This is a genomic window from Synechococcus sp. MIT2312, assembly GCF_059772315.1.
In genome coordinates this window covers 758,286-867,682 of record NZ_CM186281.1, presented here as the reverse complement: position 1 = coordinate 867,682, position 109,397 = coordinate 758,286, and the positions used below count along the sequence as shown (strand labels likewise).

The following is a 109,397-nucleotide window of genomic DNA, read 5'->3' as shown; positions in this document are numbered from 1 at the left end:
GTCAAGTCTGTCGGCGAGCAACTTGCCCGCATCGAGAACTTTGCCGCCTCCTGCTGCGATCACCCCATCGCAGGACTGCCGAACAAAATCGTTCTGGATCCTTTGAAGATCAAGTTCACAGCAATCGTGCTCGAGATTCTGCTGGAACACTCTCAGGCCGCTTTGATTCAGCTCACGACAAAGCTTGGACCGAATCGCCTGAGTGGACTGACTCCTTCCAAGCAGTAGCGGATTGCCAAAGAGCTTGGAAATCGGCTTCTGAGCTTCAATCCAAGCTCCCGACCCACGAATGACCTGAGCGGGAGCGATGGAATGAACTGAGATTGGACTTTTACTGGAGTCTGATTGAATCATCCAGGTCAGAGACCGGCACCAGCAAGCGCGGGGGTTTCGCTGGGAACAGCGGTGAGATGCTTCACAACCACCTTGCCATCTTCCACATCCACTTCCGCGGAATCGCCATCTTTGATGCGACCTGAAAGGACCTCTTCGGCAAGACTGTCTTCAAGCAGACGCATCACCGCACGACGCAAGGGACGGGCTCCGTAAGCAGGGTTGTAGCCCTCCTCAACGAGACGCTCCTTGAAGGCATTGGACACAGACAAGGTGATGCCTTTCTCTCCAATACGGTTGAAGACTTCTCGTAACATGATTTCTGCGATTTCCTTCACCTCTTCGCGGTTCAGTTGCCTGAAGACGATGATTTCATCGAGGCGATTGAGAAATTCAGGGCGGAAATACTGCTTGAGCTCTTCATTGACGAGCGATTTGATGCGGTTGTACTGATTTTCTTCAGCGTTTTCATCACCTGAGAACTCGAAGCCAAGACCTCCGCCTCCTTTCTCAATCACTTTCGAACCGATGTTCGAGGTCATGATGATCAGAGTGTTCTTGAAGTCAACGGTGCGTCCCTTGGAATCGGTGAGACGGCCGTCTTCCAGCAACTGCAGAAGAAGATTGAACACATCAGGATGCGCTTTCTCAATCTCGTCGAACAGAACAACGGTGTAAGGGCGTCGTCGGACGGCTTCGGTGAGCTGGCCACCCTCATTGAAACCCACGTAGCCCGGAGGTGATCCGATCAGCTTGCTGACCGTGTGCCTCTCCATGAATTCCGACATGTCAAGTCGGATCATGGCGTCTTCACTGCCGAAGAAATAGGCAGCCAAAGCTTTTGTGAGTTCAGTCTTACCCACACCAGTCGGTCCGGAGAAAATGAAGCTGGCGATTGGACGATTCGGGTTCTTGAGGCCGACACGTGCCCGTCGAATCGCTTTCGAAACTGCTTTCACAGCTTCGTCCTGACCAATCAAACGCTTATGAAGCGTCTCCTCCATGTTGAGCAGCTTGACGGACTCACTTTCAGTGAGCTTCTGCACAGGCACACCTGTCCAGGAAGCAACAATCTGTGCGATGTCCTCCTCACTCACGACCGGGGTTGTTGTTTCAGCAACGACTCCCTGGAATGAAGACTGTTCAGCACCACCAGCTGTCGATTCAGTCGATTCGCTGGTTTCAGTGGCTTCCGAAACTTCGCTGGGAGTGTCCTGGCGACTGTTCTGCAGAAGGGTGCGGATTTTTTCGCGCAGCTCAACTTCCTTGTCTCTCAGCTCTCCGGCACGAGCGAAGTCCTGCTCGCGAACAGCATCTTCCTTGTCTTTCTGAACCGTGCGCAGCTCTTTGTCGACTTCCTTGGCTTCGGGAGGAAGCTTGGAATTGAGCAGGCGCACGCGACTGCCGGCTTCATCGATCAGATCAATGGCCTTGTCAGGCAGAAAGCGATCGGAGATGTAACGATCGCCGAGGGTGGCCGCCGCTTCAAGAGCTTCATCGGTGATGCGCAGGCGGTGATGCTGCTCGTAGCGCTCACGCAGTCCGCGCAGAATTTCGATGGTGTCTTCGATCGAGGGCTCGCCGACGTTGACGGGTTGGAAACGCCGTTCAAGAGCAGCATCCCGCTCGATGTGCTTGCGGTATTCATCCAGCGTGGTGGCTCCGATGCACTGCAGCTCACCTCGGGCGAGAGCAGGTTTGAGGATGTTGGCGGCATCAATGGCACCTTCTGCAGCGCCAGCACCGATCAATGTGTGCACCTCGTCGATCACCAGGATCACGTTGCCCGCGCCCTTGATCTCCTCCATGATTTTCTTGAGGCGTTCTTCAAATTCGCCCCGGTATTTGGTGCCGGCCACCAGAAGACCGATGTCAAGGGTGAGAACACGCTTGTCTTCGAGGATGTCGGGGATGTCACCCTGCTGGATGCGCTGAGCTAAACCTTCTGCGATCGCGGTTTTGCCGACACCTGGCTCACCGATCAAGACAGGGTTGTTTTTGGTGCGGCGACCAAGGATCTGAATGACACGATCAATTTCGTTGTGACGTCCCACCACCGGATCGAGCTTGGCTTCGCTGGCCAGCTGGGTGAGATTGCTGCCGAATTCGTCGAGTGTGGGTGTTTTGGTGGATCCCTTGGAACCGGAACCACCGCCGCCACCGGCACCCACTTCAGCCGTTTCGCCCAGCATCCGAATGACCTGAGTGCGGACCTTGGCAAGATCAACCCCGAGATTTTCGAGGACACGCGCTGCAACACCTTCACCCTCTCGGATCAGCCCCAGGAGCAGGTGCTCCGTACCGATGTAGTTATGGCCGAGCTGACGTGCTTCCTCCAAAGAAAGTTCGAGCACACGTTTGGCTCTGGGTGTGAACGGAATCTCGACCGCGACGAAACCTGAACCGCGTCCGATGATTTTTTCAACCTCCACGCGAGCGTCCTTGAGATTCACGCCCATGGACTTGAGCACCTTGGCCGCGACCCCAGTTCCCTCACCGATCAGTCCGAGCAAAATCTGCTCGGTACCAACGAAATTGTGACCCAGTCGTCTCGCCTCTTCTTGGGCAAGCATGATCACCTTGATGGCCTTCTCGGTAAACCTCTCGAACATTGTTCAGGCCGACAGCTGTTCGACCCAACCTATCAGGGCTGAACGGGTTGTTGTGGATCGATGATCCAAAGGCACATCCCAGTGTTGCTGCGGGTTGATTGCCCCAGAAAGTATTAATCAATGCCGGAATGTGTTCCTTTATTCAGTTTGATCAGTGCGGAAATCCCTACCCCTTGTGATTGATCGCGACTGAAGCAGGGCGTCGTCGCCGTTGGAGTAGTAACCACTCCTGCGCCCCGTGGTGGAAAACCCGCACCGGGCGTAGAAGGCTCGAGCCTCGGCATTCGTTGATGCCACTTCAAGGCTTGCTGACAAGGCACCGAGGGCTGCCGCCCGATCCATCACCGCCTGCAGCACCCTTGTGCCTAAACCACAGCGTTGGTGTGTCGGATCCACTGCGACTGCTGTGATCTGAAGCTCATCGACCACCAACCAAGCAGAGGCCACGGCGATCAGGCTTTGATCCTCTGCGTCGATGCCCATCACCAGTCTGCTTTTGTCTGAAAGCTCCCTCCTCCACTGCTGTTTCGTCCACAGCCCCTTCAAGGCGATCCGATCAAGCTGCAGGCAGGCGCTGAGGTCGTCCGGACCCAGTGTGCGTGGGTTGATCGCCACTTCACCAACCAAAACAGCACTGCCTGGGCGACGCGCCTCTTTACATTGCCTGTCCGACCGCCTCGACGTTCCATGCCACAGCCCTATGAATCAGGGTGTGACCTGAACAGCCCGAATCGCAATCTCGCGCCGATCACTGCCGAACTTGACGATCAAGGACGTCTTGCCGTGGGCGGTTGTGTTCTCAGCGAGCTGGCCGAGCGTTACGGCACACCCTTGTATGTGCTGGATGAAACCAGCATCCGCAAGGCCTGCCAGGCCTATCGCGATGCCCTGAAGCGTCATTATCCAGGTCCCTCACTGGCGATCTACGCTTCGAAGGCCAACAGCTCAATGGCTCTGACGGCTCTTGTGGCGTCGGAGGGGCTGGGGCTTGATGCCGTTTCGGCGGGTGAATTGATGACGGCACTCGACGGCGGCATGCCTGCTGAGCGGATGGTGCTGCATGGCAACAACAAGTCGGTCGAAGAACTTGAGTTGGCCTATCGCCACGACGTGATGGTGGTTGCCGACAACCAGCACGACCTGGATTGCCTGCAGACGATTGTTCCGGAAGGAGGGCGGCCTGTACGCCTCATGCTGCGCTTCACTCCTGGGATCGAGTGCCATACACACGAGTACATCCGCACCGGGCATCTCGACAGCAAATTCGGCTTTGATCCCGATCAGCTCGAGCCCGTGCTCCGCAAACTTCAGGGATGTTTGTGGGCAAGGGTTGAAGGCCTGCATGCCCATATCGGTTCGCAGATTTTCGAGCTCGAGCCCCATCGCGACCTGGCTGCTGTCATGGCGGATGGCCTGCGCTTGGCCCTTGAGCTCGGCCATCCCGTTCGCGATCTGAACGTTGGTGGCGGTCTGGGCATCCGTTACGTGGAAAGTGACGATCCGCCGTCGATCGATGCCTGGGTGAAAGTGGTGGCTGAAGCCGTCGTAGCGGCCTGCAGAGAGCGAGATCTTGAGCTGCCGCGTTTGCTCTGCGAGCCAGGCCGATCGCTGGTTGCAACTTCAGGAGTGACTGTCTACACCGTCGGCTCCCGCAAGGTGGTTCCGGGGATCCGCACCTACCTCTCCGTCGATGGGGGCATGAGCGACAACCCCAGACCGATCACCTATCAATCCCTTTACACCACCTGTCTGGCGGACCGCCCTCTGGCCAATGCTGAGGAGACAGTGACTCTGGCGGGCAAACACTGTGAGTCGGGAGATGTGCTGCTCAAGGATCTTGCTTTCCCCGCCTGCAGCAGTGGCGAAATCCTGGCGGTCTTCGCCACCGGGGCTTACAACGCGTCGATGAGTTCCAACTACAACCGCATTCCAAGACCAGCTGCGGTGCTTGTGCAAGCAGGAGAGGCTGAACTGGTTCAGCGTCGAGAGCAGCCGGAAGATCTGCTGCGTTACGACCTGATGCCTGAACGGTTGCGCTCTGTAAACTGAGGACACCAAAGGGCGAAGGCGAAGGTGTTGGAGGTGTTGCAACTGCGCCTTCTTCTCGACGTTCTCTGCGCCTCTCTCCTCGGCTTTCTGCTCTTCACCAGAGTCAATGAGCAACGCACGCTCTGGCTGTTGCGTGGGTACCTCTTCCTTGTGGCGCTTGCCTGGTTCGTCAAGCGCTTTTTCAATCTTCCACTCACCTCAACGCTGATTGATGCGTTGGTTCTGGCCTGCTCACTGTCGCTGGCCATTCTCTGGCAAGGAGAGTTGCGTCGGTTGATGGAACTGCTCGGCACTGGCCGTCTTGCTGTGTTGCTGGGGAATCCCCAGAGCAAAATGAGGGCGACTGCCAGCACCGTGGCTCAGCTCACCGATGCGGCAGGCCGTCTCTCCAAGAGTCGTCGTGGAGCCCTGATTGTTGTTGATCTCGGCAGTGATCTCAGGCCGGAAGACTTTCTCAACCCGGGCATCACCATTGATGCCCAGCTGAGCAGCGAACTGCTGCTGAACCTGTTCGCTTCCGATACGCCTCTTCACGACGGTGCCGTCGTGATCAAGGGCAGCCGCATCATCTCCGCGGGTGTGATTCTGCCGTTGTCACGTCAGGGCATCAGTCGCTATGGCACCCGTCATCTGGCCGCTCTGGGAATCACTGAACGCTTTGATCGCTGCATCTGCGTGGTGATTTCCGAGGAGACCGGAACCCTGTCACTGGCCAACCAGGGGCGCCTTGAACGTCCGATCACCAGTTCACGCCTGCAGGATCTGCTCACCGAGTTGATTGCCGCCTCTGTGTCGACCGCGCCTGTGAAATCACCATCTCCGCGTAGCGTGGCTCCAGGCACTCAGGATTCCTTGCCTTGAGCCAAAGACTGGCCGTCAGTACTGATCAAGCTGCACCACGGTGCTGTCCTGCAGAACTGGATCCACGCAGGATGCCTGGCCATGTCGCAGTGATCATGGACGGCAACGGACGCTGGGCCAAGGCTCGCGGCCTGCCACGGGTCATGGGGCACAGGGCCGGTGTCGAGGCGCTCAAATCGACCCTCCGACATTGCAGCGACTGGGGGGTTGAAGCACTCACCGCGTATGCCTTCTCCACCGAAAACTGGTCGCGTCCAGGGGACGAGGTCAATTTTTTGATGACTCTGTTTGAAAGTGTTCTGCAGAGAGAACTGCAGGCGCTTGAGCAGGAACAGGTGCGAATTCGCTTTCTAGGAGACCTGGACGCACTGCCGGTCAAGCTGCAGGGACTGATCGCTGAAGCCACGCAGCGGACATCCGGAAACAGCGGCATTCATTTCAATGTCTGCACCAATTACGGAGGTCGTCGTGAGTTGGTGCGTGCCAGTCAGCGGCTGGCGGAACGCGTTGCCTGTGGAGAGCTGGAGCCATCGCAAATCGATGAAAATGCCTTGGCGGCAGAGTTATTCACGGCGGGTGAGCCTGATCCGGATCTGCTGATTCGCACCAGCGGCGAGCGGCGGATCAGCAATTTCCTGCTCTGGCAGCTGGCCTATGCCGAGATACATGTCACCGATCTCTGCTGGCCGGATTTCGATGCCGAGGCTCTCCAGCTCGCACTGCAGGATTACCAGAGCCGTCAGCGACGTTTTGGTGGACTTCAGTCCATGGAGCCCCACGCTCTGGGATCCTGAGTGCAGCAGCAATGGTGGCTGGTTCAATGACGGACACGGTGGACCTACGCCACGACTGGACGCTTGAGGAGATTCAAGACCTTCTTGACCTTCCTTTGATGGATTTGCTCTGGCGCGCCCAAAGCGTGCATCGAGCCGCCAATCCTGGGTACCGGGTGCAGCTGGCTTCGTTGTTGAGCGTCAAGACCGGTGGCTGCGAGGAGGACTGTGCCTACTGCTCTCAGTCGATGTACAACAGCAGTGATGTGGGCGGTCAGGCCGATCTGGAGGTAAAGGCGGTTCTGGACAGGGCTCGTGCAGCGGCCGATGCCGGTGCCGATCGCTTTTGCATGGGCTGGGCCTGGAGGGAGATCCGTGAAGGACCTGCCTTCGAGTCGATGCTGAGGATGGTTCGAGGTGTGCGTGAGCTGGGCCTTGAAGCCTGTGTCACTGCAGGAATGCTCACCGATACGCAGGCGGAGCGTCTGGCTGAAGCAGGACTCACGGCCTACAACCACAACCTCGACACCAGTCCTGAGCACTACGACCGGATCATCACCACCCGAACCTATGAGGAGAGGCTGGAAACACTGCAACGAGTGCGTCGCGCCGGAGTCACGCTTTGCTGCGGTGGAATCATCGGCATGGGCGAAACGCTTCGCGACCGTGCCTCGATGCTGCGGGTTCTGGCCTGCATTGACCCACATCCGGAAAGTGTCCCGATCAATGGTTTGGTGGCTGTTGAGGGAACCCCCCTGGAAGGTCTGCCTACCGTTGATCCGCTTGAGTTGGTGCGGATGGTGGCCGTTGCCCGAATCCTGATGCCGTTCAGCCGTGTGCGACTGAGCGCTGGTCGGGAAGAACTGAATCGGGAAGCTCAGATCCTCTGCCTTCAGGCAGGTGCGGACTCAATCTTTTACGGCGATACCTTGCTCACAACGGGTAACCCTGCTGTGGATTCCGACCGGGCTCTGCTGGAAGCTGCCGGGGTTCAGGCCAGCTGGCAGGACCAGGCACTCGAGAGGCAGCCTGAGCAGGAGAAAGCAGCGGCATGACGGCGGCGCAAGCCGACAGCCCATCGTTTCTCGTGGCGGCATTTTACGCCTTCACGTCGCTTTCACCTGATGCACTGGAGTCGTTGCTGGCAGATCTGCCAGAACTGGCGGTTCGCACACAGGTTGTTGGTTCAGTGTTGCTGGCACCAGAAGGTGTGAATGGCACGATCAGCGGTCCCGACCAGGGCGTGACCGCGATGCTGGAGTGCCTGCGCAGCAGGATCTCACTTGGGGATGCCCATTTCGAGCGCCTTCAGGTGAAGCGGAGCCGCTGTAACCGCCAGGCCTTCCGTCGTTTCAAGGCCCGTCGCAAGCGCGAGATCGTGAGCCTGGGGCAGCCTTGTGCTGATCCCCGCCGCAATGTGGGGACCTACGTGGACCCCTGCAATTGGAATGAGTTGGTGGATGACCCCGACACGCTGGTCATCGACACCCGGAACTCCTATGAGGTGGCTGTCGGCAGCTTTGTGGGTTCTCTGGATCCGGCAACTGACAGTTTCCGGGATTTCCCTGACTGGGTGGAACAGCATCTCCGACCACTGGTTGAGCGCACATCTCCAGCGCGCATCGCCATGTTCTGTACCGGTGGAATCCGTTGTGAAAAGGCCAGCAGCTTTCTGCAACAGCGCGGATTCCCCGAGGTTCATCATCTTCAGGGCGGCATTCTCAACTATCTGGAGCAGGTGCCTGAAGAGCAAAGCCGCTGGGAGGGTGAGTGTTTCGTGTTTGATCAGCGAGTCGCCCTCAACCATCAGCTCGAGCCTGGCCAGCACAGCCTGTGCCATGCCTGTGGTCTGCCGCTGACGCCGGAGCAGCGGCAACTGGAGAGTTACATCCCCGGGGTGCAGTGTCTGCAGTGCAAAGACCGTTTCACGGATGGCGACAGGGCACGCTTCGCGATGCGGCAGAGCCAGCTCAGGCAAGGCGTCCTCTCGCAATCCTCCGGCTGGCGATCAAGGCCCGACACGTACGGATGAGCGCACGGCCTGTTCTCTACAGCTTTCGTCGCTGTCCCTATGCGATGCGCGCACGCTGGACCTTGTTGCAGGCAGGCCAGCTTGTCCACTGGAGGGAAATTGAACTCCAGGACAAACCAGCGCCGATGCTCGAGGCATCTCCGAAAGGAACGGTGCCGGTTTTGGTTCTCGCTGACGGCACGGTGATCGATGAAAGCCTTGCGGTGATGCACTGGGCACTCAACCAGGCCGATCCCTGCGATCTCCGCCGGCAGGGTTCTGGCAAAACGCAGCACTGCATCCAGCAGCTGATTGAGCTCAACGACACGACCTTCAAACACCATCTCGACCGTTTCAAATACACCGATCGTTTTCCTGGCCAGTCCAGACAGGACCATCAACAGCAGGGGTTGGAGGTGTTGCGGAGTTGGTCTGATCGGATCGCTGACTGTGGTGGCTGGCTCGTGGATTCCAGCTGTTCCCTCGCAGATGTCGCACTGTGGCCGTTTGTGCGTCAGTGGCGCATCGCTGATCCTGCGGGGTTTGATGCTGATCAATCCCTGCAGCCGCTGCGTGGGTGGTTAAGGCGTTTTCTGCAAGATCCTGATTTTGAGCGCCTCATGCAGAGGGCTGATCCCTGGCACCCCGGGGGACTTCAGCCCCTGTTCCCCGCGGATGCCGTCGACGTTCCAGCTGACCAACCCCTGTTCCATCTGGCGCTGGCTGAGGACTGGAAAGCCGCAAGCCTGTCGGGTCAGTACGACATGTCCACCCGAGGACTGCGACTTGACCAGGTGGGATTCATTCATCTGTCTTGGCGTGAACAGGTGGCAGCCACCTTTGAGCGCTTCTATGCGGATGCGGAGTCTGTGCTCTTGCTCACGATTGATGCTGCGCGACTGACCGCCCCTCTCCGTGCCGATGCGATTGCAAGCGGAGAGTTGTTTCCGCACCTTTATGGGCCCTTGCCCCTTGAGGCTGTTGTCGATTGGGCTCCGTACCTCGATTCGGAGCGCTGATGCTGGATCAACTTGAAATGGAGGCCCGTGAACGGGGGCTGCTGCTGAGACTTCAAGTGGGCCGCCCTCTGGGGCTGTGGAGTCTGCGGCTTGTGGTGGCTCGTTCGCAGTCGGAACGACTGCAGCTTCTCGGCGAGATGAAAGCCTGGGCTTACAGCGGTCCTCGTGGATTGCAACTGGACACGATGCGCGTGCTGCCGGCTGCTCCTGCAGGTTGCGGTGATCTCATCTGGGCGGCAACCATGGCCTGGGCGGTTGAGGTAACCCCTTGCCGACAGGCAAGGCTGCTGGCCATTCGTGATAACGAACGACAGCATCAACGGCTTGTGCGTTATTTCAGGTGTCGTGGGTTTAAATCCGTGCGCGAGGTGCAGGCCGCTCTCTGGGATCTGCCTCTGCGCATGGTCTGGGGCGGTGCCGGAGCACTGATGCTTGGCGACTGCGAGCAGGTGCGGGACAGGGCACTGACACGTTGGCGTCAGTCCGCTGCGTGATAGCTGCTGCGCACCAGAGGCCCACTCCTCACCACAGCGAAGCCGAGCTCGCGAGCAATGGATCCAAGATCGTCGAATTCATCAGGATGCCAGTAGCGGGCGACAGGAATGTGGGCCAGTGATGGGCGCAGGTATTGCCCGATGGTGAGCCGCTGGCAGTCAACGGCACGCAGGTCGCGCATGGTTTCGATCACTTCATCCCGGCTTTCTCCCAGCCCCAGCATCAGGCCGCTTTTGGTTGGAATTTCCGGTGCCAGTGATCGTGCGGCGGCCAGCAGACCAAGTGATCGCTCATAGGTGGCTCCCCTGCGAACGTCCCGCTGTAGGCGTTTGACGGTTTCGAGGTTGTGGTTGAAACACACCGGCGCAGCTTCCAGCACTGTCGCCAACCGCTCACGTTGAGCGCTGACAGCTTGCCGAGAGTCGGCGCGCCCTCCCCAGAAATCCGGAGTCAGCACCTCGATGGCGATCAAGGGATTTCTCGCCCTGATGGCTTTCATGGCAGAGGTGAACAGACAGGCCCCATGGTCATCGAGGTCATCGCGTGCAACGGCGGTGAGCACGACGTATCGCAGCCCCATGGCTTCAACGGCATCGGCAACCTTCTCCGCTTCAAGCGGGTTGACGGCCTGCGCGCGTCCTTTCTCCACCTGGCAGAACGCACAGCTGCGCGTGCAGATCGACCCCCCCAGCAGGAACGTGGCGGTGCCGGCGGCGTAACACTCACCTCTGTTTGGGCAGCGCCCTTCCTCGCAGATGGTGTGAAGGGCGTTGGACTTCACCAGCCCCTGAACCCGTTCGATCGCAGAGGCCTCTCCCAGGGGGCGACGCAGCCACTCTGGTAACCGCTCGTGCGGCTGGATGGCTGAAAAGCGGCTGGTCTTGCGCACGCCGATGCACGGGTCTGCTTTCAGGGTGGCTCCATTTCCATCAAGAGAGAACCTGATGGCCGACTCCACACCCGTGATCGAACGCATTGCGCAGTCAGCTGAGAAGATCAGTCCACGTCGCGTCGACCCTCAAGTGCACGGCTGAGAGTCACATCGTCGGCGTACTCGAGTTCACTGCCCACCGGGAGTCCGTAGGCAATCCGGCTGACCCTTGTGAACGGTTTGAGCAATCTGGCCACGTAGAGGCTTGTGGTGTCGCCTTCCACGCTGGGGGTGAGAGCCAGAATCACTTCCTCGACCTCATCAGCGGCCACTCGCTTCACAAGGCTGCTGATCTGCAGCAGATCGGGCCCAATTCCATCCATGGGAGAGATCAGACCTCCCAGAACGTGATAACGGCCGCTGAATTCCCGGGTTCGTTCGAGAGCAAGCAGATCGCGTGAATCAGCCACCACGCAGATCTGGCCGTTGGAACGCTCCTCGTTGCGGCAAATGTCACAGACGGAATCGGCACTGAGGTGAAAGCACGTCTGGCATTGCCCGACCTGGGTGCGTGCGGCCAGCAGGGCATCCGCGAAACTGCGGATCTGCTCCTCCGGTTGTCTGAGCAGATGCAGTGCCAGTCGCTGCGCGGTGCGGGGTCCAATCCCCGGAAGTCGCTCGAACTGGTCGATCAGACGAGCAAGGGGTCGGGTGAATCCGCTCAGAACACTGAGGCAAGTGGCGAAAATCTAAACAGGGGAAGGTGCGGGCAGAATGGCGCGCATTCGGTCAACTTCAATTCAAGTTCCTCAATGGGCTCATTGCTGCGTCAACCACTCCGGTCACTGCTCGTTCTGCTTTGTGTGCTGATGCTCAGCGCCTGCGGCGGAGCCAGCGCAGGCCTCAACTCCTTCAAGAGTCCCGATGGTCGCTACGCCTTCCTTTACCCCACAGGCTGGACGCGGGTTGCGGTGACCGGTGGGCCAGCTGTGGTGTTCCACGACCTGATCCACAGTGATGAGACGGTGAGTCTGGTGGTCTCTGAGGTTGACGCCGATGATGACCTTGAGACCCTCGGCAGTGCGGTGGCCGTCGGCGAGCGGTTGCGGCGTGAGGTGATTGCTCCTGATGGCAGTGGGCGCAATGCTGAGCTGATTGAAGCCCGTGAGCGTGATTCCGATGGTCATGTCTTCTATGACCTGGAATACGCCGTGCATCTGGAGGACCGCGATCGCCATGAGCTGGCCACAGTGGTGGTTGACCGCGGTCGCCTCTACACCCTGGCGACCAGCACCAATGAAGATCGCTGGTCGAAGGTGCAGGGACTGTTCGAATCAGTGATCAGTTCGTTCACGCTGTTGATCTGAGGCTTCGGACGTTGTTCTGAACTGTCCTCTCTGCACCGACAGTGACAGTTCATCGCCAGCAAGATGGCGTTCATGACCACGTCTTCCCGCGTTGAGCGTCTTCGGGCCCGATGGAACGGCCTGACCGACCATCAGCAGGTCGGCGCCTCATTGGCCGGCATGGGTGTGCTCTTCGGTGCCTGGCTTCTGTTCTGGCCGGTGCCCACTGAAGTGGAGGGACGCGGCGTTCTGATTTATCCCGACAATGCCGGAATCCTCAATGCCAGAGCAGCTGGTCAGGTGCTGAGCATCAACACCGAGGTCGGAGATCGTGTGCGCAAGGGGCAGGTGTTGATGACTCTGTATCTGCCGGTGCTCGAGCGGAAGCTCGAGCAGCAGAAGGGCAACCTGCGCCAGTTGGTGCGTCAGAACGGGGAACTTGATGAGCGGGATGCTCTGCGGGTCCGCACAGCTCAGCTTGCCCTGGATACCGCGTTGTCCAAGCTGGATGATGATGAAAAGCGTCTGGCCAGGCTGCAGGCGACCTACAACAGCAAGGTCGACAACCTCAACTGGTTGGCGAGACGTGAGGTGGTGGCGCCTCTGGCGCAAGAGGTGGTGTCTGCGGAACAGGGGCTGACCACCACGAGTGTTCAGCTGGATGACATCAAGATTCAGCGCAAAGATCAGATCACCAATTTCCAGCAGATCAAGCTCAATATCGAGTCGGAACAGCTGGACCGACGCTTCCAAATTGATGATCTCAAGCGGGCGATCAAGGTGATGGAGGCCAGAATCGCCTTCGACGGCAATGTCACGGCAGTGCGCAGTGGCTCGGTGCTCGATCTTCAGGTCATTCAGGGGCAGACCGTCAAGCTTGGTGATCGTCTGGGCACCATTGGTCGCAACACCAGACCTCCGAAAGGCGACAACAAAACCGGTGGTGATCTGATCGCCGTGTCGTATTTCTCCCCTGCGGATGCCCGTCGACTTCCGATTGGCTTGCCTGTGGAGGTTGTACCGCTCTGGAATCAGCGCGGCCGTTTTGGTGGGATCGTCGGCAAGGTGCGCAGTGTGCTCACCCTTCCCGCCACTCAGGAAGACATCTCCACCACCATCGGCAACAACCAGCTCGCTGAGGCACTCGTCAAACACGGCCCTGTGATGCGCGCTGAAATCGAGCTGGACCGGCATCCCCGCACTGATGACGGCTATCGATGGACGCTGTCGCAGGGCAGTGGGGTCTTCCCGATCCGCGACGGTCTGACTGTGGATACATTCGCCTATGTGGAGTGGCGTTCACCGGTGACTTACATCATTCCCGGACTGCGATCTCTCACCGGTGGGTTCCGTACATTCCGCATCGATCGCATCTGGGATCTGCCGTTCCTGCGTCAGCCAGGGACCCCTCAGTGATGTTCTGACTTTTTCATGGCACTCCGTTCTCTTCTGCGTCAGGAACTTCCCTGGCTGATTTCTGAACTTGTTCTGTTGATCGTTCTGCTCAATGCCAATCCCCCTGAACTGTGGTTCTGGCTTGTTGTGTTCCTGGTGATTTTTGGCTACCGCATCGAGCGGTGGTGGTCGTCCAAGCCTGCTGCGAAGTAGCGCAGCTCTGGGATCTGAGAAAAGCTTCTCATCGGATCAGATCACCATGGCTGATGGGCACCAGCCCCGATGACATCCGCAGCTTCGCCCATTGGCGCAGGCTTCGGAGCAGAACGCTTTGCCGTTGCGCAACACTGCTTTCGCGGCATGAATGGTGCACTGACAGCCCTGGTATTGACACCTGATCAGATCAGTATCCATGGGTGACTCCGGGGTCGATGATCTCGGTTTAGTCCCACTGACTGTTTCTCAACAGGTGCAAGAGCCGTCCTTTGAGGTTCGGTTTCAGGAGCCGCCTCAGTGTGATGTGTCGCTCGGATCCTCGTAAAGACAACCACGCCTTTGGGTTTGAAATTTTTGTCTTGAGTAAAAAAAAAAACTCTGAACCAGACTTTTTCCTTCTTGAGCAAGCAGACGGCAATGTGCTTTTCAGAGTGCTTTAAGGCGTTTCTCGCCGGAAAGGATTGCACTGACTGCCGAGAGCATAATGAACACCACACCAATCCACTGATAGAGATCGAGGTGAATGTCGAATATCCAAGACTCGGCAAACGCAACGATTGGCAAATTAAGTAAGAGTATGTTTCTGAAAGTCACCGGTGGTAGTGCAAATGCGGTCTTTGAAGCGGTAAAGCTCTCCAGCATTTTTAGGCATCCAGTCGCAAGCAGCAGTACCCAAAGAACTGCCAGTGCAGGGTAAGGAGCTGCAGGTAGTCTCGAAATCAGGATCAAGCCGAAACATGCAAAAATTACCTTGCTTAACTGCTTCGAGAAAACAACCTCTTTTGCGTTAATGGTCCCCCGCATTCTACCGGTTAATATGACGGCGTTCGTGCCGAATATCAGCGTAAAAAAGCCAAATAACAGTCCGATCAATGAAAACGACTGAAGCTTCACCCCTAAAATCAGAAAAGCCCCAACTGCAGCAAAAAGTACAGCTGTGAGCTCCAGCGGCATGGGTGGTCTTGCTTCAATGCTGCATGTCCGAAGCAACAGCGTCACAGAGGACAGGCCGATGAACATTGTTGCGATGGATGCTGGTAAATAATTAATGCTTAGGAGGATCGAGAAATTAAACAATCCACTCAATAGAGCCATCGAAATCACAAGCCTCCACTGCCTGTGGTTCCACTCTTTGTAGACATGCGCTCGCTTGATGACGGATGGTATTAAGGCAATAATGCCGATGCCTGAAGCAAGCAACAGCCATGGCGAAGAAAAGTGTGCAAGAAGGTATTTAGACAGCACTATATAGATGCTGAAAATAAACGAAGTGCTGAGTCCCCAGATCAACCCCCTGACCATGGTCTTGATGCGGCTATTGTTAGACTACAAGATTCCGGCAGTAATAAATCATTTTATGGAGGCTTCCGTTGGGTGAAGTCTTTGTGATGTTGATGATCAATGCAGAGGTGATTTCACTTTTTGTGGGCTCAGTTCACTTGCTGTGAAAACGCTGTTCTACTCTTGGTGAAAGAGCATTGGAAGACAGGGATGCTGGTGCAGATGACATCAACAATGAAGAATGTGCTGGTGCTGGCAGTCCTTTTTGGTAAGCAAATTCAATCTGGCAAGTTCGGCCAAGACTCATTCAATGAGAGTCATCAGTTCTGATTGCCAGAGGTTTGGCTGGTCAGGGTTGATTGAGTTCACGCAGTGAGAAACCTTCCAGCGTGAGTTCAGTGGGCACGGTGGAGTTTGGATCCCTTGGCATTGGCAGCAGTTCGCGCAGCAGCTGGGCATAGGTCACATTCACGTCGACCGTTGCGATCAGACGATTCACCAGTGAATTCACCAGTTGCGTCTGGGTCACTGAGAGATCAATTTCATTGGTGAGCCCTGTCTTGTAGCGGAGTGTGCTGTCTCGGAAGGCTTCCTTGCTCGCTCCCACTGCGCGCCGAGCCGACACAAGCTTGGCAAGACTTGCCTCATGATTCAGGAATGCTCGTTCAAGCCGAAGCCGGATGCTGTTGCGGGTGGCGGCATACGACTGGCTTGCTGCCTGCTCCTGCAGCGAAAGGGCTTTGACGGCGTTGGTAGTTGCGCCGGCATTGAAAATCATCCAATTGAACGCAAGTCCCACGGACCAGTCGTATCCCGCCACCTGCTCCAGGGGCAGAAACGTCGCGCCGCAACATCCTTCGCCCAGCAAGGAGATGTTGAAGGTGCGTTCCACCGATGCCAAGCCTCCAACGGACGCAAACAGGCTGAGCTTGGGCAGCAACTGAGCTGCCGTTTCGTCCTGTCGCAGAGCCAAGGCCCTGCGGGTGGCGAGGATCGCATCAAGCTCAGGGTTGCTGTCGTAAGCGGCCAGCAAGGATTGCTCAAGACTAAGGGGCCAAGCCGGTGACAGGCTGATCGCGTCGCCTGCACTGGGAACGACATCGGCGGGAAGATTCAACAGGGTCCATAACGCTCTTCTTGAAACAGCTCGATCGGCCAGAGCCTGGATCAGTGCCTCCTGATCGGTGGCGAGAGTCGCATTGCGTCGCAGCAGATCCACGCGCGGCACGAGCCCTGCCTGTTTGAGATTGAGCGTGTCTTCCAGCACGATCAGGTCGGTGCGGACCACCGCATCACGAATGCGCACCAACTGCTCATTGAGCTGAAGCCGGTAGTAAGCCTCACTGACTTCGAGTTGAAGAGCCCTGAGCTGGTTGGCGTATTGCTGTTCGAACTGCTGCAGCTTGGCATCGGCGGAGCGAACTCGTGGTGTGCGGGCGAAGTCAACCAGCGCGTAGTTGAGTTGCAGTCCTGCCTGGGAGTCAACTCCGTTGGCGTTGGCATATAAACCGCCACCTGCCGGAACGTAGAACGGTCCGGCGGAGCTGCCGCTGATGTTGTCGCCGTTCTTGGTGAGCGCGAAATTGGGCGTCTGTCCTTCTTTGGCGAACAAAGGACCAAACCCGAAGTTGTTGTTGGCGTAGGGCGAGAAAGTGGTGCCGCCGTTCTGAAATCCTTCCAGATCGGCAAACACACTGACAGTGGGCCAGTAAGCCCCTGACAGTGAAGCGACCGTGGCGCCCTGCGCAGCAATTCGATCCCTTTGAATCTGAAGCTCGGGGTTGTTGCGGAAGGCGATCGAGATGGCCTGTTCCAGGCTCACGGATTTCACCTTGGACTGCTGCTCTGCCAGCCCAGGAAGGCTGAGGGGTGCATCCGGAAGGCTGTCGTCCTGGCTTAGCGCTTCATCGGCTGGACGGTTGGCGTCCATGAGGTTGGAAGGCAGTTGCGGCGCTTTCAGATCGTCCGAATCATCAAGTTCTGGAGCAGGCCCCAACAGCGTGTCCAGGCTGTCGAGTTGTTCGTTCAGTTCGTTCCAGCTGCGTTCGAGCTGATAGGTGTTGCCTCCGTAATTCATGGGCGCTGGAACGCCTGCATCCGGAGATGCCTTGGAGGCCGCTGGAACCAGCAGGCCAACAATCGGGATCAGCAAAGAACCCCTGATGAACAACCTGATCAAGGGATGAGCCTGGTGTCCTTGAGGGCTTTGATCCTGACGCCGCACAACGAGTTCAGCGAGTTGCAGTGACAGGCTTCGATCTGGCCATGCCTGGCAGGCAGTCGTGCATCACGGAAGCCCCATGTTCAATCAGGGATGTCCGCAGAACGATCTGTCGCATCTGCTCTGGGGCAATGTCGGATTCCTTGCCTCGACCTCCAGCGTGCAACTCGAGGTTGACCGTTAGCTGCTTGGCCACGGCCTCCAGATCTCTGTTCAGCGCCATCAAGATTTGCAGGTCCAGCGACTGCTGCTCTGCCAGGTCGGGCTGGCGAAGGTTTGCGGACAGGGCCTTCAGCAGCTTGATCTGATGTCTGAGCACGTCCGCCTCGTCGAGATGAATCGCCTGGATCCAGGGCGGCGACTGAATCGGTGCCGCCAGTCCCCGCAAGCCATCCAGCACTGAAAGGAGCTGTGAGATCAACAGGTCAAGTTCTGTCCAGAGCTGATGCAGCGGGTGGTTCTCCGGATTCAGGCCCAGTTCCATCTGGGCCTGGTCGCGTTGCTGTCTCAGGGCATTGAGTTGTTGCAGGATCTCGATGCGCCTGTCCCTGCGATTGGCCATGGAGAATCGGGTTGGAGTGCTGTCCTCAAGCCGTTGTGTCTCCAGCTGAAAGTCCTGGATCAGTTCGTCGATGAATCTGGCGAACTGCCGGTGAAGCGAAGGAATCGTGCCACTGGGCCAGACGTACCGAGTCGCCCACAACGACAGCGCGATGCCAAAGGCTGTCCAGAACAGGCGCGACATTCCCCAGATGGTTTCCTCGGCGCTGTGGACCAGCCAACCCATGATCACGATGTTGCCGGCGACCTTGTAGCCCACCTGCAATCCCAGAGCACCTCCGAGCAGACGAACGCTGGCGAGGGCAAGGCCGAGTCCAAGGGGCAGAGGCAGTTGAAGACTTCGAGAAAAGAGCAACACGATGATGACTCCCATCACCGACCCGAGGATGCGTTGAATGCTCAGCTTCATTGAGTTGCCGTAGCTTCCCGATAAAACTGCGGCCGTGCAAAGAGGCACGTAGTAGCCGAAGGGAACAGAGCTCAGCAATCCGAAGCCCGCACCCAGACCCGTCACCAGGGCGAGCCTGATGTCGGATCGCAGGATCCAGGGATTGGATTGTTTTCTGGATCCACTCATGATGCTCGCTCGGCATTGAGCAGCTGCTGGCAGGTCAGCACGCGTCGGAAGCGCGTCACCTGTTCTTCAAGAGCGATCCGCTGGGGCAACGACAACCCTTGATCGCAGCCGTTCAGATCCAGTCGTCGACGGGGCGCTGGTCGTTCAGCCAGGTATCGGCCCAGTGCAGGGAGATATTCCGTCCCCTTGTCTCTGTGAAGCCGCTCGATCAGCCGTTCCACGAGTAGCCAACGCGCCTGCTGGCAGCGCCACAGACTGAGGCACTGGCGCCAGTGATCACGATCCAGTCGCTGCACATGTCGCGGTCCCAGGCTCAGCTCCACATTGATCAGGCGCTGCAGCTCTAGAAGCTGCTTGGTGATCATGGCCGGCTGGATCGCAGGTGGAGGACTCCCCCTGCCCTGCAGCGCAAGGCTGTGGGCTTCGACCCTTGTTTGCAGAAGGTCGGTGAGCTGTTCATGCAGGTTTTGCATGCGCGCTAGTCGATTCTTCGGCCAAAGCAGACGACCCATCACCAGGGCCACGATGATTCCCACCAGCGTGTCGACGCTGCGGTTGAACACGTAGTCCCAGCTGAGCGTGGCGTAGTCGTGAATGCCCAGAAACATCACGGTGACCGTCACGGCGGTGGACATGCCGCTGGCCCAGCCAAACCGCCGCAGCAGCGGAATCGAGATCAACAGGCTGACAAGGATGCCGATCCAGCCGGTCATGATCGAATGCACCAGAAAGGTCACCAGCCCACCGGTCACCGTTCCGAGGATGCGTCCCCGGGCAGCCCTCAGACTGTTCTCGTCCTGATCGTCGACGATCAGGTTGACGGCCAGAAGTGGATACCAGACATAGGTGATGCGCTGGAAGTGCTGAGCGATGGCGCAGGTGATCAGGATGCTTACCCCGAGCCTGATGCTCTGTCGCAGCAGATTCCTGTCCACAAATGCAAAAGCCGGCGTCGCCATTGTGAATGGCTTCGGCGATGAAGGCTCGTCGTTGGCTCAGTAGAGGAAGCGGTAGCGCCAGCCGCTGGATTCACTGGCATCACCTGCGCTCTGTTGTGCAGGCCATTCCGTGTCGAGATAACTGATGCCGTTCCGGTAGAAGGGGCGTGCATCAAGACGTTCGGTTTCCAGTTCCGTCAGCCCCATCGCCGTGATCAATCCGCCCAGCTCCATGGCGCCGAGATCGGTTTCAAGGTTGTTGCCAGCCTCTTTGATCAGGGCGGGCAGTTTCACAAGATGTTCAGGCCGGGTCAGTCGGCTGAACAGGCTTTTCAGGACAAGCTGTTGTCGTGCCAGACGTCCCAAGTCTCCTTCCTCGTCGTGTCTCCAGCGCAGGAATCCCTCAAGATCATGACCTGTGAGCAGCTGAGGTCCGGGTTGCAGATCAATCAGCAGCCCCTGACTGTTGTCGCGGTAATAAAGCCGTTTCGGGACATCGACCTCAACGCCCCCGACCAGATCACTGAGTGTTCGGATTCCATTGAGGTTCACAAGGATGTGATGGTCGATCGGTCGACCCATCAGCCTGGATAACTCAGCCTTGACGGCTTCATGCCCCCCGTAGGCATAAAGAGCGTTGGCCTTGACAGGCCCGAAGCTGTGGGAATCGATGAAGCTATCTCTTGGGATCTGAGTGATGGAGGTGCGTCCTCCTTCCACTTTCAAGGTGAAGATCGCATCGGTGTTGCCTCCCCCATCGTCAATACCCAGCACGAGAATCTCGCGATTGTCAAAGACGGACCAGGCTGAAAAGGGGTTGCTGACTGGCAGCAGGAGAGGAGCCTCAGATTCGGGCAACAGGGAGCGACTGAGCGGAATCGCCAGCAAAAAGCCCCCTGTCAGCCCAACAATGGCTGACAGGATCAAGGTTTTTGGCCGAACTTTTCTCGCATCATCCATTGGCGCACTTTAAGCCCGAAACTTCCATTTCTTAATCATTTCTTTCTTGGTTGGTGTGGGTCAGGTCAAGGGTTCGCTGATCACCATCGAAGCGCAATTCAGCAGAGACACCAGATTGCTGGTTCGATCACTTGCAGGAATGGGTAGCCCTGCGACCTGACGGCGCTGAGAACGCAAGATCACCAGATCGTGATCGCGGCTGCTGCTTTCGATCTTGGTTTCAACTCCAGGTCCGGACGCGAGCTGAATCCGAATGACGGCGCCCATGCTGCTGCGGGGTTGCCAGCGACGCAGCTCATGTTCGATCCGGATGCGTTCAGATCGATTGAGTCGAGGATCAACGATGTGCAGAAGCGTGATCAGGCCCTGCTCGCTGGATTGGCTCGCGAGAAGCCGTTGGGCAAGCTCGAACTGTTCGCGGGCGCTGGCGGAGAGGTCTTTGATGGGTACAAGAATTCGTTGAAGCGTTTCGACCGGTCGTTCGGCCAGGTTGACCACCACAACGGGGCAGTGTGCGCTGCGGCAGACCCCGTCCACGAGGTCACCGAAGAACCAGCGCCTCAGCTTGTCCGGTCGTCCCGCTCCAATCATCAACAGATCAGCACCCTGCTCCAGGGCGCTGCGACTCATTCCGCCTGCAATGTCTTCATCCAGCCGCAGCAGGCAGCGGGTTCTGACCTTGAGCTGCTTGCCAATGGTCGCTGCCTGGGACAGTCGTTCCCTGGCGGATGCCATGGCGCGATTCAATCCCCCCCGCGCTTCTTCAAGACTGGGACAGACCAGCGCCAGGGGCAGTAATTGACCCTGCACGTCGGTACTTCCACTCAGCAGCCGGGACGCAATGCTCAGCAGCCCCTGTTCCGTCGATGGATTCGCAATTGGAACGACAATGGTCAGAGGACGGCTGACCACATCAAGGGGGATGTCATCGCCTGAGAGGACCTCCTCGCCAGGTGCTGTGCCGCTGCGTCGTGTTCGTTCCGGTTCCACCAGCTGCCTGACGGAACGTGCGGTGAGGATCGGTCCCAGGGTTGCGGTCACCACCATCATCGCCAGAACCGCATTCAGCACCGCTTGGTCGAGCAATCCGGCTTCGTAGCCAATGAATGCTGTGGCCAATGTCGCGGCGACCTGTGGCATGGCCAGCGACCACATCATCACCATCTGGTTGCCGTTGTACCGGAACGCCCGACCGGCAATCAGGCTCACCACGCCTTTGCAGCTGATCACTCCGATCACCATCAGAACAGGCAGCTGAACATTGGTGATGGAGCTTTTGAGGCTGTTCAGATCAAGCAGGAGGCCGAGGTGAATAAAAAAGATGGGAATGAACAGTGCCGCACCAACCAGAATCACCTGCTGTTTTGACTTGCCCTCCGGCAGAACCGAGTTCACCGCCAGTCCAGCCAGGAAGGCTCCCACGATTTTTTCCACACCGGCAAGTTCCGCTCCCATCGAAGCGATGAACAGGATGAGCAGGATGGTGAGGAAGATCCTGCTCTCATCGTTGACGCTTCCGCGGAAGATTCTGCGTCCGACTCTGCGAATGATCGTGACGACGGCCACTGCAAAGATGGCGACGCTGGCGATCAGGCCTGCCAGGTTGGTGAGCGAAAAGGACTGCCCGCCAAGACCGATGGCGATCGCGAGCACAACCAGAGAGGCGATATCGGTGAGAATGGTGCTGCCAACGCTGACCACGACAGCTTCATCTCGCTGGGCTCCATAACTGCGCACGATTGGATAGCCCAAAGGGGTATGCGTTGCAATCAGGCTTCCGATCAGCAGACAGGGCACCACTGGATAGCCAAGCAGGAGTCCAATCCCTCCACCGGTTGCCATGCCACCGACAAAATGGAGAATGCCAATGGTCAGAGATCGACTGCGAACTCGTTTGAACTCATCGAGATCAATCTCCAGTCCGACGATGAACAGGAGGTAGATCGCTCCGATGTCAGAGACGAGTTGAAGGGTTTCACCGTCTGGCTGCAGAAGATTGAGAGCGCTGGGGCCCATCAGAACGCCCGCCAGCAGCAGGCCGACGAGATCGGGAAGGCCTGTGCGCCTGAACAGCGGCGGAACCAGCATTGCCAGCGCGATGAGCAAGGCGAAGCTTCCCAATGGCTGATGTGCCAGATGGGACAACGATGTGAACCCCGGTGATGCCGCAGCGAGCAGATGGCTCATCAAAGGATCAGGGCTTCATCGCGGCGAAGTCCGGCCTGAACGCGCCAGAGATCGGCATAGACACCAGCTTGTTGAAGCAGTTGTTCATGGGTGCCGTCTTCCACGATGCAACCGTGATTCATGACAACGATGCGATCAGCATGTCGAACTGTGCTGAGTCGATGAGCAATCACCAGTGTGGTGCGGTTCGCGGTGATGCGCATCAGTGAACGCTGGATCGCGGCTTCGGTGTCGTTATCAACCGCAGCGGTTGCTTCATCGAGAATCAACACAGGAGCATTTTTCAGAATCGCTCTGGCCAATGCGATCCGTTGGCGCTGCCCTCCGGAGAGCCGTTGTCCTCTCTCTCCCACAATCGTGTCGAACTGTTCCGGCAGTGCCTGAATGAACTCCAGCGCCTCGGCCTCTCGCGCGGCGTCACGCACTTCCTCGGCTGAGGCGTTAGGTGCTCCGTAGGCAATGTTCTCACCGACACTGCCATGAAAAAGGTAAACGTCCTGACTGACGAGGGCGATTGAACGCCGAAGATCATCGAGCCTTAGCTGCTCAACTGGGATCTCGTCCAGAAAAATTCTCCCTGAATTGATTGGATAAAGCCTCAGCAACAGTTTCACCAGAGAGCTTTTGCCTGAACCGGTGGCTCCCACAATTCCCAGTGTTTTGCCCGCGGGAATGGTCAGATTGAATCGGTTCAGCAGAGCTGGACGGTTCCGATAGGCAAAATCGACCAGCTCGTAGCGAATCTCTCCACGCACCTGCGGTGGGGCGAGACGGCGGCTTCCACCAGCGATCTGGATCGGTGTGTCGATCAGATCCAGCACCCGATTCGTTGAGGCCATGGAGCGTTGGTAGTCGTCGAGTGTGCGGCCGAGAGTGGTGAGCGGCCAGAGCAACCTCTGGGTGATGAAGACAAGAAAGCTGTAGGTACCCACTGCGATCACGCCATTCCTGGCCTGAATTCCCCCGACAAGCAGAATGGCCAGGAATGCAAACAAAATGGCGAAACGGATCAGTGGAATGAAAGCGGCAGAGATCCTGATGGCATGGCGGTTGCACTCCCTGTAGGCATCACTTTCCCGGCGTAGCTGTTCAAGCTCCCATCGTTCTTGGGCAAAGCTTTTGATGGTGAGCATGCCTCCAATGTTGTTGGTGAGCCTGGAGGCCATGTCTCCTGCTCGGCGGCGTACATCGCCATAGCGAGGGGCGAGCCGGTGCTGGAAATTCAGCGAGCCCCAGAGAATGACTGGGATCGGAAGGAAGGCGAAGAGCGCCACACCCGGAGCCAACAGCGTCATCAAACCACCCACCAGCAGCACGGTGGTGATGAGATGCAGGATTTCATTGGCTCCGTGGTTCAGAAATCGCTCAAGCTGATTGATGTCATCGTTGAGCACCGTGAGCAGCCGTCCGCTGCTGTCGTGCTCGAAGAAGTCCATCTCCAGTTTCTGGAGATGGTCATAGGCCTCAAGACGCAGGCTGTGTTGTGCGCTCTGGGCGAGATTGCGCCAGAGCAAGCCATAGAGATACTCAAAAAAGGATTCAGCCGTCCAGACCAAAAAAGACAGCACTGCCAGCACGATCAATTGACTGAGCACCGTGGTGGCACCGAGCTGAGCAAGCCATGACGTGTCCTGCTGAACAACGACATCAACAGCGAGCGCGATCAGCACCGGTGGTGCCAGATCGAAGATTTTGTTGATCACCGAGCAGCTGGCCGCACACCAAACCCTCCTGCGGTAGGGGCGCAGATGCTGAAACAAACGAATCAGAGGTGCCTGCTCACTGGCCTGAGGCTTGGAATGGGGCATCCGTTCGGTGAGCTCACTGTTTCATTCAAGCGTTGTGTTGCGCAGGAGCTTGGGTCAGCTCACAGCCGAGCTAGACCATGAAAGGAGAACGAGGAGGTTGCATGACCCGTTCACGCGCACTGAACCGATTTCATCGGTATCTGGCACATCGTCATCGGCAGATCCTGCGCTGCAGGATTCCGGATGCTCAAGCTGAATGGGGTGGACATGAACCACTGGACGTGAGTGAGCGCCTGAAGCGGCGTGCTCTTCAGCGTGATCAGTGGCTGGATGGCTTGGAGCAGGAGCCAGCTCTCTGAGCCGGCTCCCAGGCGCTGATCACCAGCGATTTCCGCCGCCGCCGCCGTAGCCACCGCCACCGCCGTCACGACCGCCGCCGCCGCCGCCATACCCACCGCGGCCGCCGCCACCGCCACCGCCACTGCGTTCACGGGGTGTGGCTTTGTTGACGCGGATCATCCGACCCATCCATTCGACATTCTGGAGGTCGTCGATTGCTTTCTGTTCGTCTTCGTCGGTGTTCATTTCAACGAAGCCGAAGCCGCGCTTGCGGCCTGTCTCTCTGTCGAGAGGAAGGCTGGCACTCTTCACTTCACCGTACTGGCTGAACAGGTCAAGCAGGTCTTCCTGCTCAGCCTGGAAGGAGAGATTGCCGATGTAGATGGTCATTTCCTATTGGGACCGATGGACATTTGATCAGTGGAGCCGTGGTCCGAATTGGAAAGTCCTTGATGCTGTAGCCGAGAAGCTGAAGCCGGGGGGAGCGAGCCGATCAGAGCCGAACGATGATGCTGATGCTGTTACACGCTACAGCCTGGACAGGAAAGAGATGCGAAAAAAGTGTCTCATTCCAGTTGGGGCTTGTTGATGTGGGTCTTGAGGGGTTGCGGATCACCGCTCAAAGCGCACCATCAACAGTTCAGGTTTGGGGAGGCACCCTGACCAATTTCGAGTGGAATTCAGATTTTGAAGCGTTCAGCTGCCTGTTGTTTGCAGGTTTCCTGTGCCGATTCAATGGTGCTGAGCAGAGATTGCCACTGGATTGAATTGCCCTTGTTCATTTCTCTGAGAAAACACTCACAGGTGAAATCTCCCATCCCCTCAGGAGGGACTTTGCCGGCCTGGCGCATGGCCGTGTTGAAGCCGGCAAGGCAAAGCTGAGTGATCTTGTTTTCAGCTTCCACGGAGTACGCGGGCCCGCAGACCGGGATCAGCGTGGCAAGCGCCACGCTGATCAAACAAAGGCGGCCGACCATCAGGGTCAGGAGGCTGGAGTGATCTGCAGCTCTCGGTTCATGACTTTCAGTCTGCGAAGGGCGTTGTACACATCCTCAGGCATGCCTTTGGGAAGATCCACAAGACTGTGCGCATCAAAGATCTGAATTCTTCCGATCATCCGCCCCTGCAGGCCTGATTCATTGGCGATAGCGCCGACAAGGTTACCCGGTTTGACACGGTCGCGATAACCCACCTCAACCCGGTAGCGCATCATGTTGTCCTCAGGTGGGCGTGACTCGCGATCGACGCGGCGACGATCGCGACCGCGTGGATCTCGGCGATCATCACGACGATCGGCTCGGGCGGGTGTCTTGAGCCAGCCTTCATCTCCGTGCACCAGCAGTGGTTGATCACCCACTGCAAGCTTCAAGGCTGCCACTGCCAGCTGCTCCATGCTCAGCTCGTTCTCCTGGCCCACCCTTTGAATCAGCTCCTGCAGCAACGGGGTTTCTTCGTTGCTTTCGGCTCCCGCAGCCTGAGTGAGGCGATGACGCAGCCGATTCAATCTGCTTTCGTTGATTTCGGCATTGCTGGGAATGTCCATCGGTTCAATGGCCTGTCCCACCGCCCGTTCGAGGTTGCCGACAAAGCGACGTTCCCGAGGCGTGATGAACAAGATGGCTTCGCCTGTACGACCTGCACGACCTGTGCGCCCGATGCGGTGCACATAAGCCTCGCTGTCGAATGGCATGTCGTAGTTGATCACCAGCCCAATCCGGTCCACATCGAGACCACGGGCTGCCACGTCTGTGGCCACGAGGATGTTCACCGTGCCCTTGCGCAGTCGATCAACCGTGCGTTCGCGCTGGTTTTGCGGAACATCACCATTGAGAACCGCCACATCATGACCTGACGCCTCAAGGGACTCAGCCACGGTGAGAGTGATCGCCTTGGTGCGGGCGAAAATGATCACACCTTCGCCGGTCACCGCCTCCAGGACCCGGTTCAGGGCCTCGAGTTTGTGACTGTTCTGCAGCGTGATGGACCTGTGACGGATTCGTTTGGCTTCACGGTCTTTGGTCTTGATGGTGATCTCTGCTGGTTCGCTCAGGTAGCGCTTCGAGAGACGACGGATCTCATTCGGCATCGTTGCTGAGAACAGCACCACCTGACGCTCTTCAGGCAGTTGCTCGAGGATCCACTCCACATCGTCGATGAAGCCCATTCGCAGCATCTCGTCGGCTTCATCCAGCACCAGACTGCGTAGTCCCGAGGTGTTCAGAGTCCCCTGGCGCATGTGGTCCATCACCCGGCCAGGGGTCCCCACCACCACATCCACACCACGCTTGAGGGCATGAATCTGCGATCTGAAATCGGAACCCCCGTAGATCGCCAGCACATTCAGATGGGGATGTCCGGCGGCGTAGGCCTTGAAGGAGTCGGCCACCTGCATCGCCAGCTCGCGAGTGGGTGCGAGCACCAGCACCCTCGGATGATTGCTACGCCCCTCAAGGCGTTCCAGAAGCGGAAGTGCAAAGGCAGCGGTTTTGCCCGTGCCGGTCTGAGCCTGGCCGACCAGATCGCGGCCCAGCATCAGTTCTGGAATGGCCGCTTTTTGAATCGGGGATGGTTCCTTGTAGCCCTTTGCATCCAGGGTCTTCAGCAGTGCTTCGCTGAATCCGAAACCAGCAAAGCCAGATGGATTGGATTGATCAGTGCCTGGGTCGGCAACGGATTCGTCGTCCCCGCTCGGTTCAATCACGGTGGTGAACAGATCCTGTTCTGAGGCCTCGGCTGTCGCTACAGGAAGCTCTGAAACAGTGAGATCCACTGCGCAGGGCTCAACGGCCTGCGATTGCGTCTGGGTCATGTCGATGAAGGCGGTCTGCCTGATTGATCCTTCAAATCAGGCCTGCAACGTCCCATCGGCATGTTGTGCCGCGCTGTATTGCTTGCCTTCTTTTCAAAGGTGGATGGTCAAGTTATCACCCTCCCGAAGTCATCCTCCAGTCGTTCGATGTCGGATTCCAGCAGAATTGAACCCCGTTGGACCTCGATGATCAGAAGATCTCCGGGACCTCCGAAGGCCCGGTGAATGGCTCTTACAGGAATCTCAAAGGTGTTGCCCACCGCTGCGTCCATCCAGGTGCCATCGCAATAGACGGACCCACTTCCAGCTGCAATCACCCAATGTTCGCTGCGATGTTGGTGGCGTTGCAGGCTGAGACGTGCGTTCTGCTTCACAAGCAGTCGCTTCACTTTGTAGCCGGCTCCTTCGGCCAGCTCCTCGTACCAGCCCCAGGGACGCTCAACTTGTGTCGTCACACCGACCCCTGACGATCGACCGCCCCCAGCATGCCGCTGCTCTTCGAGGATGCCAGTCGCACCACGGTCAGTTGGTGCCGAGCTCTTGTTATGGCGGTGTAGAGAAGCGCTGTGTTGCCTGCGTCATCGCAGGGTGGCCACAGCAGCACCACCTGATCAGCCTCGCTGCCCTGGGCTTTGTGAATCGTGAGAGCCAGAGCTGGTTCGATTCGGCGGACCCTGGCTGGATGCAGCAGTCGATACACGCCGTGGCCTGAGTCATCACTGCATCGGAACAGCAGCCTGCGTGTTTTGCCGCTGCCGATGCAGAGCCCGAGGTCGCCGTTGGCAAGCCCCAGTTCGATTTGATTGTCGCTGCAGAGAACAGGCAACCCCTCAGGCCAGTCACGGGCATCACTGCCCGACACCCAATGGCTGTGAAGGCTGTCCACTCCCCACAACCCCCGACGACGCGGGCAGAGCACGATCAAGGCATCGAGGCGCTCGAGAAGAGCATGAGCGAGTTCGGGATCTGGCGATCCATCAGGCCTGACCTCCAGGTTGCTGGCCGCCAACCTCAGGGTTTCCAGCTGCTGATCGACGGCATCGGTCACCGTCGCTGGAAACCGAGAAGACTCAAGCAGCAGTTGATGCACGTTGGCCGCGTCGTCGAGATCAGCGAGGTCGTTCCAGAAGGCTTCCGCCCCCTGACGGCACAACAGTGAGCTCAGTCGAGCCAGGTCTCCTCGGTTTCTGTACACCTGATGGAGACGCACAGCAGCAGTTCCGAATCGCTGCTGCAGGTCTGGCTTCTGTAGGTGTTGCCAGATAGCACCCACTCCGATCGGTGGTAACTGATTGGCATCACCAACAAGCAGTAGTTGTGCTGTGGCTGGCAGAGCATCCATCAGTGCCTGGGCCAGTGTCAGGTCGACCATTGACGCTTCGTCAACCACAAGCAGATCCAGCGCGAGTGGATTGCGGCGATGACGGCTGAAGCCTCCTGGTCTGGCCTGCAGCAACCGATGCAATGTGGTGCAGGGCAATTCAGCTGTGCGTTGATCGCCTTGGATTGCATCCTGCAGTCGCCGTGCCGCTTTCCCTGTCGGAGCGGCCAGATGAATGCGCAGGTCTCCGCGATCCGCCATGGCCCGGATCAGCATGGCGCGCACGGTGCTGGTTTTGCCGGTGCCGGGCCCTCCGCTGAGCAGCACCACCCTGTGATCACTGACCGCATTGACCGCCGCAAGCTGCTCCGGATTGAACTTCTGTTCCGACGTCAATCGCTTGGTCTCATCTCCGCTGCGACGTCCCTCTGGCTTGCCCACAGGGGATAGTGCACTGCGTTTGATCAGCGTCTGCTCCAGCTCCTCCATGCCCTGATGCCAACGTCGCCAGAGCAGGCGATCCCCTTCCATCACCATCAGCACAGGCTCTTGTTGCAACCAGCCGCTGGCCTCAATCACCCGTCGGTGCGTCTCGGGCCAGCCATCGGCCTCCAGCTCACTCGGTTTCTGGTTGCTGCTGCCCAGATCGATGCTCATCTCCCCCTGGCCGAGAGCCTGGGTCATCGCCTGCACAAGATCTTTTAGAGCACTGAGCTCGTTGTTGCCGAACTCCGCCGGAGGTGGATAGCGGCGCAGCAGCATCGACATCATTCCTCTGCTCAGAGCCGATGAGGTCGCTGTCCGATCGTGGGGATCCATCAATCCTCACCTCGTAGAACACAGTCGAGCGCGTGGAGGCGTTGCAGAGGTGCTGCTTCAAGAATTACGCCGCTTCCGCCAGATTTGGAAACGCCACGAAGGAAGACGTAGGCGTATCCGCCGAGATGTCGCGCAGGCTGGTAGCCGTCGAGTCGCCACTGCAGGAATCGATGCAGGGCGACAAGGTAGAGATGGGCTTGCAATGGATAGTGATGCAAATACATCTGCTCCTCCATGGCGCTTTGTGAATAGTGACGCGGTCCGCAGTGCAATGGACGACCGTCCGCGTCTCTTTCGCCGATCCAGTTGCTTTTCCAGTCCGCAACCCACCAGCGAGCAGTGGCGGGATCGTCGCCGTCAGTGAAGACCAGATCGATGGAGCCAGTGAGAAAACCTCGGCTCAGAAACTCCAGATCTTCCAGTGAATCGGCGTAGCGTTCACCGAATCGGCAATCGGGTTCAACGCGAAAGGCCCGCGCCAGTTGCTTGGGCTGGACCGCTCTGCCCTGATGTGCGACAGGCAGATCAAAGCTGAGTTCATGCAACCGCCGTCGACTGTGCAATGACTTCAGTTGCAGATTGCCGAGTGGCCCTCCAAAGGGGGCCTGCATCAGTGTCTCCAGGCCCTCGAGGACTGCATCCGCCATGTCGGTCTCCAGGCCGGACCGCGTCAGTTCCCGCTCCACCAGAGCGTGGTTGTTGTCCTGTTCGATGTCTTGATCAAATGGGACCTGCTCCAGGATGCGGTGCAGGCAATCACCGGCTGCTGCACCTCTGGGAAATGCTCCCAACGGGCTGTCCTTGGGATCCATCGGTTCGCTTTGATCGCTGAATGTGGGGCTTTCGGTATCTGCACCGGTCTGGGCATCCACATCGCGTCCTTCCTCAAGGTTGCGCGGGTCTGGGCTGGTGGCTTTCGCATTGCCGTGGCTTGAGATCCAGGCCGAGTAGCTGCTGCGCCCCCAGCTGCGGTCAAAAGCATGATCTGGCACGGCACCACATTGCAGATTTCGTTCAACCACCCGGGGGTGCCATTGCTCGCTCACAGGGTCGACGTCAGCTCGGTGCAGGCTGATCAAGGGACCCGGTGGGTCAGCGAGTTGCTCCAGCCATGGTGCGAGTGGATTGCCCTCCTGCCGAGCTGCCCTGGCCTGAAACAGAACGAGATGGCGTTCAGCCCGTGTCATCGCGACGTAGGCGAGACGTTCCGCTTCAGCTCGACGTTCCAGTTCATCGCATTGGCTGGCTGTATGTCCCAGTCCCCAGTGCGGGTTCAGCGCTACGCGCCAGCTGCCGGATTCGTCCCCTGCCGGCACACGCCACAGTGGCCCTTTCCCAGGAGAGGCCGCTTCCCACAAATAGGGGCAGATCACCACCGGATACTGCAGACCTTTGCTGCGATGAACAGTCACAACAGCAACCGCACTTTCGGCTAGATCACTGAAGGGCTGACGCTGTTCCGGGATCGTGTCTGGAGGGTAAAGGCGCTGGCGTCGCAACCAGTCGGCACCACTTGAAGCATCCAAGCCCTGACGGTGCATCGTGTCCTGCACGAGTCGTGCACATTGCTGAAGGTCACCAAGCAAGCGGCCGCGACTTGATAGATCGGCCACGGTCTGCCCATCGATCAGACGTGCCAGGCAACCCATCAGTCCTAGCTTGGGCAGCTCGATGGTGAGCTGCTGGAGCTGAGAGGCCAGCTGATCCAGCTGACCGTTGTCATCGGCGTCTGCCAGTTCATCGCTTCTCCACTGCAGGAGTGAGGACACGGCTAGCTGTCGTAATCCGCCGGCGTGGGCAGGCCGTGCGAGTGCGTCAAGAAATGTCTGTAGATCCGAGGCTCCTTGGCTGCTGAAGACATCTCCCTGACTGACAAGGCGGCTCGGCAGTCCGGTCGCTGCCAGCTCTGCGCGGATGTCTTCGGCCTGGCGATGCCTGCTGACCAGGATGCAGAATTCGGAGGGATCCAGGCCTGGATCTTGTCTCAGGGTGCGCAGGATCAGGCCGGCTGTGATCCGGGGAATCCGCTCCTCCAGAGATGTACGGCTGCTGGTTCCATCGTCGTCATCGGGATTGATGTCGTGGATCTGGAGTGATGCACTTCCCTCGAGCAGTGGCAGAGGTTGTGCGGAAGATCTTGGCGTCACCTCAGGCACCGAGAGTTCGGAGAGCAGCAGTCCAGGAGCCATCAGCTGATTCATGGCCTGCATCAGCAGTGGTGTTGTGCGGCGGTTGTCGAGCAGGTCGTCAATACAGTCCGCATCACGCCGTGCCGCTTTATAGGTGTTCAGATCTCCGCCGCGGAAGCGATAGATCGCCTGTTTAGGGTCCCCGACCATCAGCAGCAGATGGTTCGGTGTCGAGAAAGCGGTTCTCAGCAGTCTCCACTGAAGCGGGTCGGTGTCCTGAAACTCATCGATCAGAACCACTCGGTACCGTGCCCGCAGAGGAGTCAGCCAAGCTTCCGCTGCATCTGACTGAGCCGGGTCGAGTGCGTCCAGCAGCCCCGAAAAGCCAACAACCCCGCGTTGACTGCGCCGCTCGTGGAGCTGTTTCAGCCCTTTGATTAGCAGGTGGCGCCAGGTCTGTTCGGCTGGTCCGTCCCAGAGGTCGGCGATGGCGGTCTGCACTGCGGCTGAAGCAAGGCTGGGTTCAGCTTCAGCGCAGGACCGCGCTGTTTTCTGAAAGCTGCCTGGATGGAAATAACCACCGAGAAGTACCTGGTTGCGCACTTCGACGTAGTGCATCGAATGTCCACAGGTCTTGCTGATGTGGTCAGTCCAGGTGTCGAGCTCCTTGCTCCGGTCTTTCCTGGGGCGGGCACTAAAGGGTTTGGTGTCGGTGCAACCGAGGCTGCGCCATTCGGCGGCGCAGTCTCGAAGGGCTTGTTCCAGAGCCGCTCCCCCGCTGTTCCAGCTAGCGAGGAAGTGCTCCCAGCGGCTCTGCAGCCAACCCTCAAACACCTCACAAAGAGTTTGCTCAGGCGTGATCGACTCCGCATCTTCAGCAATGTGCACCGCACAATCACCATCCAGCCTCTGAAGGGCTGAAGCGAGTGCTTCGGGCGACAGGCCTGCTTGCAGCAGTCCTGCAACGTGTCCCGGCTTGAGTTCAAGAACCTCCTCTCGCCAGAGGTCATGGGCGACCTGGACAGTCAGGGTCTGAGGATCATCATCAAGGGCAAGATCGATGGCCTGACCGTTCTGAAGCGCTTGCCGGCGAAGGCTGCGGCGGCAGAATCCATGGATCGTGGTGATGTCGGCTCGCTCAAGGGCTTCGAGGGCCTCGAGCAGTCGGCTGGCCAGCAGCCTGCGTTGCTGGGAGTCCTGTCCGTGCTGCTCAAGCCAGTTCTGCAGGACTGCATCTGTTTCAGGCAACAGGGTGCTGCTCCGTTCCTTGTGCAGCAGGCCCTGCAGAGCGGCGTCAAGTCGGCGTCCGATCCTGTCGCGCAATTCATCGGCCGCGGCTTCCGTGAAGGTCACCACCAGCAGTTGATCGAGGTTCAATCCTTGTTCCGTCACCAGTCGCAGAACGAGGTGGGCCAGGGCGAAGGTCTTTCCTGTTCCAGCGCTCGCCTCCAGGAGTCGAACGCCCGGCGTTAATGGGTAGGTATTGGCGTCGAATCGTCTCGTGCTGCTAGCCGTTGCCATCGTCATCAGCACCGTGCCTCGAGCAACGGTTGGTATAACGCCTGAAAGGCGGCTTCAAAGCCTTCAAGGCCTAACAGCAACTCGGCATCGCAGTGGCTGCCGAAGCAGACTTTCTGCTCGGGCCGATCCCGTTCGGCCCAGCCGCTGAAGCCCCCCTGCCAACGATTCATAAAGGCCTTATCCGCCGCTGCCTCCCCCTTGGACCAGGCCAATGCCCTGGCCAGGCCGCTGTCCGGTGGGACCGGCCAGCACAGCTCAGCTCCCTGCTGCGCCAGACTTTGCAGAGCTTGGATGGCGTGATCAGCCTCCCGGGGGTTCAGCGCTCTCCAACGCATGGCGATGTGGAATTGATCGGCTTTTGCACTGCCGTCTTGTCGGCACACCACAGCGGTGTTGCAGCCAGCATCATCCCGTTGGGCAAGCAGGTGCCTCAGCCAGCTCTGCAGCAGAGAGCGTGACTTCAGCCTTGATGTGCTGATCTGAACAGCGGTTTCGCCTGCCATCAAAAAGGCTGAATGCTGGGAGGCCTGTTGCTGCTGCAAGCGCAGAGGCCCAAGGCTCAGAACAGTTTTTTGGAGGTTTTGCCAGCGTCGCTCCAGGCGATTGTCCTCCAGTTCAGCAGCAGCGCCAGGAGGCATGAGGCCTTGCCCGCAGCTGCGGGCAATCCAGTCCTCCGTCTCCTGAACGTCCCAACGGGCTTGGGGATCGTGCGCCAGCAGATCGAGCTGTTCTGAGAATCGCTGGTTGAGCAACTGATGACAGTCCAACTCCGGTAGCGATAGAGGGGAAAGATCGTTGACAGGATCAGACCATTCAGCCGCGTCGATGCCCTGACGTTTCAACCATTCCTTTTGGGGGGCCTGCAGCCAGAGCTCCAGTCGTTCGATCGCCTCCGCGTTGATGGGTGAGGCTGCATCCGTTGTTGTTGGAGTCTGCCAAACAAGCGGTAAAGCCAGGCCCAGATCATGTTGTGCCTGATTTCCCCCGATCTGCGCATCGAGATTGCGCCGTGCGTCTAACAGCCTGCGGTCGCAACTGATCGCGTCTCCTTGTGGTGTCGCCATGAAATTGGCGACATCAAGAGGATTGGCAGGAGGGTGAATCAGCAGCCGGTCCATTTGATCAGTCTCGAGCTGCTCTGCAAGCAGACTCAGCCACTGTTGAACCGGTGGGCATGGCGGCAGGTTGTCGCCTTGTCGCTCATCACGGCTACTCCAGCTGATCAGCAGATGCTGTCGTGCTGAGAGCAGTGCCTCAAGCAGTACATACCGATCCTGGTCCGTACTGCTGGGGTCACCGAGTCGACGTTGTAGTTCGAGCAGGTGAAAGCCTGCACGCTCCTGATGTCTTGGGAAGGAGGAGGCATCAAGGCCCATCAGGACGATCACGCGGTGTGGGATCGCTCGCATCGGCTCAAGGGCGCTGATCGTGAGGGCGCCGCTGCGGTGTCCGAAGCGGCCGCTTTCCGTGGAGAGCGCTTCCTCCAGCACGCTGATCACAACAGCAATATCCAGTTCCAGCGAGCAGTCATTGGCCTGAAGCCGCCAGGTCTCAAGGCACTCATGAATGGCCTGCAGCTCCCAGTCCCAGTTGCCACCATCGTTGAAAATCTCCAGAAGCAGCCTGCGCAACCGATCCACCCATTCAGGGCAGGTAGCACCGCAACGCAACTGAGAGATCCACCCAGCCACTTGATCCAGCAGTGGCCACCACACCTCGAGTTGCTGCAGGCTCAGATCAGTGAGCGCGGGGGCACAGGAATCAACGGCCAGTCCCGGTTCCTCCGGCAATGCCAGACCCAGCAGCCAGCGATCCAGGCACCAGCGCAAGCTATTGGTGTCATCTCCGTTGCGTTCAGCTGCATCCAACCCCCAGCGAAAGCCACTGCGCTGCAGTGCATCGGTGATTGCCATCGCGTCCTGCGATGTCAGCTGTTTCAGGCTTTGCAGTGCCGGATTGCCAAGCAGTGCCTCCAGACCGGTTGCGGTGAGCCGATCAGAGCTCAAGCGCAACAGGGTCATGAAAGCCTGTTGAAGTCCAGGACAGTTTTGTTGACTTCGATCGGTCAACCGCCAGGGCAGGTCCACACCCGTGGCATCCCGATCGGAAAAGACAGAAGCCAGCAGTGGTGCATAGCGCTCCACATCGGGAGTCATCACCAGAACATCCCTGGGCTGCAGGCTTGGATCAGCGGCCATCCAGCTGAGGATGCGATCACGTACAAGCTGAACTTCTCGCCAGGGACCTGCACAGCCCATGAATAACAGCGAATGATCGCCTTGCTCCAGTGACAGAGCTGATTGGTCCGATTCGCTGCTCGCAAGCTGACGTTGCAGCTGTTCCAGCAGAGACGCCGGTGAGTCTTCTGTCGTTCTCATCACTGTGGGATCAGCGAACAGGTCGCCCTGTTCCCAGCTGCCCAGCAGACATTCGCCGCTTCCCTCCAGCAGCAACTGAAATTCGGCACCCATGCGGCCCAGGATTCCCTCCAGGCGGGGAGCTTCAATCAGCCAGGAGCCATCGGGGGAGTTGGTCCAGTCTTCACCCAGTTGCCTGCGTCGTCGCTGCGACCGCTGCCAAAGGTCAGGACAGGGTGTGAGTAAAAACAAATCAACGCTGATGCGTCCGGCCAGGGCCTGCAACAAATTGATCTGGACCGGGGCCAGATTGCTGACGCCGAAGAGGCGTAGGCGTGGTGGCAGGGGCAGTGCAGGGTCTTCGCCGTTGCGAAGTCGTTCAATCACCTGTTGCACCTGCAAGCCGAAGGGTCTGCATGGCAACCGCGCTGCCAGAGCACGGACCAGACAAGGTTGCCATCGCAGGCTCTCCGGGAGTTGATCGCCTGCTCCTCCTGCCAGCCAGTCAGCGAGCTCCTCTGGCCTGTAGAGGGCGTAATCGTCGATTGCATCAGCCAGGCTGCGGGCCAGTTGCCACTGGTCACGATTCAGTTGTTCCTGTCGACCGCCATGGAGATCCCACCATTCCCGGAGGTTTGACGCGCACTCGTCTTCAAGCAGGTTCGGCAGTACCTCCAGGACGTGCCAGACCAGACGCTCCGCTCTCCATGGATCTTCGATCGCAGGCGCATCGCTGAGTACGGTCTGCACAAGCTGCCGCAGGCGACTGCCAGGGAATGGAAAGCGCACCAGTGCACTGATCCCATTCACCCTGGCCAGCTGTTCTCCGAGCCAACGGCTGGTTGGCCAGGTGTTGACCACCACCTCGATCTGTTCAAAAGGACCAGGAGGCTCAAGTCTGAGTTCCTGCGCCAGAAGTTCAGCGAGCAATTCCGCTCGGTTGCTGCGGTAAAGCCTCAGCAAGGTACTTCTGCGATGAGCTCATGACGGTCTGCGGGCGTTGCCCTGTCAGTGGGCTCTCCGATCACCTGCACCACTGCTCCAGTTTCTGGACAGAACGCGGAGAGCAGACCGCCGTAGACCGCGCCTGTGTCGATCATCACGATCTGGCCGCGATGCTCCACTGCCGGTCGGGGCGTATGGCCCACCACCACGGTTCCATAGCGACCGTCGTAGTTTTCCCAGAAGGATTCGCGCACATTGAGGTCTGGCTGACCCTGTTCATCAAAGCCGGCATGGGTGGCGACCCATCCATCTCCGAAATACACCAAAGGAAGTGCGCTCAGGCGTTGTTGCCATTCCCGCGTCAGCGCGTCACCCAGTTGTCGGTAGGTCTCGATTGTGAGCAGATCATGTCTCCCCTTCGCTGAGATGGATTGAAGACCTTCCACCAAACGTTGCTCGTGGTTTCCTCGCAACCAGGTGGCTCGACCGCTGGCCACCAATTTCCACACCAGATTGATGCATGCGGCGATTCCAGGCCCCCGATTGATCACATCGCCACAAAACACCAGGTGATCTTCGGGCGGAAGCACTGAAATCAGGCGAAGCAGGGCCTTGTGACATCCATGTACGTCACCGATAACCCAGTGATGGCCCCGAGGGGACGCCATTTCGAGCGCTTCGATCACTCGATTCTGACTGTGTGAACCAGAGCTGTCAGCGAATGTGATTACGGTGAGACGCCAAAGAGCTCTGGATATGGATCCCCGTTCTCTTTCCCCTTTCCGCCGAGTGGCTTTGTTGGTCAAGGCACTCGACGGTGCCAAGAAAACAAATCAGGCGCTGGCTCGGTGTAGCGATGGAGAGGAGATGCTGGATGTGCTGCTCGGAGCTTCACAGAAGCTCAAACTTGGACTAACGCGTGAAGAGCTGCGCAACACGCCACCAATTCGCGACTGGGTGTGGTGGAAGAACAAGCAGGCGCTGGTCACCATTGGGAACTGATGGTGGAACAAGGGTGGAACGTCCTTCCCCTTTATCAGGGCGGAAGAGGTGTCATTCGTTAAGTTCCTCACGCTTCTAATCCCAGTCTTATCGGGGGATTGGGAATTTCATGATCTATTTCATTCTTGAAGCTCTGAGCAACCAGAATCTGGTCTACAGGTGGCAAGATTCTCTCTTCCCTTGATTGACAGCCTCAGAATCTTATGAGCTTCATCATCATTCCTTCTTGACTCAATCCAGCTATCAACGATCCGGCTTTTTCAGTTTACCGAGCAACACCCTCATCAGGAGTAGGTTATGTGCTTGTCTAATCGCAGATTGAATGTAATTCATCGCTTTTAAATTGAGAGCATTGTACGCTGATGCACTCTTGAAAAACCCAACATTTTAATCTCTTCAACCGCAGGCGATGTGGAAGGAGTAATGCACCAAGGAGGATTGGCTCTTCATAACGAACAGCCTAGTTTTGTCCACTCATCCATCGCTTGAATAAATCCTGGCTGGTTGACAGCATCATCAGTAAACAATGTTTCTTTAACAAGCTCTATTCCGGCCTCACTAATGAATCCCCTGGATTTAAGCGTGCATACAACTGCCATCGCTGATCCGAACGACATAAAGCCGCAAGCATTCTGGGTTGTCTCGTTTGGAGAACACATCTTGTTGATTTCTTTGGAATAGTCGAGTGAGTATGCCGGTGATGCTGTAAGGAGCAGGGCTCCAACGAGGCTGAGGTATTTCATGTCAACAGATTAGAGACAAATCCTCGTTTATCTACTACCGACGAAAGATTTGATCATTGCTCAACCATACCGATTCCAATAAGATTCCAGGATTTCAACGAGTTGTTCGGGTTTCTTTCCATAACACTCACTCAGTGAACGCATCTGATCATCATGATTCATCCAGAAGCTCACAAACTCCGTTTTGCTGTTGGATAATCCTGCTCCATGCTGCACAGTCGTGATCCCAAAACGATTGATGTCACTCCAGCGATAATGAAACTTTCGAAACATTATTCTATTTCGTATGCCATCCGGACCTAGCTTTAACCAGCTACTTCCTGGCCAAAGCGTCAATATGCAGATCAGAATTCCGAATCCGCCGATAACGCATGCGAGCAGTCCGAGTAATGTTTCAGTGTTGTGATCGCCAGTCTGGGAGATGCCCAATATCATAAAGACTTTGCTGACCAGCAACACCAGAATCCACTTGATTTTGCTGGGATAAAGCGTCATGGACTCTGGAAGGAATTCTTGTTGATTCACTAGCTTTAGAGTTTGTTGATTGGCTGTTCAATAGGCTAATAGAGTATCTCAGCTTGAACTGCTGCGCCAAAAGGAAGATGAGTTTAATGATTCCAGTGAAGGGAACTTCACGAACCAAGAGAAAGTCAGCATTCTTAAGGATGAGCGTTTGAAAAGCTAAGCTATCTGAAGATTTGACAATTGGTTGTAGACAAAGTCTACATCGAGTGGATAATTGATTTAATGATTGAAATGCCTTGTATAACCAGTCGTCTGTTTCTCCGCCAATGCAGAAGCGGCTCGACAGAATTGATTCTCTGATCAAGGAAGGTTATACGCTCAAAAGAAGTGGATGGTTTGATATTCAATTTCACAATAGTTCTGGAATCAGGGTGAATACACTGCAGCCTTGGAAATCTCCAGGTGGGTTTTCTTGGATTGCCTTCTGGTTCCCAGGAGTCGTGTGCTGCCAGATCCGTGAGTGGTCATATTTTTACTGGATCGCGATTATTTTTTCATTAAGCGTTGTCTTCGCCAGTCTCCTCAATAATGATTTGCCCAGCACTGGTGGCTTCTTGTTGAGCTTGCTTTATGGATGCTTATTTCCCTATATGAGATATCTGGCGATCGAAGAAAAGAAACAAGAGTTTTCAGTTTTAACTTCTTTCTTTATGTCCATCGGTTTGACCATTGTTGCCATTATTCCTGCAGTAATCCTAGCAGTGATCCTGGGTGTTGAGTAATGGATTGAATCACTTAAGACTTGCAACGACTCGATCGAATGCTGTAATTTCATGGCGGCTTAATACAATCTCCAGTGAATAGTATTCCACTGTGTTTTTGATCGTAATTGTGTTATCTGGTTTCTCTATCGGATTCTGAGCATCATTTCTATTTGTCGCAGTGGTGAGTTTGTTCTTCAGATCAGCATTCATGATCAAGTTCGTTCATCCCTCAAGGAGAAGCACTTCTCATCAAGCAGGGTTGGGCTCAGTCCTTGTGTCCTTTCTTGCAAGGGTGAAACATCCTGTGCATCTGCTTGACGACCTGTCCTTCAAGAGTCAGGAAGAATGTGAGTCACCAGGTCTGCGTTGATCCAACGAATGACCCCTGAATCCACATCGGCCACTTGAAAAAGGTTGTGGATGCTTGGGTCACGAGCAGCTCCGCCGCAGTGGATCACTTGTCCCATCCACCAGTCCTTGCTTTGGGCTCCACCAGGTCGCTCGTCACTCCTCACGATCACCGTCATGCCAGGTTTCACATCCAGGAACCCAGGCCTCCCTGCATCAGGAGCTTTGACTGAACTGAAGTGATCGACTGACACAATGCCATAGTACCTAAGTACTAGCATGCTAGTGCGTCGGTTGTGCTGCGTCATTTCTTTTGTCTTAGATCACGACACGTCGCGCCTCAGCGTTTCTGGTTGATTGGTGTTGCTGTGTCTTGGCTATACCGTCGAAGCCTGAGTTCCTTTGCGATGGCAGCGATGAATTGCTTGATCGTAGACTCCAGGACTGTCCCGAAAATCGTCGTATTGGGATCAAGAACGATCGGGGTCGTTACGCGGATCTGCATGGTGTAGCAGCATTGATCACCTGACAACGCAACTCAGTCGACGCACACTTCATAGGTCTGTTGAAAATGCATGAGTCCTGCTTATCTGATCACCACACCTGTTGAAGTTGATGTGCTCTGGAAGGTCAAAGCAGCTTCTGAGGAAGAAGCAGTTAAAAACCTCTCAGAGCATTGCACAGAGCTGAAGAAAACGCCCGATTCAATGACGCTAGGCTCTTTCACAAAGGGAATTTCATACAGAGGATTGCCAGACGAAACGCAGAACATCCAACAGATGTCGATCCGCTTCGCTGCCGACAATCCTCATCGATGCGTTGTTTTTGATGAGCTTGACGAAGGAGAGAGCTGATGATTCCAGTTTGCTGATCTGATTGCCCGCCCACCAAGGGCAGGGATTCGAACCTGTGCTGATTCCAGATGTTGATGAAGATACGTTTTATTAGTGAGGGTGGGTAAACCGCATATTCATTTCACGCAATACCAGCTGCGCTATTTTTAGGAATTGTGGTCATCCTTGAACGGATGATGACCGACCTGGCGAGTAGTAGGTCGCTACTCCTTTTTTCTGGAGCTGCCCAGAGCTGCTATTTATCTCGAGCTTAAGTCGTGCGATTTTGCTTGTTTTTGATTGATGATCGTCTAATCTGGGTCGATGCAAAGCCACAAGCCACAGGACAATCGGAGATGGGAAGAAAAGTTCTATTCCATCAAAGATGATCTGATTGAGCACGCCAAAGATTATTCAAGATTTGAAAGTGGCTTCTACTGGAATGATTCTCAACACTCAGGATTATTGTTTGTTTCGAGCAGGTTGGTTGATAAATACCAACTCCGCATGATCCCTGATGATAATATTGAATGTTGGATTGATGATTGTAGCTTGAATGCCAGTGATAGAGAAGAGAGTCTTGAAAGGTATGCTTATGCAATTTATATTCACCACGCTGAAGCTTTTTCTATTACAAAAGATGGATTAGACTTTTCAAGCGGTGCTTATACGAGAACACCTCATGGAGAATGTTACTCACTCGAATTTGTGGCATGGTTTAATGATTTTGCTGTTGAACTTCTCAAGGAAGGAAAAGAAGATCTGAAAATTGTTAGGTGGTGTGATGGCTAATTTGTCAAACTGGTATGAATCAAAGAGCTTAGTCGTTCAAGCCCTTGTCGATCTGATCTGCCAGAGAACGTCCTTCGTGCTGAGGGAACCAGAGATTGACAAGTTTATCTTGATCCTTGGAAGCTACGGTATTGAAACGGAAAACAACTTTGCAGATTCATTCTTCGCTGAGTACGAGGGTGACGATGATGGCGTCTTGCAGCAGTTTGTTCAGGACTGGTGTGGCGTTGCTAAGGGATGTCTTCCTAAAAAATTATTGAAGGAGGCCAATTCAACGCAACTTTGGAATGATCTAATTCGGCATGACTTTTACAAGTTAATTTTTAATGGTAACACTTACTTTTTTAAGAGGATTTTTTAAGTTCTATAGCTTTACAGTATAATAAGTGTCTTGTTCATTTCTGGGTCGGAGGTGAAGAGAATCTTGATCGAAATCACGCTACTTTTGAAGGTCTGGACACAGGTTTCAAGACTCGAAAGACCATTGGCAAGAAGCATGTCTCGAAGAATTAACGGCTGTTGAGTTGGCAGACCAATGTTATGGTGTTATTAACCAGTTTAATCCCTTTTGCTGAGGTCTGGATCCAAATCGGGGTGAGTGTCTTTCGATTGAGCATTTGATTAATCCCCTCAATGCTCAGAGCCAGTTGACTGGTCCATGTTGATCGAGTTTGTCTTTGAAGGATGAATTAGCCAAACAGGTGACTGAAAACCTTCTCAAACCTCATACCTCCCTTCATATAGAGAAGAACTACCGATGAAATGATGATTGAGTTGAGGATCAAGAAGCTTGAGATGACCCTGATTTCATTTTTCATTTCATAATTTTCGCCAATGTGATACAGCTGCTGTGGCTTGAAAGCTGTTGTGATCTGGAAGAATGTCTCTTGAAGCCCCCCTCTATCCGCACTTGCCCTCTGTCTTGTCGACATTGAGCTGTTTTTATTCAAGCTTCATGCAGATGTCCTTTGAGCTTCGCTGGTGTCGTCAAAGATCAGCTGTTGATTGGTTTGAGAATTCATGCTGGATCTGTTGACAGTTTTGTCCTGATGGCGGGCTTTTCAGTCGGTGCAACTGGTTGTGCCTTGAGGCAGAGCTGTTATCTGCTCTTTTCCGGTGCTGCTTTATGGAACAATCCTGAATTAAGGAGCTTTGTAGGGGGTTACAGCGACTAACTCCTGGGTCTGAAGCAGCCTGGAACTATGAGCATGACGCTTCAACTGGCTGTTGCACGCGGCACCGCCCGTGGCCTGATCAACGGCACAGCCGCTGCTGACTACGGGGATGTCATTTGTCTAAGGCGTCTGCTTTTGCGTGAAGGCGAGCATGGTCTGGCCACTGACTTGCTTGTGTTGGCTAAGGCCATGAGTCCTACTGCTGCTGAGCTTTCCGAATATGGTCCTGCAGCGTGAAGAACCCATCAGGTGATTCTTTGCCCTATGTCTTTGCATTGTTTATTCACTGTTTGGTCTCGTTGAGCAGCTTATTGTGATGCTTATGTGCATTCGGTTGCAGAGCTTGCTAAGTATTGGATGAGTGCGGTCATGTCCAGATGTCGGAAAATTCGGATCCTCAAATTGTTGATGTGACGGCGATTGTGGAATCTCATCCCCTTCTTGATGAGGATGATCTTCATGGAGGAGTTGCTGAAAGGCTGAAGCATTCCAAAGAGTTTGGGACTCTTGTCTGGGACGCGACCAAGGATTATGTGCAAAAAATGAATCTCACTTCTGAAGAGAAAGCTACTGTGAGCGCTTGGCTCTCATCTAAAAAAGATCGACTGCAGAAAACAATTGTTGAAAAGCTCCATAAGCTCCATCAGCATGATGCGTGATGGTTGATTCACTCGTCTTCCATGCTTTCATGGCATGTCTTTTGATCAGCCGAGTGAGATGATCGTTTGAATCTTGCGATTTGTCCCGCGGAGATGGAACCTGCTCCTTAAGCTGATTCAATAAGTTCCTATCGATTGATGATCCTCGACGAAGACAATCAGCCATCCGACCATCTTCTGAACATCTCTCATAAAACTGTTCGTTTGCGAGATTGGCTCGATTCTCGACTGCGACAACTCGCTCGTGAGCAACGGATCCAAGATGCAAGATCAATAAGGGAAGAGTTTTTGATTGAGTAATTGTATTCAGGTGATTCCGGTTTTCAAAATCAGGTAATGATGACGCAGGCTGTGATGCTTGCTCCAGGCCTAGAGTGATTCGGATTAATATTTAACGTGCCCGATGTTTGAGAAACCCCGGTGATGTTAACTCAATGTATTTGCCATTGCATCGGTCAGTTATTGAATTATGCTGATGTATTCGTCAATGCGATGTTGTTTGATTGCGTTGACGACTTTTTTATTTTCGACAAATCGTAAGCACAAGGCCAGAGTGTTTTGCCGGGAACGGTTGTTGGACTCTTCGGATCGCTTGAGTTCTTTAGAGATGCGGACTTTAAGCAGCTGCAGATTCCATGGAATCATTCAGTTCTTCGGAATCAGCTGTGAGATCACTGAAACGTTCTCCCTCTTCAATGGCGTACAACTTGTAGAGAGCCATCGCAGCTTCATCCCATTGTTCTCCTTCGACAGCCTCAATCATCTGTTGAAAGAAGAGCACATTCACGACTTCAAGATCGAGCGAATCCATCGAATCCCGATATCTGCAGCCAATTTATCGGCATTGCATCTCGTGAACAGGTCTCAAAGCGGTAAAGAGGTGGAAGATTCAGCTTGCACCTGCCCTCGCTCAGTTGTTTGCTCCAGGAGCGGCAATCGCTGCTCTGGTGAGCGTCGTCACGGCTGGCAGTTGTCGCGTCGAAGCTGTTGGGGTGATGCATCGCCCCAGGCATCGTTTCGCTCATTGCTGCATTCCTGTGTCCGAATGTCGTCCAGTTCCCTCTGTTCACCTTCGTTATCTGACGCTTGAGCAAGCCCAAGGCCCGAGATCAGTGCTGCGGCTGCAACCACGATCACGCTGACTGTTCTCAAGACCATTTGCAGCATGCCCTTCCAGCCTGTCCCTCCAGCATGGTCTGATATTTGCGATCTGTCTGGTTACAGGGCCGTTGTCAGTTCGTGATCGGTCGATGGCGACCAAGAGATGGGTGGTTTGACTCTTGCGGCTGTTCGTCCTTCGCGGCTCAAGCGTTTCTGGTAGCGCCACTCAGAACGGCTGGTGCCACTGCCAGTTGCGCAGCTGCAGCTCAGGCGGACCGGCCTGCCCTCACTGGAATCTGTCCACTGGTGACCCCATCGGTCCATGAAGTGTCCTTCTCTAGACCAAATGATCCGACCCTGGTGCGGGATTTTCGATAAATTACCAACGAGTTTCTCTTGAGACAGAAAACCAAGATGCAACATCCATTTGAATAGTTCTACTACGCGCGCCCCGAAATCAAGACCTGTTCGACGCGTTGATTTTGATCTCAAGTCTTACATGGCCAGCGATAATCGCATCGCTGCCTGGCAGATTGTTAATACTGTTATTCCCTTAGTTCTCTGTTCCTACGGATTATCCGTAGTAACAACATCGATCAATTTAATGTCGATGTTGATTACTCCCGTTTTCTTTTTGCTCATCATTCTGTTGATGAGTCGAAGTTTCTCCTTAATGCATGATTGCGGGCATCAAAGCCTGTTCCGTTCCAAGCGAATGAATCTCTGTGTTGCGTTTTTGCTCAGCATTATCCATGGGATTCCTCATCATCCATGGTCAAGAGGTCATGCTTTTCACCACAAATACAATGGCAATTGGGATCGTTACAGAGGTCCATCGGCTTTGACGACACGGATGCAGTATGAATCGAAGAAATCAAAAGAGAAGGCTTTCTATCGAATTTTGAGGCATCCTTTACTGTTATTCCCTGGAGGTTTTTATTACCTTATTCTCAAACCCAGGTTCGCCCTCTTTCTAGGCTTTTTCGAATGCTTTTTCGTCAGTCTCAAAAAAGCAGCTATTGCAATCTCAAAAGGTAAATTTCCCAATATTTTCTCGATCATTAACAACCATCAGTCAAGCTTTTTTTACACAAGAGGTGAGGTCTATGACACAATCGCAAATACTTCCATCCTTTTTACCTGTTGGTTTTTGATAGGCCAATCGATCGGCCACTGGCATTTCTGGCTTCTTTATATCTGTGTGATGAGCTCCAGTGCCGCGTTGATGATCGCTGTGTTCTTCGTTCAACATAATTTTCCGGGCTCCTACGCCAGTGATGAGCAGGATTGGAGTTATTTCAAAGGAGCTATTGAAGGTTCATCCTTTCTTCAGTTACCTGCAATCTTGAATTGGTTCACTGCAGATATTGCTTATCATCATATTCATCACCTTTCCGAAAGGATTCCTAATTATCGGCTCCGGGACTGCCACAATGCGAATCTTCATCTGTTAGCGGACGTACAGCCTCTATACCTGCATCAAATTCCGTCGTGCTTTTCTCTCATCCTTTGGGACAATGTCAACTTAGAGCTCGTGCCTGCTGGTCTTTGAGGATCATTCTCTGAGTCCATCTGGACTCCGTAACCATCCTGCCAAGACCTTGCGACTTTTCGCGGATTTGAATTGTGATGCCGTTGAGAGAAAGATACTGCTGTTAAGTCCGAATTCCCTCGACTGTAATCCTCCAATGCTTTGCAACCTACCTTGGGATTTCTTGTAGGGTTTTGATTGTTAATAGTGATTCGTAACTGGATGGTCACCGGTTTGTTCTTGTGGATATTGATGATCGCGATAAGGTCATTGGTACTTCAGATCAGGAGGAAAAAGCCCTTCTTTCATTCCATAACAGATTCAAATGCAGGAGCTGCAGTCAACCCTTTCCTGTCGTCTGGAGGCCCAGAGTTTTATGAAAAGGCCCTGATAGAGCTGTAGAGCAGGTGTCAGCTTTTCAGAGGTCAGCACTGTTGACACCTGGTTTGAATCCACCGAAAACACAACCCTGTTCCGGCTGTTTCGTATGGCACTGACCTTATCCTCGTTGAGATCACGGTCTCGAAGACGCTGGAGGCCTATCTCCATGAGCTGTTCCGTTGTGCTTGGGTCAGACGGCTCGCTGTATCCGCTCAGAAGTAGTAAACCATTGAGGCCTGTGCATTGCGCCAGCAGCCGCAATAGCTGCACTTGTTTCTTCTCCTCAAAAAGGTGCAGCACGTTGTGACACACCACAAGATCCCAGCCGTTCAGATTGAGAGTTTGCACCATGTTGTGTTCGAGTTCTCCCTGAATCAAGACACATCGTTCCCGTCCAGGATCGCTGCTGATCACTTCCCTGCAGAGCGAGAGCATTCGTTCGCTCGGTTCCAGCACAGTAAGCTCTGCGTTTGGACAGGCTTTCAGTAAGTCTGGCAGTTGTTCGCCTGGTCCAGGCCCCACCACGAGTACGCTTTTCGCCTGAGAAGACATGCTGTGAACTGTTGCGAGCGCGATTTCGTGAAGTACGTCATACCCCGGTACTGAATCGCGGATACTCGTTCGATAAGAGTTGCCATAGTCCCCTTCGAAATTGAGTGCTGGCATCGGTCTTTGCCCTGAAATTGTTGATGCTTTGTGGTGTTTCAGGTCCCCTTCATGGCAACCTATTGCTGTTAGCTCCAGCTTGATTCAAGCATCGAAACCAACCTGGATCCCCGCCATGATTGGGTGTCAGGATCTGTCGCTCACTCCCGGGAATCCTCGATTGCTGATGCTTGTTTCATTACTGGAGTAGCACCTTTGGATTGCTTCTTCGTCAACGAAGCGCCGGACCGGCTTGCGTCAGTGTTGATGAAGGGCCAGAACAGAGGCATTGGAACTGCACGCCATGCCGTCCAGCCCTGTCCAGGACTTGTCTATTGATATGACGACCAGAGTGATCGTGTTCATTGGAGTTTTGGCTGGTCTGAGCTGTCTGGCTGTTGTGGTCATTGGTGGCTTCATCACGGCAACGGCAGTCAAAGAGGGGATCAAGCAAGTGCCGGTGGAGGCGCCCATTCCGATGGAGGATTCCCAGGTTCCGTCCCTTCAGCTGTAATACTCAGCTGCGGAGTTTTTGACTCTCGTCAGATTCAATGATGTTCAATGATCATCCTGACGTCGCTGGGAGCGATCAGCTTCCTCAAGCTGGGGCATGGCTTGTGAATTCTCAGGAGGGTCTGTTCATTCACATCAAGCCCGACGCCTCGACAGAGGACCCTCAGTTCGTAGTGCTGAGCACTTTTCGCTGGTCTCCTGTCCTCGGACATCCAGTCCGCCAGCAGCGGATGCTCCATCGCCTCGGCGTTGAGTTGTGGACAGACCTGCAGAACATCGGGTGGATGGCTTGCTCTCCGCCAAAACGTTGACGTTGCGGAAAGAGGGAGTGTGACGTCTCCCTCTCCCCAGCGCACATGAGTCGGCTGCTCGACTTGCCTCTCATGTCACCCTTCAAGGTATCAAAGCACACACGCCTGTGCATGCATGCAGAGGCGTGTGCGGCCTTGTCTGCCGCAAGCCATGTGTGTCGCTGACAGAGACAGAGCCAGTTGGTATTACAGCCTCCACTGAGCACGGTCGGCACCTCCGGGGATCTGAGATCCACTGTTCCCTCAGATCCAAGTGCATGACGCGCTTGTCAATTCAGGGGCAAAGCGATCTTCGCTTCCTGTCTCTCTCGGATCTGAAAAGAGCATTCACTTGAACTGTTGATTGGAGAACTAACAGCTTTCGCCTGTGGCCGCAGCTGAGCGTTTCAACTGTTGGGATATAGGAATCCACCGCATCCAGAACTTAGGAGACCTGCTCTGCAGTGCTTCCAGGGATCGCAACATCTCCCGACCCGATGCCATCCGCCCTGAATCTGACTCCTGAAAAGCTGGCGATGCATGCCTGGCTCGGAATCCATGGTGTCAATGGTCTAGCCAGCGAGCGAAAGCCCAATGTTGACAAGCGCTAGGCCTCCCAGGAAGAACGCAGCTAGCAGTGAGGATTCGGGGAAGAATTTGGCCAAGGCCAGCCCTGCTCCCATGAAGCTGGATGAAACCAGAATCGCCGTGACATCAACGGGCATCTAAACGGGGCCTTGAGCAGTGCTTTTTAACAGATGAGCGGCTTCTGTGAGGTCAGCTGCGATGCATCAGTGGATCATCTGTCTACTGGCTCTACTCACCTCTTCTGAGCCTCGAGGCGTTCGCTGAAGCTCACCGTTGTTCTCGCTGGCACTTGGCCGGCGTTGTTAGATCGATGCGAGCCATTCACTGACGCTGCTGACGCACTCCTCTGTGGATTCATAAGGAAGAACGTTTCTGCCAGGGATCGTGCTGATCGAAGCCTTGGGCATTTTGTCTTTGTAGGTGCCCAGCCGCTCGTCGAGATCATCCCAGTCCTTTGATGAACCAATGCCGGTTGCCTTGGTTCCAAAGATGATCTGAACCGGAATCTTCAGTCCGGTCAGCTGCGGTTCCCAGTCCCGTCGCCAGAACCCTGCCAGGAACGAATACACCGCCCAGCGGGTGTCCATCGCTCGTGATCCCTGATTGAGCATTTCAAGCCATTCGTCATCGACCGCTTCAGGCCGGGCGAATAAATTTTTTCTAGAGAAGGTGTCTAGAAATCTGCGCCGCCGCGCATAGCGGTAAAACAAGTTGCCGATCGGTCCACCAAACAGCAATCGCCAGAGCCAACGCGCTCTTCTTTGGGGGAACTCCTGCTTGAGTACCAGCCAGCCTGGTGGGCTGATCGCCACCAAGGCGCTCACGATCTCTGGCGCCTTGGCCACAACCGCCAGTGCTATGGGCAACGAGGCTCCTTGGGAGACCAGAACAGCAGGGCCGTTGTTTCGCTCGCGCAGCAGATGGATGAGCGGCTCAGCCCACTCTTCAGGTGTGAGTGGCCGTGCTGGGCATGGTGCCGTTCCGCAACCGAGTAGATCGGGAGTCAGCAGAGCTGCTGTGTTGTTTCCGCCTTGCCAGCAAGCTTCGAATCGATCCCAGAACCGCGAAGACAAGCCAACGCCGATTGGGTGAATCAGTAGCAGCTGCTGTTCAGCTGAAGTGGTGCTGGCCAACGTCTCGGGTTGCGCAAGTGGTTTTGATTGTGATCAACAGAATCGCTGAGCGCGATGTAGCGCAGCACTCCACGTGCGCTGCTGTCGCTCCAAGTCAGAATGACGTGTTCTGCCGGATCATCAGCTCGAGACCATCAGCTCGAGAACACCAGTGAGAGAACAGGTCTGTTTGGCTCATTGTCCCCACCAGGCCAGTTCAAACACCCATCCTTGCGATGTCCATCGCCAAGTTGACCAGAAACGCACTGTTTTGCAGCGGTGCATAGAATTTAAATTATAAGCACTGTTGAACTGCTATCGGTGACGTTTGCACCTGAATGAGTGACATCGTCGATCGGATCAATGATTCAAACATTTGAACGAATTTCATCCAATTAGGATCAGTGAATGAATCTCTGACAGGTACTTTGTTCCAATCCCTCGTGAAGAATCAATCTTTTTCGAGTTGTTTAAGTCTGTTTCAGTCATGGATGGCCTTGACTCTTCCCCCCAGCTGACCGAACAGTTCAACCCGTTTTGATCAAGACGTTTTAATCCCTACAGCGCAGAATTAAAACCATGGCCATTCTGGTTGGATGATGATTGCTGGTCAGTCGGATGACCGTCGCCCCCACCGATTTCAAAGAAGCTCATGTGAGGGTGTGGGCCCTCATCGAGTTTGGTCTTGAATCCAATTCCAGCTGGCGCCGGATGTTTGTGGACTACGGCTTGCTTGCCACTGTTGGCTTCGATCAGCCCTTTGACAAGGACGATGACAAGGTCAGGGAGTTAGCTGAGCAGCTCGACCTGTCTGCGGATGTGGTTGTCGCTGAACTTTGTTATTTCATCCGTCAGAACTGCCTGTGGAACACTGATGAGCTTGTTGCTGAGATGGATCGCGCGTTAAGCGTTCTTGTCGAACAGGGCAGCCCTGCGCAGGTCGTCGACAGCTTGCTCGACTTTTCTCCCTACGCGAAACGCCCTGCAGTCTTACGAGCATTGCGTTCAAGCGCAGCCAAGCGAGATGACGCTGAGGCTTTTCAATCAGCGTTCTCCAGATGCGAGCAGTAACTCCGTTGGTGGTGCTGCAGTGCCACGCCGACCTCATTCGATTGACAGCTGTGCGGATTTCTATGGGATTGCATCTGCTTCCTGGGGTTTGATTGTGGAACCTGATGAGGTAACAAATGAACTGGAATTTGTTTTCAGGCGTCAGCTACAGAAAGTGCAGGAGCTCTTGCCCTGTTAGAGGTGACTTGGACTCGAGCTCAGGCGGTTTGGCCAGTACCAGGCTGGATCGTCCTGCCTGGAGTTAGGTCTTGGCTCCTCGACCAGGGCGATCACTGTTGAGACGAACCCTCTGTGATGCAGCTTGGATCGGAACACGTGTGAGTCTTCCCATGGCGAAAGACCAGATTCAAATCAATATCCCCGCCTCTGATTTCTCGAGGCTTCGCTCAGCTCTTTGCAGGGTTGGTTGCGGAAACACGCCTGATGCCGAAGAGGCGGCTTTGCTGCACGAGTTGATGAAAATTCTGGAAGGTGCCCAGGATCAACTTCTTGGAGGCTCACTCCCCTAAAAGCACTTCGGGGGCTCACCTTCTTACTGAGGGGCCTTCTCCCGGCGCGCGGGCGAGGTGATTCCTTGTATTTATTTGTACTTGGCTGGGCATCAGGGGGTACGGGTCTCTATCGATAAGAGCAAGACCTCAGCAAGTGACAATGTCTGACGCCTGGCTGGAAGACCCCAACACCCATTGGGCGATGAGGTTTCATCACCAATCAAAAACTCTTGATGGAGATGTGCAGGTCGTCGTGGAAAACGGCAGACCCATGCCCCATAGCCAGCCAGCTTTGATTAAGTCACGCATCCACATGGCTTATGAGGATGCAGTGTCTCTCTACAAAGAGTTGCAGCAGATTGGCTGGATGCACTGTCCAGCCTTCTGGTGAGCCTCCAAGGTGGCCAGCCAGTAACCCATGACGACTGATCCCATCTCCGCGGTGTTGGAAGGAGTCTTGCTCGGAGCCGAGGATCTTCAAGGCATCCACCCATGGAAGGCCAGTGCTGAGCAAATTATCCGCGCCTGTACGCGACTCGTTGAGGACTATGGCATCAGGCTGGAAGGGAAGGGCAAAGATTGCCGCGATTCACGGTTCCATCTTGGTGGTGACGACGAATTTCGGTACTCGCACCAGGAAGACGATGCGGGCAATCCTGCTGTGTTGATTGAGCTGGACAACCAGGCCTCTGCCGGCTGTTCAGAGTGAATGTTTTGCGACAGACGCATCATCGAGATCCGGTCGATCTGCTGGTGTTGTCTGTGGTGACGCGTAGACCTGAACCGATGGTCTCTGCTTTGGTTGCCGTTGAAGGTTTGATTGCTCACCATTCGATGCCGTGCCATTGATGGAGTGGGGCATGGGAAGGAGCAGGTGGTTTTCCTGGCTCTCTTGGCGTTTGATTTCTGCGGGTTGGGACCAGATCAGAGGCTGCGGATTAGTAGCGAGACGCCCATCAGCAGGGCGAGACTTTCAAATGCAACCTTGACCACTCGGCCTCCTTTTTTCAGTGACAGGTGAGCGCCGAGATATCCCCCGATCAGCGATCCCACGATCAAAGCCGGAACCCAGTCCCAGCGGATCTCACCACTGAATCCGAGCACAAGAGCGCCGGTGCCATTCCAGGCCAGACCCACCAGGATCAGTGTGTGTGCAACGGCTTTTGGATAACTCAGGCCGAACCAGCGCACCAGCCACAGTGTGACGAAGAGTCCTGAGCCAGAGGTGAGTGAACCGTTCAGCACTCCGATGACGAAAAGCACAGCAATGCCGATCAGCTTTTGCTGTCGGTTGTGGATGACAAGCCTGTCGGTCTGTCCCAGTTCAGGTCTGCGGGTGGAGTACAGCCCGAGGGACAGGGTGAGCAGCCCAAGTGCTGCTGTGGCGACACGATCCGGTAATACCATCACGCTGCTTGCGCCGATCCACACGCCTGGCACACCTGCCAACAGAACTAACAGGCTGATGTGGGGATCGAGGCTGCTCGCCCTCCAGTGGCGACCGGCGGCGCCAACGCCAAGGGCCACGCTGGCCAGTTTGTGGGTGGCGAGAGCCGAAGCGAAGGGAAGCCCCAGCAAGATCAGGGCTGGCAGCTGCACCAGGCCGGCGCCGCCGCCGGCAAAGGCTGACAGAGCATTGGCAACAACCGCAATTGCAGCGAGTGCCAGCTGCAGCAGCAGCTCACTGACCATGGGAAGAGATCGGTTCAGACATGCGTGAAATCAGTGTCCACCTGGTAAACAACCTTGCCTGCAGTTGGCACGAATATCCTGTCCGAACACCCCTTTCGGATGTCTGCGGGGGCAATCACTCTGCCTGTGCAATTGAATCGTCTTTCCTGAATGTGCATGTCGATGACGGTGATGATTGTGAACCACCACTTGTAAGGCCAGGGAGGTGTAGCCAGAGTTTGTGGTTAGGGCGTGTCACTCATCGCCGCTGAGTTGTCTTTTCACCAAATCTGTTCGAGTTGCTAGAACTGCTGGTAAGACTCCTTCTCTGGGCATGAGCGATTACTGGGCAAACCGCATGACCGTTCCCGTTGTACGCGCCAAAGAGTTTGCCGAGCTATCGGCCTGTTATCAGGAAGCTCTGAAGGATCGTGGTGCTCTGGATTGCACCTACAAGCTTTGGTCAGAAATGACTGCTGCCGAGAAAGCAAAAGTTGCCAAAAGATTGCCCAGTACAGCGAATAACTGGTATGTCAATTGATTGGACGCTTATAACCTCTTAGTCCTGATAAAAGAAGGGCGCTTGATGCTGGCTTCATTGATGGTCCTGCTCTGGCAAATGGCTAACCAGACGAAGTCTGTTGCGGCCACCTGGGCTGGCACTAGTGATTTGAATCAGGTCTCGTAAGGCGATAGGGGTATAGATCGCAACAACCGATCAATATCTTGATTTATGCATTTGATCCCAAAATAAAACCAACGGTTTATTGAGAGGCGCTCAGTGCAGGTGGAGACTTTAATTACGGCCATGGCTCGATCCATGAAAACTCACAAGCGCTATACAGTCAGACACCGCGAGACCAGCAGTCGAAGAATTGAAAGCTGTTACTACGCCGGTGATGCCTTCGAAGCCCGTGTTCTGGCTATGGAGGTGGTCCCCTTCATCAAGGCTCACCCCAACTCCATTGAAGAGATTCGTTGCGAGGAGCAGAAGCAGGTTTAGACGTCCCAAGCGTTGAATCAATCAACGCCGCTGTATCCAGGATTGGGAGATGTGCTCATGCTTCCAGACATGCCAGCTGCTCGTTTTTGCGATGTTGTTTGCTGGATGAAAAAGCTTGAAAATGATATTTGTAGGATGGCAAATGTGAAAATGCAGTTAGATTGGCTCGCATGATTTGTTTGTATCATGAGTGATAAGCTGGCATTTCTCATGGGAATCTCTTCGGTTGCAATTGCTATTTGTTAGATCCCTGCTGGCCTTGTTTCTGCACGTCAATTGTTCCCTATTGGTGGGCATGATGGCTGGGATGGACCTTATCAATCAGAGAACCATCATGAGCGTGTGAACTGGTGTGGCGGTTCATCGCCTGCACAGGTCGAGGCTCCAGTGCAATCAAAAGCTGCGCTTAGCTGATCTGTGATTGCCCTATCGCGAAGATTTGAAGCTCACTGAGATCCGTGTTTTGCAGCATATGTGGCAACTCAGGCGAGGTAATTTCTTTCTTTTATGTAACGCTCACGATCATTAACCTTGAGATACCCTTCATCCTCGAAGCGCTCGTCATTAGCAGCTCAGTCTTTGTTCCTGGGAGTCTTTGGGTCTGACTCAATGAGCCCACGATTCAAGTCGGCGTAACCATTGGATCCGCTTTCCAACGCGGTGTCATTGCACAAGTGCGACAGAGAGTGGTGGCAACTTCAGCAGTGTCGAGGCCTTGCCTGGCCCGGCAACTCACAGCCTTCCTAGGGATTCTGGGCAATGGTCAGAATCCGCAGTCAGTTGGCATAACGGCTAAGTCTCGGATACAGATGTGTTGTGGCAGTTGCCAGCAGAAAAGGACAATTTTTGCGAGTTCTTCCGGCTGAATGAAGGTGGGATTGCCAAGCATTTCGCAGTATTCCTCAAAGCTGATTCCCATCTTCTGATGAATCGCCGTTCGGATCAGTCCGGGCGCAAGATTGATCACACGGATGTTGTGCTCTGCCTCTGACATGTTCAGGCTCTCGCCCAATGAGCGTACGGCGTGTTTGCAAGCGTGATACACAGGTGCGCCTGGAGCAGGCTTGCGGTCACCAATGGAGCTGATGTTGATGATTGTTCCGTCTCTGCGTTCTCTCATGCCCGATAAGACATGGTGAATGCCATTGGTCACCCCTTTGATCATGGTGTCCACTTCTTCGTTGACCTGCTCGAGGCTGAGACTGTCCAGTCCGCCGATGTGGATCATCCCTGCGTTATTGATCAGGCAGCCTGTGGGACCGTACTGCCTCTCTGCCGATGCGATGGCATTCCCAAGCGCGTTGGCGTCGGAGACATCGAGTTGGCGGTAAAGCACTGGCTTATTGGCCAATGTGGGATCCACCTCCTGGTTTCTTGATATCAACAAACAGGGATGGCCGGCTGCAGAAAAAGCATGTGCCAAAGCCTTGCCGATCCCTGCCCCCGCCCCTGTGATCACCACCAGTTGTGCTGCCATGAACTCAAATGACTGACTGATTGTTCACAGCTTGGCAACAGACGCTGTCACTGAGTGACGACTAAGACTTGTTAACCCAAACCCTCTTATGAACATCAGCACAACAAGAACCCGCTCAGCGGCGGAGCAGGATCGGTGTGAGTTTTTGTGGCTTGTACTGATCGGCGTTGCTAATGAATAGCAGTATTGATCACTTATTTGATCAAATACAATTTTCGCCTTCTCCGATAGGCACACAATAGCCCGGACCATCGATGAATCCGTCAATCTCCTCTTCTTCGTAGCTCGGTGGATAATCAGATGGATTAATCCGACTTGCGAAACTGTCATGCACTCTGACGTAACGATTAGTGGGTGTTGATGTCAATGCGTTAACGACAGGTTGTAGATGAACTTCTTTGCGCTGGGCTGTTGTGCTTGCACCGCCAAATCGAATTTTCAAATCGGCTGAAATTCGGGTCTCGAATGCTTCGTCGTAAGAGATATTCACTCCTGCTGTCAAGCCACTACTTATTTCGTAGGCAACTCTTCCGAGCACACCAGAACCATCAGCTTTTGTTCCATCTCCATCCTGGTAGTAGTAACCAACAGACGCATTCCATTCCGGAGTGATGAAGTATCCAATATCAAGTCCATATGTGCTGAGTGCACCGCCTTGATAAAACCAGTTCAGTGGTTGCTCCGTATCACCAGTCGGCACTAAGGCATAAGCATTGAAGTTCCAGTCATTGGAAACAGCCTCTGCATTGACTGCCACCTGCTGGAAGAATGCACTCCTCTCTGTACCAATGACATTGACGCCAGTATCGGTGCCTCCTGTATTCATCGGGCGGCTGTCATAACCAGCATTCAGCCCATACATCCAGAGGCGATCACCATTGAGCCATCGGTAGCCCACACGCGTTGAAGTGCTGACAGTGGTGCCAGCGTCATTCGTGTTGATGATGCTGCTGTCACCCTCACGATCAGCGAAGTTGGCATTCACCAGGGCATCAAGGAACCACACGCTGTTGTCTCCAACAGAGAGGGGCAAGAACCCGCCAATACCTGCTTGGTTTGGTGTGCCTGCACCTTGGAGTGCGCCTTGAAACCCAATGGTGGGTTTGACGACATCAGCGAGGCTGATGCTCATCACCCCGAGATCATCTGCGCTGCCAACTTCTTGTGCAGCAGCAGACATCACTGCGCCATTCGCGAGTGCCAGTGCAGTAACACCACTCAGCGATAACGACAGGCGCAGGGAACGCTGCATTGATTCAGGAATCGGTCTGCACATGATGCCGAACTTTGCTTGGCTGCGCTTGTCATCGCACTGCAGGTTCAGCCGATCCAAACTCCAATCAGGATCCCGATGATTAAACCTGAGAACCAGACAAGCGCCCCCATTTGGTACTCACCCAGACCCAGCTTTTTTTTGATCCAGAAATAGGCATCACGATCTGCGCCAATGAGTGCCTTGAAAGGGTTTTTGGTCATGAATCCAAGTGCAATTGTCTGGATGGTCTCTCAACTAAGACGTTGAGGCCAGAGATCCTGAACAATCCTTTCCGCTTGCGGCTACTACCGATGTCCTGGCCTTAATGGGGTATACCAGCTGATCGCGGGGTCTACAGCTCGCCCGAGTCGGAAACGCTGCTCTTCTTTGATGTGTATCCAGGGATGTCGGTCGTTGTGCGGCATGACCACCTGACCGGCGAGAGGACAGATCAGCTTGGTGGATCGGGCCGGTGATCCATTGCGGTGCTGCTGCCCGCGACCCAGCCATGCACCATCGGTTCCAGAGCGCTGATTTGAACTACCGGGTGATCAGGTGGGTCAATTCTGATCACGTGACTCACATCCTTCCGAAAGCTGATTTCTGTGTCAGTGCTCAGCGAAATGTGGGCAATCGTGTGTCCGGCGACACAAGTGCCTTCTTGTATCGTTTGCCAGTCGAGACCGCATCAAATGGAAAGCTGGCTGACTATCGCGAGTAAGTATCAGTCGGTCAGGTTCCATTCCGATCCGAAGCAGGGCGGTTCAGCCAATGACGTTCTGGTGATCGTTGACCATGTCAAAGAGATGCCAGCAGGAGCGCCGCCACTTCTGAAGACGCGTCGGAACATGCGCTATGAGGATGCCGTCGCTCTCTGGAAGGAGCTTCAGCGCTGTGGCTGGACTGTGGCTAAGCCAGGTTGGGGATCCCAAGGCCTGCAACCTGTTCCAGATCGCTGAATTGGCTTCTGGCGTGATCCGGTGGCTGAACGCCGATCTGTTTCATATCCTTCCCTAGGTCTGACTCCATTTGTTTTGGGTTGAAGTCATGACGACTTGTCCGGGCGGGTGCCGCCTCCCGAACTCGTCGTCATGTGTTCGTGCCTTCTCCACCACGTCCACATCGTGATGTTGAGCCGCTAGGCGACGTCGTTTGGTATTGCTGCTGACGTGATCGTTCGATTGGTGTCGTTTGACCCTGTTCAATCCGGGTGGCGAACCACTTCCAAGTCGTAGGGGTAAGCGTGTCGCGGCTCTTTTGACCACTGCTGTCCGGTCGTAGAGGTCGTGGTCCCAGCATTGATCAGCGGTGGTTTTGATCCAGGAGGTGGAGGTGCGCCTGGGCAAGAACGTCCGCGTTCATGTGCAACCGATACTGATTCTCAGCAGCGTTTTTACGCTCCTGATTGAGATCCTTGGGGATATATTGGCTGTTCTTGAATGTGATTCTCAAAAGCACATTTTGACTGCTTAGTGTTCGGTTTTCACGCATATCTTTCGCCCTTTTGTGATGTAGAACTGATTCATCCCTCCAAGAGGTTTGACATGACAAATTCACTAACCGCACAAGCCCCTCAAGCCCCCATCGTCATTCCCGTCGGTCCTGCAGGCCGCGCCATGGCCGAGCCCATGTCCGGCGAAATGCTCGATCTCATGCAGGCTCATCTCAACCTCGAGCGGCAGTCCGCTGCTGACTATTTCGCGGCTGCTGTCTGGTTCGCTGAACGTGAACTGGTCGGCTTTGCCGAGCATCTCCGCGATGAAGCAAAGCAGGAACAGGAGCATGCCGCCAAGTTCGCTGACTATCTGATCTCCAGAGGCCAGCGCCCTGTTCTCGACACCGTTGAACCACCTCGCCAGCAGTGGCCTGATGTGGAACAGGTGATCGCCAATGTCTTCCGCATGGAAGCTGATGTCACCGCATCGGTGCTCCAGCTTTACAGCACCGCTGAACAGGACATTGATCGGCGCACCACTGTGTTTCTTGATCCCATCGTCGATGCTCAGCGCCTGTCTGAGCACGAAGCCGCTTATCTGCTCGGCCGCGTCAAGTTCGCTGCCAACAACCCGGCTGCCGTGATGATCATCGACGCTGAACTCAGGGAAGGCGAGGCCGAACCCGCCAAGCTCGAAGGCTGATCCATCAGCTCAAAGTCCCACCTGCCAATCCCATCCACCATCCCGAAAGCCCCGCCAAGTGCGGGGCTTTTTAGTGTCTACTCAGCCTTGCGAGTGAAGCAATCAGCGCATTGATCAATGGATTCAACGCAAGTTAAGTGGCTCGTTCAGGAAAGCCAGATGCCTGCATGAAGGAAAAGTCAGCAGTGGATCAGAAGCCACGAACGCCTTCGATGCACTGAGTGCTTGCCTTGGGTTGCCAATTCTTGATCACCCTGGAGTTCTCCATGCACTGGCCCATGGAAGCCTGCGGGATCTTCTCCAGTGCAGCTGTGGTTCTATGAGCGCCGTAAGTCGCCCAAGTGATGACCAGCCAAGTGATGGGTTCCATTTTGATACCAGAACTGCTGCAAGCCTAAAGACGATTTCTCATCAGCCTTCAGAGAAGGAATCCAGCGGGATAGCGTCATGGTGCTCCGCAGCTCTTTGCTCGCCAACATGGCGTCATGCCAAGCAAAGACCGCCCACTTATTGATTGAAAGACACAGAAAAATGGCAATGGCTGGCTGATCAATGCACTGGCCATAAGATGCTATTTGCCTGCATTATTAGACTGCAATGCCATATGAATTCATTGTTGCTATGGAGCAGTCTGGAAGAATTTCTTTCGTTAATGAGCAATGGATTAATCCATTGCAAGGGCATGAACCTTCCACTGATGATCTTCAGAGTTGCCCCGTACCTCATGATTCTCTAAATGCAAAAGGTGTAAAAAGATGGGATCTGGTTTCTGTTGTCCCGAAAACAAATCAAGCTGACGATCAGTTCACACATATTGATCTCCGTAGAGAGATTGGTTGGCAAAACGCTTGAGTCGATCATTCAAAGGAAAGGTCTGCAGCTTCACCAACTCACACAGTCCAACGGGACCATTGCTCGGGCACATAGCCGAAATCAGGTCTCATGCGATGGTGTTTTTTCGGTTGGCCAGTGCGATAAGCCAATTCCGTCTTTGCATCGGCCTCTTGAGGAATCTGCTCGATCATCAGGGTTTTTGCGTGAGTGACAGCAGCTATGCCCATCGTGAGTGAGAGGGCATAAACGAAGGCGGATTTCATCAACATGGCTTGTGGAAGGAATGGTTGGGGGTGGCTCCCCCTTGACTCCTTCAAGGTCACAGTGCTTCTGGTGACCCCCACTGCAAAGCTCTGGTGCAGACCTCGCGAAGTTCTGGTGAGCTTCTGGTGAATGGCTCAGAACACAGTGCCAGACTGGGATGAGCCTGTGGTTCGCAGGATGTTCAGGTACAACGCCATCGAGGCGTAGGAGACCCTGCAGACGTCGGGTGGGTGGAACCGGAGCCCTTGTTGCTCTGAGAGGAAGAAGGACTTACTTCCCGACGTCGGCTGTTTTGATGAATGGCTGTTTTGATGAATGGCTCTTTTGATGAGGGGCTGTTTTTAGGGATCGACGTTTTGGGTATCAGCCAGGAATCGTCGGCGTTCCCATGCTGTGAGATGGCCGTTGGCATCAAACACAATGCTGACCTGCTGAAACAGCCCGACAGTGTGCAGACAGCCGATCTCCAGCTGAAAGGCACCATCCGGCAGATACTCAGGCACCGAAAAAATCAGGCCAGCCGGCATCACGGCAGTCTTTTCATGCCGCAGGAACTGCTCTGCCATAAAAACCGACGGCTGAGCTGCACTCACCTGACCGAGGCAACCAGGCTGTGGTCGAAACGTTTCCGCATCACTGGACCAACCTTCCAGCGATGCAAGCATCGCCTCGGGAGACATCGATGCAAGAGGTTCCGGCTCGGGTACAGAAGTCTTGCGGCAATGGAAAGCAACAGCGCCCACCAACTGCAGACGCCAGCCCGTCGCCACCGGCTCCCAGATCAGCACCAGCATGGATCGGGACCGGCCGTGAAACAGATTGATCTCGTGGCCGAAGCGACGGCGATCAGGATCCGGCACAAGACTGGACTGACCTCCAGCCCCCTGGAATTGCCAGCATCCGCCGCCGCTGTTGTAGGTGTTGCGGCTGATGTCATACCTGGCCTGACCGCCGGGGGCAAAGAACAATCCGGATCCATCCCAGACGCCGGTGTCGGGATCACTGAAAGAGATGTCGTAAGTCGTGGGATCCATCACCTTGACCGGTGATTTGAGATCAAGCCTGTCCTCCGAATCACGCCCGAACCATGCGCCACGACCCTGCCAGCATCCCTGGAAGTTGAGCCGATTCAGCGCCCATTGATCCGTCATGTTGATCACCATCGCAGGTCCCCAGACTCTTTAGGTTCAACTCCTCTCTCAACAGAGCCATGGGGCTGACAATCGTTGGTTGCGGATACCTCGGCGAGACCGTGGCGCGTCAACTGCAACCGCGTCGACCGGTCCTCCCCCTGACCTTGACCACCACCGTGACCGAGCGGCATGCAGCTCTGACCGAACTCGCCGATCAGCTGCTGCTCTGCGACGCAACGGACCCTGCGCAGCTGCTGGCGGCACTGCAGCACAACCATACGGCTGTGTTCTGTCTTGCTCCCAGAGGAAATCAACAAGTGAATGCTGATGGCTACCGCCAGACGTTTGTTGACAGCTTTCATTGCCTGAGATCCCTATTGCCTGATCTGCCTCATCTGCGTCAGATCATCTACACCGGCAGCTGTTCGGTCTATGGCGACGCCGACGGTGACTGGGTGGATGAATCGACAACCCCTGACGCCGGAACTGGGCATCGTGAGGTCTTGCTGGAGAGCGAACGGCTGCTCACCGAGATGGGAGATCACAAAAGGCGGGTATGCATCCTCAGACTCGCTGCCCTGCATGGACCAGGGCGTGAGCTGGATAATCGACTCAAAGGGCTGGCCGGCAGTGAGCGCACTGGGGACGGTCGCTCATTCAGCAACTGGGTCCATGTGCATGACGCAGCCGGTGCCTTGATTGCTGCCATGGATGGTGCCTGGAGCGGCGTTGTGAATGTGGTGAACGACGAACCGATTCGGATGCGCGATCTGGTGGACCTCAGTCTGAAGCGCCAACAACTGGAGCCGGTGCACTGGAGTGGCGGGCCCGCACCGGTCTCCGGGAACGGACGCCGCATTCGTAACGACAGGCTCAAGGCTCTTGGCTACCGGCTGCAGCACCCGATGCTGGCTGTGGGCTGATCACTTCTCGATTGCACGTTGCTGTGCCTGCATGGCTGAGTACGACCTGGCAAGACCAGGCCTGATGGTGCCAGGAGTACGGCTAAGTCAGGACCTGCTCCCTGGCTAGCTAGCACTGAGATAGTCATCGCATCACCATGTACGAAGTTTTGATGGTCGCTCAGCTTCTGGCTCAGGATTCTTCGTTCCAGCAGTGGGTTGATAGCCGTCCTCCGGCTGAGCTCTGCCAGCTTTATTCAGACAAAATGATTCCCGACTCCATGCTTCCGGGTGGTCGTGATTCAAGCCCATGTGGCACCGAAACCTTCGACAACCCCATGAATTACATCGTCAAATAGCGAATTCATCCATCCGCCTGTCAGGCCATCGCCAGCGCCCTCTCAGCCGTAACGGGCGCAACAGAACCAAGCTTGGCATCATGCGCGGAGTGACTGATGAGTGATGCATTCAGATCCCAGTCCGGAGATTTTGCGGCAATGGAGTCTTGACGTTGCTGCCGTCTGCGTTGTCTGAGAATCGATTATCCAGGTGGGATGCCTTAAGACGCGTAATTTATCACTTGATTGCATGACAACATCCGAAAAGTTTGTCAGATTTATTTCATGACCTAGTCAGTTTTAATTATGAAAGAACATGTGAAAACTTATTCGGCTGAATGCATTCTTGATGTGGGAGCTCGACTTGCGGAAGGTCCACATTGGTGGGATGAACGTGGGCTTTTAATCTGGGTTGATATCGAAGATTCACGTATTGGATTGTTTGATCCTGAGACCAAAACAAATCATTTCATAGATACAGTGTTTCACGTGGGTTGTGTCGTGCCTACAAGCAAAGGCAATTTATTGGCCGCAACATCAGATGGATTTAAAATGATCAATCCCGACAGTGGACAAGTAAATTCATTGATTAATCCTATCGATAATCATTCTAATTATCGCTTTAACGATGGCAAGTGTGATTATTGGGGGAATCTGTGGGCGGGTAGTCTTCGTTATGACTTTTTGTCCCGTGCAGGATCTCTTTGGAGGTTAGATAAATTTTTTAATTCTACGCAAATGATTGAGGGGGTCACCATTTCCAATGGCCTTGCCTGGTCGTTGGATCGAAAATATTTTTATTATATTGATACGCCAACTCTTCAGGTCAAACAATTTTTAATGTCAGAAAGTGGTGATTTAATAGGCGATGGAGATGTCTGTATTCAAATACCCCCTGAGTGGAATTGTTCGCCGGATGGTATGTCGATTGATCGTAACGGCATGCTGTGGATTGCACTTTGGGAGGGAGGTGCTGTGACTTGTTGGAATCCCAGTGATGGTAACCATCTTGCAACAGTAGAAATACCGTGCTCTTTGGTAACCTCCTGTTGTTTTGGAGGATCTGCGTTTGACAAGTTATTCATTACAACTGCCACATATGACCTAAGCCAAGAAACCCTATCCTCCATGCCTCATGCTGGCGGTATTTTTATGGCAGATGTTGATGTTGCTGGTATGCCTGCTTCTCGTTTTATAGAGCAATAACCAATCGTCGACGCGGATTAAAATGTCTTTTGGCAACTCAAAGCGTTCCTTGAAAAAGTCAAAGCTGACAGCAGACTTCAGGAGAAGCTCAGAGCAGCCGCTGCTGACAATGTTGTTGTGGCGATTGCGAAAGAAGCCGGTTTCAGCATTTCAGCTGATGACTTGAAGAGCGCTCAATCAGAGGCCTCTGAAGAGGAGCTGGAAGGTGTCGCAGGTGGCAACTGCTCTGGGCGTGTGGCATTTTGCTCTCAAAATCAGGTTAGCCATCCTTTGAATTGTCTAATGTAGTCGTTAAAAACCAGACTATCTTGAGTACTGCATTAACCCCTTGTAATTGGCTGGGTTACTATGTATTCACCTCAAAAACCTCACAAATCAGCCTCCATTGACTGGCACGACTGAGCACAGTTGAGTCGTAATCAACCGGGCTGATCCATCACAGCCAATCTGCATTAGTGCCAGTAATTGGAATGGAGGTCATAGCAGCCCTTACGCACTTCAGTTGGTTTGGGATTGGCATGGACATACCGCAGTCAATCAGCACCCTTCAGTGGTTTTCCGGCGCAATCGTGGTCGCGTAAGACTTGGCTTCCCATAAGTGCCCGTAACGGCCACTCAGGTGGTTGAGTGCCGTCGCTGAATACCAGCCAAACCAATGCATCAGCGTTGCCATTTTACTTGCATCATCAGGACGCAGAAGCAAATAAAGTTGATTTGCCATCAAGCAACGGCATACACCTTGGACTTCACCCTCTACTAATTGAGGCAAGCACCATCAAGATTTACGCATTTACCGAAAACCATTCATAAGGCGAGCTTTAGGGGCGCCCTGTACAAAAAGCGAAGCGACGTCTTTACAATCAGCCAATAAAGATTAAAATTGAAGGCATGAGTCTCTCATGCAAAGCAAGTATCAAGAGTCTTATCAAGGCTACAGCTAGCTTGAGCCTGCTTTTGTTGAGCCAAATGCCCGCGAAGTCAAGTGAAATTCAATCAGAGGAATATAATATATTCACAAAGCTTTCGAAAAAACCAACAGGTCAACAGATTTCTGAGGTCGATTCCGATCAGCTTGTCAAAAAGCTCGAACAATTACAATCTGATGTAAAAACAAATAGCATTTCTGTAAGCATCGAAGATGCTATTGCGCTTGGGATCAAAAATAATCCGGAGCTCGAAATTGCATTTCAAGAAATACAATCACTCGAATGGCAATTGATTAGTGCGAAGCGCAAATGGTACCCGACACTTGACTTAAATGGTGGACAACCTTTTGCAGGCTTTAGTTGGTCAACATTTGTACGAAATTATTATGCATCACAGCAATCAAACCAAGGTGCCGGAGATGATATAAAGCTCAGAACTAAAACAAAGTCAAAAACTTACAGAACACAAGCTAGTGCAATTGCCCAATGGAACTTCTTTGACCTGTCAAGGCAAGCAGATATCAATGCAGCAGCAGAAAGCTTGAAAAAACAAAAACTACTATTTAATGTCAGCGCTAGAACCCTTATCCTGGAAATTCAGCAGATCTATTATGCTATTCAAAGTAGTGCTCAACTTATCAATAGCTTCAATAACATCCATGCAATAAACAAGCGGCGTTTAAGAGAACTCAGCGCAAAACAAAGTATTGGGATGGTCACTGTTCTTGATGTACAGCAAACCAAATCTCAACTCTTTCTTGATCTCAATCGATTGATTCAATACACGCAGAGCTACATTGCACAAGCAGGCCGCCTGGCAGAAAAACTTGCACTCAGGCCTGGACGCCTTGCCATCCCCAATGAAGAGGCAAAGCCCCAAGGCAATTGGACGCAAGACTTGGAGCAGACCATCGAAGAAGCGCTGCGGCAACGCGAAGAAATTCCTGCAGCGATTGCCAGTGCAGAATCACAAGAATGGAAAGGTATCGCAGCTCTTCGGCGATACTTGCCGATCTTTTCACTACAAGCAACGGGGGGATTGATTGGTCGCAACGGGTACGAAGGGGTCTCGGCAAACAAAAATCCCCGCACTGAGATGAAAGATTCTCAACGATGGAACGCGTCGATTGGCATTGGTTTTCAGTGGCGACTGTTTGACGGTGGGCAAGATGCTGCGAATGCAGAATCCCAATTTGCCCAAAGCAGAAGATTTCTTGCTAGCGCAAGCAAATCAAGACTTGAAATCACTCAACAAGTGCAGACAAGTTATAACGAAATGCAGACCGCACGTATCGGGATTGTAAGTTCAGAACAGGCCTATCGCAGTGCAGAAATTGCGCAAGAAGTTGCAAGGGCGCGATTTGACATTGGTGTCGGAGACATCGTTGGCGTTGTGCAAGCGATTGGTTTGCTTTCACAAGCTGCCACCCAAAAATCGCAGTCTATTCTTCAATACAATACGGCGATCGCCAAACTTTATCGATACTCCGCAACATGGCCAATGGATAGCAAAAATAATGTAGACCAAAGAATCACTTCAAATTTGCAGACAACACAACCATGAATCAACTCTTCAATGATCGCGCGCTTAAACGCTATAGAGTTGGTGACCAAAATGGGCCTGTAACCTTATTAACTCCACCATTACGAGCCACGCTTGGACTGGGTGCATTGATCGCCATAGCCGGTGGGATTTGGGCAACTTTCGCCAGAATTCCTGTCAGCGTTCAAGGAAGTGGAGTGTTATTGCCTGTTAGTACGATTAATGCCAGCCTCAGTGGAACCAATGGGATCGTAATTTATATGTTTAACAAAAAGCAAAAAGAATGGCACAAAAAAGCTCGTTATTTTTCTACTTATCCTGATAAAGTCAGCAATCAAGAGTTGCTAAAACTTGCGAAAACAATCTACGAAGCAAGTCATAATTCAATGCCTCTCTCATCAAATACAACCGCTTCGGAGGTTTTCGCTCAGAATCTCAAGGAAACTTTCACCGGACTCGAAGTTCCCAAAGGGCACTTGTTGATGTGGATCCAATCTGCAGGTGAGCTCGAACGCTTGAGCAGTGAAATTCAAGAAGTAGAGCGAACCATAGAAACAAACAAGGCCCAAACATTAAATATCCAAACAAAGCAAGTTATCCTGCGAAATGAGCTTAAGAGCAGATCTGCATTCTTGCGAAGCATGAATGCTTTGGCACAGAAAGGGTTTGTCAACATCGAAAGTATATTACGAGAACAATCGCAAGTAGATAACGTCAGATCCAATATACTCAATAATGAAAATCAACTGATTGAGACAAGAAAGAAGCTCGCTGAGTCGTATTCCTCGCTTCGCGGGCAAACTGCGAAGCTCATCAATGAGCAACTTATTTATGCCGGTAGAAATCTTTATATCTCGAGCATCATTCCCAATAACGGTGAAGGTGTTGAACAGGGTGAGGTTCTGATGCAGCTCAGCAACAATCAACTCGACCAACCCGTCATGGTTCCTGTTTTTCTCAGTAGCAAGGATATGGCACAGGTCTTTCCAGGAATGAAGGCACTGGCAACACCCTCGGGTTACAAGCGGTCCGAAGTTGGCGGGATACGAGGCGAAGTTGTATCGATGGCAAAATTGCCGAGTGGCGTTGAAGAAGTTAAAGCTAGGACTGGCCTTAAAGCTCTAGCCCAGTCCATTGTTTCAAAACAAGCGGTGCCAACGCTTGCTGTTGTTGCGCTCGAAAAAAGCAACAAAAGTCCTATCAATGGTGGTGGCTATCGTTGGACTTCCGATTCAGAGCTTCCCTATCCGCCAACCCCAGGTGATGCCCTTAGTGTGGAAATTACAACAAGGAGGGTCGCCCCAATCTCTCTTGTCATCCCTGCAATTCGCAGGTTTTTTGGCATTACGCCTCCTGATGCTCAGCAAGAGTTGGTCACGGAAGAAGGCTCTGGTGGGCGTACGGAACGGACGAGTCGATGAAGAAATCGCTGCAGAGAAAGCGAATCAAAGCGCGAACACGGCTGCAGTATGAGGCTGCAGAATGCGGAGCTGCATCGCTGGCAACAATCCTCGATTATTTCGGAAAAATTGTTGAACTCAGTGAGTTACGAGCAGCCTGTGGAGTGAATCGCGACGGCTCAAACGCAAAGCAGGTCTTGGTAGGTGCTCGTCAGTACAATCTCAAGACTCGTGCCTATCGCTGTTCAGGTGAACATCTCAAAGAGGTTGGTCAATTTCCATGCATAGTATTTTGGGGTTTTAATCATTTTCTCGTCGTTGAAGGTTTTGAGGGGGGGCACGCCTATCTGAGTGACCCAGCGCAAGGCCGGGTGCGCGTGTTGATGGAAGAGTTTCTTGATAACTTCACAGGTGTTGTACTTGAACTTGAACCGGATTCCAACTTCGTTCGCGGAGGGAAGCAACCATCCCTTGTCTGGAGTTTGATTCGCACATTATTTCCCTATCAAGCATCATTGCTTCAACTCCTGATCGTTTCCACTGGCCAAGCAGTTCTCACCTTACTCGTAGCAGGATTAACTTCTACATTCATTGACAGCTTTTTACAAAATCAACGCTTATACTTTGGAATACCAGTTATTTGGCTTCTTCTTTTAAGCATTATTGGTTGGCTTTCATTGCTGACAATTCAGTTTGTCATTTTAAGAAGGATGGAGCTCTTGCTTTCAAAAAAGCTGACAGCAGATTTGTTCAGAAAATTATTCCAAGTAACATTCGACTTTTATCAGACTCGATTTCAAGGTGAAATTGCAAGTCGCCTACTTCTGGGTATGGAAACCACTCAGGTTTTGGTGGCACGCCTGATTCGCTTCATGAGTTCGATTTGGATCGCAGGCCTAATTCTTCTATTCGCTTTCATTATCTCAAATTGGTTATCACTGCTTGTGCTCATCATTATGGCCAGCAATCTTTTATTAAATTGGTGGCTGACGGACCAACGCTATGACGCAAACCGTAAACTAGCCATTGAGGAGGGCAAGGCACAAGGTAAAGGATTGCAAGGTATTAACAATATTGAAACTTTAAAAGCTTCAGGGTTGGAATTTGATTTTTTGAGCCAATGGCAAGCAAGCTTTGGCAATGTAGTGATTCAAAATCAACAGCTTGGAGCACAGATGACTCTGGCGACGATTACTGCAAGTGGCAGTAGTTTCCTTCTCAATGCTCTGATTATTGCAGCAGGCGGATTCCTGATCATTGCAGGAAAAATCTCACTTGGTACGCTCGTCGCTTTCCAGTTCCTTCAGGGACAACTTACAGCACCAATTTCCTCTCTTCCCCAAATCAATTCGAGTATCCAAAGGCTTATTGGTGATCTGGGGCGACTAGAAGATCTGCGTAAAAACAAAAATGATCCATTGGTGCGAAGCTTCCAACTGCCGAATAGTGATGACTTAATAGTGAGAAAGGACTTAAAGAAGCTATCAGGATACATTGAGATGCGAAACCTGTCTTTTGGGTTTACTCCCAATTCAGACCCTTTTATCAAGGACCTCAATTTGAAGATACCAGCAGGGTCTCAGTTGTCTATTGTTGGTAGCAGTGGATCTGGAAAAACAACACTAATCAGAATTCTGGCAGGCCTGTACTCAGCGACCTCAGGTGATCTTTTATTTGATAACCAACCATGGGAGCAACATGGAGACCAAACCATGCGCAGCAGCTTGGCCTATGTTCCGCAGCAAGTATTTATATTCAACGCAAGTATAGAAGACAATATTTCCTTGTGGAATCCCGAATACAACTTAGATGATCTTGAAATAGCAGCAACGGATTCTCAAATTCTTACCACAATCAATAATCACCCAGAAGCCTTTCAACGCCAACTCAAAGATAATGGCAAAGATCTCAGTGGTGGTGAACGTCAACGCATTGAGATTTGTAGAGCACTTTTACGACAGCCAAGCATTCTTTTATTTGATGAGGCAACCAGCGCTTTGGATAACGCTACCCAATCCAAAATTCTTGACACACTTAAGAAAAAGGCAATTACTGTTGTTAATGTATCTCACCGGCTTGATGTAGCACTGCGTAGTGATGCTGTCTTAGTCATGCAAGATGGCAGGGTCGTTGAATACGGTTCTCCAGATGAATTGATATCGAAGAAATCTACTTTTTACGATTTAGTGCAGTCCGAAAAGCCTTACTCAATGGAGTCATAAATATGAAAATAAACAATTCACAAGATGCACTTCTATCTGCTCAAAACATCGAAGAAGAGCTGCTTTTCAGCCCCTCTTCGGATGATAATCATCAACCTGAAATTCGCCTCATTGGATTCTGTCTGTACAAGCTAGGCCGTCGTGATCAACAGATCGAACCTTTGGCAGGGGCAAGCATCATTGAATTGCTTGATTACAACGATATTCATCATCGATCGGTGATTGCACCACGAGACCTGAGCACTCGGCACTGGGATCTTGATCCTACAAACGATAACGAATTCCCGTTAATGATCGTTTTCGATAAGTGCAATCAAGAGCCACTAGCGCTCTATCGAGACAATGGTGAAAACTGGCTTTACAGCGGCCATACGCAAACCCACATCCTCGCGACAGAACATCATGGCTTAGAGGAAACTGCCTATGAAATATATCCCTCTTTACCTTCAATTGTTAAAGGCCCACTCTCTGTTTTAAGTTTTGCCTTTTCCTCTGAAATACGCCCTATCTCAGCACTGCTAGCCGCTTCTGGTGTTGTGATGCTATTCAACCTGTCAATACCAATACTTACCAACACCTTGGTGGAGAAGGTGCTGCCTCAAAATAATCAGCAATTATTGATTGAAGGTGTCAGTGTAGTCATCCTCATTGTGATTGGTTCAGTCATAACATCTTTCTTGCAAAATCTCATGATGCTAAGGCTTGAAAGCGTAGCTGATTTAAGACTTCAATCAGCGGTGTGGGATCGGCTTATGCGCTTACCAATGAGCTTTATTAGCCAATATTCAACAGGTGATCTCTCCTCTAGAGTTAATTCCATTAGTCAGCTTCGCCAGATATTGGGGAGTGGTGTATTGACAACTTTTCTCTCAACACTTTTCTCTTTCAGCTACTTCGTGTTGATGTTTATCTATGATCGACAATTGGCATTGTGGGCCTCAGTATTCACTCTTCTTGCTGTCATTAGCCTTCTTACGATCACCTGGAAGTCAATTCAATTACAGTTGCCCCTTCTTGAAAGTGGTGCTGAAATCACGAATTTCTCGCTGCAAGCAGTTATGGGCATGCCGCAAATTCGTAGTGCTGGTGCAGAGCCTTTTTTACTTTTACGCTGGATTCGCGAGATTAATCGCTATGCGCTTATCCAATTACGCAACAATATCTACAACGATGCAATTGAGCAATATGGAACGCTTGTGTCTCCAATTGCATCGCTATTCCTTTTTTCAGTTGTTGCTTACAGAATCCTAACGAGCACAGATCAGACAGATGTCAATCAGACCATTGTGGCTTTCATTTCCTTTAATGCTGCCTTTACCAGCTTCAATGGTGCTGTGACCAATGCAGTGAATCTCATTGCAAATACAGCTGGACGCGCTGCTGTGCTCTGGAAGAGAGCAGAACCAGTGATGTATGCAGATGTCGAAAAGGGGTATCAATCAAGTGCACTCCATCACCACCTGCGAGGTGATTTCAGACTTCAGCACATCACCTTTGAATTTCCTGGAAACTCTGAATCCCTCTTTGAAGATCTGTCCTTCTCAGTGCCCGCAGGTGCGCACACTGCCATTACTGGACCGAGCGGTTGCGGAAAAACCACATTGGTGCGCATGCTGCTTGGATTCACGAGTCCGCAGTCCGGAGAAATTCTTGTGGATGGTATTCCTCTCAGTCAGCTTGCTATCCGCTCTTATCGCAGACAGATGGGGGTTGTGATGCAAACAGCAAGGCTCAATTCGGGCTCCATATATGACATCATCTGCGGTGGTATTCAAAGAAAAGAGAGCCAGATTTGGGATGCCCTTGAAAAAGCAGCCGTAGCTGATGAAGTCAAAGCAATGCCTATGCAGCTTGAAACGCTTCTCAGTGATTCGGGTGGCAATATATCGGGGGGACAAGTTCAGCGAATTGCTATTGCCAGGGCACTGATTACCAATCCCAAGGTTTTAATTATGGATGAGGCCACCAGTGCTCTAGACAATAAAGCTCAACAGCACATCACGGAAACGATTAATCAGCTCGGAATCACACGAATCAGTGTTGCTCACCGTCTATCAACAATTCAGAATGCAGATCAAATCGTGATTCTTGAAAGAGGGAAGCCATCTGAATCTGGAGACTGGAATAGTCTCAGCAATCATGGTTATTTAAAAAGGATGCTCGCTAGTCATTGATGAGGAAACAGACCAGCACTTACCAAATTCCATAACATCAATTGGGACTTTTGGTCGTTCATTAAGGCCAAACCTATTCCACTCAGGCCTGTCATCAACCCTGGAAGAAATAATGATCCTTCCTGCGTTTGGAAACACCTTAAATCCAATCTTTCACTGCTGCATCGATCGATCACCGATGCCCGATAACGGTCTGCTTTCTTTGTAGCCATCGCACGTGTTTCCGGCTCCACGCACCAAGGCCCACTCACCGCGGCCCCAAGCACAGCCATTAAGCCCAGGCCACCGCAACAGAGATGATCCATCCCAGGTTCAGACTGAGCGACTGTGGTTTGAACAGCAATCTTGATTTCCTCCTCACACTGTTGATCCCAAAGCTCAGTTCCCCATAGACAGATCCTGCCAAGAGCAATACCCGGTGCGCCATGACACCAGGCCACCATGAAGTTAGGGTCAGCGCTAGCAGCATTTGATGAATCTCGAAAGTCAGGCCAATTGCCGTGCTGAGGTAGAAAGAAACCGCGTTCATAGCTCAAGGCCGCTTCAGCCCCCTTCCGAAAACGCTCATCACCGGTGGCAGCATGCAAACGAGCCAGAGCTGCTGCATAACCGGCCGTTCCGTGGGAGAAGCCAAGCAGGCCTTTTGTGTCTCGTCCACAAAGCCAACTTCCTTGAGGTTGTTGTCTTTCAAGCAGATGATCACCTGCCCTCATAGCCAGAGACAGTGCATGCTCTGTGTTTTGTGCCAAAAGCGAGCCGATCAATCCTGCACTGCCACCAATGACATCCAACTGCTGATCCGCTTCGATACAACGCGGGAGCAGATCACTCAGCAATATGTCAATCCAATCGCTGTGACCAAGTTGCTGCAATCCGAGCAGGATCCCGCCACATCCACTGATACCAAGAGCCTGATCTCTCCACCAACGCAACCGTGAATCCGCAGAATGCGGACTTATCAATGATTTTAATGCAATCAAAATGGAGCCTGCCAACGATTCGCCGTCAGCAAAAGTGGACTCCTCTCGACGCAGGCAGGCTTCAAAGCAAGCAATTCCGATCGAACCGCCATAGAGCGATAAGCCCACTGGACCAAACGAGAAACTTTCCCCATCGGCGCCTAAATCCATTCCAAGCCACTCCACCTGGCCATTGGAATCATGAATCGCCATTTGATTCAAGCGATTGAAGATCGCGATTGCGGCATGATTATCACGATATGAATCATCGACTTCGTTGATGTCAGAATCATCACCTGATACCGGCGTGTTTTGAATATCAATTTCAGATTCACGCAAGACTCTTGCAGATGTTGAACCCGCAATTAACTTCAATTGAAATTCAACTTCCTCGGCAGAAAGCTGCATGAGGCGTTCGCGGGCTGAAGCTAACCCACTTGTTTCGAGAAAGCCAGGAAGCACCCCCTCAGTTTCATCAAGGTGCAAAGCGTCTCCATCAAGCGGATGTGTAAAAAAAGGAATATCCAATTGCCGCATCTGCTCCAGTTCAGAAGCAAACACTGGCCAGTGATGGGGCCGCGATTCTGCAAGCAGAAAACTACGCGCTAGCTGCTCTAGCTTCAGGGCCTGTGCCACGGAAGAGCGCAGCGATTCTGGCTCAAGTTGTTGTCGCTGAATCGCGAAATAGACCCGGGTGGCGCGCAGCACAATCCGACGTGGCAATCCGATAAACAGTGAAAAGATTCCGTCCTTCTGCAGCCAGGACTCACGCACAGCGATCAACTCTTCACACTGAGCTTTAAATCCCTCTTGAAAACCGTGAAGGTAGCGGTCAAATACATTTTTTGAGCCAATTCCTACTGGAAGACTGGTAGGAATCTCTGCATTGACACTGACTCGGCCAGGCATCATCCCATCGCTATTGAGACCGAGCCAACCAGCCGTTTTGATTTTATCGTGCTTGGGAGGCATCACACCAAAAGCACTGATATCAACGGCTATTTTCTGCCCTCCAAGGAACATCCATTGAGGCAGAAGCCCTGATCGCAAAACCGAACGCTGAAAGCGCTTCTGCAATCCCGAGGCTTGAATTAGATCAGGCTGATCTGAAGCATCAGTGACGTGATCAAAAACATCCGCCTCCAGCAAGGTTTCCGTATCAATTAAGAGCAATTGATCTCCGCAGGCGATCAGATTCTCATGATGACAATCCGTGCAGCCAAGAATATGGAGAACCGCTGTTAATCTTCCGGAATTATAATAAAACTGACTCAACTCTTGGTTGTCACCGCAGACTTGATGCGTCACATATTCCATGTATCCATATCCGTTACCGCAGTGAATCTGCAGCATTCTCAGCGGATCCATATTGCTGCGCTGATTAAGATCTAATAAAACCTGCTGATAAGCTTCATCAAGCCTCATGTCTTTGGGCTTATACACAACTTTTAGAGCTGAATCTTCATCACCTTCAAATCCAAAACTCAAAATCGCTACGGCACGCCCCCCGCGATGCGGATCACTCAATCCTTGCTTAATACCGACTAAACAGTGATGGGCTGAAATTCCAAATTTGGACTCAAGAATCGGGCGATCTGAAGCAACCCGCTCAAGCATGTCTGCAGAGGTTTGCAACCACAGCTCAATCACCGTGCCAACCAATCGGCCTAACACAGGAAATTCCTCGAGCAAAGACTGCAATCCATCGCGACGATGGCGTTGCACAAATGTCTCGTAATGCTCGCGAACGGGTGGACCTGAGCCATCGCCGGAAGCACCCAGATGAGCGAGAAGCATCGTGCCTGGCGTCCGTTCAGAGCTAAAGCAAGACCACAACGCCTGTTCCGCCATGGAGCACAACCGTTTGATCAGGGCATCGGCCAACTGTGCCAATCCCGCTCGTGCAATCCCTCCATCAAGGGCAATGGAACCGCTCCGCTCTTGCAGCCATTCCATGGCAGGAGCATGCAACGGCTGCCAAAGATCCACAAAAGGACGTTGATCTTCCTCAGCGGACACCGGCATCATGGGTACGGCCCATGCTTCCTTCAGAACGGCAGAGACGAGGACCAGCCTGTTTTGCCAATCCGAGATCGCTTGTTGATTGTCGGCACCATCCGACTTCAACCATTTTTCAAATTCTTCTTCAGACAGGCCATCCCAGGACAGACGCCGCGCGAACTTATGCGGCTCATCCGGTGCCACCGTTGCTTGCCAAAGCGCTTCGCAGGAAGACTGGTCTATGGGTACAACTCTCCGCTGTGTGCATTGTTGTCCAAAAACGCCAATCTGGCCAAGCCATCACAAAAAGAAGACCGACACAAGCCGATTCACCAGATTGTCAAGACGCGAAAGGTGAACGGCAAAACCATATCGGCATCACCGACAACCACCTCGGGCGCAATCCAAGCCAAGTGAGAGTTCTGCTTTCTGGTGCTCGCGGGGCTGCCTCTAGGGACGCTGGGCATATTCAATTCAACTTTCTTGGTCTAACCCGTTCCCTCGAACTGGGACACATTGGTTCCTGGCCAGTTTTGGTGGCTGTTTGTGCATTGCCCCTACCCGATCACTTTTTTCTGTACGGATCCGATCAGTGAACTGTGGGGAGAGAAGAGGGCCTCCCAGGTGGTGATTCAGACCATTGCTATGACTGCTGAACAGACCTAATACCCATGTCAGAAGAGCAACTCAAAGCCTTCCTGGAGAAGGTCAAAGCAGACACCAGCCTTCAGGAGAAGCTGCAAGCCGCTGCTGATTCCGATGCAGTTCTTGCGATTGCAAAAGAGGGGGGATTTATGATTTCCGCTGATGATTTGAAGAACGCTCAATCAGAGGTTGAGATTTCAGATGAAGAGCTGGAAAACGTGGCTGGTGGTGCATGCCACGCGACTTGTCGCGGCGATAGAAAGGGCGAGACTTACCAATAACATAGCTGGGGCTATGTAAAACTGCGGGAGCCTACTTATCAAAGCCTCAAGGGGTTTTCATTTCTTTAATCACCCCAAAAACACCATCAATCTGCCTTCAGTGCTTGGCGCGATTGTACACTTTAATTGTTAGCCAAAGACACTGCAGTAGACCATTGCTATAAATAATTAACAGACTTGACACCTATGTCAGAAGAACAGCTCAAGGCTTTTATCGCCAAAGCCAAGGATGACCAGTCCATTCAAGACAAACTAAAGGCAGCAAAGACTCCTGAAGACGTCGTAGGGATCGCTAAAGAGCACGGCCACGAATTCACTGCTGATAATGTCGCTGAACTCAGTGAAGAGGAGCTGGAAGGCGTGGCTGGTGGACGGGTCCAGACGTTATGGTGTCCTGTGTGTCCTACGGGGGTCCCTATGTGATCGGTGTTGCTGGGACCTGGCTGCCTTTGATTGGTTGTGGATGGATTTGAGCCTACTCATTGCAAAGCCCCTGCCACTACAGGGGTTTTTTATTGCTTCAATAGTCTGAATAATCCCATCATTCAGTCTTCAATACCTGGAACGATTGAGCGCAGTTGAGCAGAGATAGGAAGCGCATGACTAGTGTCACGGATTTCCGTTAGTCAGTTAATTATCTTGATCATTGCATGGATCTCTAGAAATTCATTGGATGTAGCGCTTCGTCAGGCCACTGATCTTTGCCAAACAATGCATCTCCGATAGTTTGCAATAGAGATTTACCTTCACTTAGTTGTTTGCGGACGCTAAATTCAATCTCCTCAAGTTCATTGTTTTCAAGATTCAAGGTCTCGATCAGTTCTCGATATGCCGTACGTTCATCAGCATTGATGTCCTGTTGGTCTTCGGGGTTACGCGAAACTCCTGCCACTAATCCCGCAATTCGCGCTGCAAGGCAGCGGTCGCCATGGGTCTTGAGCTGTTTGCCTAGGCTGGAAAGTTCCGGAAGGTTCACTTGGGTTATCCGAGGTACAGCTCTTAAGCCCAGGCGATCCGGTAAATCCAAGATCATTTTTTCTTCTTCCTCAGAGATTGAGCCGTCGCTCAGCGCGATCACCTGTGCAATCAATAGGAGTGTGGAGTGGCTTGCTTCATTCCCCATCTTTGGCTGACCTTTGTGTTTCTCCTCCTCAGTCTGCTTTTGATCAGCAACTACGGCCAATACGCGTTCAGCGTCATCCCGATTCAACGGGGTGACCGATCCACATCAGTCTTGAGTTGTTTGTTTCTTGTTTTTGAGTCGGTGATTTTTGCTTTTGCGGCCTCAACCCCCTGCCGGCAGCGTGAACCAGCAGAGCACCACGCTGATCGAACTGAATAACACCACGGTCAGGGGCCAGATTTCATCTAGGCGATGGAGGCGCTGCTCCATCTGATCCCGCCTGGGACCGGCGGGCATCTCCTCCATCTCTCCGTAGCGGCGGCCGATGAAGATCACCAGCACGAAGGCGAGCAGCGTCACCACATAGGCCACCACGTAAACCTGATCCAGAAAGGTGAGGTAGGGCAGATCGGGCAGCTCATCTCGATAGGTCTGTTGCAAAAACACCAGAGTCAGCAACACCGTGACTGGAATTCCAGCCCGGGCATCCTGTTCATCAGCCCGAACCTTGAAGACCAGCAGCACCATCGCCATCACCACCAGCAGCGGCAGCATCAGCCGCCAGAACGCAGACCAGGCTGAGGTCCCGAAAGAGATGTCGTAGACGATCAGGCTGTAGTCGTCCGCGCTTCCTCCCAGGCCGAAATTGGTGGCGTAGTTATGCCTGTACTCGGCAATCGACCAGCCCCTGTTCAGCCAGCCGATGATGCCGGCGAACAGACCCATGCCGCTGTTCTGGACATCCGGTTCGAAGCGCAGATTCCGATAGTCGAAACCACCATCAACATCCTCCATCTCCAGCACGAGCGGCAGGCTGACGGTGACGAATGGAAAGTGCCGGAAGCTCGCCTTGTCGATGTAGAAGCGTCCGATGTAGGTGAACAACTGGTAATAAGTCCCATCTTCCAGACGCACAGGACTGGGGGACAGCGGCGTGAGCGTTGGATCAGCGTCTGAGAGCAGGGCGTTCACCAGGGTGATTCGTTCGCTGATCGATTGGTTCTGCTCTTCCAGATAGCGCTGCAGCGGTTCCTGCCATCGCAGCCAGACATAGCCGTTGGCGGAATAGCTGGGAATGCTGAGATCGAGGTCGTAGGTGCTGGTCGCGTAGACCCCTGCTTGGATGTGATACGCCGCGTCTTCAACGGCCTGCTGGTCGGTGTTCGTTTCTCGATCGGAGAGCAGCTGTCCTCGCAGAGAGGTCCAGCCGTCGCCGGGCAGCCGCCCCGGATCGGTTGTCAGGGCTCGGGAGGACGAGGCCAGCCGCAGAGCATCACGGCTTGGCACCTGGTCCACATCAAGTTCCCTGATGCCTGAAACGGCCAGCACTGCGGCAAGCAGAATCGAGACAGCGGCAAGGATGTTCCAGTGCTTCTGTTTCCTCGGGGCCATCGTGAGCTCGGCTCTCAAACCACTCTGGCCCGCGGCCTTGCCAGAAGGCGCCTTGCGTTAAGGGGGTTTGCCTTGACCGGTCTGGCATTGAGCGGTCTGGTACTGCTGCCGCTGCCCATCTGGATCGCGCAATCCCGCGATGCCAAATCAGAACCTCTCTCCCAATTAAAACGTCCATCAACCGCCGATGAGCTGGTGCTGGGCCAGTCACTGCCGCTCAGCGGACCCTCCGGCCAACTCGGTCTGGACTATCGGCGCGGAGCCATGGCCTGGTTCGATGCGGTGAACCGACGCGGCGGTATCCATGGGCGTCGGATCCGTCTGATCAGTCTTGATGATCAGTATGAACCCGACAGGACTCTTCAGAACACGCGTCATCTGCTCGGCCGCCAGGATCTGCTGGCTCTGTTCGGTTATGTCGGCACCCCAACCACAAAGGTGGCTCTGCCGTTGATCGAGAAGGCTGCTGTGCCTTTGGTGGCGCCAATGACAGGTGCCAGCCTGCTGCGCCGCCCGGAGCTGCGCATGGTGTTCAACCTTCGCGCCAGTTACCGAGGTGAAATCACAGCGATGGTGGACGAGATGGTTCGCGATGCCAACCATCGGATCGCCGTTGTTTATCAGGACGATGCCTTCGGTCAGGATGGGCTGGAGGGAGCCCTGGTTGCGCTGCGTCGTCATGGTCTCAAACCCGTTGTGACAGCGAAGGTGCAGCGCAATTCCGATCAGGTGGGCTCCGCTGTCAGGCGCCTGATGGCTGTGAATCCAAATGGTGTCGTCGTCGTGTCCGCCTATGTGAGCTCAGCGGCTCTGGCCACCGCTATGCGGGAGAGGGGCAGTCGTGCCCAGATCATGAATGTGTCTTTTGTGGGGACCAAGGCCCTGCAGCAGGCCATGCCGGTGGGTGTTTCAAACGGGATCGGTGTGGCTCAGGTCGTGCCCTTCCCATGGAACCGCTGGATTCCTGTGGTGGCCGAGTACCAGAAGCTGATGCGTCGCAACAGCGAGGATCCAGGCTTCGGTTTCACCAGTCTTGAAGGGTTTCTCGCAGCGCGGCTGATCACGGATGCCCTTAACCGTGCGGGGCCTGATCCCACTCGTGAGTCGCTGGTCAAAGCGTTGGAATCAATCAGGGATCTCGATCTCGGAGGCTTCAGGATCGACATGGATCGCGACGATCATCAGGCCAGTGATTTCGTGGAACTGACCTTTCTCGGCTCGCAGAGCTGGGAACCCTGATCAGCCCCCGCTACCCCGTCCCCAAAACCGCCTGCAATCCCTGGGACAGCATTCCAGCCCCACAGCCATCACGCCCTGGAGGTGCCACCCGCTCCAGCGATTTGATCATTCCGTCGGTTCAGGAGCGAGCCGATAAGGCTCTCGGCAAGTGATCAGCATCCCTGCCGACCGCAGGGCTCTTGTTGCCATGGAGCCTTGGCGTCACCGGCTTCCGCGTGAGCTAAACCCCTTCAGGCACTGGGGTCTGAGCCGTTCACCAGAAGCTCACCAGAACCTCGTGGGAGTCCACACCAGTGTTGTGTAGTGGGGTTCACCAAAAGAGCTGTGATCTTGAAGGAGTCGAGGGGGCTCACCCCTCGAACCCCTCGCTTTCAGAACGATGACAGTTCAAACCCCAACACCCAACGGATTAACGCTTGAGACTGATTATCGTGATCCATCATTTGAGGCAATTGATCATTATTTTGCCTGCATGACAATGTGCGACAGAGATGATCAGAACTGTGTCAACAATTGTCTTGATTACCATATGAAGCTAAGTGATGCTTGGCTTCATTGTTAATTGATTTTCGTCATCCCCGCCAAGTGCGGGGTTTTTATATCAAGCAAGCCATCGGGTAACGATAGTGCCGTCATAAATATGACCAGAAGCTTCGACAACAGGTTTGGTCTCTGGATTCATGAAGATGTCATAGAGAACGTTTTCAGGCCCCTGGAAAATAACTGTTGCTCTAGCAGGGTCGTCCTTAGAAACTCCGATATAAAAGGTTTGAACACCCATTTGAGCAAACATGGCCTGTTGCTCAGGCGCATTCATATATGAACGATATTCCTCAAACGTATTGCTCAGTTTGAAGTCAAGAACAGTCGTCTCAATCATGGGTCTGTGCACATTTCCAAAACACTGAGTCTCTTTTAGCGACTCTCTGGAGACATCGGCAGGATGTGCGTCACTAGATCAGCGTTGACCAACCTGATCAAACCTGGACCCACATCGGCGATCGATGCAGCGCAGCGGGCCAGCTCGAAGCGCTCCCTTTCGCAAGAAAAGGCACCCAGCGTATTCCCGAAGACATGAGTAAATCTACTTAAGCGTTAATACTCATCTGAGTAGATTCTGTTTTGCCCCGTGTTCCTAGCTCTGGTCATGTTCGTGGGTATTGGCGTCGTCCTTGGCGCTGTTGCTGTTCTGGATGGCGCTTCGTCGTAGTCCAGTCGACGACAACGACTCGCAGCGGGCCAGGTCAAGGTGCTGGCCCAGAGGATCGGCATGTACGAGATCAATCAGCCGCCAGTTTGATTCGAATGGTGGCCAAACTCCACAGATTCCGAACAAGGACCGCCCACTTGTTGATCGCCATGTACCGATGAACGGTGTCGGCTGGATGATGAATGACCAGGAGCAAAAGGTCTGCAGCTTCACCAATGCCAATCCAACCGCACATGCGCAGTGGGTTGTTGTGGAGTCCAGACCGCTGCGCGGTGGTGGTCAGCCTGTCGTCGGGCGGATGCTCAGGCACAACGCCATCGAAGCCTGGGAAAGGATTCAGAAGTCAGGCGGGTGGAAACGCTATAAGCCCAGGTGGTGGCAAAGATCTAAGCCGTTCACCAGAAGCTCACCAGAACTTCGCAAGGGCTGCACCAGAGCTGTGTAGTGGGGTTCACCAGAAGGGCTGTGATGTTGAAGGAGTCGAGGGGGCAATACCTCCAACCATCCACTCCAACAAGCCATGTCTGTTAGATCCCTCTTCATCTCCACCCTTTCCCTCGCGCTGGGCATTGGCGCTGTGACGCATGCAAAATCCCAGTTGATCGAACAGGGACTTCAGCAGGTCCCTAAAACCGAGGAATTTGCTCATCGCTCTTCTCTCACGAGCAGTGATGGATTTCAGCCCACTTTTTATGAGTCTCGTTCCTTGGGCGATGCTGCCAACGCCTGGTCCCGTTGGCTTGTTTGATGAGGCTTCACTGTGCATCACATGTTCAGAATCCCCGCCAAGCGCGGGGTTATTTATTGCCCTGGAGCATTGGCGTCACCGCCTTGAAAGACAGCTATATAAAAGTAGACCACATGCAGAGATCACAATGACTAGGCTTTTGGTTTACAGCTTTTTAGCTCTGCCAATGTGCACTTTCCTTCCTGCTGAAGCGAGGAATATGACACGTTGGGTGGATGTGAGTTGCTACGAGAATCGTTGTGAATCTGTGAGGGTCATCTCACCAGTCTTTTTTCAGCACCGATCATCTGATGGAAATGTCTGGAAAGTCGAAGCCGATTGTGATGCAGGACGAACGAGGGCGCATTTCAGTGATGGAACAACTGCTGACTGGTTTTCGCCGCCATCCGGATCAGTCGGGTCAGCCATGCTTGAGCAAGTTTGTCGTTGAACAAGGGGTTACAGCGAATTGTTCAATCCGTTGCGCTGCTTGATTGTGTCATTCAGTCGACGGAAGGATGTGCGTCACCAGATCAGCGTCGACCCTGCGGAACACTCCTGAATCCACATCAGCGATCTGATCTAATGCGTCCTTACTCGAAGGTACAAATACCCTCATAATCGTGAAAAGTGACAGTGATTGTCTTTCTACTCGCTGCAAGCACGTGCTCTTCTTCGTACTCACCTAGATCCTCTACCAATTCGAACTTGGCAGGAGGCTGAACTAAATCGAGGCTTTCATTCCCGTCAGCGTCCTTCTCTCCTATTCCTCTCACCCTCCAGTAGGTCACTGGATTAATTTCGCCTTCGGTTGTTTTAAGACACTCATACACGGCTGGCCCCTCTATCTCCAAAGGCCACGATGCGCTCCTGTCCTCTGCCATTACTGGTGAGCATCCGAATGCCATCAATGCCAGAAGGACGTGGTTCTTCATCAGTGGTTCTGATTGCTCAGACCTAAATAGCACCGGTTTGCAAGATGCCACTCTCTGAATATCTTGGGGCAATGGTCTCCGTTTTGGTTGACTCCAATGCCAGAGAACTGGATTCCTGGGCTTCAGCCTCCTAAGCCTTCCTCTGCCGACCTCAAGAAAGGACCAACTGTCGAGGGTGTTTCTGAAGAGGGAAAGAATGAGAAGGTCATCTCTCTGGAAGAACTAGAGCAAGTCAAGGAATCAGGCTTCGAGGTTCCCAATGAAGGACGTGCCCCCGGCTTCTAGGGCTCTTCCGATAGCTGCAAGGACTTTCTGGCTGACTTCTAGGGCTGCAATTCCGGGAGGATGTCGGTCACCAGATCAGCGTTGCTCCAGCCCAGCCGAGCGCAGGGCTTTTTATTGCCCTGGAGCGTTGGCGTTACTGGCTTTCGCGTCAGCTGAGCCCTGTCAGCCAAGTAGTTCCGAGCTATTCACCAGACGCTCACCAGAACCTCGTGGGGTCTTCACCAGAGCTGTGTAGTTGGGTTCACCAGAAGAGCTGTGATCTTGAAGGAGTCGAGGGGCAACACCCCACACATCACTCACTCACTTCAAAACCATGACTACTGCAAAATTGTTGAATCGTGTCACCACTGCTCAGATTCAGACTCAGGATCTGACCGATGACCAGCTTGAAATGGTGTCTGGCGGAGCCAATGAAACTTGCCGGACATATTATGACCCAGCTGGTGGTGTACACATGGTTTGCAGGCAATACAAAAACTAAGCTCACAGATCATTGACGAGTCCATAAAAAACCTCGCCAAGTGCGGGGGTTTTTTATGTCAAGCAAGTGAATACGGTGTTTCCTGCCGACCGTTGCTATGACTGCTGAACAGACCTGATACCCATGTCAGAAGAGCAGTTAAAAGCCTTTATCGAGAAGCTTCAGGGTGACGATAGTTTGCAAGAGAAACTTAAAACAGCTGCTGATGCTGATGCTGTTGTCGAGATTGCGAAAGATGCAGGCTTTAGCATCTCTGCTGATGACTTGAAGAACGCTCAACCAGAGGTTTCAGAAGAAGAGCTGGAAAACGTGGCTGGCGGGTCTCGTTGTCAACGATTTGGAACTTGCTTCGATTATACAAATCTCACTACGATTTGTGAACTTACTGTACTCTTTATCTGCTGATGTCCTGAGCCTACTCATTAAAGCTCCTGGCGCCGCAGGGGTTTTTTTTCTTCAATCACCCCGACAAGTCCATCAATCAGCCTTCAATACTTGGTACGATTGAGCGCAGTAATTATTAGCCACAGACATTTCAAGGCATTGTTGCTATATTTGATTTTGATTCCCAATAACCATGTCAGAAGAGCAACTCAAAGCCTTCCTGGAAAAAGTGAAAGGTGATTCCAATCTTCAGGAAAAGCTCAAAGCCGCTGCTGATTCAGACGCAGTTCTTGCGATTGCGAAAGATGCTGGTTTTAGTATTTCTGCTGACGACTTGATGACCGCTCAATCAAAGGTTTCAGAAAAAGAGCTGGAAAACGTGGCTGGCGGTAATCGTGGGGACACTGGGAATACTAATTGTTCAATCTTGAACACTAATTGTTGGGTCTGCTGACCTGAGCCTACTCATTGCAGAGCCCCTACAAACGCAGGGTTTTTTATTGCCTCAATCACCCCAAAAAGATCATCAATCAGTCTCCAATAACTGGCGCGATTGAGTGCAGTTGAGCAGAAATAGTCAGGGCTTAATTAGTAATCAAGCCTGCAATCAACTAGCAACTCAGGCCAATACCCGTTCAGCGGCATCCATGAGGCCATGAGCAAACTCAACCAGGCGAAGGAGCGGCTGCTGATGACGGTGGCAGCGTGACACCTCGCTGGTCTTTCAAACCAGCTGGGGCCATTTATGCCATGGATTTATGCCACGCCATCGCATTGGAGGTCAAAATTCCTGCAATGACTGGTTACGCCTTTGGTCTTCAAAACCATCGCGATCCGATTTGAAGGGGTACGCAGACTTAAAGGGACAGCACCCGACCGCTTGATTCCGCACCTCCGAAACCGCCTGGCCTCGTGGCTGGTCACCGCCGCCGCTTTTTCTCACCCAGCAAATCGGTCCATGTCCCCCGCAAACAGAGAGGATCCTTCCGCTGCTCCACCACAAGCCGAATCCCCCGGCTTTTCAGGCTGACGTTCGTTGCTTCGAGCAGCTGCTCCAAGGGCATGAGCTGGTGGACCGGTGAACCGAAAGTGGACCGTTTTGGGGTCCAAGATCACCCAAGAGCTCGCAAGATCCTCAGAGAATCGGCAAGGCCCGCCGAATTCCAGGCAATAAAAAACCCAGTCAGTGACTGGGCATTTCAGTGATAGAGAACGGAGAGGGTCGGATTCGAACCGACGGTGAACTTGCATCCACGCTGGTTTTCAAGACCAGAGCCATAAACCACTCGACCACCTCTCCCAGCTGCGTGACATCTGTGACATCCGCTCAGCCAGTTTAAAGGAGTCACCTCCGGATGACTCCTTGCTTTGTTCAGCTGTTGGGCTTGGCCAGAGGCAACAGGCACTTATCTGAATCACAGCCGGCAGGGCCAGCCTCGCTGATCTCACCCATGTCGTAGCGCTGTAGTGCTTCGAAGAAATCAGAACTCACGCGACGTTGGATGACCTCGGATTGCATCCGTTCGTACGTTGCGGCATCGATCGGTTCGAACGGCAGGCGGGGGAATGTGGCGTTGGCGTCGAAACGAGCCAGCAAGGCGGCAGAGATGTAGCCCTCTCCACGATCGATGGTGCCGTGCAGTGCATCGGTGAGCTCTTCGATTTCATGCTCACGGAACTCGATCGTTGCCGAGGTGTTGTGAGCGGTGTAGTGGGTCTGAACCTGCATGTAGAAATCGAACTGGGCCATCGCCGAGAAGGCATTGATGTCCACTGCATCCGCTCCGGGCAGATTCGCCCAACTCACTTCGGTGGGGATCTCCACCAGCCATTCCGTGCAACGGGGATCAAACGGGTCATCGAGCAGTCGACCTTGCTCGTCTTTATCGGACTGGGATGGCACCACTGTGTAGCCGTAGTCCATGCAGGCCATCGCAACAGGATCGTTTTTGCCAAACGTGATGCGTCGGATGAAACGCTGTGCTTTGGGAGGGTGCCAGCCAGGAGCAGCACCGGTCAGCAGGCTTTTCGTGCCAGCGGGCTGAACCGTGGTGCACCGGTTGGGGCGGCGCAGTCCATGACGATCGCAGTATTCCCAAACCGCCTCATTCACGGTTGTCTTCCAGCGACTGAGATACTCCGCTTCCTGACGCTTGAACTCCTGGCCCTCCTCAGTGTCTGGGCGACCGGCTTCCCACCATTTCAGCCAGGGGGTTCCGAAGGCGTGCACAAAGAAATCGAACAGGCCCGTGAAACTCACGCCAACGATCGGATCCCAGGCGCGGCTTTGGCGATAGCGCTCCACTTCGAATTGATGGTTCAGCAGGCAGGCCACTGACAAGGCACCTGCCCTGAAGGCGTCGCGTTGACCCTCATCATCGCTGGGGTCGATCTGGTTGAGATGAACTTCCGCGAGGTTGCAGTGGAAGTCGGCACCCAGAATTTCGCCGCAGGGATTGAGCCCGTAGCGCCCGAGTCGATGCTCGAGTTCGTCCTCTGCAATGGGACCGTGATTCAGATTCAGCCAACGACCAGCCTCTTCCTTGCCTTGATCGCAATAGATGTCAATGAATTCGCGACGCAGTTCAGGGGTGGAGAGAAGATCGGCATTGGAGCGGGCAATCGCCTCAGGTGCGAACTGGATCGCTCCCTCACCGCTGTGGAACTGGCGGGTCACCGCTTCCAGCAGCACTTCACGGCTGGGGCGGGTGTGATAAACCCGGGTGTGATTGGCCATGCGCAGGGCGTCACGCTCGGGATCAATCCGCCAGTTGCCGTCAGCATCCTGCTGCCAGAGATTGTCTTTGGCACCCGCCGCGCTGGTGTCATTGAATGCGAACTGACGCATGCCTGCGCTGCGCCGGATGTTGCCGGCCACGATCGTGACGGCAGCCTCGTCAATCAGCAGGCAGCATTCGACCGATGTCAGCCGGCGCCCAACGGCTTTGCCGAGAAGACGAGCGACACGTCCGTAGAGATCCTTCAGCTTGACCGGATTGGCCATGCCGCCGAAGCCCTTGAGGGTTTCACCGACGGGCCGGACGTCGGAGAGATCAACATCGACTTTGATTGTTCGGCCTGCGAAACGCTCATCACTGCTGAGGTTGAGCAGCAGCTGATAGCTGTCGACCCAGCCGCGACGGGTGTCGCCAACACGGATCGAAACTGTGTCGCCATCAATGGTGTGGCTGGTGGAGTCCTGACGCTCGCCGGCAGGAGTGACGCCGATGTCGGTGACCTTGATCACTTCGATCGGATTGGTGACCACCGGCAGACGGTCGATCAGGTGCGGTTCGATGATGGCGCCTGTACCGCAACCCATCATCGCCAGGTCCATCATCAGACCGAAGGCGTCCCAGTCAACAAGATTGGTGGAGGTGCAGTTGTAGGAGCCAGAGAAGTTTTCCTGGCGCTCGATCCATGGGGTGCCGCCGATCCAGAGCCAACGACCTGATGGCAAGGCTTTCTTGTCGGCCTGCATTCGAGCCAACAGCGACACTTCCTCATCGGTCAGCTGACCGAGCTTCTGCAAACCGCCGAGATTTCGCGATCCAACTTCACTCCAACTCTCTCGTCCGGCGGTGCTGCGTCGGCTGTAAGTCCGATAGAAAACGGGGTTGGCGGCGGGTGCTGTGGCGGGGAAGTCGCCGTTGCTGGACACGGTTTCGGTGATGTCCTGGGTGTCACTGCGGCTTGGAGACAGGGTCACGATGTCGGGCGGATCAGTCCCGGCACCCTAACGCCAGCAATGGGGGTAGCAAGTGGTTGGTGGCACTATCAGCAGTGTCGCTGGTTGGGAGGGGGCGGGAACTGCCACCATTTCGAGCAGGCATCGTCAGCAGGCAGATGGTTTGTTTTCAGCGCCTGGGGAGGCGACTGTTGGCGCGAACATTGACGCGACCGTTCAGGCGTGCGCTGAAATTTCTGCTGATTGGTTTGGTGGCGCTGGAAGAGTTGCTGGAACGCGTCTCACTCAGTGAGCTTGTGTTGGGCGTTGCCTACAGCACAACCCCTCAACAGTTGGAATGCATTCCCGAGCTGATGCGAGCGATGGTGGCAGAAGATTCTCAGCTTGATTTCGAGGCCTGTCGGCTCGTGCGCATTTCAGCGTTCAGCTACGACCATGACTTGGAGATCCGCTCATGCCACGCCACGCATGACGACTTTAAAAACAGCATGCACCGCCTCAATCGCAGGATCTTTGAGGTGCTGTCTCAGCATCGCATCGAGATTCCCTTCCACACACAGGCCTTGGAGCTGCACTCCTCCGAATCAAGTCAATGATCCTGCGCATTCCAGAACCTGAAGTGATGAACGACCCGCTGCAGGTGGATGCCTATGCAGCAGCTGATTTCAGTGGACCGGATCAGGCGATGGTCGAGCGAATCGACACGTTGCTTCACTCATCGGGTGCCTCGTTTAAGGATCATGCGCGTTTGCTGGATCTCGGATGCGGACCAGGAAACATCACGGCTCGTCTGGCCCAGCGATGGCCGAAGTGTTCAGTGCTCGGACTCGATGCGGCTGATCGGATGATTGCTGTGGCAGATGAACGCCGTCGTGCAGCCGGTTTGTCGCGCGAGCGTCTTCGTTACGAGCAGGCTCTGCTGCCGATCCACCAGCTGGATCAACCAGCGGAGCTGATTGTCAGCAACAGCTTGCTGCATCACCTCCACGACCCTCAGCAGCTCTGGTCGTCATTGATCCCAGTGGCATCGCCTCACTGCCTGGTGCTGCATCGCGACCTTCGGCGCCCGGACAGCCAGGCAAGCATCGATCGACTCTGTCAGTGCCATGTCGCTGATGCTCCACTGGTGCTTCAACGGGATTACCGGGCATCGCTGCATGCGTCCTTTTCTCTGGAGGAGGTCAAAGCGCAGTTGCTGCTTGCTGGTCTGGAGCATCTGCAGGTGGTTGCCGTTGAAGATCGCTACCTGGAGGTGAGTGGCTGGATCACGGGCTGTCAGGCTGGATCCGATCAACGCACACCATGAGCACCGATTCAGCACTTCAGGACGGACGTGAGCTGCTGGATGCGGTGGCGCGACGGCGCAATTTTGCGATTATTTCCCACCCTGATGCCGGTAAAACCACGCTGACTGAGAAGTTGCTTCTGTACGGCGGCGCGATTCAGCAGGCTGGTGCGGTGAAAGCCCGTGGTGAGCAGCGCAAGGTCACGTCCGATTGGATGGAGCTTGAGAAGCAACGGGGTATTTCGATCACCTCCACCGTTCTTCAGTTCGATTACACGGGTAACACCATCAATCTGCTGGATACGCCAGGCCACCAGGATTTCTCGGAAGACACTTATCGGACCTTGGCAGCAGCGGATAACGCCGTGATGCTTGAAGACGCTGCCAAGGGGCTAGAGCCCCAGACCCGCAAGCTGTTTGAGGTCTGCCGCATGCGGGAAATTCCCATCTTCACGTTCATCAACAAGATGGACCGACCGGGTCGGGAACCTCTCGCACTCCTTGATGAAATTGAATCGGAGCTGGAACTCACCCCTTGGGCGGTGAACTGGCCGATCGGCAGTGGCGAGCAGTTCCGCGGAGTGATTGATCGTCGTTCCCACGAAGTGATTCTGTTCAGTCGTGCTGAACGTGGGCGCCAGTCGGAAGAACGTCATCTCTCTTTGGGTGACCCTGATCTCAAAGACCTTGTGGAACCCGAGCTGCTTGAGCAGGCGGTTGAGGAGATGGAGCTGTTGGAAGCGGCAGGGGCTGAACTTGATCTCGAGCTGGTGCATGCCGGCGAGCTGACACCAGTTTTCTTTGGTTCGGCCATGACCAATTTCGGCGTGCGTCCCTTCCTGAATGCATTTCTGGAGATGGCTCAAAAGCCTGTGGCGCGTCAGGGGCAAGACGGTCCGGTCGATCCGTTGCGGCCTGACTTCAGTGGTTTCGTGTTCAAGCTGCAGGCCAACATGGATCCTCGTCACAGAGACCGGGTCGCTTTTGTCCGTGTCTGCAGTGGGCGTTTTGAAAAGGACATGACAGTCCGTCATGCCCGCACGGGCAAGGCCATTCGCTTGTCACGTCCACAGAAACTGTTTGGACAGGATCGTGCGGTTGTGGAGGATGCGTTCCCAGGTGATGTGATCGGACTGAACAATCCAGGGATGTTCTCAATCGGCGACACTCTCTACACCGGAACCAAGGTGGAGTACGAGGGAATTCCCTGTTTCAGTCCAGAGATCTTCAGTTGGCTGCGTAATCCCAACCCCTCCGCATTCAAGAATTTCCGAAAGGGGGTTAATGAATTGCGTGAAGAGGGAGCTGTGCAGATCCTCTATGACAATGACGAAAGCAAAAGAGATCCGATCCTCGCTGCAGTCGGTCAGCTGCAACTTGAGGTTGTGCAGCATCGTCTTCAGAATGAATACGGTGTTGAAACCCGGTTGGAGCCGCTGGGTTATCAAGTGGCTCGTTGGGTCACCGGTGGCTGGTCGTCTCTGGAGAAAGTCGGTCGAATTTTCAATTGCAAAACTGTGAGGGATGCATGGAATCGACCGGTTCTGTTATTCAAGAACGACTGGAATCTCAATCAGCTTCATGAAGAGCATCCCGATCTTGAGCTGAACGCTGTGGCTCCAGTCGTCAGTGGAGTTGAGCCGATCAGTCTCTGACTCAAAGAGCTCTCTGACTGATCAGCGATGACAAAGCCCTCTCAACAGGAGAGGGCTTTTGAGTTGATTTCAAATCCGGAAGGCCGTTCAGCTGATCACTCTTCGCCTTCTTCATCCATTGAGCCAACAGGAATCAAGCGAATGGCTTTGCGACCGAGCTTGATTTCAAATTCGTCACCTGTGTTGAGGTCAAGCATGGCGGTGTAGGCCTTGCCCACAAGCAGATTGCCGTTGCCTTGAACTTTGGCGGTGTAGCTCAGTTTGCGACCACCTTTGCCAATTCCGGCAGTACCCGTGCCCAGTTCGACACCTTTGGCACTCAGAAGTGCTTCATAAAAAGCTGTGAAGTTGACCCGTTGACCGCCATCTTTTTTATCGGTGACATAACCGCAAGCTGTCGCAAGGTCGGTTTTGGAGACATCGCCAAGGTCTTTGACCTTCGCCAGAAGATCAGATCCAGTAAGCATCGATAAACCTTATCTATGTTCATTTATGCATTGCATGCATCAGTTCGTCAACGTTTCAATCCGGTTCTGTCGTTGGTGTTGTTTTGGATGAGTGTCTGTACTGAGGATCGTTTGAATCACGCGCCGATCATTGACAACTGACCGACTCTGTTCTGTCTGGTTGCGCTGAGTGCTCCAAACCTTGGATGCATGGTGTAGGAGTCGTGTGACAAAACGCCAATACGTCATTGTGACTGCCATCTGCAGCGTTGGATTTTGCGTCTGATGGCCTCCAGAAACAGTTCCTTCGCTGAACTGAGGCCCCTCTGTGATGCGCTGATCGGCAGAGAGCACATCAGCAGTGCGCACAAGTGGTCTGGTAACGGAGAGCTGCAATGCTTGAGCGCTGTAGCGACCACGCTGCCACGTTGGTGACGTCCCGGTCCGATGCAGTCCTTGGTGTTGTGCGACGTTGCTCTGTTCTTTTGACTGACTGGATGATTGCGACGCATCATCTTCTCTGAAACATGGGATTCGGATGGTTGGTCGCTGTCGTTGTCTTGAATGCGTCTTCGATTGATTAATCTGATTCGGTAATGCACTTGGGAGCTTGTTGTGTTCTCCGTTGAGCGTTTCATTCTTTTTGCAGTACTGCTCTTTCCCTTCCCTTCGGCATCAGCGCTTGAGGTCTCAGCGGTTCGAGGTGTTCTTGACTCTCATCCAGTGGTTGTTTCAGTTCGAAAGTATCGCGGCAAAGTCGTCATCAAAGACCAATGCAAAGCGGATCACTATGCAATGTTCGTGAATTATGGTCCCAACCCATATTTGATTATTTGCCCAAAATCGGCACAATCACTCGCTTTGGTTGAACGCGCACTTCATCATGAAGCGGTTCACATGGCCCAGTGGTGCTGGGGGACTGATTCTCTTTATAGCAGTAAAGATCTAAGAGCCAATGCAATCGAAAAGGGTCTGACCTACAAGCATGCCGATTTGGCCTTAAAGCGTTTGGGGCATCAGCCTGGATCTGATCTGTACGAGTCTGAATGGGAGGCTTATTACTTTGAAGATGCTCCTCCGAAGTCGATAACTTTTCTGCTGGATGAAAACTGCAAAGACGCTACTCAGAAAGATCTTGATCAATATTGAAAACTGTATTGTTTAAATGTCAGGTCTTGGTCGCCACTTGCTCCAAATCTGTTCTCCGCTGAATCTGCGCTGGTTTGCACGAAGCTGCTCTCAAGCTGGTTGCAGAGTTGTCTTCAGATCGGATCGAAGCCGTTGCTGGCTTGAATTCCAATCCTTGTTGAAATGTTGAGATTCACTCGCGAGCGCTTTTCAGTCACGGGCAAGCAAATCGATCGCCAGAATATTGACTCTGAAGCGGTCTGCTGTGGACACCCTCTGGCTGCACCGTCCTTGTGATGACGGCGGCACTGATTATGTCTGTTTTCGTGATCATTGCGATCACGTTGAGGTGCTGGAGGGATATCACCAGCCTCCCCAAATGCCCTTGATCAGACACCGTCAGGTCTTGCTGAATGCTGATGTGCCCCGTTTTCGGCACCGTTTCGAGCGCCAGCAGGGATTCCGCCACGGTCCACCTTTGTTCTGAGTCACTTCCGTATCCAAGATTTGTGCTCGCTTGGGCGAGTCTCTCGATAATCTCTAGTCAGAAATTCTTTGATCAATGGCTGCAGGGCTGGATCCAGGCTCGGATTCGAAAGATCCCTATTCCTTGCTCGGCGTCAAACCTGGCGCCGGATTTGATGACGTTCAAAAAGCAAGGGATCGGGTTGTTGCTTCCTGTGGTGATGACGCAGTCGCCCGCGCTCGAGTCGAGGCTGCTTACGACGCAGTCCTGATGGAGCGTCTACGAGATCGACAGTCCGGCCGCCTCAGTTCGGCAGCAGCCTCTGCCTCACAGGTGGAACGTCAACAGGTGTCCGCCGGAGTGCCCAGCAGCGGTAATGGGCCTGCAGCTTTACTGACCCGTTTACGCGGCATGTCATTGCCTGCACCGTCGCTGAGTGGTGCCGGTTTTATGCCCGATCTGCAACTGGTGCAGGGTCAAGGTCTTGTTGTGCGCTCCATTGCAGGAGCGTTGGCCTTGCTGCTTTTGCTGCTGGCTCCTCAAACGGTCGATCTGCTTCTGGCCCTGTCGACCATTGCGGTGTTCATCAGTCAGGTCAAGCGAGGCCGCCGGCCCCTGGGCTCCCTTGGCTGGACCCTTCTACTCCTGGTTGTCGGCCTGGCTCTGGGTGCATTGCTCAGTGCTGTCACTGGTCAGGCGGGTCTGCCACTGGGTGTCGAGCAATGGCAGGCACTGCCCACCCTGCTGTTGTTGCTTGCCGGAGCTCTGTTACTTGCCTGATTCGATCATTCCCTCAATCAGGCTCTGCAGCTCTGATTCATCGAATCGATAAATTTCGCTGCAGAAATGACAGGTGAGTTCCGCTCCCTTGTCGTCCTCCAGCATGGACTGCAGTTCCTCTCTTCCCAGCAACATCAGTGCGCCCAAGCTGCGTCTGCGGCTGCAGGGACAATGGAACTGCACCGTCTGCGTTGGTTCGCTGCTGGGGATGGGCTGAGGATCGAGATCTGGGAACACCTCTCGAAGCAACTGTTCCGGATGGTCTCCGCAGCGGTGCAGCTTCTGACTGAAATGCTCAATCTCGCGGCACCTCTCTTCGAGCAGAGCAACCAGGGCTGGCTCTTCTGCGGCCTTGGGCAGCACCTGAACCAGTAGCGCTCCGCTGCTCTGCAATCCTTCGCTGTTGATCGTTTCGCCCACGAACACTGCAGAAGGTGTCTGTTCGGAGTGGAGCAGATAGGACGCGACATCTTCTCCGATGCCTCCGCTGACCAGCTCGACGGTGCTGCTGAAGGGTTCGCCTTTGCCGTCGTCCCTCACCACATGCAGATAACCCGTTCCTGCCGCCGAGGCGAAGTCGAAACTGGCTTGTCCTGCTGAATCGCGGATCGGGTCCAGTTCAAGCGAGGGGTTGCCCACAAAGCCACGCACGCTTCCGTCACGGCCGGCATCCACTGTCAGGCCCTTGAGAGGACCATCTGATCCCAGGCGCAGGTTGACGCGACCATGCCGAACCTTCATGGAACTCGCCAGCAGCAGACCCGCACCCATGGCCCTGCCGAGCATCACCGTGGTGAGATATGAGAGTCCGTGACGTGATTGTGCGGCACGAGTGGTTGCACCGGTGGTCACCGCCACAAGCCTGATTCCCCCACCTGCTGCGGTGGCTCGGACCAACCGATCAGCCATGGCTTTACAACAATCCAGGCGTCATGGTGACAGAGCATGCAGTCGGCCATCGCGCAGGCGCAGCTGCTCACAGCTCCATCCCTGGAACAGTTCCGGCTCATGGGTCACCACGATCAGCAAACGCTCCTGGCTCAGCCGGTCAAGCAGTTCGAGCACTTCGCCACGCACTGACCAGTCGAGTCCTGCGGTGGGCTCATCGAGCAGCAGGACATCCGGCTTGCGCAGCAGCTGCACCGCCAGGGCCAGACGCCGCTGCTGTCCGCCGCTGAGTCGCTCCGGAGCCTGACGCCCGTCCACTCTGCTGAGTCCGACTTTTCGGAGCGCCGAAATCATCGCTTCACTGCTCAGTCGCCTGTGGCCCAGCTTCAGTTCCTGGTTGACGCTCAGGCCCAGAAAGTGTCGCTCCGGAAACTGAAACACCACTCCGCAAAGCCAGCGTCGTTGGCGCTGATTGAGCGGCTGCCCCTGCCAGCTGATGCTGCCGGTGTCAGCACCGGCCATCCCGCTGATCACCTCCAGCAGGCTGGTCTTTCCACTGCCGCTGTCGCCGGAAATCAGCAATGGGCGCCCGGAATCGGCCTTCAGCTGAATGCCGTTCAAGACCAAGCGTTCTGCGGTTGCAGGTCTGTAGTTGATATCCGTGAGTTCCAGCATTCCGATCGAATGCCCCGGTCTGGGCTGCCTTGGCTCCCCAGCATGGTCGATTGCTCCGTCGCCGGCGATGATGACGAAGTCAGCGGTGGGTCATGCGCGTTCGCTTCCGAGAGGTTGATCCCTTCAATTGCTGGGTCTGGTTGCGATTCAGTGAGATTCCCAGTCAGGGAGAACGGAATTATGTGGATGGCATCTTTGACAGCTGGTATGTGCTGGGACGTCTTGGCGGTTTCAATGCCGAGAGCCTGCAGGTTCACGAAGAAGGCGATGAGCTCAGCTGGATGAACTACGAAACCGAGGAGACAACAGGGGTGATGCCGGCTCTGATGCACAACATGGGCCAGATGGAGTACCAGCAGGACTGGGCCCGTTGCTGGATTGATCTGGGCACCAGTGATGGAATTGCCCTCGATGTTCTGATCAATGCCCTGCGTCAGCTTGATTCTGATGTGGTGCAGCTTGAGGAACTGTTGATCGGTGGTGTGAATGACGACTGGCCGGTGGAGGACCATCCCGACAGTGTGTTCCCCGGCATGGGTTGAGCGTTGTCGTGGCGGAACGACGTCGCCTAATGATCGACTCCCGCAGGTTGCAGTCTGCGGACGAGCGTCGTCGTTTTGTGCTTGAGGATCATGAATCGCGCTATCTGCGCAGGGTTCTGCGGCTGAAGCAGGGTGCTCAGGTGGATGTCATTGATGGTCGGGGCAACCTCTGGGTGGCTCGTCTTCTGGACGCCCATCAACTCGAGTTGTGCTCAGAGATCGAGGCGCCGAGTCAGACTGTGATCTCTCCAAGGCCGAAACTGGGCCTGGCCATTGCATTGATCCGTCGAGGAATGGATGACGTGATGCGCATGGCCTGTGAGCTGGGTGTGGATCGGCTGCAGCCGCTGAATTGTCAACGTTCCGTTCCTCAGGCTGAGCATCGTCCGGAGCGTTGGAGCTCGATCTTGCAGGAAGCCGTTGAACAGTGCGAGCGGCTCTGGGCTCCTGAACTGGCTGAAGTCTGTTCCGCCGCAGAGTGGTGGAACGCGCCTGGCCCGCACGACCTGCGTTTGATTGCTGTCGCTCGCGAGCTGGAGAGTCCTCAACTGTCTGAGTTGCTCGAGACTCAGGCCTCAGTGGATCGATTCATCTGGCTGTCGATCGGACCCGAGGGGGGGTGGAGCGAGCAGGAACTGGCAGCAGCTCAAGCAGCAGGCTGGATCTTTGCGTCTCTGGGTGACACCATCCTGCGCAGTTCCACCGCTGCTGTGGCTGGGATCAGCAGCTTCAGCAACTGGCGCACGCTCAAGTGCTGAGGCTCCGGCGCTTACAGGCATCCATGAAGGGTCTGCCGGTCACTCCCATGCGCTGCATCAGCGCGATCTGCACGGAGGAGGGGCCTTGAAGCACCTCTCTCACACCAAGCTCGGATCGTGGTGAACGCCGAATTTGTCCAGGATCTCCCTGCTTCAACAGCTGACTGAGGCGGCTCGTGAAGAACTGCAGGGGTGACTGAGCGAGTTTCATTTTGGTCGGGTCAGAAGGTGCGTCACGCCTGTGATCGTCCGCGGAAGAATCAATGGAATGAAACCTCAATGGATCAGATCAGGATTGTGCCTGACAGGGCTGCCCCTGATCGCTCAGCTCGTGAACAGCTCGCTGGCCATGCTGCGAAATCCGGACAGGTTGTTGCCTGGGCGACGCTTGCCGGGACGGATCGAATTGCCAGGTTGAAGCGCCTCTGGAGCAAAGGTGCTCAACTGAATTTCCGGTTTTGCGGCTTCTGCGGCGGCGAGCTCTGCGGCGATGGCTTCTGCTGTGGTCTGCGATGTCTGCACTGTGGGTGCGTTGCCGCTGCTCTCTGCTGTGGTGTCGGTTTTGCTCTCAGCCGCACTAGCCACAGCAGCAACAGCCATAGGAGCAGAAGTTTGAGCAGGAGGAGAAGCAGGGGATGTCTCTTCGACTGGAGCTGGAGCCGCTGCGGGCTGGGCTGCCTCAGCAGCGCTCTCCACCTTCACCTGCTTGGGTTCAGGCTTGGTTGCCGCCGCTTGCGGTTCCTGGTCTCCCAGCTCAAGGAAGAAACCCTTTCTGTTCAGCACCATGCCTGAGCGGGGAAATCGTCAAGCTGATTATCCGTGCCGAAGCTCCCTTCAGCGTTGATGCTTAGGGCAGTGCAACACAGCCTGATGTTTTCCACACCTCTTGAGCTTCCGTCTCAAACCGCTGCGCTGTGGTTCACCGCGCTCCTGGTTAATGCCCTCTTGATCAGTTTTGCGCAGCGCTTTCCGTTGCTCACGCGCGCCGGTTGGTGTCATGCAGGCATCCTTGGCACCGTGCTCTGGGGCTCGCTGGCCTGGCGCGGATGGTTGGCCGTTGTGGCCTATCTCGTGCTCGGTTCTCTTGTCACCAAGCTGGGCTTTGCCAGGAAACAGGAGCTTGGTCTTGCAGAGGGTCGGGGCGGTCGTCGCGGCCCAGAAAATGTCTGGGGATCGGCCTTCACCGGTCTTGTGCTCGCTTTGCTGATCGCCGCTCGCATTGGCTCGCCAACGTTGTTGCTGATTGGCTTCTGCGCGAGTTTTGCGGCCAAGCTGGCCGACACCTTCGGAAGTGAGATCGGCAAGCGCTGGGGCAGGACCACCTTGCTGATCACCACCCTCCGGCCGGTGCCGCCTGGGACGGAGGGTGCGGTGAGTGTGGAAGGAACCCTGGCCAGTGCACTTGGCAGCCTGGTGATGACGGTCGTGATGGCTCTTCTTGGATTGCTTCAATCCGGTGCTGCTTTTGCTGTTGTGCTGGTGGTGGGTTTGATCGCCACACTGCTGGAAAGTTTGCTGGGAGCTCTGGGCCAGGACCGCTGGTCCTGGCTGAGCAACGAGCTGGTCAATGGTCTGCAGACCGCCTGGGCGGCAGGCCTGGCGATCGTTGCCGCTTGGCTTCTGGGGTTGTCAGGCTGAAATGTCGACCGGCTTCGGCACGCAGGGTGTTGAGCATTCCTCGTAGTGCAGTCCGCAGCATCTGCCGGTCGATGCTTTCGCGGCGTGCAATCTCCGTCAGGGAGAGCCCATCGATCCAGAACGCACAGAGCCAACGGCAATGGTTCGGCTCCAAGCCGTTCAGCATTTGGATCAGCCATTCCTGCTGCGGATCAGCCGGCTGGCATCTGTGATCTTGCAGACCATCGATCCGGGCTTCTGGTTCAGAAGCCCCATCGCTGTTGCCGCGCTGTTGATGCAGTGACTGGATCCGACGATCGCGATGTGCCAGACAGGCTTCTCGCCAGCGATCAGTGCTGACTCCGAGTTGTTTCGCGAGATCCTCATGGCTGTGCTGCAGCAGCCCTGCCTGCAATCGCTGCTCCTGCTCCTTCATTCCCCGGGCATGCAGATCACTCAGTCGCCAGGGGATTCGCATCGTTTGCAGCCGGTCTCTCCTGTAATGCCTGATCTGGCCTGTGATCCTCGGCATCGCGTAGCTGCTGATGCGGTGGCCGCGACTGGCCTCAAAACCCTCCACAGCTCGGATCAGCCCATAGCGGCCTTCCTGCACCAGATCGTCGCGTTCACCGGACCCGTTGTGCAGCAGACGGTTGGCACCGAGATGCGCCAGTCCGAGGTGCATCAGCACAGCGTCATTGCGCTGCAGGATGTGCACAGGGATCGATCGGCGGCGTTCATGCTGTCGTTGACGCTCAAGTCGTCGTTGGATTGCCGCCGGTTGTGTGTTGGTGGTCATTGATGCCATCAGGCAGGAACCTTTTCAAGGTCCGCTCAGTTATGGCTGGCTCACCTCACTCCTGTGGATGAACAAATTCATCCTCAAGGGGGAGGAAGTGGCACTTGGTCAGTGTTTACCGGTGCGCCCGATCAGGTAGGAGCTGAACGCCAACATCAGCACGCCTGCGCAGTACTGAATCAGCTCGGTGATGGAGGTCACCTCAAAGCTCACCATCACCTTGAACGCCGTCACGATCAGGGCAACGATGATCACCTTGGTGAGCTTCTGCTTCAGACCATCGAGATCTTGGATGTTCAGCAGGTTGCGTCTTGAAGACGATTCATCGGTCTGTCGCGGGTCGATGTCGGAGATCACCAGCTCGTAGATGCCGTAACCGAAAATCAGGAGAGCGATTCCGATCAGGTAGTAGTCGATGCCTCCCACCACCTTCCCGATCAAGAGCGTGCTGTTGTCGTGGGTGAAGTCACCTCGAAAGACTTTCCTGAGAACGCTGATCTCTGCGTAGGTGCCGATGACAAAACAGCTGATGCTCCCCAGCAGACTCATCACCACCGGAATCAGAGTGACCAGTCGGAACTTCCAGATCAGCCCTTCAAATCTGCGTTCCAGGCGGCTCGATCGATTCATGCTCGGCTTGTTCATGGTGGAGCTTGGTCTGGATCCGTTTGGGTGTGAAGGGATGACTTAAGCGAGGTTCTCCGCTGTCGGAGGTCTTGGTGGAGGTGGAGGGCCCAGAAGCGCTGGTATGGAGAGTCCCACAAGGGCTGTGCTCACGGCCAGAAAAACTGTCAGTGGAATGGGCTTAACCACTGGCTGCCGTTCCATCACGGTGCCGCAACGGGAGCACACAGGCAGGGCCCCTTTCGGCGGGTGCAGCACGACCGCAGGACCACAACAGCAATCAGGGCAGCGGAATCGAGGCATGGCCGAAGAGCGCGTCGTGATGCACGCAGTGGCGAACAGTGAATTGCGACAATCATGCGTTGCCGTCAGTGGTCCTGCCATGCCCCTCAGCTCCCTGGTGCGCCTGCTGCAGTGCTCAGCGCTGACCAGTGAGCTCGGCGAACGCATTGATCGCCCCAACCGGCTCTTGCTCCGCGGAGGTGGTCGTGGAGCCAGGGCTCTCGTGGCCAGTGCCCTGGCGCGCCAACAGGATCGGCCTCTGCTTGTGGTCGTTCCGACTCTCGAGGAGGCCGGTCGCTGGACGGCGCTTCTGGAGCTGATGGGCTGGCGCAGTGCCCAGCTTTATCCCACCAGTGAAGGTTCGCCCTATGAACCGTTTGACCCCACCAGTGAAATCACCTGGGGGCAGTTGCAGGTGCTCAGTGAACTGCAGCTGGATCAACAGAGTCGCGATCTGGCGATTGTGGCCACGGAGCGCTGTCTTCAACCGCATCTGCCACCCCCGCAGGCTCTGTCTGATCGATGCCGAACCCTTCGCAAAGGCGACAGCGTCGACCTTGAGGATCTGGCCACCAGCCTGGCCCAGCTTGGTTATGAACGGGTTTCGACCATCGACCAGGAAGGAACCTGGAGCCGCCGTGGCGACATCGTTGATGTGTTTCCTGTCAGCAGTGAACTGCCGGTGCGTCTGGAGTTCTTCGGTGATGAGCTCGACAAGCTGCGTGAATTTGATCCCGCCAGCCAGCGTTCCCTCGATCCGATCGAAAGCCTGAGGCTGACGCCGACAGGCTTCAGTCCCTTGATCGCTGAACAGCTGCGCGATGCCATGCCCGATGGTCTTGATCAGCTTCTCAGTGAGGAATCTCTGGCTGAATTACTGGAGGGGGGGACTCCCGAGGGCATGCGCCGCCTGCTTGGCCTGGCCTGGCAGCAGCCTGCCTCACTTCTTGACTATCTCCCGGCCGACAGCTGTGTGGCCATTGATGAGCGGCGTCATGGCCGCTCTCATGGAGACCAGTGGCTCGACCATGCCAGGGAGCATCACAACGAACTGGCGTTGCCCTTACCGATCCTGCATCGCGACATCGAGGAGGCGATGGGGCTGGCAGAAGCTTTCCCAGGCTTTGACCTGGCCGAGTTGCAGGAAAGTGATGCCCATCCCAACGCTTTTGATTTCAACAGTCGTCCTGTGCCGGCCTATCCCAATCAGTTCGGAAAGCTTGGTGAACTGATCAAGAGCTACGGCAAGGAGAAACAGGCTGTTTGGCTGCTGTCTGCCCAGCCCAGTCGAGCTGTTGCCTTGCTGGAAGAGCACGACTGCATCAGTCGTTTCGTTCCCAATGCCGCGGATGCGCCGGCGATTGAGCGTCTGATTGAACAGGGAACACCTGTTGCTTTGAAGACACGCGGCACCGCTGACCTCGAGGGGCTGCAGCTTCCCGCCTGGCGGATCGCTCTCATCACTGACCGTGAATTTTTCGGGCAGCAAACCCTCACCAGCACCGGTTATGTGCGCCGCCGCCGTAAGGCAGCCAGTCGCACGGTGGATCCCAACAAAATGCAGCCCGGGGATTTCGTGGTGCATCGCAATCACGGCATCGGACGTTTCCAGAAGCTGGAAAAGTTGGCGATCAGCGGCGAGGTGCGTGATTACCTGGTGGTGCAGTATGCCGACGGCATCCTGCGCGTGGCGGCAGACCAGCTGGGCAGCCTCGGTCGTTATCGCGCCAACAGTGATGCTCCACCCCAGCTCAGCAAGATGGGCGGATCGGCCTGGGTCAAGGCGAAGGAACGTGCCGGCAAGGCCTTGCGCAAGGTGGCGCTCGACCTGGTGAAGCTGTACGCCGAACGACATCAGGCACCTGGATTCGCGTTTCCGGTTGACGGCCCTTGGCAGAACGAGCTGGAGGAGTCATTCCCCTATGAACCCACCCCGGATCAGCTCAAGGCCACAGCTGATGTGAAGCGGGATATGGAGAAGTCTCAGCCGATGGATCGACTGGTTTGCGGTGATGTGGGCTTCGGCAAAACGGAGGTGGCGATCCGGGCCATCTTCAAGGCGATCACGGCCGGTAAACAGGTGGCGATGTTGGCTCCCACAACAGTGCTTGCCCAGCAGCACTGGCGAACGCTTTCGGAGCGTTTTGCGCCCTATCCCATCAAGGTGGCCTTGCTCAATCGCTTCCGAACGACCAGCGAGCGCAAATCGATTCTTGAAGGTCTCAAGCAAGGAACCATCGATGTTGTTGTGGGAACGCATCAGCTGCTGAGCAAGAGCACGGTGTTCAACAAGCTCGGCCTGCTGGTGGTGGACGAGGAACAGCGCTTCGGTGTCAACCAAAAGGAAAAGATCAAAGCCCTGCGCAAGGACGTCGACGTGCTCACTCTTTCGGCGACGCCGATTCCGCGCACGCTCTACATGAGCCTTTCAGGAGTGCGGGAGATGAGCCTGATCACCACTCCCCCTCCGTTGCGCCGACCGATCAAGACCCATCTGGCCGCTCTTGATGAAGAAGCGGTTCGCAGTGCCATTCGTCAGGAGCTTGATCGCGGTGGCCAGGTGTTTTACGTGGTCCCGAGAGTTGAGGGAATTGAAGACGTGGCTGGTCAGCTGCGTCAGATGCTTCCCGGCCTGCGACTGCTGGTGGCGCACGGTCAGATGGCTGAGGGCGAGCTGGAGAGTGCCATGGTCGCTTTCAACGGCGGTGAAGCGGATGTGATGCTCTGCACCACGATCGTGGAAAGCGGACTCGACATCCCCAGAGTCAACACAATCCTGATCGAGGATGCCCATCGATTCGGACTGGCGCAGCTTTATCAGTTGCGAGGACGTGTCGGTCGCAGTGGCATCCAGGCCCATGCCTGGTTGTTCTATCCCGGTCATGCCTCTCTCAGTGAAGCGGCACGGCAGCGGCTGAGGGCGATTCAGGAATTTGCCCAGCTGGGCAGTGGTTATCAACTGGCGATGCGGGATATGGAGATCCGCGGGGTTGGAAACCTGTTGGGAGTCCAGCAGAGCGGGCAGATGGAAGCCATCGGATTTGATCTCTACATGGAGATGCTTCAGGAATCCCTGGCTGAGATTCAGGGCCAGGACATTCCTGCAGTTGATGACACCCAGGTTGATCTCCAGGTCACTGCGTTCATTCCCGCTGACTGGATCACCGATGCCGACGAGAAGATGGCGGCTTATCGATCGGCAGCAGAGTGTGTCACCAGCGAGTCGTTGGTTGAACTTGCAGCGATTTGGGCCGATCGCTACGGCGCTCTGCCCGGTCCGGTTCAGTCGCTGCTCCAGCTGATGGATCTGAAGCTTCTGGCTAAACGCTGCGGTTTTTCACGCATTCGTCCTGAGAAGCCGAACATTGCTCTTGAAACACCGATGGAAGAACCGGCTTTTCGCCTGTTACGCCAGGGGTTGCCGCAGCACCTACATGGTCGGCTCGTTTATCAGCCCGGGTCTGGTGCGACGGCCAAGGTGATGGCCAGAGGTCTTGGAGTGTTGCCGATGGAGAAGCAGCTAGAGGAAATCAAGAGCTGGCTCGAGCAGATGGCCGCTCAGATTCCTGATGCCGAAGGACTTACAGCCGAAGAGCGCGAACAGCAGCAAACCGCACGCAACGAGGCCGTTCTCAGCGTTTGACCCTTGGTCCTGATCCTTGCGAACAGTCAAAGATGAGAAAATTCCTACACAATGCGCAATTCTTCGTTACACTGGCCGGAGAGAAATGGACCACGTGGGCGAATTCATTGATCCGATCAGCAGCGTGGGTTCCATGGGTTTGTTTTCAAGCCTGATTGGTGCTGCAGCTCTTGGTGTCTATGCCCTGTGGCAGGACGATTCTCAGAACAATGACGACGATGATTCCTCGCCTGGTGGTGGGTTGATGCAGCCCGTTGCCTGAGCAATTCAGACCTTTTTAAAACACGACAGTCATATTCGCTCATAACCATCACCCGTCTGGGTGATGGTTTTTTGATCTCCGCATAAGAACTTGGAACGGTCCCATGCTGTTCAGGGCATTTGAGCCGATCTTTGCTTCGATGTTGGCGGTGTTGGCTTCCAGCCGTCTGCCTGCCAGTTCTTGCAGCCATTCCAGCGCATGCGGTGTCCTGGGAAGCCATTGATGTTCTGCGCAACAAGCTCACGCGGGCTGGTGTGCGTGTGGTTCAGAAAGACTGCTCTCGACGAGGGCTTCAGGGCTTGTATCACCCAAGCAGCGACACCCTTGTTGTTTGTCGCTCGCACAGGTCCCCAGCCCAGGTCTGGGACACCCTTGCCCACGAGGCAACCCATCGCATGCAGCGCTGCGTTGGCGGCCCTCTTTCAGATCGGAAGCACCATCGCGCCATGTACTCAGCCCTTGCGCGGAGTCATCCGGCGGAAGTGCGTTCGATTCGTGTCTATCCCCGCCAGCAGCAGTTGGCTGAACTTGAAGCCAGATACACCGCCAAGCTCCCTCCACGCGATGTTCTGCAGTTGTTCGATCGCTATTGCGGAGCTGAGGTTCGCGCCTGAATGCCGCCAAAACGTTTTTTCACGCTGATCCACAGGGACTAATCATGAATTCATTACTGATGCAACTAGCGCTGGCTGCCCTCGGTCAGTTCGGTGGCAATGGACCGATGCCGATGGGGGGGCTTCCCCTTGGAGCTTTTCCAGCAGGAAGAGGACGTCCCGTCATGCCCGTGTCCAGGCCGATGCCTCGCTACCCCTCGGCATCAGGGCCAGGTCGCACCTCTTCTCTTCAGCTCGCATCACTGGCCACAGCCACATGCCTGATGCGAGAACGACAGCTGAGCCGCGCGCAGGCTGTTGATCTCCTCAACCGCCAGGGTCAGATCTGGGGATGGGAACCGCGATGGGGACAGCGCATCCAGCTGGCCTCTGTTGATGGAGCCATCAACGCAGCTGGTGGATGCAGGACCATGGTGCGCAGGATTCAGAACAGCCCTGTGTCCATCCCTCCGATGGCCACGGTCCCAGTGAATCGGTCTCCGGTTCGCACTGGCAGCCGCAGTGAACGTGAGGGATTCGGACTGTTTCCCTATCGCTGAAGAGCTGAGCGCAGGTTTGCGGATCCCGGTTGATAGGCCTGACCGCGTTTTGGTGATCGCAGCGCTTTGATCAAGGTGGTTTCGGCAGCCCTGTACTGGCTGTCCTTGCCGGTTCCGAGCTGCTCCACGGTCAGTGATTGGATCTCCTGATCGCTCAGTTTCACGTCCACATCCGGGCGGATGCCGTTCTTGTGGATATCGGTGCCTTTGGGGGTGAGGTATTTGGCAATGGTGACCGTCAACCCGGATCCATCGGAGAGGCCACGAACGGACTGCACCAATCCCTTGCCAAAGGTTTTCTGACCAACCAGGACAGCCCGCTGGTTGTCCTGGAGTGCCCCGGAGAGAATCTCGCTGGCACTGGCTGAACCTTCATTCACCAGCACCACAACCGGACTGTTGGTCAGCGCACTGCCGGTCGCGCGTCGCACATCCTGAATGCCATCTCGGGTTTTGGTGCTGACGATGGTGCCTTCATCCAACCATTGCCGCGCAATGTCGATGCTGGCTTCCAGCAGTCCCCCCGGATTACTGCGCAGATCGAGTACATAGCCCTGAGCGCCTTCTTTTTCGAGTTCACGGATGGCAGCCCGCATCTCCCGGGCGGCATTGGCATTGAATTGTTTGAGGCGGATGTAGCCGACTTTCTTGCCATCGGCTGCTGTATTGAGCCGACTTTCAACCGCATTGATTGCGATGCGAGCTCTCTTGAGAGGCACCGTGACCACTTCCCCTTTGCGGCGCAGGCCAAGAGTCACCTGGCTGCCTTCCTGGCCTCGGATCAGCTTCACAGCATCTTCCGTGGTCATGCCTTTGGTGGATTTGCCGTCGATTGAGACGATGACATCCTTGGGCTGCACACCCGCTCTGGAAGCAGGGGTGCCTTCAATCGGGGACACCACAAGAATCTCTTTGGTGTCCTTGTCGAGCGTGATTTGGATGCCAACCCCCGTGAGCTCTCCGGAGGTGTCGATCTGCATCTCCTTGAACTCTTTGGGGTCCAAAAAGCGCGTGTAGGGATCATCGAGGCTGGCGAGCATGCCTCGGATCGCTTCATAAGACTCATCGGTGCCTGCGTAGCTCTTGGCCAGCAGATCTCGTCTCAGACTGGTCCAGGTTTCAGGGGAATACTTCCCTGAAGAGTCGAGAAAATCTCTGTAAACGATCTGCCAGACCTGGTCGATGACCTCCTTGGGGCTGTTGGTGATCGATGAGGAATTGGTGCTGGGTAGACCAAGGCCCGGTGCCGCAACGGCGATGGCTGCGGTCAAGCCACCTGCCCCGAGAATCAGCAACAGACCCCTGTGCTGTGCATAAGCCGATCGAGGACTTTTGGTGGTCATTGATGTCCTTCAGGCCCGCTCTTTCAGAGTAACGAGTTCACTCAGGATCGACCCAGCGTCCATCGTCTTTGATCAGCTGAATCAACGCTTGAACACCATCGGCTTCCGGGACTTTGCGGATCTCTTCGCGACCTCGATAGAGCGCGATGGTGCCCGGACCTTTGCCGACATAACCGTAGTCAGCATCAGCCATCTCGCCCGGGCCGTTGACGATGCATCCCATCACAGCGATGTCCAGCCCGGAGAGGTGAGAGGTTGCATTTCTCACCTGATTCAGCACTTCCTCGAGATTAAACAAAGTGCGACCGCAGCTTGGGCAGGCCACGTATTCGACCATGGTCTTGCGTAAGCCAATGGCCTGGAGAATTGAGTAGCAGACTGGGATTTCCTTCTCGGGAGACTCAGTCAGCGAAACTCTGATCGTGTCTCCAAGACCTTCTGACAGCAGGGTTGCGATTCCTGCGGTGCTCTTGATGCGGCCGTAATCCCCATCACCGGCCTCAGTCACTCCAAGGTGCAGGGGAAAATTGAACCCTGCGTTGTCGAGTGTGTCGGCCATCATTCGATAGGCAGCGAGCATTACAGGGGCCCTGGAGGCCTTCATCGAAATCACGATGTTGTGGAAATCGAGGTCGTCGCAGATCCGCACAAATTCCATGGCCGACGCCACCATTCCCTCTGGGGTATCGCCGTAGGTGAACAGCATGCGCTCCGCTAGAGAGCCGTGATTCACCCCGATCCGCAGGGCTTTGTTCTCCCTCTTCAGTGCCTCGACCAGTGGTGAGAATTTGTCTTTGATGCGCTCGCCGATGGCATCGAATTCCTCCTGACTGAAGTCCTGTCGGTTGGGGTCAGGTTTGTCGAAGACGAACAGACCGGGATTGATCCGCACCTTGTCAACGTGCTTGACCACTTCCAGAGCAATCCGAATGCCGTTGTGGTGCACATCCGCCACAAGCGGAACATTGCATCCCTGGGCGCGCAAAGCCGCACGGATCTGGCCCATGGCCTTGGCGTGGGCCAGTGTGGGGGTGGTCACCCGCACAATCTCACAGCCGACATCAACGAGTCGGCGGATCCCTGCCACGGATCCTTCGATGTCGAGGGTGTCCTCATTGATCATCGATTGAACGGCCACCGGGTGCTCACTGCCGATGGGCACTTCGCCGACCATGACCGTGCGCGTGGTTCGTCGGCGAATCACCGTGTCGTAACGGGGATTGATGGCAACTTCACTGCTGCTTTCAGGAGCACTGGTCAAGGTGCCGGTCATGGATCGGACGGGTTCTGAGCCAAACCTTGGCATAGACGTCAGCGCAGTGACTTGCCGATGTCCCAGTCGGGCCACTTTTGGCGCTCCAAGTGGACATCGATCCCGGTGCGTCTGAACAGCTCAGCTCTCCGAGAGCAGATGCAGTCTGCGTCTGGCTTCTCGCAGATCCTGCAGGGTCAGGTCCTGGGGTGTTCCTGCCTCGCGAGAGCGGAAGCGCAACAGGTAGGAGGGATGAAACACCGGCATGAAGTCGCGGCCGTCATGCTTCTGCCACCGGCCCCTCAGTTTGCTGATGCCGCTTCGGATACCAAGCATCGCCTGCAGGGCTGTGGCGCCTGAGAGCAAAACGAGTGCGGGATCAATCAGATCAATCTGTTGCTTCAGCCATGGTCGGGAGATTTCGATCTCCTTCGCTGTGGGCTTGCGGTTGTTGGGCGGCCTGCACTTGATCACATTGGAGATGTAGAGCTCGTGTTGTTCATCCAGGCCCGCTTCGACCATGAGTTCACTGAGAAGCTGTCCTGAGCGACCCACGAACGGCAAACCGCAGGCATCCTCGTCAGCTCCGGGTGCTTCACCGATCAGCATCAGGCGAGCATTCGGATTGCCACGCCCAACCACCACCTGAGGGCTCTGCTCGCCACGGTTCGTCCGGTTCAGCCGTGGTTCTGTCATCGAATTGTCTGTTCTGTTGATTCAGGCCGAAGTACAAGCAGCAAAAACCTCTGACTCTCTGGATCCTCCAACCAGCATTCCGCTCCGAAGGATTCCAGCCTCGGTTCTTCTGTGCTCCTGCCTCCGAGTTGAATCACGCGCTGCTGCCAAGCCTGCAGCTCCAGCAGGGGGTCAGCCTTTGCCCGCCGTTGTAGGCATGGCGCCAGAGCCGAGCCTGAGGCAGGCCATGGACGGTTGCGCGAGGGTGTGTAGATCTGCAGGCTTCCCTGGCCTTGCAGAAGCACAATCCAGTGATGGGCAGCCACTCCAGGTTTGAAGCTGGTGCCCAGAAGATCGGCATAGAACCTCGCCAGCTGCTCGGGCCTGCGTGCAGCCAGCACCCAGCTCAAAGCAATGTCGTCACCAGTCATTCCGACATGATCCCTGGTCTGGAGGCTGGCTGTGTGATCCGTTTCTGAGTTGTCGTGGACGTCACGTCTTCTCTGTTGTTTTTGACACCACATCAGGCAGGATGATCAAGCTTCTACCTGCGCATCCACTGGAGGGGTGCCGCTCTGATGTCACGCCCGCCATCCCTTTCAAGCCGGGCTGAAGCCCTCCAGCCGTCTCTCACCTTGGCGATCAGTGCAAGGGCTAAGGCCCTGCAGCAGGAGGGTCGCGATATCTGCAGCCTCAGTGCCGGGGAACCTGATTTCGGCACACCCTCATTCATTGTTGAGGCTGCGATTCAGGCGCTGCGTGATGGGGTCACGCGTTATGGACCTGCTGCTGGAGACCCTGCGCTGAGGCGCGCGATCGCCAGCAAGATCACGAGCGAGAACGGTCTCCCCACGGCGGCGGAAGAGGTGCTGGTGACCAACGGGGGGAAACAGGCCATCTTCAACCTGTTCCAGGTATTGCTCAACCCCGGCGATGAGGTGTTGATTCCTGCGCCCTACTGGCTCAGTTATCCCGAGATGGCACGCCTGGCCGGTGCCCGGCCGATCTCAGTCCCATCATCGGCGCTCAACGGTTTCTGCCTGGATCTTCAGGCTCTCGAAGCAGCGATCACTCCGGCCACCCGTTTGCTGGTGATCAATTCACCAGGCAATCCCACCGGCCGTGTCCTCAGTCTTGATGAGTTGCAGCAACTGGCCGAGCTTGTGCGGCGTCATCCGCGTTTGCTGGTCATGACCGATGAGATCTATGAATATCTGCTGGATGACGGCGTTGAGCACCACAGCTTCGCTGCTCTGGCACCTGATCTGAGAGATCGATGTTTCATGGTGAATGGCTTCGCCAAGGGCTGGGCGATGACCGGATGGCGCCTTGGCTATCTCAGTGGCCCCGCCTCAGTGATCAAGGCAGCCTCCGCTCTTCAGAGCCAGAGCACCAGCAATGTGTGCAGCTTTGCGCAGCGAGGAGCCATCGCCGCCATCGAGGGCTCCAGGGACTGTGTGAGACAAATGGCGGAGAGCTACAACGAGCGCAGGACCCTTCTGGTTCAGGGGCTCCAGGCCCTCCCAGGCATCACGCTCGTTCCGCCCAATGGAGCCTTCTACGCCTTTCCCCAGCTTCCCGAGGGCTGCGGCGATTCGGTGAGCTTCTGCAAGAAGGCACTGGAGGAGGAGGGTCTGGCCATCGTTCCTGGTGGCGCCTTTGGAGACGATCGCTGCGTGCGTCTGTCTTGTGCTGTCTCGCGTGAGACGATCGCTGACGGCCTCTCTCGCCTCTCTCGTTTGCTTCCAGGCGGCTGAGGTCCGCAAACACTCGCATCACCAACAAGATTTTTAGACGCATGCATCCACGAGAACGCCGGGCTGTTGTCCTGATGGCCGTGCTGCTTTGCCAAGGTGTCACGGTCTTGCCTGTTGTCGCTCAGCCCACACTCAAGGTGGGGGCCATCCCTGATCAGAATCCTGAGCGACTGAATCGTCTCTATGGCCAGTTGGCTGACGAATTGAGTGAACGTCTCAACGTGAAGGTGCGCTATGTACCGGTCAGCAACTACCCAGCGGCTGTAAGCGCTTTTCGCACCGGTGGACTGGATCTCGTCTGGTTTGGAGGCCTGACCGGTGTGCAGGCGCGCC

116 protein-coding genes, 1 tRNA gene and 2 pseudogenes (2 of these 119 cut by a window edge) are annotated in these 109,397 nt (G+C 54.7%); 60 read left to right on the top strand and 59 right to left on the bottom strand.

Features of this window, described 5'->3' with window-relative positions; translation table 11 throughout:
• The 3 genes from AC6EI9_RS05245 to AC6EI9_RS05235 form a co-directional block, all read right to left on the bottom strand.
• Nucleotides 1-354, bottom strand: partial view of an iron-containing alcohol dehydrogenase family protein gene (locus AC6EI9_RS05245; RefSeq protein ID WP_498469469.1) — the start only. Its footprint begins 771 nt before the window's first position; the window shows 354 of its 1,125 coding nt (coding positions 1-354); its start codon is at nucleotides 352-354; its stop codon lies beyond the left edge, outside the window.
• A 5-nt stretch (nucleotides 355-359) separates the two neighbouring features.
• Nucleotides 360-2,945 carry an ATP-dependent Clp protease ATP-binding subunit gene (locus AC6EI9_RS05240; protein WP_498469468.1) on the bottom strand — a complete coding sequence of 862 codons (2,586 nt, stop codon included), beginning with the start codon at nucleotides 2,943-2,945 and terminating at the stop codon, nucleotides 360-362.
• Between the two features lie 138 nt (nucleotides 2,946-3,083).
• Nucleotides 3,084-3,572: a GNAT family N-acetyltransferase gene (locus tag AC6EI9_RS05235; RefSeq protein WP_498469467.1), complete on the bottom strand. Its 489-nt coding sequence runs from the start codon at nucleotides 3,570-3,572 to the stop codon at nucleotides 3,084-3,086.
• Between the two features lie 60 nt (nucleotides 3,573-3,632).
• Here AC6EI9_RS05235 and lysA point away from each other — a divergent pair, with 60 nt between their 5' ends.
• Genes lysA through AC6EI9_RS05200 form a run of 7 tightly spaced genes read left to right on the top strand, consistent with a single transcriptional unit; the run spans nucleotide 3,633 to nucleotide 10,152 of the window.
• Nucleotides 3,633-4,994, top strand: coding sequence for a diaminopimelate decarboxylase (gene lysA / locus AC6EI9_RS05230; RefSeq protein ID WP_498469466.1), 1,362 nt, complete (start codon nucleotides 3,633-3,635; stop codon nucleotides 4,992-4,994).
• Between the two features lie 27 nt (nucleotides 4,995-5,021).
• Nucleotides 5,022-5,855, top strand: a complete 834-nt coding sequence (cdaA, locus tag AC6EI9_RS05225) for a diadenylate cyclase CdaA (RefSeq protein WP_498469465.1) — start codon at nucleotides 5,022-5,024, stop codon at nucleotides 5,853-5,855.
• Entirely contained in the window at nucleotides 5,852-6,649 is a 798-nt protein-coding gene (gene uppS / locus AC6EI9_RS05220; RefSeq protein WP_498469464.1) for an undecaprenyl pyrophosphate synthase, read from the top strand. The genes cdaA and uppS overlap by 4 nt, the downstream gene beginning before the upstream one ends.
• 26 nt (nucleotides 6,650-6,675) lie before the next feature.
• Nucleotides 6,676-7,683, top strand: a complete 1,008-nt coding sequence (bioB, locus tag AC6EI9_RS05215; RefSeq protein WP_498469463.1) for a biotin synthase BioB — start codon at nucleotides 6,676-6,678, stop codon at nucleotides 7,681-7,683.
• Nucleotides 7,680-8,660: an oxygen-dependent tRNA uridine(34) hydroxylase TrhO gene (gene trhO, locus AC6EI9_RS05210; RefSeq protein ID WP_498469462.1), complete on the top strand. Its 981-nt coding sequence runs from the start codon at nucleotides 7,680-7,682 to the stop codon at nucleotides 8,658-8,660. Before bioB ends, trhO begins: the two co-directional genes overlap by 4 nt.
• On the top strand, nucleotides 8,657-9,658 hold the full coding sequence (locus AC6EI9_RS05205) for a DUF952 domain-containing protein (RefSeq protein ID WP_498469461.1): 1,002 nt from the start codon (nucleotides 8,657-8,659) through the stop codon (nucleotides 9,656-9,658). Before trhO ends, AC6EI9_RS05205 begins: the two co-directional genes overlap by 4 nt.
• The gene (locus tag AC6EI9_RS05200; RefSeq protein WP_498469460.1) at nucleotides 9,658-10,152 is read left to right on the top strand and encodes a hypothetical protein; all 495 of its coding nucleotides are present in this window, start codon (nucleotides 9,658-9,660) and stop codon (nucleotides 10,150-10,152) included. Before AC6EI9_RS05205 ends, AC6EI9_RS05200 begins: the two co-directional genes overlap by 1 nt.
• Here AC6EI9_RS05200 and lipA read toward each other — a convergent pair.
• Nucleotides 10,137-11,129: a lipoyl synthase gene (gene lipA / locus AC6EI9_RS05195; RefSeq protein ID WP_498469459.1), complete on the bottom strand. Its 993-nt coding sequence runs from the start codon at nucleotides 11,127-11,129 to the stop codon at nucleotides 10,137-10,139. The genes AC6EI9_RS05200 and lipA overlap by 16 nt on opposite strands.
• Before the next feature lie 20 nt (nucleotides 11,130-11,149).
• Nucleotides 11,150-11,719: a recombination mediator RecR gene (gene recR, locus AC6EI9_RS05190; RefSeq protein WP_498469920.1), complete on the bottom strand. Its 570-nt coding sequence runs from the start codon at nucleotides 11,717-11,719 to the stop codon at nucleotides 11,150-11,152.
• A 117-nt stretch (nucleotides 11,720-11,836) separates the two neighbouring features.
• Here recR and psbP point away from each other — a divergent pair, with 117 nt between their 5' ends.
• From psbP to AC6EI9_RS05175, 3 genes are all read left to right on the top strand, one after another.
• Entirely contained in the window at nucleotides 11,837-12,391 is a 555-nt protein-coding gene (gene psbP, locus AC6EI9_RS05185) for a photosystem II reaction center PsbP (protein ID WP_067098923.1), read from the top strand.
• Nucleotides 12,392-12,463: 72 nt separating this feature from the next.
• The gene (locus AC6EI9_RS05180) at nucleotides 12,464-13,786 is read left to right on the top strand and encodes an NHLP bacteriocin system secretion protein (RefSeq protein WP_498469458.1); all 1,323 of its coding nucleotides are present in this window, start codon (nucleotides 12,464-12,466) and stop codon (nucleotides 13,784-13,786) included.
• Between the two features lie 15 nt (nucleotides 13,787-13,801).
• Nucleotides 13,802-13,978 carry a hypothetical protein gene (locus tag AC6EI9_RS05175; RefSeq protein WP_498469457.1) on the top strand — a complete coding sequence of 59 codons (177 nt, stop codon included), beginning with the start codon at nucleotides 13,802-13,804 and terminating at the stop codon, nucleotides 13,976-13,978.
• A gap of 36 nt (nucleotides 13,979-14,014) precedes the next feature.
• On the opposite strand, the gene AC6EI9_RS05170 is transcribed toward AC6EI9_RS05175, so the two are convergent.
• Complete coding sequence (locus AC6EI9_RS05170; RefSeq protein ID WP_498469456.1) at nucleotides 14,015-14,179, bottom strand: metallothionein; 165 nt, start codon at nucleotides 14,177-14,179, stop codon at nucleotides 14,015-14,017.
• A 228-nt stretch (nucleotides 14,180-14,407) separates the two neighbouring features.
• Nucleotides 14,408-15,283: an EamA family transporter gene (locus tag AC6EI9_RS05165; protein ID WP_498469455.1), complete on the bottom strand. Its 876-nt coding sequence runs from the start codon at nucleotides 15,281-15,283 to the stop codon at nucleotides 14,408-14,410.
• Between the two features lie 162 nt (nucleotides 15,284-15,445).
• Between AC6EI9_RS05165 and AC6EI9_RS05160 the strand changes: the two genes are divergently transcribed.
• Nucleotides 15,446-15,592, top strand: a complete 147-nt coding sequence (locus AC6EI9_RS05160; protein WP_498469454.1) for a hypothetical protein — start codon at nucleotides 15,446-15,448, stop codon at nucleotides 15,590-15,592.
• Between the two features lie 19 nt (nucleotides 15,593-15,611).
• Here AC6EI9_RS05160 and AC6EI9_RS05155 read toward each other — a convergent pair whose 3' ends face one another.
• From AC6EI9_RS05155 to AC6EI9_RS05130, 6 genes are read right to left on the bottom strand one after another with little or no spacing between them, the layout of a single operon-like run.
• The gene (locus AC6EI9_RS05155; protein ID WP_498469453.1) at nucleotides 15,612-17,441 is read right to left on the bottom strand and encodes a TolC family protein; all 1,830 of its coding nucleotides are present in this window, start codon (nucleotides 17,439-17,441) and stop codon (nucleotides 15,612-15,614) included.
• Nucleotides 17,442-17,493: 52 nt separating this feature from the next.
• Complete coding sequence (locus AC6EI9_RS05150) at nucleotides 17,494-18,621, bottom strand: FUSC family protein (protein WP_498469452.1); 1,128 nt, start codon at nucleotides 18,619-18,621, stop codon at nucleotides 17,494-17,496.
• Nucleotides 18,618-19,580, bottom strand: a complete 963-nt coding sequence (locus AC6EI9_RS05145) for an FUSC family protein (protein ID WP_498469451.1) — start codon at nucleotides 19,578-19,580, stop codon at nucleotides 18,618-18,620. Before AC6EI9_RS05145 ends, AC6EI9_RS05150 begins: the two co-directional genes overlap by 4 nt.
• A 36-nt stretch (nucleotides 19,581-19,616) precedes the next feature.
• Nucleotides 19,617-20,519 (bottom strand): LCP family protein, encoded by a 903-nt coding sequence (locus tag AC6EI9_RS05140; RefSeq protein WP_498469450.1) that lies wholly within the window; start codon nucleotides 20,517-20,519, stop codon nucleotides 19,617-19,619.
• Between the two features lie 60 nt (nucleotides 20,520-20,579).
• Nucleotides 20,580-22,706, bottom strand: a complete 2,127-nt coding sequence (locus AC6EI9_RS05135) for a cation:proton antiporter (protein ID WP_498469449.1) — start codon at nucleotides 22,704-22,706, stop codon at nucleotides 20,580-20,582.
• Complete coding sequence (locus AC6EI9_RS05130) at nucleotides 22,706-24,514, bottom strand: ABC transporter ATP-binding protein (protein ID WP_498469448.1); 1,809 nt, start codon at nucleotides 24,512-24,514, stop codon at nucleotides 22,706-22,708. Before AC6EI9_RS05130 ends, AC6EI9_RS05135 begins: the two co-directional genes overlap by 1 nt.
• A gap of 101 nt (nucleotides 24,515-24,615) precedes the next feature.
• On the opposite strand from AC6EI9_RS05130, the gene AC6EI9_RS05125 reads away from it, so the two are divergent.
• Nucleotides 24,616-24,813 (top strand): hypothetical protein, encoded by a 198-nt coding sequence (locus tag AC6EI9_RS05125; protein WP_498469447.1) that lies wholly within the window; start codon nucleotides 24,616-24,618, stop codon nucleotides 24,811-24,813.
• Between the two features lie 19 nt (nucleotides 24,814-24,832).
• Here AC6EI9_RS05125 and rbp read toward each other — a convergent pair whose 3' ends face one another.
• The 8 genes from rbp to AC6EI9_RS05085 form a co-directional block, all read right to left on the bottom strand.
• Nucleotides 24,833-25,183 carry an RNA-binding regulator gene (rbp, locus tag AC6EI9_RS05120; RefSeq protein WP_498469446.1) on the bottom strand — a complete coding sequence of 117 codons (351 nt, stop codon included), beginning with the start codon at nucleotides 25,181-25,183 and terminating at the stop codon, nucleotides 24,833-24,835.
• A gap of 290 nt (nucleotides 25,184-25,473) precedes the next feature.
• Nucleotides 25,474-25,770, bottom strand: a complete 297-nt coding sequence (locus AC6EI9_RS05115; RefSeq protein WP_498469445.1) for a hypothetical protein — start codon at nucleotides 25,768-25,770, stop codon at nucleotides 25,474-25,476.
• A gap of 5 nt (nucleotides 25,771-25,775) precedes the next feature.
• Nucleotides 25,776-27,602: a DEAD/DEAH box helicase gene (locus AC6EI9_RS05110; protein WP_498469444.1), complete on the bottom strand. Its 1,827-nt coding sequence runs from the start codon at nucleotides 27,600-27,602 to the stop codon at nucleotides 25,776-25,778.
• A 107-nt stretch (nucleotides 27,603-27,709) separates the two neighbouring features.
• Nucleotides 27,710-28,057: a phosphomannose isomerase type II C-terminal cupin domain gene (locus AC6EI9_RS05105; protein WP_498469443.1), complete on the bottom strand. Its 348-nt coding sequence runs from the start codon at nucleotides 28,055-28,057 to the stop codon at nucleotides 27,710-27,712.
• Entirely contained in the window at nucleotides 28,054-29,742 is a 1,689-nt protein-coding gene (locus AC6EI9_RS05100; protein WP_498469442.1) for an ATP-dependent DNA helicase, read from the bottom strand. The genes AC6EI9_RS05105 and AC6EI9_RS05100 overlap by 4 nt, the downstream gene beginning before the upstream one ends.
• Nucleotides 29,742-33,398 carry a UvrD-helicase domain-containing protein gene (locus AC6EI9_RS05095; protein WP_498469441.1) on the bottom strand — a complete coding sequence of 1,219 codons (3,657 nt, stop codon included), beginning with the start codon at nucleotides 33,396-33,398 and terminating at the stop codon, nucleotides 29,742-29,744. Before AC6EI9_RS05095 ends, AC6EI9_RS05100 begins: the two co-directional genes overlap by 1 nt.
• Nucleotides 33,398-36,712 (bottom strand): exodeoxyribonuclease V subunit gamma, encoded by a 3,315-nt coding sequence (locus tag AC6EI9_RS05090; protein ID WP_498469440.1) that lies wholly within the window; start codon nucleotides 36,710-36,712, stop codon nucleotides 33,398-33,400. Before AC6EI9_RS05090 ends, AC6EI9_RS05095 begins: the two co-directional genes overlap by 1 nt.
• Nucleotides 36,706-37,362, bottom strand: a complete 657-nt coding sequence (locus AC6EI9_RS05085; protein ID WP_498469439.1) for a metallophosphoesterase — start codon at nucleotides 37,360-37,362, stop codon at nucleotides 36,706-36,708. Before AC6EI9_RS05085 ends, AC6EI9_RS05090 begins: the two co-directional genes overlap by 7 nt.
• A 121-nt stretch (nucleotides 37,363-37,483) precedes the next feature.
• Between AC6EI9_RS05085 and AC6EI9_RS05080 the strand changes: the two genes are divergently transcribed.
• Nucleotides 37,484-37,696, top strand: coding sequence for a hypothetical protein (locus AC6EI9_RS05080; protein WP_498469919.1), 213 nt, complete (start codon nucleotides 37,484-37,486; stop codon nucleotides 37,694-37,696).
• A gap of 446 nt (nucleotides 37,697-38,142) precedes the next feature.
• Here the strand turns inward: AC6EI9_RS05080 and AC6EI9_RS05075 are convergent, their stop codons facing one another.
• Entirely contained in the window at nucleotides 38,143-38,439 is a 297-nt protein-coding gene (locus tag AC6EI9_RS05075; protein WP_498469438.1) for a hypothetical protein, read from the bottom strand.
• Between the two features lie 60 nt (nucleotides 38,440-38,499).
• The gene (locus tag AC6EI9_RS05070) at nucleotides 38,500-38,934 is read right to left on the bottom strand and encodes a hypothetical protein (protein WP_498469437.1); all 435 of its coding nucleotides are present in this window, start codon (nucleotides 38,932-38,934) and stop codon (nucleotides 38,500-38,502) included.
• A 296-nt stretch (nucleotides 38,935-39,230) separates the two neighbouring features.
• On the opposite strand from AC6EI9_RS05070, the gene AC6EI9_RS05065 reads away from it, so the two are divergent.
• Nucleotides 39,231-39,686, top strand: coding sequence for a hypothetical protein (locus AC6EI9_RS05065; RefSeq protein WP_498469436.1), 456 nt, complete (start codon nucleotides 39,231-39,233; stop codon nucleotides 39,684-39,686).
• Between the two features lie 9 nt (nucleotides 39,687-39,695).
• On the opposite strand, the gene AC6EI9_RS05060 is transcribed toward AC6EI9_RS05065, so the two are convergent.
• Nucleotides 39,696-39,878, bottom strand: coding sequence for a hypothetical protein (locus tag AC6EI9_RS05060; protein ID WP_498469435.1), 183 nt, complete (start codon nucleotides 39,876-39,878; stop codon nucleotides 39,696-39,698).
• A gap of 119 nt (nucleotides 39,879-39,997) precedes the next feature.
• Nucleotides 39,998-40,195 carry a DUF3104 domain-containing protein gene (locus AC6EI9_RS05055; protein WP_498469434.1) on the bottom strand — a complete coding sequence of 66 codons (198 nt, stop codon included), beginning with the start codon at nucleotides 40,193-40,195 and terminating at the stop codon, nucleotides 39,998-40,000.
• Nucleotides 40,196-40,591: 396 nt separating this feature from the next.
• Here AC6EI9_RS05055 and AC6EI9_RS05050 point away from each other — a divergent pair, with 396 nt between their 5' ends.
• The 5 genes from AC6EI9_RS05050 to AC6EI9_RS05030 all read left to right on the top strand — a co-directional run bounded on the left by AC6EI9_RS05050 (nucleotide 40,592) and on the right by AC6EI9_RS05030 (nucleotide 43,475).
• A complete protein-coding gene (locus AC6EI9_RS05050; RefSeq protein ID WP_498469433.1) occupies nucleotides 40,592-40,870 on the top strand; it encodes a hypothetical protein in 279 nt (92 codons plus the stop codon).
• Nucleotides 40,871-41,173: 303 nt separating this feature from the next.
• A complete protein-coding gene (locus AC6EI9_RS05045) occupies nucleotides 41,174-41,641 on the top strand; it encodes a hypothetical protein (protein WP_498469432.1) in 468 nt (155 codons plus the stop codon).
• Nucleotides 41,634-42,002, top strand: coding sequence for a hypothetical protein (locus AC6EI9_RS05040; RefSeq protein WP_498469431.1), 369 nt, complete (start codon nucleotides 41,634-41,636; stop codon nucleotides 42,000-42,002). The genes AC6EI9_RS05045 and AC6EI9_RS05040 overlap by 8 nt, the downstream gene beginning before the upstream one ends.
• 847 nt (nucleotides 42,003-42,849) lie before the next feature.
• Nucleotides 42,850-43,053 (top strand): hypothetical protein, encoded by a 204-nt coding sequence (locus AC6EI9_RS05035; RefSeq protein WP_413328020.1) that lies wholly within the window; start codon nucleotides 42,850-42,852, stop codon nucleotides 43,051-43,053.
• Between the two features lie 140 nt (nucleotides 43,054-43,193).
• Entirely contained in the window at nucleotides 43,194-43,475 is a 282-nt protein-coding gene (locus AC6EI9_RS05030) for a hypothetical protein (RefSeq protein WP_498469430.1), read from the top strand.
• A gap of 616 nt (nucleotides 43,476-44,091) precedes the next feature.
• Here the strand turns inward: AC6EI9_RS05030 and AC6EI9_RS05025 are convergent.
• Complete coding sequence (locus AC6EI9_RS05025) at nucleotides 44,092-44,286, bottom strand: hypothetical protein (protein WP_498469429.1); 195 nt, start codon at nucleotides 44,284-44,286, stop codon at nucleotides 44,092-44,094.
• A gap of 146 nt (nucleotides 44,287-44,432) precedes the next feature.
• On the bottom strand, nucleotides 44,433-44,633 hold the full coding sequence (locus tag AC6EI9_RS05020) for a hypothetical protein (protein WP_498469428.1): 201 nt from the start codon (nucleotides 44,631-44,633) through the stop codon (nucleotides 44,433-44,435).
• Between the two features lie 442 nt (nucleotides 44,634-45,075).
• Between AC6EI9_RS05020 and AC6EI9_RS05015 the strand changes: the two genes are divergently transcribed.
• Entirely contained in the window at nucleotides 45,076-46,128 is a 1,053-nt protein-coding gene (locus AC6EI9_RS05015; protein ID WP_498469427.1) for a fatty acid desaturase, read from the top strand.
• A gap of 300 nt (nucleotides 46,129-46,428) precedes the next feature.
• On the opposite strand, the gene AC6EI9_RS05010 is transcribed toward AC6EI9_RS05015, so the two are convergent.
• Nucleotides 46,429-47,040 (bottom strand): class I SAM-dependent methyltransferase, encoded by a 612-nt coding sequence (locus tag AC6EI9_RS05010; protein WP_498469426.1) that lies wholly within the window; start codon nucleotides 47,038-47,040, stop codon nucleotides 46,429-46,431.
• Between the two features lie 433 nt (nucleotides 47,041-47,473).
• On the opposite strand from AC6EI9_RS05010, the gene AC6EI9_RS05005 reads away from it, so the two are divergent.
• The gene (locus AC6EI9_RS05005; RefSeq protein WP_498469425.1) at nucleotides 47,474-47,647 is read left to right on the top strand and encodes a hypothetical protein; all 174 of its coding nucleotides are present in this window, start codon (nucleotides 47,474-47,476) and stop codon (nucleotides 47,645-47,647) included.
• 34 nt (nucleotides 47,648-47,681) lie between these two features.
• Here AC6EI9_RS05005 and AC6EI9_RS05000 read toward each other — a convergent pair whose 3' ends face one another.
• Nucleotides 47,682-48,002: a hypothetical protein gene (locus AC6EI9_RS05000; RefSeq protein ID WP_498469424.1), complete on the bottom strand. Its 321-nt coding sequence runs from the start codon at nucleotides 48,000-48,002 to the stop codon at nucleotides 47,682-47,684.
• A gap of 824 nt (nucleotides 48,003-48,826) precedes the next feature.
• A complete protein-coding gene (locus AC6EI9_RS04995) occupies nucleotides 48,827-49,657 on the bottom strand; it encodes an alpha/beta fold hydrolase (RefSeq protein WP_498469423.1) in 831 nt (276 codons plus the stop codon).
• 597 nt (nucleotides 49,658-50,254) lie between these two features.
• Between AC6EI9_RS04995 and AC6EI9_RS04990 the strand changes: the two genes are divergently transcribed.
• The 4 genes from AC6EI9_RS04990 (at nucleotide 50,255) to AC6EI9_RS04975 (ending at nucleotide 51,907) form a co-directional block, all read left to right on the top strand.
• Entirely contained in the window at nucleotides 50,255-50,707 is a 453-nt protein-coding gene (locus tag AC6EI9_RS04990) for a hypothetical protein (protein ID WP_498469422.1), read from the top strand.
• A 329-nt stretch (nucleotides 50,708-51,036) separates the two neighbouring features.
• On the top strand, nucleotides 51,037-51,216 hold the full coding sequence (locus AC6EI9_RS04985) for a hypothetical protein (RefSeq protein ID WP_498469421.1): 180 nt from the start codon (nucleotides 51,037-51,039) through the stop codon (nucleotides 51,214-51,216).
• 142 nt (nucleotides 51,217-51,358) lie between these two features.
• Nucleotides 51,359-51,589: a DUF1651 domain-containing protein gene (locus AC6EI9_RS04980; RefSeq protein WP_498469420.1), complete on the top strand. Its 231-nt coding sequence runs from the start codon at nucleotides 51,359-51,361 to the stop codon at nucleotides 51,587-51,589.
• A gap of 27 nt (nucleotides 51,590-51,616) precedes the next feature.
• A complete protein-coding gene (locus AC6EI9_RS04975; RefSeq protein ID WP_498469419.1) occupies nucleotides 51,617-51,907 on the top strand; it encodes a hypothetical protein in 291 nt (96 codons plus the stop codon).
• A 215-nt stretch (nucleotides 51,908-52,122) separates the two neighbouring features.
• Here AC6EI9_RS04975 and AC6EI9_RS04970 read toward each other — a convergent pair whose 3' ends face one another.
• Nucleotides 52,123-52,890 carry a sulfite exporter TauE/SafE family protein gene (locus AC6EI9_RS04970; RefSeq protein ID WP_498469418.1) on the bottom strand — a complete coding sequence of 256 codons (768 nt, stop codon included), beginning with the start codon at nucleotides 52,888-52,890 and terminating at the stop codon, nucleotides 52,123-52,125.
• A gap of 313 nt (nucleotides 52,891-53,203) precedes the next feature.
• Here AC6EI9_RS04970 and AC6EI9_RS04965 point away from each other — a divergent pair, with 313 nt between their 5' ends.
• Together AC6EI9_RS04965 and AC6EI9_RS04960 are read left to right on the top strand one after the other, a co-directional pair.
• Nucleotides 53,204-53,410: a hypothetical protein gene (locus AC6EI9_RS04965; RefSeq protein WP_498469417.1), complete on the top strand. Its 207-nt coding sequence runs from the start codon at nucleotides 53,204-53,206 to the stop codon at nucleotides 53,408-53,410.
• A 279-nt stretch (nucleotides 53,411-53,689) separates the two neighbouring features.
• On the top strand, nucleotides 53,690-53,872 hold the full coding sequence (locus AC6EI9_RS04960) for a DUF8647 family protein (protein ID WP_498469416.1): 183 nt from the start codon (nucleotides 53,690-53,692) through the stop codon (nucleotides 53,870-53,872).
• Between the two features lie 763 nt (nucleotides 53,873-54,635).
• On the opposite strand, the gene AC6EI9_RS04955 is transcribed toward AC6EI9_RS04960, so the two are convergent.
• The 3 genes from AC6EI9_RS04955 to AC6EI9_RS04945 form a co-directional block, all read right to left on the bottom strand.
• Complete coding sequence (locus tag AC6EI9_RS04955) at nucleotides 54,636-55,349, bottom strand: SDR family oxidoreductase (protein ID WP_498469415.1); 714 nt, start codon at nucleotides 55,347-55,349, stop codon at nucleotides 54,636-54,638.
• Between the two features lie 202 nt (nucleotides 55,350-55,551).
• Complete coding sequence (locus AC6EI9_RS04950; protein ID WP_498469414.1) at nucleotides 55,552-56,601, bottom strand: carbamoyl-phosphate synthase; 1,050 nt, start codon at nucleotides 56,599-56,601, stop codon at nucleotides 55,552-55,554.
• A gap of 68 nt (nucleotides 56,602-56,669) precedes the next feature.
• Complete coding sequence (locus AC6EI9_RS04945; RefSeq protein ID WP_498469413.1) at nucleotides 56,670-56,825, bottom strand: hypothetical protein; 156 nt, start codon at nucleotides 56,823-56,825, stop codon at nucleotides 56,670-56,672.
• A 251-nt stretch (nucleotides 56,826-57,076) separates the two neighbouring features.
• Here AC6EI9_RS04945 and AC6EI9_RS04940 point away from each other — a divergent pair, with 251 nt between their 5' ends.
• The 3 genes from AC6EI9_RS04940 to AC6EI9_RS04930 all read left to right on the top strand — a co-directional run bounded on the left by AC6EI9_RS04940 (nucleotide 57,077) and on the right by AC6EI9_RS04930 (nucleotide 58,742).
• On the top strand, nucleotides 57,077-57,325 hold the full coding sequence (locus tag AC6EI9_RS04940; RefSeq protein WP_498469412.1) for a DUF3104 domain-containing protein: 249 nt from the start codon (nucleotides 57,077-57,079) through the stop codon (nucleotides 57,323-57,325).
• Nucleotides 57,297-57,563: a DUF1651 domain-containing protein gene (locus AC6EI9_RS04935; protein ID WP_498469411.1), complete on the top strand. Its 267-nt coding sequence runs from the start codon at nucleotides 57,297-57,299 to the stop codon at nucleotides 57,561-57,563. The genes AC6EI9_RS04940 and AC6EI9_RS04935 overlap by 29 nt, the downstream gene beginning before the upstream one ends.
• Nucleotides 57,564-58,148: 585 nt before the next feature.
• Nucleotides 58,149-58,742, top strand: coding sequence for a ferritin (locus AC6EI9_RS04930; protein WP_498469410.1), 594 nt, complete (start codon nucleotides 58,149-58,151; stop codon nucleotides 58,740-58,742).
• A 190-nt stretch (nucleotides 58,743-58,932) separates the two neighbouring features.
• Here the strand turns inward: AC6EI9_RS04930 and AC6EI9_RS04925 are convergent, their stop codons facing one another.
• On the bottom strand, nucleotides 58,933-59,112 hold the full coding sequence (locus AC6EI9_RS04925; protein WP_498469409.1) for a hypothetical protein: 180 nt from the start codon (nucleotides 59,110-59,112) through the stop codon (nucleotides 58,933-58,935).
• A 227-nt stretch (nucleotides 59,113-59,339) separates the two neighbouring features.
• On the opposite strand from AC6EI9_RS04925, the gene AC6EI9_RS04920 reads away from it, so the two are divergent.
• The gene (locus AC6EI9_RS04920; RefSeq protein ID WP_498469408.1) at nucleotides 59,340-59,594 is read left to right on the top strand and encodes a hypothetical protein; all 255 of its coding nucleotides are present in this window, start codon (nucleotides 59,340-59,342) and stop codon (nucleotides 59,592-59,594) included.
• 38 nt (nucleotides 59,595-59,632) lie between these two features.
• On the opposite strand, the gene AC6EI9_RS04915 is transcribed toward AC6EI9_RS04920, so the two are convergent.
• Together AC6EI9_RS04915 and AC6EI9_RS04910 are read right to left on the bottom strand one after the other, a co-directional pair.
• Nucleotides 59,633-59,839 (bottom strand): hypothetical protein, encoded by a 207-nt coding sequence (locus AC6EI9_RS04915; protein ID WP_498469407.1) that lies wholly within the window; start codon nucleotides 59,837-59,839, stop codon nucleotides 59,633-59,635.
• 342 nt (nucleotides 59,840-60,181) lie between these two features.
• Nucleotides 60,182-61,003: a hypothetical protein gene (locus tag AC6EI9_RS04910; RefSeq protein WP_498469406.1), complete on the bottom strand. Its 822-nt coding sequence runs from the start codon at nucleotides 61,001-61,003 to the stop codon at nucleotides 60,182-60,184.
• Between the two features lie 47 nt (nucleotides 61,004-61,050).
• Here AC6EI9_RS04910 and AC6EI9_RS04905 point away from each other — a divergent pair, with 47 nt between their 5' ends.
• The 3 genes and pseudogenes from AC6EI9_RS04905 to AC6EI9_RS04895 all read left to right on the top strand — a co-directional run.
• Nucleotides 61,051-61,896: an NAD-dependent epimerase/dehydratase family protein gene (locus AC6EI9_RS04905; protein ID WP_498469405.1), complete on the top strand. Its 846-nt coding sequence runs from the start codon at nucleotides 61,051-61,053 to the stop codon at nucleotides 61,894-61,896.
• A 623-nt stretch (nucleotides 61,897-62,519) separates the two neighbouring features.
• Nucleotides 62,520-63,419, top strand: coding sequence for an SMP-30/gluconolactonase/LRE family protein (locus tag AC6EI9_RS04900; RefSeq protein ID WP_498469404.1), 900 nt, complete (start codon nucleotides 62,520-62,522; stop codon nucleotides 63,417-63,419).
• Between the two features lie 33 nt (nucleotides 63,420-63,452).
• Nucleotides 63,453-63,707: pseudogene (locus AC6EI9_RS04895) on the top strand (Nif11-like leader peptide family natural product precursor); the annotation flags it as partial.
• 259 nt (nucleotides 63,708-63,966) lie between these two features.
• Here AC6EI9_RS04895 and AC6EI9_RS04890 read toward each other — a convergent pair.
• Nucleotides 63,967-64,140 carry a transposase gene (locus AC6EI9_RS04890; RefSeq protein ID WP_498469403.1) on the bottom strand — a complete coding sequence of 58 codons (174 nt, stop codon included), beginning with the start codon at nucleotides 64,138-64,140 and terminating at the stop codon, nucleotides 63,967-63,969.
• Between the two features lie 221 nt (nucleotides 64,141-64,361).
• Between AC6EI9_RS04890 and AC6EI9_RS04885 the strand changes: the two genes are divergently transcribed.
• From AC6EI9_RS04885 to AC6EI9_RS04870, 4 genes are read left to right on the top strand one after another with little or no spacing between them, the layout of a single operon-like run.
• Nucleotides 64,362-65,909 (top strand): TolC family protein, encoded by a 1,548-nt coding sequence (locus AC6EI9_RS04885; protein ID WP_498469402.1) that lies wholly within the window; start codon nucleotides 64,362-64,364, stop codon nucleotides 65,907-65,909.
• Entirely contained in the window at nucleotides 65,906-67,309 is a 1,404-nt protein-coding gene (locus tag AC6EI9_RS04880; RefSeq protein WP_498469401.1) for a hypothetical protein, read from the top strand. Before AC6EI9_RS04885 ends, AC6EI9_RS04880 begins: the two co-directional genes overlap by 4 nt.
• Nucleotides 67,306-69,510, top strand: coding sequence for a peptidase domain-containing ABC transporter (locus AC6EI9_RS04875; RefSeq protein ID WP_498469400.1), 2,205 nt, complete (start codon nucleotides 67,306-67,308; stop codon nucleotides 69,508-69,510). Before AC6EI9_RS04880 ends, AC6EI9_RS04875 begins: the two co-directional genes overlap by 4 nt.
• 2 nt (nucleotides 69,511-69,512) lie before the next feature.
• Nucleotides 69,513-71,684: an ATP-binding cassette domain-containing protein gene (locus AC6EI9_RS04870; protein ID WP_498469399.1), complete on the top strand. Its 2,172-nt coding sequence runs from the start codon at nucleotides 69,513-69,515 to the stop codon at nucleotides 71,682-71,684.
• Here the strand turns inward: AC6EI9_RS04870 and AC6EI9_RS04865 are convergent.
• Nucleotides 71,678-74,848 (bottom strand): type 2 lanthipeptide synthetase LanM family protein, encoded by a 3,171-nt coding sequence (locus AC6EI9_RS04865; protein ID WP_498469398.1) that lies wholly within the window; start codon nucleotides 74,846-74,848, stop codon nucleotides 71,678-71,680. The genes AC6EI9_RS04870 and AC6EI9_RS04865 overlap by 7 nt on opposite strands.
• A 225-nt stretch (nucleotides 74,849-75,073) precedes the next feature.
• Between AC6EI9_RS04865 and AC6EI9_RS04860 the strand changes: the two are divergent.
• The 3 genes and pseudogenes from AC6EI9_RS04860 to AC6EI9_RS04850 form a co-directional block, all read left to right on the top strand.
• Nucleotides 75,074-75,274 (top strand): annotated as a pseudogene (locus AC6EI9_RS04860) (queuosine precursor transporter); the annotation flags it as partial.
• A gap of 41 nt (nucleotides 75,275-75,315) precedes the next feature.
• Nucleotides 75,316-75,570: a Nif11-like leader peptide family natural product precursor gene (locus AC6EI9_RS04855; RefSeq protein WP_498469397.1), complete on the top strand. Its 255-nt coding sequence runs from the start codon at nucleotides 75,316-75,318 to the stop codon at nucleotides 75,568-75,570.
• 186 nt (nucleotides 75,571-75,756) lie between these two features.
• Nucleotides 75,757-75,993: a Nif11-like leader peptide family natural product precursor gene (locus AC6EI9_RS04850; RefSeq protein ID WP_498469396.1), complete on the top strand. Its 237-nt coding sequence runs from the start codon at nucleotides 75,757-75,759 to the stop codon at nucleotides 75,991-75,993.
• 235 nt (nucleotides 75,994-76,228) lie between these two features.
• Here AC6EI9_RS04850 and AC6EI9_RS04845 read toward each other — a convergent pair whose 3' ends face one another.
• Nucleotides 76,229-76,780 carry a TerB family tellurite resistance protein gene (locus tag AC6EI9_RS04845; RefSeq protein WP_498469395.1) on the bottom strand — a complete coding sequence of 184 codons (552 nt, stop codon included), beginning with the start codon at nucleotides 76,778-76,780 and terminating at the stop codon, nucleotides 76,229-76,231.
• Nucleotides 76,781-76,855: 75 nt separating this feature from the next.
• On the bottom strand, nucleotides 76,856-78,085 hold the full coding sequence (locus tag AC6EI9_RS04840; RefSeq protein WP_498469394.1) for a ligand-gated ion channel: 1,230 nt from the start codon (nucleotides 78,083-78,085) through the stop codon (nucleotides 76,856-76,858).
• Here AC6EI9_RS04840 and AC6EI9_RS04835 point away from each other — a divergent pair.
• Nucleotides 78,062-79,324 carry an ABC transporter substrate-binding protein gene (locus tag AC6EI9_RS04835; protein ID WP_498469393.1) on the top strand — a complete coding sequence of 421 codons (1,263 nt, stop codon included), beginning with the start codon at nucleotides 78,062-78,064 and terminating at the stop codon, nucleotides 79,322-79,324. The genes AC6EI9_RS04840 and AC6EI9_RS04835 overlap by 24 nt on opposite strands.
• A 601-nt stretch (nucleotides 79,325-79,925) precedes the next feature.
• Here AC6EI9_RS04835 and AC6EI9_RS04830 read toward each other — a convergent pair.
• Together AC6EI9_RS04830 and AC6EI9_RS04825 are read right to left on the bottom strand one after the other, a co-directional pair.
• Nucleotides 79,926-80,204: a DUF3764 family protein gene (locus AC6EI9_RS04830; protein WP_498469392.1), complete on the bottom strand. Its 279-nt coding sequence runs from the start codon at nucleotides 80,202-80,204 to the stop codon at nucleotides 79,926-79,928.
• Between the two features lie 400 nt (nucleotides 80,205-80,604).
• A complete protein-coding gene (locus tag AC6EI9_RS04825) occupies nucleotides 80,605-80,844 on the bottom strand; it encodes a hypothetical protein (RefSeq protein ID WP_498469391.1) in 240 nt (79 codons plus the stop codon).
• 210 nt (nucleotides 80,845-81,054) lie between these two features.
• On the opposite strand from AC6EI9_RS04825, the gene AC6EI9_RS04820 reads away from it, so the two are divergent.
• Nucleotides 81,055-81,282, top strand: a complete 228-nt coding sequence (locus AC6EI9_RS04820) for a hypothetical protein (protein ID WP_498469390.1) — start codon at nucleotides 81,055-81,057, stop codon at nucleotides 81,280-81,282.
• Between the two features lie 572 nt (nucleotides 81,283-81,854).
• On the opposite strand, the gene AC6EI9_RS04815 is transcribed toward AC6EI9_RS04820, so the two are convergent.
• Nucleotides 81,855-82,196 (bottom strand): hypothetical protein, encoded by a 342-nt coding sequence (locus AC6EI9_RS04815; RefSeq protein WP_498469389.1) that lies wholly within the window; start codon nucleotides 82,194-82,196, stop codon nucleotides 81,855-81,857.
• A gap of 889 nt (nucleotides 82,197-83,085) precedes the next feature.
• Between AC6EI9_RS04815 and AC6EI9_RS04810 the strand changes: the two genes are divergently transcribed.
• Nucleotides 83,086-83,367, top strand: a complete 282-nt coding sequence (locus tag AC6EI9_RS04810; protein ID WP_498469388.1) for a Nif11-like leader peptide family natural product precursor — start codon at nucleotides 83,086-83,088, stop codon at nucleotides 83,365-83,367.
• Nucleotides 83,368-83,539: 172 nt separating this feature from the next.
• Nucleotides 83,540-83,800, top strand: a complete 261-nt coding sequence (locus AC6EI9_RS04805) for a Nif11-like leader peptide family natural product precursor (protein WP_498469387.1) — start codon at nucleotides 83,540-83,542, stop codon at nucleotides 83,798-83,800.
• A gap of 466 nt (nucleotides 83,801-84,266) precedes the next feature.
• Here AC6EI9_RS04805 and AC6EI9_RS04800 read toward each other — a convergent pair whose 3' ends face one another.
• From AC6EI9_RS04800 to nrdJ, 3 genes are all read right to left on the bottom strand, one after another.
• Nucleotides 84,267-84,410 carry a hypothetical protein gene (locus AC6EI9_RS04800; protein WP_498469386.1) on the bottom strand — a complete coding sequence of 48 codons (144 nt, stop codon included), beginning with the start codon at nucleotides 84,408-84,410 and terminating at the stop codon, nucleotides 84,267-84,269.
• Between the two features lie 149 nt (nucleotides 84,411-84,559).
• Nucleotides 84,560-84,646 (bottom strand) — tRNA-Ser (locus tag AC6EI9_RS04795).
• Nucleotides 84,647-84,718: 72 nt separating this feature from the next.
• Nucleotides 84,719-87,055 (bottom strand): ribonucleoside-triphosphate reductase, adenosylcobalamin-dependent, encoded by a 2,337-nt coding sequence (gene nrdJ, locus AC6EI9_RS04790; RefSeq protein WP_498469385.1) that lies wholly within the window; start codon nucleotides 87,053-87,055, stop codon nucleotides 84,719-84,721.
• A 170-nt stretch (nucleotides 87,056-87,225) separates the two neighbouring features.
• Between nrdJ and AC6EI9_RS04785 the strand changes: the two genes are divergently transcribed.
• The 3 genes from AC6EI9_RS04785 to AC6EI9_RS04775 are packed head-to-tail and all read left to right on the top strand — an operon-like array spanning nucleotide 87,226 to nucleotide 89,974.
• Complete coding sequence (locus tag AC6EI9_RS04785) at nucleotides 87,226-87,630, top strand: hypothetical protein (protein ID WP_498469384.1); 405 nt, start codon at nucleotides 87,226-87,228, stop codon at nucleotides 87,628-87,630.
• A 26-nt stretch (nucleotides 87,631-87,656) separates the two neighbouring features.
• On the top strand, nucleotides 87,657-88,340 hold the full coding sequence (locus AC6EI9_RS04780) for a class I SAM-dependent methyltransferase (RefSeq protein WP_498469383.1): 684 nt from the start codon (nucleotides 87,657-87,659) through the stop codon (nucleotides 88,338-88,340).
• Nucleotides 88,337-89,974: a peptide chain release factor 3 gene (locus tag AC6EI9_RS04775; RefSeq protein ID WP_498469382.1), complete on the top strand. Its 1,638-nt coding sequence runs from the start codon at nucleotides 88,337-88,339 to the stop codon at nucleotides 89,972-89,974. The genes AC6EI9_RS04780 and AC6EI9_RS04775 overlap by 4 nt, the downstream gene beginning before the upstream one ends.
• Before the next feature lie 95 nt (nucleotides 89,975-90,069).
• Here the strand turns inward: AC6EI9_RS04775 and AC6EI9_RS04770 are convergent, their stop codons facing one another.
• Nucleotides 90,070-90,441, bottom strand: coding sequence for an AbrB family transcriptional regulator (locus AC6EI9_RS04770; RefSeq protein ID WP_498469381.1), 372 nt, complete (start codon nucleotides 90,439-90,441; stop codon nucleotides 90,070-90,072).
• Nucleotides 90,442-91,035: 594 nt separating this feature from the next.
• Between AC6EI9_RS04770 and AC6EI9_RS04765 the strand changes: the two genes are divergently transcribed.
• From AC6EI9_RS04765 to AC6EI9_RS04755, 3 genes are all read left to right on the top strand, one after another.
• Nucleotides 91,036-91,569, top strand: coding sequence for a DUF8637 domain-containing protein (locus AC6EI9_RS04765; protein WP_498469380.1), 534 nt, complete (start codon nucleotides 91,036-91,038; stop codon nucleotides 91,567-91,569).
• Between the two features lie 223 nt (nucleotides 91,570-91,792).
• Nucleotides 91,793-92,035 (top strand): hypothetical protein, encoded by a 243-nt coding sequence (locus AC6EI9_RS04760; protein ID WP_498469379.1) that lies wholly within the window; start codon nucleotides 91,793-91,795, stop codon nucleotides 92,033-92,035.
• A 75-nt stretch (nucleotides 92,036-92,110) separates the two neighbouring features.
• Entirely contained in the window at nucleotides 92,111-92,794 is a 684-nt protein-coding gene (locus AC6EI9_RS04755; protein ID WP_498469378.1) for a CPP1-like family protein, read from the top strand.
• Here the strand turns inward: AC6EI9_RS04755 and hslO are convergent.
• Together hslO and AC6EI9_RS04745 are read right to left on the bottom strand one after the other, a co-directional pair.
• Nucleotides 92,783-93,703, bottom strand: coding sequence for an Hsp33 family molecular chaperone HslO (hslO, locus tag AC6EI9_RS04750; RefSeq protein ID WP_498469377.1), 921 nt, complete (start codon nucleotides 93,701-93,703; stop codon nucleotides 92,783-92,785). The genes AC6EI9_RS04755 and hslO overlap by 12 nt on opposite strands.
• 21 nt (nucleotides 93,704-93,724) lie before the next feature.
• On the bottom strand, nucleotides 93,725-94,357 hold the full coding sequence (locus AC6EI9_RS04745) for an ABC transporter ATP-binding protein (protein ID WP_498469376.1): 633 nt from the start codon (nucleotides 94,355-94,357) through the stop codon (nucleotides 93,725-93,727).
• Nucleotides 94,358-94,449: 92 nt separating this feature from the next.
• Between AC6EI9_RS04745 and AC6EI9_RS04740 the strand changes: the two genes are divergently transcribed.
• On the top strand, nucleotides 94,450-94,899 hold the full coding sequence (locus AC6EI9_RS04740; protein WP_498469375.1) for a DUF3531 family protein: 450 nt from the start codon (nucleotides 94,450-94,452) through the stop codon (nucleotides 94,897-94,899).
• On the top strand, nucleotides 94,896-95,657 hold the full coding sequence (locus tag AC6EI9_RS04735) for a 16S rRNA (uracil(1498)-N(3))-methyltransferase (RefSeq protein WP_498469374.1): 762 nt from the start codon (nucleotides 94,896-94,898) through the stop codon (nucleotides 95,655-95,657). Before AC6EI9_RS04740 ends, AC6EI9_RS04735 begins: the two co-directional genes overlap by 4 nt.
• On the opposite strand, the gene AC6EI9_RS04730 is transcribed toward AC6EI9_RS04735, so the two are convergent.
• Entirely contained in the window at nucleotides 95,647-95,868 is a 222-nt protein-coding gene (locus AC6EI9_RS04730; protein ID WP_498469373.1) for a hypothetical protein, read from the bottom strand. The two genes, AC6EI9_RS04735 and AC6EI9_RS04730, sit on opposite strands and share 11 nt — an antisense overlap.
• A 113-nt stretch (nucleotides 95,869-95,981) precedes the next feature.
• On the bottom strand, nucleotides 95,982-96,443 hold the full coding sequence (locus AC6EI9_RS04725) for a hypothetical protein (protein WP_498469372.1): 462 nt from the start codon (nucleotides 96,441-96,443) through the stop codon (nucleotides 95,982-95,984).
• Nucleotides 96,444-96,527: 84 nt separating this feature from the next.
• Here AC6EI9_RS04725 and AC6EI9_RS04720 point away from each other — a divergent pair, with 84 nt between their 5' ends.
• Complete coding sequence (locus AC6EI9_RS04720; RefSeq protein ID WP_498469371.1) at nucleotides 96,528-97,295, top strand: DUF92 domain-containing protein; 768 nt, start codon at nucleotides 96,528-96,530, stop codon at nucleotides 97,293-97,295.
• On the opposite strand, the gene AC6EI9_RS04715 is transcribed toward AC6EI9_RS04720, so the two are convergent.
• The 3 genes from AC6EI9_RS04715 to AC6EI9_RS04705 form a co-directional block, all read right to left on the bottom strand.
• Nucleotides 97,222-98,073 carry a sigma-70 family RNA polymerase sigma factor gene (locus AC6EI9_RS04715; protein WP_498469370.1) on the bottom strand — a complete coding sequence of 284 codons (852 nt, stop codon included), beginning with the start codon at nucleotides 98,071-98,073 and terminating at the stop codon, nucleotides 97,222-97,224. The genes AC6EI9_RS04720 and AC6EI9_RS04715 overlap by 74 nt on opposite strands.
• Nucleotides 98,074-98,181: 108 nt before the next feature.
• Complete coding sequence (locus tag AC6EI9_RS04710; RefSeq protein WP_498469369.1) at nucleotides 98,182-98,718, bottom strand: YqhA family protein; 537 nt, start codon at nucleotides 98,716-98,718, stop codon at nucleotides 98,182-98,184.
• 42 nt (nucleotides 98,719-98,760) lie between these two features.
• Complete coding sequence (locus AC6EI9_RS04705) at nucleotides 98,761-99,000, bottom strand: hypothetical protein (RefSeq protein ID WP_498469368.1); 240 nt, start codon at nucleotides 98,998-99,000, stop codon at nucleotides 98,761-98,763.
• A gap of 79 nt (nucleotides 99,001-99,079) precedes the next feature.
• On the opposite strand from AC6EI9_RS04705, the gene mfd reads away from it, so the two are divergent.
• The 4 genes from mfd to AC6EI9_RS04685 all read left to right on the top strand — a co-directional run bounded on the left by mfd (nucleotide 99,080) and on the right by AC6EI9_RS04685 (nucleotide 104,037).
• Complete coding sequence (gene mfd, locus AC6EI9_RS04700; RefSeq protein ID WP_498469917.1) at nucleotides 99,080-102,622, top strand: transcription-repair coupling factor; 3,543 nt, start codon at nucleotides 99,080-99,082, stop codon at nucleotides 102,620-102,622.
• 94 nt (nucleotides 102,623-102,716) lie between these two features.
• Complete coding sequence (locus AC6EI9_RS04695) at nucleotides 102,717-102,884, top strand: hypothetical protein (protein ID WP_170951834.1); 168 nt, start codon at nucleotides 102,717-102,719, stop codon at nucleotides 102,882-102,884.
• 203 nt (nucleotides 102,885-103,087) lie between these two features.
• A complete protein-coding gene (locus AC6EI9_RS04690) occupies nucleotides 103,088-103,498 on the top strand; it encodes a hypothetical protein (protein WP_498469367.1) in 411 nt (136 codons plus the stop codon).
• Between the two features lie 44 nt (nucleotides 103,499-103,542).
• A complete protein-coding gene (locus tag AC6EI9_RS04685) occupies nucleotides 103,543-104,037 on the top strand; it encodes a hypothetical protein (RefSeq protein WP_498469366.1) in 495 nt (164 codons plus the stop codon).
• Here the strand turns inward: AC6EI9_RS04685 and AC6EI9_RS04680 are convergent.
• The 4 genes from AC6EI9_RS04680 to AC6EI9_RS04665 all read right to left on the bottom strand — a co-directional run bounded on the left by AC6EI9_RS04680 (nucleotide 104,028) and on the right by AC6EI9_RS04665 (nucleotide 107,738).
• Nucleotides 104,028-105,380: a S41 family peptidase gene (locus AC6EI9_RS04680; protein ID WP_498469365.1), complete on the bottom strand. Its 1,353-nt coding sequence runs from the start codon at nucleotides 105,378-105,380 to the stop codon at nucleotides 104,028-104,030. The two genes, AC6EI9_RS04685 and AC6EI9_RS04680, sit on opposite strands and share 10 nt — an antisense overlap.
• 37 nt (nucleotides 105,381-105,417) lie before the next feature.
• Nucleotides 105,418-106,653, bottom strand: a complete 1,236-nt coding sequence (gene ispG, locus AC6EI9_RS04675) for a (E)-4-hydroxy-3-methylbut-2-enyl-diphosphate synthase (protein WP_498469364.1) — start codon at nucleotides 106,651-106,653, stop codon at nucleotides 105,418-105,420.
• A gap of 120 nt (nucleotides 106,654-106,773) precedes the next feature.
• Nucleotides 106,774-107,328 carry a uracil-DNA glycosylase gene (locus tag AC6EI9_RS04670; protein WP_498469363.1) on the bottom strand — a complete coding sequence of 185 codons (555 nt, stop codon included), beginning with the start codon at nucleotides 107,326-107,328 and terminating at the stop codon, nucleotides 106,774-106,776.
• Entirely contained in the window at nucleotides 107,325-107,738 is a 414-nt protein-coding gene (locus AC6EI9_RS04665; protein ID WP_498469362.1) for a VOC family protein, read from the bottom strand. Before AC6EI9_RS04665 ends, AC6EI9_RS04670 begins: the two co-directional genes overlap by 4 nt.
• A 147-nt stretch (nucleotides 107,739-107,885) precedes the next feature.
• On the opposite strand from AC6EI9_RS04665, the gene AC6EI9_RS04660 reads away from it, so the two are divergent.
• The gene (locus tag AC6EI9_RS04660; protein WP_498469361.1) at nucleotides 107,886-109,064 is read left to right on the top strand and encodes a pyridoxal phosphate-dependent aminotransferase; all 1,179 of its coding nucleotides are present in this window, start codon (nucleotides 107,886-107,888) and stop codon (nucleotides 109,062-109,064) included.
• A 41-nt stretch (nucleotides 109,065-109,105) separates the two neighbouring features.
• A protein-coding gene (locus tag AC6EI9_RS04655) for a putative selenate ABC transporter substrate-binding protein (RefSeq protein WP_498469360.1) crosses the window boundary here: on the top strand, nucleotides 109,106-109,397 show its start. It continues 608 nt past the right edge of the window; 292 of the gene's 900 nt are visible here — the first part of the coding sequence; its start codon is at nucleotides 109,106-109,108; its stop codon lies beyond the right edge, outside the window.

What these genes read in the sequence shown, in the direction of transcription:
- AC6EI9_RS05240 (WP_498469468.1), bottom strand. Translation starts at nt 2,945, where the DNA reads ATGTTCGAGAGGTTTACCGAGAAGGCCATCAAGGTGATCATGCTTGCC.
- lysA (WP_498469466.1), top strand. Translation starts at nt 3,633, where the DNA reads ATGCCACAGCCCTATGAATCAGGGTGTGACCTGAACAGCCCGAATCGC.
- bioB (WP_498469463.1), top strand. Translation starts at nt 6,676, where the DNA reads ATGACGGACACGGTGGACCTACGCCACGACTGGACGCTTGAGGAGATT.
- trhO (WP_498469462.1), top strand. Translation starts at nt 7,680, where the DNA reads ATGACGGCGGCGCAAGCCGACAGCCCATCGTTTCTCGTGGCGGCATTT.
- AC6EI9_RS05205 (WP_498469461.1), top strand. Translation starts at nt 8,657, where the DNA reads ATGAGCGCACGGCCTGTTCTCTACAGCTTTCGTCGCTGTCCCTATGCG.
- AC6EI9_RS05200 (WP_498469460.1), top strand. Translation starts at nt 9,658, where the DNA reads ATGCTGGATCAACTTGAAATGGAGGCCCGTGAACGGGGGCTGCTGCTG.
- lipA (WP_498469459.1), bottom strand. Translation starts at nt 11,129, where the DNA reads ATGCGTTCGATCACGGGTGTGGAGTCGGCCATCAGGTTCTCTCTTGAT.
- psbP (WP_067098923.1), top strand. Translation starts at nt 11,837, where the DNA reads ATGGGCTCATTGCTGCGTCAACCACTCCGGTCACTGCTCGTTCTGCTT.
- AC6EI9_RS05180 (WP_498469458.1), top strand. Translation starts at nt 12,464, where the DNA reads ATGACCACGTCTTCCCGCGTTGAGCGTCTTCGGGCCCGATGGAACGGC.
- AC6EI9_RS05175 (WP_498469457.1), top strand. Translation starts at nt 13,802, where the DNA reads ATGGCACTCCGTTCTCTTCTGCGTCAGGAACTTCCCTGGCTGATTTCT.
- AC6EI9_RS05170 (WP_498469456.1), bottom strand. Translation starts at nt 14,179, where the DNA reads ATGGATACTGATCTGATCAGGTGTCAATACCAGGGCTGTCAGTGCACC.
- AC6EI9_RS05165 (WP_498469455.1), bottom strand. Translation starts at nt 15,283, where the DNA reads ATGGTCAGGGGGTTGATCTGGGGACTCAGCACTTCGTTTATTTTCAGC.
- AC6EI9_RS05150 (WP_498469452.1), bottom strand. Translation starts at nt 18,621, where the DNA reads ATGAGTGGATCCAGAAAACAATCCAATCCCTGGATCCTGCGATCCGAC.
- AC6EI9_RS05145 (WP_498469451.1), bottom strand. Translation starts at nt 19,580, where the DNA reads ATGGCGACGCCGGCTTTTGCATTTGTGGACAGGAATCTGCTGCGACAG.
- AC6EI9_RS05140 (WP_498469450.1), bottom strand. Translation starts at nt 20,519, where the DNA reads ATGGATGATGCGAGAAAAGTTCGGCCAAAAACCTTGATCCTGTCAGCC.
- AC6EI9_RS05135 (WP_498469449.1), bottom strand. Translation starts at nt 22,706, where the DNA reads ATGAGCCATCTGCTCGCTGCGGCATCACCGGGGTTCACATCGTTGTCC.
- AC6EI9_RS05130 (WP_498469448.1), bottom strand. Translation starts at nt 24,514, where the DNA reads ATGCCCCATTCCAAGCCTCAGGCCAGTGAGCAGGCACCTCTGATTCGT.
- AC6EI9_RS05125 (WP_498469447.1), top strand. Translation starts at nt 24,616, where the DNA reads ATGACCCGTTCACGCGCACTGAACCGATTTCATCGGTATCTGGCACAT.
- rbp (WP_498469446.1), bottom strand. Translation starts at nt 25,183, where the DNA reads ATGACCATCTACATCGGCAATCTCTCCTTCCAGGCTGAGCAGGAAGAC.
- AC6EI9_RS05115 (WP_498469445.1), bottom strand. Translation starts at nt 25,770, where the DNA reads ATGGTCGGCCGCCTTTGTTTGATCAGCGTGGCGCTTGCCACGCTGATC.
- AC6EI9_RS05110 (WP_498469444.1), bottom strand. Translation starts at nt 27,602, where the DNA reads ATGACCCAGACGCAATCGCAGGCCGTTGAGCCCTGCGCAGTGGATCTC.
- AC6EI9_RS05100 (WP_498469442.1), bottom strand. Translation starts at nt 29,742, where the DNA reads ATGGATCCCCACGATCGGACAGCGACCTCATCGGCTCTGAGCAGAGGA.
- AC6EI9_RS05095 (WP_498469441.1), bottom strand. Translation starts at nt 33,398, where the DNA reads ATGACGATGGCAACGGCTAGCAGCACGAGACGATTCGACGCCAATACC.
- AC6EI9_RS05085 (WP_498469439.1), bottom strand. Translation starts at nt 37,362, where the DNA reads ATGGCGTCCCCTCGGGGCCATCACTGGGTTATCGGTGACGTACATGGA.
- AC6EI9_RS05075 (WP_498469438.1), bottom strand. Translation starts at nt 38,439, where the DNA reads ATGAAATACCTCAGCCTCGTTGGAGCCCTGCTCCTTACAGCATCACCG.
- AC6EI9_RS05070 (WP_498469437.1), bottom strand. Translation starts at nt 38,934, where the DNA reads ATGACGCTTTATCCCAGCAAAATCAAGTGGATTCTGGTGTTGCTGGTC.
- AC6EI9_RS05065 (WP_498469436.1), top strand. Translation starts at nt 39,231, where the DNA reads ATGCAGAAGCGGCTCGACAGAATTGATTCTCTGATCAAGGAAGGTTAT.
- AC6EI9_RS05060 (WP_498469435.1), bottom strand. Translation starts at nt 39,878, where the DNA reads ATGAATGCTGATCTGAAGAACAAACTCACCACTGCGACAAATAGAAAT.
- AC6EI9_RS05055 (WP_498469434.1), bottom strand. Translation starts at nt 40,195, where the DNA reads ATGACGGTGATCGTGAGGAGTGACGAGCGACCTGGTGGAGCCCAAAGC.
- AC6EI9_RS05050 (WP_498469433.1), top strand. Translation starts at nt 40,592, where the DNA reads ATGAGTCCTGCTTATCTGATCACCACACCTGTTGAAGTTGATGTGCTC.
- AC6EI9_RS05045 (WP_498469432.1), top strand. Translation starts at nt 41,174, where the DNA reads ATGCAAAGCCACAAGCCACAGGACAATCGGAGATGGGAAGAAAAGTTC.
- AC6EI9_RS05040 (WP_498469431.1), top strand. Translation starts at nt 41,634, where the DNA reads ATGGCTAATTTGTCAAACTGGTATGAATCAAAGAGCTTAGTCGTTCAA.
- AC6EI9_RS05035 (WP_413328020.1), top strand. Translation starts at nt 42,850, where the DNA reads ATGACGCTTCAACTGGCTGTTGCACGCGGCACCGCCCGTGGCCTGATC.
- AC6EI9_RS05030 (WP_498469430.1), top strand. Translation starts at nt 43,194, where the DNA reads ATGTCGGAAAATTCGGATCCTCAAATTGTTGATGTGACGGCGATTGTG.
- AC6EI9_RS05025 (WP_498469429.1), bottom strand. Translation starts at nt 44,286, where the DNA reads ATGGATTCGCTCGATCTTGAAGTCGTGAATGTGCTCTTCTTTCAACAG.
- AC6EI9_RS05020 (WP_498469428.1), bottom strand. Translation starts at nt 44,633, where the DNA reads ATGGTCTTGAGAACAGTCAGCGTGATCGTGGTTGCAGCCGCAGCACTG.
- AC6EI9_RS05015 (WP_498469427.1), top strand. Translation starts at nt 45,076, where the DNA reads ATGGCCAGCGATAATCGCATCGCTGCCTGGCAGATTGTTAATACTGTT.
- AC6EI9_RS05010 (WP_498469426.1), bottom strand. Translation starts at nt 47,040, where the DNA reads ATGTCTTCTCAGGCGAAAAGCGTACTCGTGGTGGGGCCTGGACCAGGC.
- AC6EI9_RS05005 (WP_498469425.1), top strand. Translation starts at nt 47,474, where the DNA reads ATGACGACCAGAGTGATCGTGTTCATTGGAGTTTTGGCTGGTCTGAGC.
- AC6EI9_RS04990 (WP_498469422.1), top strand. Translation starts at nt 50,255, where the DNA reads ATGACCGTCGCCCCCACCGATTTCAAAGAAGCTCATGTGAGGGTGTGG.
- AC6EI9_RS04985 (WP_498469421.1), top strand. Translation starts at nt 51,037, where the DNA reads ATGGCGAAAGACCAGATTCAAATCAATATCCCCGCCTCTGATTTCTCG.
- AC6EI9_RS04980 (WP_498469420.1), top strand. Translation starts at nt 51,359, where the DNA reads ATGTCTGACGCCTGGCTGGAAGACCCCAACACCCATTGGGCGATGAGG.
- AC6EI9_RS04975 (WP_498469419.1), top strand. Translation starts at nt 51,617, where the DNA reads ATGACGACTGATCCCATCTCCGCGGTGTTGGAAGGAGTCTTGCTCGGA.
- AC6EI9_RS04970 (WP_498469418.1), bottom strand. Translation starts at nt 52,890, where the DNA reads ATGGTCAGTGAGCTGCTGCTGCAGCTGGCACTCGCTGCAATTGCGGTT.
- AC6EI9_RS04965 (WP_498469417.1), top strand. Translation starts at nt 53,204, where the DNA reads ATGAGCGATTACTGGGCAAACCGCATGACCGTTCCCGTTGTACGCGCC.
- AC6EI9_RS04960 (WP_498469416.1), top strand. Translation starts at nt 53,690, where the DNA reads ATGAAAACTCACAAGCGCTATACAGTCAGACACCGCGAGACCAGCAGT.
- AC6EI9_RS04955 (WP_498469415.1), bottom strand. Translation starts at nt 55,349, where the DNA reads ATGGCAGCACAACTGGTGGTGATCACAGGGGCGGGGGCAGGGATCGGC.
- AC6EI9_RS04950 (WP_498469414.1), bottom strand. Translation starts at nt 56,601, where the DNA reads ATGCAGCGTTCCCTGCGCCTGTCGTTATCGCTGAGTGGTGTTACTGCA.
- AC6EI9_RS04945 (WP_498469413.1), bottom strand. Translation starts at nt 56,825, where the DNA reads ATGACCAAAAACCCTTTCAAGGCACTCATTGGCGCAGATCGTGATGCC.
- AC6EI9_RS04935 (WP_498469411.1), top strand. Translation starts at nt 57,297, where the DNA reads ATGGAAAGCTGGCTGACTATCGCGAGTAAGTATCAGTCGGTCAGGTTC.
- AC6EI9_RS04930 (WP_498469410.1), top strand. Translation starts at nt 58,149, where the DNA reads ATGACAAATTCACTAACCGCACAAGCCCCTCAAGCCCCCATCGTCATT.
- AC6EI9_RS04925 (WP_498469409.1), bottom strand. Translation starts at nt 59,112, where the DNA reads ATGGAACCCATCACTTGGCTGGTCATCACTTGGGCGACTTACGGCGCT.
- AC6EI9_RS04920 (WP_498469408.1), top strand. Translation starts at nt 59,340, where the DNA reads ATGCCATATGAATTCATTGTTGCTATGGAGCAGTCTGGAAGAATTTCT.
- AC6EI9_RS04915 (WP_498469407.1), bottom strand. Translation starts at nt 59,839, where the DNA reads ATGAAATCCGCCTTCGTTTATGCCCTCTCACTCACGATGGGCATAGCT.
- AC6EI9_RS04910 (WP_498469406.1), bottom strand. Translation starts at nt 61,003, where the DNA reads ATGGTGATCAACATGACGGATCAATGGGCGCTGAATCGGCTCAACTTC.
- AC6EI9_RS04905 (WP_498469405.1), top strand. Translation starts at nt 61,051, where the DNA reads ATGGGGCTGACAATCGTTGGTTGCGGATACCTCGGCGAGACCGTGGCG.
- AC6EI9_RS04900 (WP_498469404.1), top strand. Translation starts at nt 62,520, where the DNA reads ATGAAAGAACATGTGAAAACTTATTCGGCTGAATGCATTCTTGATGTG.
- AC6EI9_RS04890 (WP_498469403.1), bottom strand. Translation starts at nt 64,140, where the DNA reads ATGGCAAATCAACTTTATTTGCTTCTGCGTCCTGATGATGCAAGTAAA.
- AC6EI9_RS04880 (WP_498469401.1), top strand. Translation starts at nt 65,906, where the DNA reads ATGAATCAACTCTTCAATGATCGCGCGCTTAAACGCTATAGAGTTGGT.
- AC6EI9_RS04875 (WP_498469400.1), top strand. Translation starts at nt 67,306, where the DNA reads ATGAAGAAATCGCTGCAGAGAAAGCGAATCAAAGCGCGAACACGGCTG.
- AC6EI9_RS04870 (WP_498469399.1), top strand. Translation starts at nt 69,513, where the DNA reads ATGAAAATAAACAATTCACAAGATGCACTTCTATCTGCTCAAAACATC.
- AC6EI9_RS04855 (WP_498469397.1), top strand. Translation starts at nt 75,316, where the DNA reads ATGTCAGAAGAGCAACTCAAAGCCTTCCTGGAGAAGGTCAAAGCAGAC.
- AC6EI9_RS04850 (WP_498469396.1), top strand. Translation starts at nt 75,757, where the DNA reads ATGTCAGAAGAACAGCTCAAGGCTTTTATCGCCAAAGCCAAGGATGAC.
- AC6EI9_RS04840 (WP_498469394.1), bottom strand. Translation starts at nt 78,085, where the DNA reads ATGGCCCCGAGGAAACAGAAGCACTGGAACATCCTTGCCGCTGTCTCG.
- AC6EI9_RS04830 (WP_498469392.1), bottom strand. Translation starts at nt 80,204, where the DNA reads ATGATTGAGACGACTGTTCTTGACTTCAAACTGAGCAATACGTTTGAG.
- AC6EI9_RS04820 (WP_498469390.1), top strand. Translation starts at nt 81,055, where the DNA reads ATGTCTGTTAGATCCCTCTTCATCTCCACCCTTTCCCTCGCGCTGGGC.
- AC6EI9_RS04815 (WP_498469389.1), bottom strand. Translation starts at nt 82,196, where the DNA reads ATGAAGAACCACGTCCTTCTGGCATTGATGGCATTCGGATGCTCACCA.
- AC6EI9_RS04810 (WP_498469388.1), top strand. Translation starts at nt 83,086, where the DNA reads ATGTCAGAAGAGCAGTTAAAAGCCTTTATCGAGAAGCTTCAGGGTGAC.
- AC6EI9_RS04805 (WP_498469387.1), top strand. Translation starts at nt 83,540, where the DNA reads ATGTCAGAAGAGCAACTCAAAGCCTTCCTGGAAAAAGTGAAAGGTGAT.
- AC6EI9_RS04800 (WP_498469386.1), bottom strand. Translation starts at nt 84,410, where the DNA reads ATGCCCTTGGAGCAGCTGCTCGAAGCAACGAACGTCAGCCTGAAAAGC.
- AC6EI9_RS04780 (WP_498469383.1), top strand. Translation starts at nt 87,657, where the DNA reads ATGAACGACCCGCTGCAGGTGGATGCCTATGCAGCAGCTGATTTCAGT.
- AC6EI9_RS04775 (WP_498469382.1), top strand. Translation starts at nt 88,337, where the DNA reads ATGAGCACCGATTCAGCACTTCAGGACGGACGTGAGCTGCTGGATGCG.
- AC6EI9_RS04770 (WP_498469381.1), bottom strand. Translation starts at nt 90,441, where the DNA reads ATGCTTACTGGATCTGATCTTCTGGCGAAGGTCAAAGACCTTGGCGAT.
- AC6EI9_RS04755 (WP_498469378.1), top strand. Translation starts at nt 92,111, where the DNA reads ATGGCTGCAGGGCTGGATCCAGGCTCGGATTCGAAAGATCCCTATTCC.
- hslO (WP_498469377.1), bottom strand. Translation starts at nt 93,703, where the DNA reads ATGGCTGATCGGTTGGTCCGAGCCACCGCAGCAGGTGGGGGAATCAGG.
- AC6EI9_RS04745 (WP_498469376.1), bottom strand. Translation starts at nt 94,357, where the DNA reads ATGCTGGAACTCACGGATATCAACTACAGACCTGCAACCGCAGAACGC.
- AC6EI9_RS04740 (WP_498469375.1), top strand. Translation starts at nt 94,450, where the DNA reads ATGCGCGTTCGCTTCCGAGAGGTTGATCCCTTCAATTGCTGGGTCTGG.
- AC6EI9_RS04730 (WP_498469373.1), bottom strand. Translation starts at nt 95,868, where the DNA reads ATGAAACTCGCTCAGTCACCCCTGCAGTTCTTCACGAGCCGCCTCAGT.
- AC6EI9_RS04725 (WP_498469372.1), bottom strand. Translation starts at nt 96,443, where the DNA reads ATGGTGCTGAACAGAAAGGGTTTCTTCCTTGAGCTGGGAGACCAGGAA.
- AC6EI9_RS04720 (WP_498469371.1), top strand. Translation starts at nt 96,528, where the DNA reads ATGTTTTCCACACCTCTTGAGCTTCCGTCTCAAACCGCTGCGCTGTGG.
- AC6EI9_RS04715 (WP_498469370.1), bottom strand. Translation starts at nt 98,073, where the DNA reads ATGACCACCAACACACAACCGGCGGCAATCCAACGACGACTTGAGCGT.
- AC6EI9_RS04710 (WP_498469369.1), bottom strand. Translation starts at nt 98,718, where the DNA reads ATGAACAAGCCGAGCATGAATCGATCGAGCCGCCTGGAACGCAGATTT.
- AC6EI9_RS04705 (WP_498469368.1), bottom strand. Translation starts at nt 99,000, where the DNA reads ATGCCTCGATTCCGCTGCCCTGATTGCTGTTGTGGTCCTGCGGTCGTG.
- mfd (WP_498469917.1), top strand. Translation starts at nt 99,080, where the DNA reads ATGCCCCTCAGCTCCCTGGTGCGCCTGCTGCAGTGCTCAGCGCTGACC.
- AC6EI9_RS04685 (WP_498469366.1), top strand. Translation starts at nt 103,543, where the DNA reads ATGAATTCATTACTGATGCAACTAGCGCTGGCTGCCCTCGGTCAGTTC.
- AC6EI9_RS04680 (WP_498469365.1), bottom strand. Translation starts at nt 105,380, where the DNA reads ATGACCACCAAAAGTCCTCGATCGGCTTATGCACAGCACAGGGGTCTG.
- ispG (WP_498469364.1), bottom strand. Translation starts at nt 106,653, where the DNA reads ATGACCGGCACCTTGACCAGTGCTCCTGAAAGCAGCAGTGAAGTTGCC.
- AC6EI9_RS04670 (WP_498469363.1), bottom strand. Translation starts at nt 107,328, where the DNA reads ATGACAGAACCACGGCTGAACCGGACGAACCGTGGCGAGCAGAGCCCT.
- AC6EI9_RS04665 (WP_498469362.1), bottom strand. Translation starts at nt 107,738, where the DNA reads ATGACTGGTGACGACATTGCTTTGAGCTGGGTGCTGGCTGCACGCAGG.
- AC6EI9_RS04660 (WP_498469361.1), top strand. Translation starts at nt 107,886, where the DNA reads ATGTCACGCCCGCCATCCCTTTCAAGCCGGGCTGAAGCCCTCCAGCCG.